Annotated in this window: 92 protein-coding genes (1 of these 92 only partly in view); 50 read left to right on the forward strand and 42 right to left on the reverse strand. The window is 67.4% G+C overall.

All coding sequences use genetic code 11. The annotated features are described in order from the left end of the window. Window positions 1-614: 614 nt before the first annotated feature. The 9 genes from ilvC to gdhA all read left to right on the forward strand — a co-directional run bounded on the left by ilvC (window position 615) and on the right by gdhA (window position 10,909). Window positions 615-1,589 carry a ketol-acid reductoisomerase gene (gene ilvC, locus ACTT2I_RS14465; RefSeq protein ID WP_088432625.1) on the forward strand — a complete coding sequence of 325 codons (975 nt, stop codon included), beginning with the start codon at window positions 615-617 and terminating at the stop codon, window positions 1,587-1,589. 40 nt (window positions 1,590-1,629) lie between these two features. Further along, complete coding sequence (ilvG, locus tag ACTT2I_RS14470) at window positions 1,630-3,363, forward strand: acetolactate synthase 2 catalytic subunit (protein WP_421099029.1); 1,734 nt, start codon at window positions 1,630-1,632, stop codon at window positions 3,361-3,363. Beyond that, window positions 3,347-3,601 carry an ACT domain-containing protein gene (locus ACTT2I_RS14475; RefSeq protein WP_088432623.1) on the forward strand — a complete coding sequence of 85 codons (255 nt, stop codon included), beginning with the start codon at window positions 3,347-3,349 and terminating at the stop codon, window positions 3,599-3,601. The genes ilvG and ACTT2I_RS14475 overlap by 17 nt, the downstream gene beginning before the upstream one ends. A 114-nt stretch (window positions 3,602-3,715) precedes the next feature. Beyond that, a complete protein-coding gene (locus ACTT2I_RS14480) occupies window positions 3,716-4,813 on the forward strand; it encodes a threonine dehydratase (protein WP_421099401.1) in 1,098 nt (365 codons plus the stop codon). Window positions 4,814-4,815: 2 nt separating this feature from the next. Beyond that, the gene (locus ACTT2I_RS14485; RefSeq protein WP_421099028.1) at window positions 4,816-6,363 is read left to right on the forward strand and encodes a 2-isopropylmalate synthase; all 1,548 of its coding nucleotides are present in this window, start codon (window positions 4,816-4,818) and stop codon (window positions 6,361-6,363) included. A gap of 41 nt (window positions 6,364-6,404) precedes the next feature. Beyond that, entirely contained in the window at window positions 6,405-7,826 is a 1,422-nt protein-coding gene (gene leuC / locus ACTT2I_RS14490; RefSeq protein ID WP_421099027.1) for a 3-isopropylmalate dehydratase large subunit, read from the forward strand. Further along, the gene (leuD, locus tag ACTT2I_RS14495) at window positions 7,826-8,404 is read left to right on the forward strand and encodes a 3-isopropylmalate dehydratase small subunit (RefSeq protein ID WP_421099026.1); all 579 of its coding nucleotides are present in this window, start codon (window positions 7,826-7,828) and stop codon (window positions 8,402-8,404) included. Before leuC ends, leuD begins: the two co-directional genes overlap by 1 nt. Continuing rightward, window positions 8,394-9,455, forward strand: coding sequence for a 3-isopropylmalate dehydrogenase (gene leuB, locus ACTT2I_RS14500; protein WP_088432619.1), 1,062 nt, complete (start codon window positions 8,394-8,396; stop codon window positions 9,453-9,455). The genes leuD and leuB overlap by 11 nt, the downstream gene beginning before the upstream one ends. 110 nt (window positions 9,456-9,565) lie before the next feature. After that, window positions 9,566-10,909, forward strand: a complete 1,344-nt coding sequence (gdhA, locus tag ACTT2I_RS14505) for an NADP-specific glutamate dehydrogenase (RefSeq protein WP_421099025.1) — start codon at window positions 9,566-9,568, stop codon at window positions 10,907-10,909. Between the two features lie 67 nt (window positions 10,910-10,976). Here gdhA and ACTT2I_RS14510 read toward each other — a convergent pair whose 3' ends face one another. Both ACTT2I_RS14510 and ACTT2I_RS14515 read right to left on the reverse strand, forming a co-directional pair. Continuing rightward, window positions 10,977-14,150: an efflux RND transporter permease subunit gene (locus tag ACTT2I_RS14510; RefSeq protein ID WP_293980493.1), complete on the reverse strand. Its 3,174-nt coding sequence runs from the start codon at window positions 14,148-14,150 to the stop codon at window positions 10,977-10,979. 4 nt (window positions 14,151-14,154) lie between these two features. Next, window positions 14,155-15,300: an efflux RND transporter periplasmic adaptor subunit gene (locus ACTT2I_RS14515; RefSeq protein WP_421099024.1), complete on the reverse strand. Its 1,146-nt coding sequence runs from the start codon at window positions 15,298-15,300 to the stop codon at window positions 14,155-14,157. 121 nt (window positions 15,301-15,421) lie between these two features. Here ACTT2I_RS14515 and ACTT2I_RS14520 point away from each other — a divergent pair, with 121 nt between their 5' ends. The 5 genes from ACTT2I_RS14520 (at window position 15,422) to mgtE (ending at window position 20,930) form a co-directional block, all read left to right on the forward strand. Beyond that, complete coding sequence (locus tag ACTT2I_RS14520; protein WP_293980491.1) at window positions 15,422-16,087, forward strand: TetR/AcrR family transcriptional regulator; 666 nt, start codon at window positions 15,422-15,424, stop codon at window positions 16,085-16,087. Window positions 16,088-16,218: 131 nt separating this feature from the next. Further along, window positions 16,219-16,866, forward strand: coding sequence for a protein-L-isoaspartate O-methyltransferase family protein (locus ACTT2I_RS14525; RefSeq protein WP_088432614.1), 648 nt, complete (start codon window positions 16,219-16,221; stop codon window positions 16,864-16,866). A 16-nt stretch (window positions 16,867-16,882) separates the two neighbouring features. Then, a complete protein-coding gene (locus ACTT2I_RS14530) occupies window positions 16,883-18,244 on the forward strand; it encodes a TolC family outer membrane protein (protein WP_088432613.1) in 1,362 nt (453 codons plus the stop codon). A gap of 458 nt (window positions 18,245-18,702) precedes the next feature. After that, complete coding sequence (locus ACTT2I_RS14535; RefSeq protein ID WP_293980480.1) at window positions 18,703-19,371, forward strand: hypothetical protein; 669 nt, start codon at window positions 18,703-18,705, stop codon at window positions 19,369-19,371. Window positions 19,372-19,547: 176 nt separating this feature from the next. Further along, window positions 19,548-20,930 (forward strand): magnesium transporter, encoded by a 1,383-nt coding sequence (mgtE, locus tag ACTT2I_RS14540; RefSeq protein ID WP_421099023.1) that lies wholly within the window; start codon window positions 19,548-19,550, stop codon window positions 20,928-20,930. 48 nt (window positions 20,931-20,978) lie between these two features. Here the strand turns inward: mgtE and waaA are convergent, their stop codons facing one another. Further along, window positions 20,979-22,277 (reverse strand): lipid IV(A) 3-deoxy-D-manno-octulosonic acid transferase, encoded by a 1,299-nt coding sequence (gene waaA / locus ACTT2I_RS14545; RefSeq protein WP_421099022.1) that lies wholly within the window; start codon window positions 22,275-22,277, stop codon window positions 20,979-20,981. A gap of 95 nt (window positions 22,278-22,372) precedes the next feature. Here waaA and ACTT2I_RS14550 point away from each other — a divergent pair, with 95 nt between their 5' ends. After that, complete coding sequence (locus tag ACTT2I_RS14550) at window positions 22,373-23,293, forward strand: LpxL/LpxP family Kdo(2)-lipid IV(A) lauroyl/palmitoleoyl acyltransferase (protein WP_088432610.1); 921 nt, start codon at window positions 22,373-22,375, stop codon at window positions 23,291-23,293. 31 nt (window positions 23,294-23,324) lie between these two features. On the opposite strand, the gene ACTT2I_RS14555 is transcribed toward ACTT2I_RS14550, so the two are convergent. Genes ACTT2I_RS14555 through ACTT2I_RS14565 form a run of 3 tightly spaced genes read right to left on the reverse strand, consistent with a single transcriptional unit; the run spans window position 23,325 to window position 25,956 of the window. Next, complete coding sequence (locus ACTT2I_RS14555; RefSeq protein ID WP_443096694.1) at window positions 23,325-24,650, reverse strand: O-antigen ligase family protein; 1,326 nt, start codon at window positions 24,648-24,650, stop codon at window positions 23,325-23,327. Continuing rightward, window positions 24,631-25,743, reverse strand: coding sequence for a glycosyltransferase (locus tag ACTT2I_RS14560; protein WP_421099020.1), 1,113 nt, complete (start codon window positions 25,741-25,743; stop codon window positions 24,631-24,633). Before ACTT2I_RS14560 ends, ACTT2I_RS14555 begins: the two co-directional genes overlap by 20 nt. A gap of 15 nt (window positions 25,744-25,758) precedes the next feature. Continuing rightward, window positions 25,759-25,956, reverse strand: a complete 198-nt coding sequence (locus tag ACTT2I_RS14565; protein WP_019183790.1) for a zinc-finger domain-containing protein — start codon at window positions 25,954-25,956, stop codon at window positions 25,759-25,761. A 385-nt stretch (window positions 25,957-26,341) separates the two neighbouring features. Between ACTT2I_RS14565 and ACTT2I_RS14570 the strand changes: the two genes are divergently transcribed. Both ACTT2I_RS14570 and ACTT2I_RS14575 read left to right on the forward strand, forming a co-directional pair. After that, the gene (locus tag ACTT2I_RS14570) at window positions 26,342-29,698 is read left to right on the forward strand and encodes a GH92 family glycosyl hydrolase (protein WP_421099019.1); all 3,357 of its coding nucleotides are present in this window, start codon (window positions 26,342-26,344) and stop codon (window positions 29,696-29,698) included. An 8-nt stretch (window positions 29,699-29,706) separates the two neighbouring features. Next, complete coding sequence (locus ACTT2I_RS14575; RefSeq protein ID WP_088432606.1) at window positions 29,707-30,393, forward strand: basic secretory protein-like protein; 687 nt, start codon at window positions 29,707-29,709, stop codon at window positions 30,391-30,393. Window positions 30,394-30,817: 424 nt separating this feature from the next. Here the strand turns inward: ACTT2I_RS14575 and ACTT2I_RS14580 are convergent, their stop codons facing one another. Together ACTT2I_RS14580 and ACTT2I_RS14585 are read right to left on the reverse strand one after the other, a co-directional pair. Continuing rightward, on the reverse strand, window positions 30,818-33,109 hold the full coding sequence (locus ACTT2I_RS14580) for an NADP-dependent malic enzyme (RefSeq protein WP_421099018.1): 2,292 nt from the start codon (window positions 33,107-33,109) through the stop codon (window positions 30,818-30,820). A 255-nt stretch (window positions 33,110-33,364) separates the two neighbouring features. Beyond that, complete coding sequence (locus ACTT2I_RS14585; protein WP_070425883.1) at window positions 33,365-34,714, reverse strand: dicarboxylate/amino acid:cation symporter; 1,350 nt, start codon at window positions 34,712-34,714, stop codon at window positions 33,365-33,367. Window positions 34,715-34,976: 262 nt separating this feature from the next. Between ACTT2I_RS14585 and ACTT2I_RS14590 the strand changes: the two genes are divergently transcribed. Both ACTT2I_RS14590 and ACTT2I_RS14595 read left to right on the forward strand, forming a co-directional pair. Beyond that, entirely contained in the window at window positions 34,977-36,143 is a 1,167-nt protein-coding gene (locus ACTT2I_RS14590) for an OprO/OprP family phosphate-selective porin (RefSeq protein WP_421099017.1), read from the forward strand. Window positions 36,144-36,218: 75 nt separating this feature from the next. Then, the gene (locus ACTT2I_RS14595; protein WP_443096695.1) at window positions 36,219-38,867 is read left to right on the forward strand and encodes a hybrid sensor histidine kinase/response regulator; all 2,649 of its coding nucleotides are present in this window, start codon (window positions 36,219-36,221) and stop codon (window positions 38,865-38,867) included. A 10-nt stretch (window positions 38,868-38,877) separates the two neighbouring features. Here ACTT2I_RS14595 and ACTT2I_RS14600 read toward each other — a convergent pair whose 3' ends face one another. Then, window positions 38,878-39,528 (reverse strand): LuxR C-terminal-related transcriptional regulator, encoded by a 651-nt coding sequence (locus tag ACTT2I_RS14600; protein ID WP_088432602.1) that lies wholly within the window; start codon window positions 39,526-39,528, stop codon window positions 38,878-38,880. 111 nt (window positions 39,529-39,639) lie between these two features. Here ACTT2I_RS14600 and ACTT2I_RS14605 point away from each other — a divergent pair, with 111 nt between their 5' ends. Beyond that, window positions 39,640-40,941: a CitMHS family transporter gene (locus ACTT2I_RS14605; protein ID WP_293979841.1), complete on the forward strand. Its 1,302-nt coding sequence runs from the start codon at window positions 39,640-39,642 to the stop codon at window positions 40,939-40,941. Here the strand turns inward: ACTT2I_RS14605 and ACTT2I_RS14610 are convergent. From ACTT2I_RS14610 to ACTT2I_RS14620, 3 genes are read right to left on the reverse strand one after another with little or no spacing between them, the layout of a single operon-like run. Beyond that, window positions 40,869-42,008, reverse strand: a complete 1,140-nt coding sequence (locus ACTT2I_RS14610; RefSeq protein ID WP_421099015.1) for an ABC transporter substrate-binding protein — start codon at window positions 42,006-42,008, stop codon at window positions 40,869-40,871. The genes ACTT2I_RS14605 and ACTT2I_RS14610 overlap by 73 nt on opposite strands. After that, entirely contained in the window at window positions 42,005-43,387 is a 1,383-nt protein-coding gene (locus tag ACTT2I_RS14615; protein WP_443096696.1) for a sensor histidine kinase N-terminal domain-containing protein, read from the reverse strand. Before ACTT2I_RS14615 ends, ACTT2I_RS14610 begins: the two co-directional genes overlap by 4 nt. After that, the gene (locus tag ACTT2I_RS14620) at window positions 43,377-44,075 is read right to left on the reverse strand and encodes a response regulator transcription factor (protein ID WP_293979847.1); all 699 of its coding nucleotides are present in this window, start codon (window positions 44,073-44,075) and stop codon (window positions 43,377-43,379) included. The genes ACTT2I_RS14615 and ACTT2I_RS14620 overlap by 11 nt, the downstream gene beginning before the upstream one ends. A gap of 156 nt (window positions 44,076-44,231) precedes the next feature. On the opposite strand from ACTT2I_RS14620, the gene ACTT2I_RS14625 reads away from it, so the two are divergent. Genes ACTT2I_RS14625 through phbB form a run of 3 tightly spaced genes read left to right on the forward strand, consistent with a single transcriptional unit; the run spans window position 44,232 to window position 47,548 of the window. Next, the gene (locus tag ACTT2I_RS14625) at window positions 44,232-45,413 is read left to right on the forward strand and encodes an OprO/OprP family phosphate-selective porin (protein WP_088432598.1); all 1,182 of its coding nucleotides are present in this window, start codon (window positions 44,232-44,234) and stop codon (window positions 45,411-45,413) included. Window positions 45,414-45,453: 40 nt separating this feature from the next. After that, window positions 45,454-46,782 (forward strand): CitMHS family transporter, encoded by a 1,329-nt coding sequence (locus ACTT2I_RS14630; RefSeq protein WP_293979853.1) that lies wholly within the window; start codon window positions 45,454-45,456, stop codon window positions 46,780-46,782. Window positions 46,783-46,807: 25 nt separating this feature from the next. Then, on the forward strand, window positions 46,808-47,548 hold the full coding sequence (gene phbB, locus ACTT2I_RS14635; protein WP_088432597.1) for an acetoacetyl-CoA reductase: 741 nt from the start codon (window positions 46,808-46,810) through the stop codon (window positions 47,546-47,548). A gap of 849 nt (window positions 47,549-48,397) precedes the next feature. Here the strand turns inward: phbB and ACTT2I_RS14640 are convergent. From ACTT2I_RS14640 to rsgA, 3 genes are all read right to left on the reverse strand, one after another. After that, window positions 48,398-50,689, reverse strand: a complete 2,292-nt coding sequence (locus tag ACTT2I_RS14640; protein WP_421099013.1) for a TonB-dependent receptor — start codon at window positions 50,687-50,689, stop codon at window positions 48,398-48,400. 175 nt (window positions 50,690-50,864) lie between these two features. Then, window positions 50,865-52,106, reverse strand: coding sequence for a flavohemoglobin expression-modulating QEGLA motif protein (locus tag ACTT2I_RS14645; protein ID WP_421099012.1), 1,242 nt, complete (start codon window positions 52,104-52,106; stop codon window positions 50,865-50,867). 90 nt (window positions 52,107-52,196) lie between these two features. Next, window positions 52,197-53,294, reverse strand: a complete 1,098-nt coding sequence (gene rsgA, locus ACTT2I_RS14650) for a ribosome small subunit-dependent GTPase A (RefSeq protein WP_421099011.1) — start codon at window positions 53,292-53,294, stop codon at window positions 52,197-52,199. 185 nt (window positions 53,295-53,479) lie between these two features. Here rsgA and ACTT2I_RS14655 point away from each other — a divergent pair, with 185 nt between their 5' ends. The 5 genes from ACTT2I_RS14655 (at window position 53,480) to ACTT2I_RS14675 (ending at window position 56,873) form a co-directional block, all read left to right on the forward strand. Then, window positions 53,480-54,754: a pyridoxal phosphate-dependent aminotransferase gene (locus tag ACTT2I_RS14655; RefSeq protein ID WP_088432412.1), complete on the forward strand. Its 1,275-nt coding sequence runs from the start codon at window positions 53,480-53,482 to the stop codon at window positions 54,752-54,754. After that, on the forward strand, window positions 54,754-55,374 hold the full coding sequence (locus ACTT2I_RS14660) for an SGNH/GDSL hydrolase family protein (protein ID WP_088432411.1): 621 nt from the start codon (window positions 54,754-54,756) through the stop codon (window positions 55,372-55,374). Before ACTT2I_RS14655 ends, ACTT2I_RS14660 begins: the two co-directional genes overlap by 1 nt. A 17-nt stretch (window positions 55,375-55,391) precedes the next feature. Beyond that, window positions 55,392-56,075, forward strand: coding sequence for a class I SAM-dependent methyltransferase (locus ACTT2I_RS14665; RefSeq protein ID WP_172407474.1), 684 nt, complete (start codon window positions 55,392-55,394; stop codon window positions 56,073-56,075). 67 nt (window positions 56,076-56,142) lie between these two features. Continuing rightward, complete coding sequence (locus ACTT2I_RS14670; protein ID WP_088432409.1) at window positions 56,143-56,514, forward strand: hypothetical protein; 372 nt, start codon at window positions 56,143-56,145, stop codon at window positions 56,512-56,514. 35 nt (window positions 56,515-56,549) lie between these two features. After that, window positions 56,550-56,873, forward strand: coding sequence for a hypothetical protein (locus ACTT2I_RS14675; protein WP_421099010.1), 324 nt, complete (start codon window positions 56,550-56,552; stop codon window positions 56,871-56,873). 30 nt (window positions 56,874-56,903) lie between these two features. On the opposite strand, the gene ACTT2I_RS14680 is transcribed toward ACTT2I_RS14675, so the two are convergent. Beyond that, the gene (locus ACTT2I_RS14680) at window positions 56,904-57,680 is read right to left on the reverse strand and encodes a polysaccharide deacetylase family protein (protein ID WP_421099009.1); all 777 of its coding nucleotides are present in this window, start codon (window positions 57,678-57,680) and stop codon (window positions 56,904-56,906) included. 58 nt (window positions 57,681-57,738) lie between these two features. On the opposite strand from ACTT2I_RS14680, the gene grxD reads away from it, so the two are divergent. Then, complete coding sequence (grxD, locus tag ACTT2I_RS14685; protein ID WP_088432406.1) at window positions 57,739-58,665, forward strand: Grx4 family monothiol glutaredoxin; 927 nt, start codon at window positions 57,739-57,741, stop codon at window positions 58,663-58,665. 95 nt (window positions 58,666-58,760) lie between these two features. Here the strand turns inward: grxD and ACTT2I_RS14690 are convergent, their stop codons facing one another. The 3 genes from ACTT2I_RS14690 to ACTT2I_RS14700 form a co-directional block, all read right to left on the reverse strand. Then, window positions 58,761-59,300 (reverse strand): DUF924 family protein, encoded by a 540-nt coding sequence (locus ACTT2I_RS14690; protein ID WP_421099008.1) that lies wholly within the window; start codon window positions 59,298-59,300, stop codon window positions 58,761-58,763. 52 nt (window positions 59,301-59,352) lie between these two features. Next, window positions 59,353-60,129 carry an AMP nucleosidase gene (locus ACTT2I_RS14695; protein ID WP_088432404.1) on the reverse strand — a complete coding sequence of 259 codons (777 nt, stop codon included), beginning with the start codon at window positions 60,127-60,129 and terminating at the stop codon, window positions 59,353-59,355. A gap of 112 nt (window positions 60,130-60,241) precedes the next feature. Continuing rightward, complete coding sequence (locus ACTT2I_RS14700) at window positions 60,242-63,646, reverse strand: autotransporter domain-containing protein (RefSeq protein ID WP_421099007.1); 3,405 nt, start codon at window positions 63,644-63,646, stop codon at window positions 60,242-60,244. A 246-nt stretch (window positions 63,647-63,892) separates the two neighbouring features. On the opposite strand from ACTT2I_RS14700, the gene ACTT2I_RS14705 reads away from it, so the two are divergent. From ACTT2I_RS14705 to ACTT2I_RS14725, 5 genes are all read left to right on the forward strand, one after another. Next, the gene (locus ACTT2I_RS14705) at window positions 63,893-65,299 is read left to right on the forward strand and encodes an amidohydrolase (protein WP_088432401.1); all 1,407 of its coding nucleotides are present in this window, start codon (window positions 63,893-63,895) and stop codon (window positions 65,297-65,299) included. A 14-nt stretch (window positions 65,300-65,313) separates the two neighbouring features. Then, on the forward strand, window positions 65,314-66,576 hold the full coding sequence (locus ACTT2I_RS14710; RefSeq protein WP_421099400.1) for an amidohydrolase family protein: 1,263 nt from the start codon (window positions 65,314-65,316) through the stop codon (window positions 66,574-66,576). Between the two features lie 76 nt (window positions 66,577-66,652). Then, a complete protein-coding gene (locus tag ACTT2I_RS14715) occupies window positions 66,653-67,285 on the forward strand; it encodes a 2-hydroxychromene-2-carboxylate isomerase (protein ID WP_421099399.1) in 633 nt (210 codons plus the stop codon). 89 nt (window positions 67,286-67,374) lie between these two features. After that, window positions 67,375-68,319: a DegV family protein gene (locus tag ACTT2I_RS14720; RefSeq protein ID WP_421099006.1), complete on the forward strand. Its 945-nt coding sequence runs from the start codon at window positions 67,375-67,377 to the stop codon at window positions 68,317-68,319. 112 nt (window positions 68,320-68,431) lie between these two features. Further along, window positions 68,432-68,770, forward strand: coding sequence for a hypothetical protein (locus ACTT2I_RS14725; protein WP_088432398.1), 339 nt, complete (start codon window positions 68,432-68,434; stop codon window positions 68,768-68,770). On the opposite strand, the gene ACTT2I_RS14730 is transcribed toward ACTT2I_RS14725, so the two are convergent. The 4 genes from ACTT2I_RS14730 to ACTT2I_RS14745 all read right to left on the reverse strand — a co-directional run bounded on the left by ACTT2I_RS14730 (window position 68,743) and on the right by ACTT2I_RS14745 (window position 73,953). Continuing rightward, the gene (locus ACTT2I_RS14730) at window positions 68,743-70,248 is read right to left on the reverse strand and encodes an efflux transporter outer membrane subunit (protein ID WP_421099005.1); all 1,506 of its coding nucleotides are present in this window, start codon (window positions 70,246-70,248) and stop codon (window positions 68,743-68,745) included. The genes ACTT2I_RS14725 and ACTT2I_RS14730 overlap by 28 nt on opposite strands. Next, a complete protein-coding gene (locus ACTT2I_RS14735) occupies window positions 70,245-71,300 on the reverse strand; it encodes an HlyD family secretion protein (RefSeq protein ID WP_421099004.1) in 1,056 nt (351 codons plus the stop codon). Before ACTT2I_RS14735 ends, ACTT2I_RS14730 begins: the two co-directional genes overlap by 4 nt. 16 nt (window positions 71,301-71,316) lie before the next feature. Further along, window positions 71,317-72,858, reverse strand: coding sequence for an MFS transporter (locus ACTT2I_RS14740; RefSeq protein WP_421099003.1), 1,542 nt, complete (start codon window positions 72,856-72,858; stop codon window positions 71,317-71,319). A 180-nt stretch (window positions 72,859-73,038) separates the two neighbouring features. Further along, on the reverse strand, window positions 73,039-73,953 hold the full coding sequence (locus ACTT2I_RS14745) for a LysR family transcriptional regulator (RefSeq protein WP_421099002.1): 915 nt from the start codon (window positions 73,951-73,953) through the stop codon (window positions 73,039-73,041). Between the two features lie 148 nt (window positions 73,954-74,101). Between ACTT2I_RS14745 and ACTT2I_RS14750 the strand changes: the two genes are divergently transcribed. Next, window positions 74,102-74,548 carry a universal stress protein gene (locus ACTT2I_RS14750; RefSeq protein WP_293983085.1) on the forward strand — a complete coding sequence of 149 codons (447 nt, stop codon included), beginning with the start codon at window positions 74,102-74,104 and terminating at the stop codon, window positions 74,546-74,548. A 51-nt stretch (window positions 74,549-74,599) separates the two neighbouring features. Here ACTT2I_RS14750 and fghA read toward each other — a convergent pair whose 3' ends face one another. The 5 genes from fghA to ACTT2I_RS14775 form a co-directional block, all read right to left on the reverse strand. After that, on the reverse strand, window positions 74,600-75,430 hold the full coding sequence (gene fghA, locus ACTT2I_RS14755) for an S-formylglutathione hydrolase (RefSeq protein ID WP_421099001.1): 831 nt from the start codon (window positions 75,428-75,430) through the stop codon (window positions 74,600-74,602). A gap of 48 nt (window positions 75,431-75,478) precedes the next feature. Then, window positions 75,479-76,588, reverse strand: a complete 1,110-nt coding sequence (locus ACTT2I_RS14760; RefSeq protein WP_088432392.1) for an S-(hydroxymethyl)glutathione dehydrogenase/class III alcohol dehydrogenase — start codon at window positions 76,586-76,588, stop codon at window positions 75,479-75,481. 55 nt (window positions 76,589-76,643) lie between these two features. Continuing rightward, the gene (locus ACTT2I_RS14765) at window positions 76,644-76,919 is read right to left on the reverse strand and encodes a metal/formaldehyde-sensitive transcriptional repressor (protein ID WP_088432391.1); all 276 of its coding nucleotides are present in this window, start codon (window positions 76,917-76,919) and stop codon (window positions 76,644-76,646) included. A gap of 438 nt (window positions 76,920-77,357) precedes the next feature. After that, window positions 77,358-77,744: a hypothetical protein gene (locus ACTT2I_RS14770; protein ID WP_421099000.1), complete on the reverse strand. Its 387-nt coding sequence runs from the start codon at window positions 77,742-77,744 to the stop codon at window positions 77,358-77,360. A 121-nt stretch (window positions 77,745-77,865) separates the two neighbouring features. Continuing rightward, window positions 77,866-78,750, reverse strand: coding sequence for a LysR family transcriptional regulator (locus ACTT2I_RS14775; RefSeq protein ID WP_088432389.1), 885 nt, complete (start codon window positions 78,748-78,750; stop codon window positions 77,866-77,868). A gap of 106 nt (window positions 78,751-78,856) precedes the next feature. On the opposite strand from ACTT2I_RS14775, the gene ACTT2I_RS14780 reads away from it, so the two are divergent. Further along, window positions 78,857-79,915, forward strand: coding sequence for an NAD(P)-dependent alcohol dehydrogenase (locus tag ACTT2I_RS14780; protein WP_088432388.1), 1,059 nt, complete (start codon window positions 78,857-78,859; stop codon window positions 79,913-79,915). A 69-nt stretch (window positions 79,916-79,984) separates the two neighbouring features. On the opposite strand, the gene ACTT2I_RS14785 is transcribed toward ACTT2I_RS14780, so the two are convergent. Beyond that, entirely contained in the window at window positions 79,985-81,349 is a 1,365-nt protein-coding gene (locus ACTT2I_RS14785) for a glutamate--cysteine ligase (RefSeq protein ID WP_421098999.1), read from the reverse strand. Between the two features lie 207 nt (window positions 81,350-81,556). On the opposite strand from ACTT2I_RS14785, the gene ACTT2I_RS14790 reads away from it, so the two are divergent. The 3 genes from ACTT2I_RS14790 (at window position 81,557) to ACTT2I_RS14800 (ending at window position 84,166) form a co-directional block, all read left to right on the forward strand. After that, the gene (locus tag ACTT2I_RS14790) at window positions 81,557-82,255 is read left to right on the forward strand and encodes a VIT1/CCC1 transporter family protein (protein WP_421098998.1); all 699 of its coding nucleotides are present in this window, start codon (window positions 81,557-81,559) and stop codon (window positions 82,253-82,255) included. A 3-nt stretch (window positions 82,256-82,258) separates the two neighbouring features. Continuing rightward, on the forward strand, window positions 82,259-83,092 hold the full coding sequence (locus ACTT2I_RS14795) for a helix-turn-helix transcriptional regulator (protein ID WP_421098997.1): 834 nt from the start codon (window positions 82,259-82,261) through the stop codon (window positions 83,090-83,092). A gap of 96 nt (window positions 83,093-83,188) precedes the next feature. Beyond that, on the forward strand, window positions 83,189-84,166 hold the full coding sequence (locus ACTT2I_RS14800) for an MBL fold metallo-hydrolase (RefSeq protein ID WP_421098996.1): 978 nt from the start codon (window positions 83,189-83,191) through the stop codon (window positions 84,164-84,166). Between the two features lie 49 nt (window positions 84,167-84,215). Here the strand turns inward: ACTT2I_RS14800 and yihA are convergent, their stop codons facing one another. After that, a complete protein-coding gene (yihA, locus tag ACTT2I_RS14805; protein WP_293981956.1) occupies window positions 84,216-84,839 on the reverse strand; it encodes a ribosome biogenesis GTP-binding protein YihA/YsxC in 624 nt (207 codons plus the stop codon). 155 nt (window positions 84,840-84,994) lie between these two features. Between yihA and ACTT2I_RS14810 the strand changes: the two genes are divergently transcribed. The 7 genes from ACTT2I_RS14810 (at window position 84,995) to betA (ending at window position 93,614) form a co-directional block, all read left to right on the forward strand. Continuing rightward, window positions 84,995-85,795: a c-type cytochrome gene (locus ACTT2I_RS14810; RefSeq protein ID WP_088432382.1), complete on the forward strand. Its 801-nt coding sequence runs from the start codon at window positions 84,995-84,997 to the stop codon at window positions 85,793-85,795. Between the two features lie 129 nt (window positions 85,796-85,924). After that, window positions 85,925-86,569, forward strand: a complete 645-nt coding sequence (locus ACTT2I_RS14815) for a thiol:disulfide interchange protein DsbA/DsbL (RefSeq protein ID WP_421098995.1) — start codon at window positions 85,925-85,927, stop codon at window positions 86,567-86,569. Window positions 86,570-86,691: 122 nt separating this feature from the next. Further along, window positions 86,692-87,519, forward strand: a complete 828-nt coding sequence (locus tag ACTT2I_RS14820; protein WP_421098994.1) for a thiol:disulfide interchange protein DsbA/DsbL — start codon at window positions 86,692-86,694, stop codon at window positions 87,517-87,519. Between the two features lie 50 nt (window positions 87,520-87,569). Beyond that, window positions 87,570-88,307, forward strand: coding sequence for an endonuclease/exonuclease/phosphatase family protein (locus ACTT2I_RS14825; RefSeq protein ID WP_172407473.1), 738 nt, complete (start codon window positions 87,570-87,572; stop codon window positions 88,305-88,307). A gap of 122 nt (window positions 88,308-88,429) precedes the next feature. Continuing rightward, window positions 88,430-90,409 carry a choline BCCT transporter BetT gene (betT, locus tag ACTT2I_RS14830; RefSeq protein ID WP_088432378.1) on the forward strand — a complete coding sequence of 660 codons (1,980 nt, stop codon included), beginning with the start codon at window positions 88,430-88,432 and terminating at the stop codon, window positions 90,407-90,409. Window positions 90,410-90,445: 36 nt separating this feature from the next. Beyond that, window positions 90,446-91,918, forward strand: coding sequence for a betaine-aldehyde dehydrogenase (gene betB / locus ACTT2I_RS14835; protein WP_421098993.1), 1,473 nt, complete (start codon window positions 90,446-90,448; stop codon window positions 91,916-91,918). Between the two features lie 25 nt (window positions 91,919-91,943). Further along, the gene (gene betA / locus ACTT2I_RS14840; protein ID WP_421098992.1) at window positions 91,944-93,614 is read left to right on the forward strand and encodes a choline dehydrogenase; all 1,671 of its coding nucleotides are present in this window, start codon (window positions 91,944-91,946) and stop codon (window positions 93,612-93,614) included. A 59-nt stretch (window positions 93,615-93,673) separates the two neighbouring features. Here the strand turns inward: betA and ACTT2I_RS14845 are convergent, their stop codons facing one another. After that, entirely contained in the window at window positions 93,674-94,552 is an 879-nt protein-coding gene (locus tag ACTT2I_RS14845; RefSeq protein WP_421098991.1) for an EamA family transporter, read from the reverse strand. A gap of 72 nt (window positions 94,553-94,624) precedes the next feature. On the opposite strand from ACTT2I_RS14845, the gene ACTT2I_RS14850 reads away from it, so the two are divergent. Next, window positions 94,625-95,104 carry an Lrp/AsnC family transcriptional regulator gene (locus tag ACTT2I_RS14850; protein WP_293981941.1) on the forward strand — a complete coding sequence of 160 codons (480 nt, stop codon included), beginning with the start codon at window positions 94,625-94,627 and terminating at the stop codon, window positions 95,102-95,104. Window positions 95,105-95,110: 6 nt separating this feature from the next. Here the strand turns inward: ACTT2I_RS14850 and ACTT2I_RS14855 are convergent, their stop codons facing one another. From ACTT2I_RS14855 to ACTT2I_RS14865, 3 genes are all read right to left on the reverse strand, one after another. Then, window positions 95,111-96,199 carry an alpha/beta hydrolase family protein gene (locus tag ACTT2I_RS14855; RefSeq protein WP_421098990.1) on the reverse strand — a complete coding sequence of 363 codons (1,089 nt, stop codon included), beginning with the start codon at window positions 96,197-96,199 and terminating at the stop codon, window positions 95,111-95,113. Continuing rightward, window positions 96,190-97,041: an AraC family transcriptional regulator gene (locus tag ACTT2I_RS14860; RefSeq protein ID WP_421098989.1), complete on the reverse strand. Its 852-nt coding sequence runs from the start codon at window positions 97,039-97,041 to the stop codon at window positions 96,190-96,192. Before ACTT2I_RS14860 ends, ACTT2I_RS14855 begins: the two co-directional genes overlap by 10 nt. Before the next feature lie 103 nt (window positions 97,042-97,144). Continuing rightward, window positions 97,145-97,624 (reverse strand): VOC family protein, encoded by a 480-nt coding sequence (locus ACTT2I_RS14865; RefSeq protein WP_421098988.1) that lies wholly within the window; start codon window positions 97,622-97,624, stop codon window positions 97,145-97,147. A gap of 372 nt (window positions 97,625-97,996) precedes the next feature. Here ACTT2I_RS14865 and fhuE point away from each other — a divergent pair, with 372 nt between their 5' ends. After that, window positions 97,997-100,174, forward strand: coding sequence for a ferric-rhodotorulic acid/ferric-coprogen receptor FhuE (gene fhuE / locus ACTT2I_RS14870; protein ID WP_421098987.1), 2,178 nt, complete (start codon window positions 97,997-97,999; stop codon window positions 100,172-100,174). Window positions 100,175-100,266: 92 nt separating this feature from the next. On the opposite strand, the gene ACTT2I_RS14875 is transcribed toward fhuE, so the two are convergent. The 4 genes from ACTT2I_RS14875 to ACTT2I_RS14890 form a co-directional block, all read right to left on the reverse strand. Further along, window positions 100,267-100,425: a hypothetical protein gene (locus ACTT2I_RS14875; protein ID WP_421098986.1), complete on the reverse strand. Its 159-nt coding sequence runs from the start codon at window positions 100,423-100,425 to the stop codon at window positions 100,267-100,269. 153 nt (window positions 100,426-100,578) lie between these two features. Beyond that, the gene (locus tag ACTT2I_RS14880; RefSeq protein ID WP_421098985.1) at window positions 100,579-101,205 is read right to left on the reverse strand and encodes a LysE family translocator; all 627 of its coding nucleotides are present in this window, start codon (window positions 101,203-101,205) and stop codon (window positions 100,579-100,581) included. A gap of 216 nt (window positions 101,206-101,421) precedes the next feature. Next, the gene (locus ACTT2I_RS14885) at window positions 101,422-104,295 is read right to left on the reverse strand and encodes a TonB-dependent receptor (RefSeq protein ID WP_421098984.1); all 2,874 of its coding nucleotides are present in this window, start codon (window positions 104,293-104,295) and stop codon (window positions 101,422-101,424) included. A 237-nt stretch (window positions 104,296-104,532) separates the two neighbouring features. Further along, window positions 104,533-104,937 carry an ExbD/TolR family protein gene (locus ACTT2I_RS14890; RefSeq protein WP_421098983.1) on the reverse strand — a complete coding sequence of 135 codons (405 nt, stop codon included), beginning with the start codon at window positions 104,935-104,937 and terminating at the stop codon, window positions 104,533-104,535. 144 nt (window positions 104,938-105,081) lie between these two features. Here ACTT2I_RS14890 and ACTT2I_RS14895 point away from each other — a divergent pair, with 144 nt between their 5' ends. Together ACTT2I_RS14895 and ACTT2I_RS14900 are read left to right on the forward strand one after the other, a co-directional pair. Continuing rightward, on the forward strand, window positions 105,082-107,058 hold the full coding sequence (locus tag ACTT2I_RS14895) for a transglycosylase SLT domain-containing protein (protein ID WP_421098982.1): 1,977 nt from the start codon (window positions 105,082-105,084) through the stop codon (window positions 107,056-107,058). Between the two features lie 83 nt (window positions 107,059-107,141). Then, complete coding sequence (locus tag ACTT2I_RS14900; RefSeq protein WP_421098981.1) at window positions 107,142-108,368, forward strand: multifunctional CCA addition/repair protein; 1,227 nt, start codon at window positions 107,142-107,144, stop codon at window positions 108,366-108,368. Window positions 108,369-108,423: 55 nt separating this feature from the next. Here ACTT2I_RS14900 and ACTT2I_RS14905 read toward each other — a convergent pair whose 3' ends face one another. From ACTT2I_RS14905 to nagA, 4 genes are all read right to left on the reverse strand, one after another. Beyond that, window positions 108,424-109,512, reverse strand: coding sequence for a S41 family peptidase (locus tag ACTT2I_RS14905; RefSeq protein WP_421588815.1), 1,089 nt, complete (start codon window positions 109,510-109,512; stop codon window positions 108,424-108,426). Between the two features lie 154 nt (window positions 109,513-109,666). Next, window positions 109,667-113,659 (reverse strand): autotransporter family protein, encoded by a 3,993-nt coding sequence (locus ACTT2I_RS14910; RefSeq protein WP_421098979.1) that lies wholly within the window; start codon window positions 113,657-113,659, stop codon window positions 109,667-109,669. Window positions 113,660-113,969: 310 nt separating this feature from the next. Then, on the reverse strand, window positions 113,970-115,037 hold the full coding sequence (locus tag ACTT2I_RS14915) for an acyltransferase family protein (RefSeq protein WP_421098978.1): 1,068 nt from the start codon (window positions 115,035-115,037) through the stop codon (window positions 113,970-113,972). Continuing rightward, on the reverse strand, window positions 115,034-115,343 hold the 3' end of the coding sequence (nagA, locus tag ACTT2I_RS14920; protein ID WP_421098977.1) for an N-acetylglucosamine-6-phosphate deacetylase. It continues 839 nt past the right edge of the window; the window shows 310 of its 1,149 coding nt (coding positions 840-1,149); its start codon lies beyond the right edge, outside the window; its stop codon occupies window positions 115,034-115,036. Before nagA ends, ACTT2I_RS14915 begins: the two co-directional genes overlap by 4 nt.

The following is a 115,343-nucleotide window of genomic DNA, read 5'->3' on the forward strand; positions in this document are numbered from 1 at the left end:
GCGGCCGCCGGATGACATCCCACAATGGTCATGCACCCGGCTCGAAACCGCCCCGGATCCGCGCAATCTGCTGCCGCAAAATACTGAATTCCGGTTCACCGGATCGCTTTCAGCCGCAACCATCCTTGTGTGGCGGGGCCTTGCGGTGGATGCAGGCGAAACCGATGCAAATTGTGTTTGCAGGGTTGACACCGCCAAAACCCGTGTGGTTTTCTCGATCTCATGTTGCAGCGCACAGCCACCCGCGAATCCATCGAGCACGCCGACCACGGCGCGGCCTCGATCCATTCGCTTCTCGTCCTCGTACTTATTACCCAACCAACAGGTGCGGGACGGACCGGCGTGTAAGCAAGACTGCCAGGTATCCATCAAAACCCGCACCCGACCAGGTGCGGGTTTTTTCGTTTCAGAACCCTTCGATTTCCATCCTCCCCCTCCGAGTTGCCTTCCACCATGACCCGCCAGCCCACCTCGAGCCAGCCGACGCCCACCGCCCCCACGGCGGGTGCGTTCGCGTGTGGTCGCGGCCAGGCCGGCGCCCCCTCTTCCCCTGATGGGCCGACGCGTCGCTGACCGTCGGCCCTCTTTTTTCTCGCCTCCAAAGGACCTTCCCCATGAGCACCAACGACCTGCCCCAGATCAAGATCGCTGTTGTCGGCTACGGCAGCCAGGGCCGCGCGCACGCGCTGAATCTGCGTGAATCCGGTTTCGATGTCGTCGTCGGGCTGCGCCCGGGCGGTCCGACCGAGGTCAAGGCACAGGCCGATGGCTTCACCGTCAAAGCCCCCGCCGAGGCGGTGAAGGATGCCGATCTGGTCGCCGTGCTGACCCCGGACATGGTGCAGAAGAAACTCTACGAAGACGTGCTCGCGCCGAACATGAAACAAGGCGCGGTGCTGCTGTTCGCGCATGGCCTGAACGTGCACTTCGACATGATCACCCCGCGCGAGGATCTGGACGTGGTGCTGGTGGCGCCGAAGGGCCCGGGCGCGCTGGTGCGTCGCGAGTATGAAATCGGCCGCGGCGTGCCGTGCATCTGGGCGGTCTACCAGGACAAGAGTGGCAAGGCCGCCGAGTTCGCCCTGGCCTACGCCGGTGGCCTGGGTGGTGCGCGCGCCAACCTGATCCAGACCACCTTCAAGGAAGAGACCGAAACCGACCTGTTCGGCGAACAGGCCGTGCTGTGCGGTGGCGCCTCGGCGCTGGTGCAGGCCGGTTTCGAGACGCTGGTCGAAGCCGGTTACCAGCCGGAAATCGCCTATTACGAAGTGCTGCACGAACTGAAGCTGATCGTGGATCTGTTCTACGAAGGCGGCATCACCCGCATGCTGGAATTCATTTCCGAAACCGCGCAGTACGGCGACTACGTGAGCGGCCCGCGCGTGATCGACGCCGGCACCAAGGCGCGCATGAAGGATGTGCTGACCGATATCCAGAACGGCACCTTCACCAAGAACTGGGTAGCCGAGTACGAAGCCGGCCTGCCGAACTACACCAAGTTCAAGCAGGCCGACCTGGAGCACCCGATCGAGAAGGTAGGCAAAGAACTGCGCGCCAAGATGGTCTGGTTGCAAAGTCAAGCCGCGTAAAACGCGCGGCTCCCCCACCCGCTTTCGTAAAGGTCACCGCATGAATACCTCCGCACACAGCACCGCGCCACGCAACGGCGCACGCTGGTTGACGCAGGCCCTGGAAGCCGAGGGCGTGCATACGCTGTTCGGCTATCCGGGCGGCACCATCATGCCGTTCTACGACGCCTTGGTGGATTCCGGGCTGAAGCACGTCCTGGTCCGCCACGAACAGGGCGCCGCCCTGGCCGCCAACGGTTTCGCCCGTGCCAGTGGCCGGGTCGGCGTCTGCGTCGCCACCTCCGGCCCGGGCGCCTCCAATCTGGTCACCGGCATCGCCGATGCGATGCTGGATTCGGTGCCGATGGTCTGCATCACCGGCCAGGTCGCCACCCCGCTGCTGGGCACCGACGCGTTCCAGGAACTGGACGTGTTCGGGCTGACCCTGCCGATCGTCAAGCACAGCTGGCTGGTGCGTCGCGTGGAAGACCTGCCGCAGGTCGTCGCCGATGCCTTCCGCATCGCCCGCGAGGGTCGCCCCGGCCCGGTGCTGATCGATCTGCCCAAGGACGTGCAGGTGGCCGATGCGTCGCACCTGCCCGACCACGTGCCGTCCACCGTGGCCGCACCGCCTGCCCCGCAGGACGAGGCTATCGCGCAGACCATCGCCGCCATCGCCGAGGCCGAGAAGCCGGTGATCTATGCCGGGGGTGGCGTGGCGCTGGGCGATGCAGTGGAGGATTTCCGAGCCTTCGTCGAGGCCACCCGTATTCCGACCGTGCTGACCCTGCGCGGCCTGGGTGCGCTGCCGCCGCAGCATCCGCACTACCTGGGCATGCTGGGCATGCACGGCACCCGCGCAGCCAACATGGCCGTGCAGGAAAGCGATCTGCTGGTCGTGGTCGGCGCGCGTTTCGATGACCGCGCGACCGGTAAATTGAACGAGTTCGCGCCGTTCGCGCGCGTCGTGCATATCGATGCCGATGCGTACGAGATCTCCAAGCTGCGCACCGCCGACATCGCGGTGCCGGGCAACGTCGGTACCGCGCTGCGTGCGCTGACCGCCGCGGCCTCGATGCCGGCCGTACAGGACGCCTGGCGCAAACGCTGCGAAGGCCACCGTGAGCGCTTCGCGCCGCGCTACGACGCACCGGGCAAGCACATCTATGCACCGGCGCTGCTCAAGCGCCTGAGCGAACTGGCGCCGAGCGACGCAATCATCGCCTGCGATGTCGGCCAGCATCAGATGTGGGTCGCCCAGCATTGCCGCTTCAACCACCCGCGCAACCACCTGACCAGCGGCGCGCTGGGCACCATGGGCTTTGGCCTGCCGGCGGCGATGGGCGCGCAGTTCGCCTGCCCCGACCGCACCGTGGTGCTGGTCTCCGGCGATGGCAGTTTCATGATGAACGTGCAGGAGCTGGTCACCATCGCCCGCTGCCGCCTGCCGGTGAAGATCGTGCTGCTGGACAACAGCTCGCTGGGCATGGTCCGCCAGTGGCAGGAGCTGTTCTTCGCCGAGCGCTACAGTGAGATCGATCTGTCCGACAACCCGGACTTCGCCGCACTGGCCCAGGTGTTTGGTATTCCGGCCACGCGCATCGAAGCGCGTGACGATGTCGAAGGTGGCCTGGCCGCGATGCTGGCCCAGCCCGGCCCGGCGCTGCTGCATGTGGCCATCGATGCGCGTGCCAACGTGTGGCCGCTGGTGCCGCCCAACAACGCCAACAGCACGATGCTGGAAAGCAACCCTGCCCATCAGTCCCAGGAGTTCCCCAATGCAATACCGGCTTGACCTGGTGCTGACCCCGGCCGAAGGCGCGCTGCTGCGCGTGATCGGCATGGCCGAACGCCGCGGCTTCGCGCCGCGCGCGATCGCCGGTGCGCCCAATGCCGCCGACGCTGGCCGCTGGCACCTGCAGCTGGTGGTGGACAGCACCCGTCCACCGGAAACGCTGCGCCGCCAGATCGAGAAGATCTACGACTGTGTTTCCGTGCGCATCAGCGCGCTGGAACCCGGAGTCTCCGCATGAACGCCCGCACCGCTGCATCGGTGCCGGTACGGAGGTGTCTTGTCGGTCGTGCGCCGCACCGTGCGCCGTCGCAGCGCGTACCGCATGGCGACGACCACCGTGGCCGGGTGCACGATGCCGGCTAGCCGCACCCCGCAGGAACCGGAGGTAGGCGACGTAAGCGTCGCCGATGTGCTGGCCGCGCAGGCGCGGCTGCGCCGCTTCCTGCCGCCCACGCCGCTGCATTACGCCGAACGTTTCGGCGTGTGGCTGAAGCTGGAGAACCTGCAGCGCACCGGTTCCTACAAGGTGCGTGGCGCGCTGAACGCACTGCTGGCCGGGCGTGAGCGTGGCGATGACCGCCCGGTCATCTGCGCCTCGGCCGGCAACCACGCCCAGGGCGTGGCCTGGGCCGCCTACCGTCTGAACATCCCCGCGATCACCGTGATGCCCCACGGTGCGCCCGCCACCAAGATTGCCGGTGTCGCCCATTGGGGCGCCACCGTACGCCAGCACGGCGAGAGCTACGACGAGGCCTATGCCTTTGCGCGCGCCCTGGCCGACCAGCACGGCTACCGTTTCCTGTCCGCCTTCGACGACCCCGATGTGATCGCCGGCCAGGGCACCCTGGGCATCGAGCTGGCCCCGCATGCGCCTGATGTGGTGATCGTGCCGATCGGCGGCGGTGGCCTGGCCTCCGGCGTTGCGCTGGCGCTGAAATCGCAGGGGGTGCGCATCGTCGGCGCGCAGGTCGAGGGCGTCGATTCGATGGCCCGTGCGATCCGCGGCGACGTGCGTGAGATCGCCCCGGTCGCCACGCTGGCCGACGGCGTCAAGGTGAAGATCCCCGGTTTGCTGACCCGCAAGCTGTGCAGCGCGCTGCTGGACGATGTCGTCATCGTGCGTGAAGCCGAGCTGCGCGAAACCCTGGTACGGCTGGCGCTGGAAGAACACGTCATCGCCGAAGGCGCCGGCGCGCTGGCGCTGGCCGCCGGCCGCCGTGTCGCCGGCAAGCGCAAGTGCGCGGTGGTCTCCGGCGGCAACATCGATGCGCTGGTCCTGGCCCAGCTGCTGGCCGACATCCGTCCCCGCCCCCCGCGCAAACCGCGCCGCCGCGCCAGCGAGCGAACACGCCCGCCCCTACCAACCGTGCTCGCGACACCCCCGATTTCCGTTTCGATTCCTACCTCTGCCATCCCATCCGACCTTGCCGTCGAGGAGACCTCCTGGTGACCATGCCCAACTCCCCCCGAATCAGAATTTTCGACACCACCCTGCGCGACGGCGAGCAATCGCCCGGCTGCAGCATGAGTCCGCAGCAGAAGCTGGTGATGGCCCGCGCACTGGACGAGCTGGGCGTGGATGTCATGGAAACCGGCTTCCCGGCCAGCTCCCAATCCGACCGGGAAGCGATGGCGATGATCGCCCGCGAGGTCCGTCGGCCGACCCTGGCCGTGCTGTCGCGCTGCCTGGCCGCCGATATCGAAACCTCGGCCAAGGCACTGGAGGCCGCCGCGAACCCGCGCCTGCATGTATTCCTGTCCACCAGCCCGCTGCATCGCGAGCACAAGCTGCGCATGAGCCGCGAGCAGGTGCTGGAATCGGTGCACAAGCATGTCAGCCTGGCCCGCAGCTACGTGGGCGATGTAGAGTTTTCCGCTGAAGATGCCACCCGCACCGAGGAAGACTTCCTGATCGAGGTCGCCCGGGTGGCCGTGGCCGCCGGCGCCACCACCATCAACCTGCCCGACACCGTGGGCTTCACCACGCCGGAAGAGATCCGCGGCATGTTCCAGCGCGTGATCGCCGGCGTGCCCGACAGCGACCGCATCATCTTCAGCGCACACTGCCACAACGACCTGGGCCTGGCCGTGGCCAATTCGCTGGCCGCCATCGAAGGTGGCGCACGCCAGGTCGAGTGCACCGTCAACGGCATCGGCGAGCGCGCGGGCAACTGCTCGCTGGAAGAAATCGCGATGGTATTGAAGGTACGCAACGCGTTCTACGAAGAAGACACGCGCATCAACACCCCGCGCATCGTCGCCACCTCGCAGCTGCTGCAGCGCCTGGTCGGCATGCCGGTCCAGCGCAACAAGGCGATCGTCGGCGCCAATGCCTTCGCACACGAGTCCGGCATCCACCAGCACGGCATGCTGCGCCACCGGGGCACCTACGAAATCATGCGTCCGGAAGACGTGGGCTGGGAGTCCTCGCAGATGGTGCTGGGCCGCCACAGTGGCCGCGCCGCGGTCGACCAGCGCCTGCGTGCGCTGGGCTTCTGGCTGGAAGAGGAAGAGCTGAAGCTGGTGTTCGAGCAGTTCAAGGCGCTGTGCGAACAGCAGCGCGTGGTCACCGATGCCGACCTGCAGACCCTGATGCAGGGCAGCGCCACCCAGAACGGCTACCGCCTGGCGTCGATGACGATCAGCGATGTCGGCAGCCGCGCCAATGCGCTGGTCGAGCTGTCCGATCCGGAGGGCAACCGTGTGGCCGAGACGGCGCAGGGCGATGGCCCGGTCGATGCCCTGTTCGGCGCATTGTCGGCCGCCACCGGCGTGCAGTTGATGCTGGACAGCTACCACGTGCACAGTGTGGGCATCGGCGCCGATGCGCGCGGCGAAGCCAACCTGAGCGTGCGCCACGAGGGCGTGGAGTACGAAGGCACCGGTACCAGCCGCGACATCATCGAAGCCTCCGCATTGGCGTGGCTGGAGGTGGCCAACCGCCTGCTGCGCCAGCGCAACGCGACGGCCGAACAGCCTGCGGCCACCGCCGCGGCCTGAGCACTCCCACTCCGTACCCCGAACTGCAGCAAGGCCAGTCCATGACCCCAGCTCCCCGCACCCTGTACGACAAACTGTGGGATGCCCACGTCGTCGTTCCCGAAACCGACAGCGCGCCCGCCGTGCTGTACATCGACCTGCACCTGATCCACGAAGTGACCTCGCCGCAGGCCTTCACCGAGCTGCGCGAGCGCGGCCTCTCCCCGCGCCGGCCGGACCGGACCAAGGCGACGATGGACCATTCCACGCCCACCCTGCCGGCCGGCGCCGACGGCAAGCTGCCCTACGCCAGCGCCGCCTCCGAGGCCCAGGTGGCCATGCTGGCTGCCAACTGCGCCGAGCATGGGATCGAGCTGTTCGACCTGCAATCGGCCAGCCGCGGCATCGTGCACGTGATCGCCCCCGAGCAGGGCTTCACCCAGCCGGGCATGACCATCGTCTGCGGTGACAGCCACACCTCCACCCACGGTGCGTTCGGCGCGCTGGCCTTCGGCATCGGCACCAGCGAGGTCGGCCACGTGCTGGCGACGCAATGCCTGCTGCAGCGCAAGGCCAAGACGATGGCGATCACCGTGAATGGCACGCTGGCGCAGGGCGTCGGCGCCAAGGATGTGGTCCTGCACATCATCGGCGTGATCGGCGTCAATGGCGGCACCGGCCACGTGCTGGAGTTCCGTGGCAGCGCGATCGAAGCGATGGACATGGAGCAGCGCATGACGTTGTGCAACATGTCCATCGAAGCCGGGGCACGTGCCGGCATGGTCGCCCCCGACCAGATCACCTTCGACTGGGTCGCCGCCACTCCGCGTGGGCCCAAGGGCGCCGACTTCGATGCCGCGGTCAGCGCGTGGTCGCAGCTGCGCAGCGACGCCGGTGCGCGTTTCGACGTGGAGGTCCACATCGATGCCGCCGACATCCGGCCCACCCTGACCTGGGGCACCCACCCCGGCACCGCCATCGCGGTGGACCAGCCGATTCCGGCGGCCAACGACGCGGCCGCGCAGAAGGGGCTGGATTACATGCACTTCCACGCCGGGCAGACCCTGGCCGGCACCCCGGTGGATGTGGTCTTCGTCGGCTCCTGCACCAACGGCCGCCTGAGCGACATGCGCGAAGTGGCGCAGGTACTCCAGGGCCGCCGCGTCGCCCCGAGCGTGCGCATGCTGGTGGTGCCGGGCTCGGAAATCGTCAAGCGCCAGGCCGAAGCCGAAGGCATCGATGTGATCGTGCGAGCTTCCGGTGCCGAATGGCGCGAGCCGGGCTGTTCGATGTGCATCGCCATGAACGGCGATCTGGTCGCCCCGGGGCAACTGGCGGTCAGCACCAGCAACCGCAATTTCGAAGGCCGCCAAGGCCCCGGCTCGCGCACCCTGCTGGCCTCGCCGATGACGGCCGCCTGGGCCGCGGTGAACGGCCGCGTCGCCGACCCACGTGAACTGTATGCCACGCTGGAGGTGGCCTGATGCGCGGCTTCCGTACCCTGACCTCGACCAGCGTGGTGCTGCGCGAGACCAACATCGATACCGACCAGATCATTCCCGCGCGCTTTCTGTCCACCACCGAGCGGGTCGGCCTGGGCAAGCATGCCTTCAACGATTGGCGCTGGCAGAGCGAGGGCGTGCCGAACCCGGCGTTCGCCTTCAACCAGCCGCACAACGCGGGCCGCAGCATCCTGCTGGCCGGCCGCAACTTCGGTTGCGGTTCCTCGCGTGAGCATGCGCCGTGGGCACTGACCGACCTGGGCCTGCGCGCCATCGTCAGCAGCGAGATCGCCGACATCTTCCGCGGCAATTCGCTGAAGAACGGCCTGCTGCCGATCGTGCTGGACGAAGCCGACGTGCAGACGCTGATGCAGCGCCCGGATGACGCGCTGACCATCGATGTGGCCGCGCGCGAACTGCGCACTCCCGATGGGCGCGTGTATGCCTTCCCGCTGGACGGCTTCTCGCAGACCTGCCTGCTGGAAGGCGTGGACCAATTGGGGTATCTGTTGGGTCGCACCCCTGACATTGAACGTTACGAGAGTGAACATGCACGCTGAGATTGTCGTATTGCCGGGTGACGGCATCGGTCCGGAAGTCGCCGCTGCCGCCGTGGCGGTGCTGGAGGCCGTCGCCACCCGGTTCGGTCATACCTTCGGTTTCCAGGAACACGACATCGGTGGCATCGCCATCGATCGCCACGGCGAACCGCTGCCAGCCACCACGCTGGAGGCCTGCCGCAAGGCCGATGCCATCCTGCTCGGTGCGGTGGGTGGACCGAAGTGGTCCGACCCGAACGCCACGGTCCGCCCGGAGCAGGGCCTGCTGGCGATCCGCAAGGCGCTGGGGCTGTACGCCAATCTGCGCCCGGTACGCACGCATGCGGCTGCGCTCGGTGCCTCGCCGATCAAGGCAGAGCTGCTGGAGGGCGTGGACTTCGTGGTCGTGCGTGAGCTGACCGGTGGCATCTACTTCGGTGAGAAGACCCGCACCGCCGACACCGCCAGCGACCTGTGCAGCTACAGCGTGGGCGAGATCGAGCGCGTCATGCGCACCGCGTTCCGGCTGGCGCAGACCCGCCGCGGCAAGGTCACCTCGGTGGACAAGGCCAACGTGCTGGAAACCTCGCGCCTGTGGCGCGACGTCGCTGCGCGGATCGGTCGCGAGGAGTTCCCGGAGATCGCGCTGGAGCATCAGCTGGTCGATTCAATGGCCATGCATCTGCTGGCCAAGCCGCGCGAGTACGACGTGATCGTGACCGAAAACATGTTCGGCGACATCCTCACCGACGAAGCCTCGATGCTGGCCGGCTCGCTCGGCCTGCTGCCGTCGGCCTCGCTGGGCGAGCCGGGTGCGGTCGGCATCTACGAGCCGATCCACGGCTCGGCGCCGGACATCGCCGGCAAGGGCATCGCCAATCCGTACGCCACGATCTTCAGCGCGGCGATGCTGCTGCGGCATTCACTGGGGCTGGACGACGAGGCTGCTACGGTCGAGGCAGCGGTGTATGCCGTGCTGGATGACGGCGTGTTCACCGCCGACCTTGCAGCCAAGGGTTTCGCGGTGAGTACCGCCGCAGCGACCGACGCGGTCCTTGCCAAGCTGCAATGATCGCAAAGGACGCGGCCTGAGGGCCGCGTTCCTGTTTTTACATCCCGCACGGCCTCCCTGTCCCGTCGGTCACGCCGCTGCCAGCGGCCGGCCCCCAACAAGGAAAGCCCTTGAATCATCGTTCCTCAGACGACTTTCTCAACCACGTGGCCCAGCGTGATCCGCATCAGCCGGAATTCCTGCAGGCCGTGAAAGAAGTGATCCAGAGCCTGTGGCCGTTCCTGCAGCGCCACCCCCGCTACCTGGAACACGGCCTGCTGGAGCGGCTGGTGGAGCCGGAGCGGGTGATCCAGTTCCGCGTGGCCTGGGCTGATGACGCCGGCACGACCCATGTGAATCGCGGCTGGCGCGTGCAGCACAGTTCGGCGATCGGCCCGTTCAAGGGCGGCATGCGCTTTCATCCGTCGGTGAACCAATCGATCCTGAAGTTCCTGGCGTTCGAGCAGACCCTGAAGAACGCGCTGACGACCCTGCCGATGGGCGGCGGCAAGGGCGGCTCGGATTTCAATCCCAAAGGCCGCAGCGACACGGAAGTGATGCGTTTCTGCCAGGCGCTGATGCTTGAACTCCATCGCCACCTGGGCGCGGATACCGACGTACCGGCTGGCGATATCGGCGTGGGCACGCGCGAGGTCGGCTATATGGCCGGCATGATGAAGAAGCTCACCAACAACGCCGCCTGCGTGTTTACCGGCAAAGGCCTTTCCTACGGTGGCAGCCTGATGCGGCCGGAGGCGACGGGCTTTGGTACCGTCTACTTCGTCGAGCAGATGCTGCACCATGCGCGTCGCGATACGGATGGCGCGAAGGTGTTGATTTCCGGCGCTGGCAATGTGGCCCAGCATGCGGCGATCAAGGCCATCGAGCTCGGCGCGAAAGTACTCACGCTCTCCGATTCGGGCGGCACCCTGTACGCCCGCGATGGCTTCGATGAGGAGGCGCTGCAGGAGGTGCTGGACCTGCGCAACGAGCGCCGTGGTTGCCTGTCCGAGCTGGCCGACGACGAACGTTTCGAGTACCTGGACGGCAAGCGCCCCTGGCACATCCCGGCCGAGATCGCCCTGCCCTGCGCCACCCAGAACGAGCTGGACGAAGACGACGCCCGCGCCCTGGTCGACAACGGGGTGCTGTGCGTGGCCGAAGGCGCCAACATGCCGTCGACACTCGAGGCCATGGAGGTCTTCCTCAAGGCGGGCACCCTGTATGCGCCGGGCAAGGCCAGCAACGCCGGCGGCGTGGCCACCTCGGGGCTGGAAATGAGCCAGAACGCACAGCGCCTGTCCTGGCATCACGCCGATGTCGATGAGCGTCTGCACGGGATCATGAAGGATATCCATGCCAACTGCGTGCGCCACGGCAAGCGGGCCGATGGCAGCGTGAACTACGTGGATGGGGCCAACATCGCCGGCTTCGTCAAAGTGGCCGATGCGATGCTGGCGCAGGGCGTTTACTGACACGTATCAATAAAAAGGCGCAGCGGAAGGCATCCGCTGCGCCTTCGGGCGTCACCTGACGCGTCAGTCAGTGCGGTTTGTCAGCGCCTGCCTCATCCGGCTTCACCCGGAACCACGCCGCGTACAGGGCCGGCAGGAACACCAGGGTCAGTACGGTGCCGACAATCAGGCCGCCCATGATCGAGATCGCCATCGAACCGTAGAACGCACTGCGCGACAGCGGGATCATCGCCAGCACCGCGGCCAGCGCGGTCAGCACGATCGGGCGGAAGCGGCGCACGGTGGCATCGATGATCGCGTGCCAGCGGTCGTGCCCGGCGTCGATGTCCTGCTGGATCTGATCGATCAGGATCACCGAGTTGCGCATGATCATGCCAGCCAGTGCGATCGTCCCCAACAGTGCCACGAAGCCGAACGGCGCGCGGAACAGCAGCAGGAACAGGGTCGCGCCGATGATGCCCAGCGGCGCGGTGACCAGCACCATCGCCGCACGCGAGAAGCTGCGCAGCTGCAGCATCAGCAACGTGGCCACCACGATCAGGAACAGCGGCATGCCGGCCTTGATCGAATCCTGGCCGCGCGTGGAATCCTCCACCGTGCCACCGGTTTCAAGCAGGTAGCCGGACGGCAGCCCGGCACGGATCTCCTCCAGCGTCGGCAGGATCTGCTGCACCACGTCCAGCGGCTGCTTGGCGTCTGCGATGTCGGCGCGCACGGTCACCGTCGGCAGGCGGTTGCGGTGCCAGATGATGCCGTCCTCGAACACGTACTCCAGCCGCGCCACCTGCGACAGCGTCACCGAGGTGCCGCTGGCGGTCGGAATGGCCAGGCTGCCGAGCATGTCCAGCCGCACGCGTTCGTTGTCCGGGCCACGCAGCAGCATTTCGATCAGGCGGTTGCCTTCCCGGTAAGTGCTCACGCTCATGCCCGACAACGAGGTGCCCAGCAGCTGGCTCACCTGCGCGCTGCTTACGCCCAGCGCGCGTGCACGGTCCTGGTCGATCACCAGCCGGACCACCTTGCTCGGCTCGCTCCAGTCCAGGTTGACGTTCATCACGTGCGGGTTCGCGCGCACCTTGGCTTCCACCTGCCGGGCGATGGCCTGCACCTGCTCGATATGCTCGCCGGAGATGCGCATCTGCACCGGGTAGCCGACCGGCGGGCCATTCTCCAGCCGGGTCACGCGCATCTGCACGTCCGGGAACTGCGGAATCACCTCCTTGAGCAGCCAGTCGCGGGTCGCCTCACGTGCCTTGGTGTTCTCGGTCAGCACCACGAACTGCGAGAAGTTGGTGGCCGGCAGCTGCTGGTCCAACGGCAGGTAGAAGCGCGGCGAGCCGGTGCCCACGTAGGCCACGTAGTTGCTGATGCCCTGCCGGTCCTTGAGCAGCGTTTCCAGCTTGGCCGCCTGGGCCTGCGTGGCCTGCAACGAGGCCCCCTCGGCCAGTTCGATGTCCACCATCAGTTCCGGGCGGGTCGAATCCGGGAAGAACTGCTGGGGCACGAAGCGGAAGATCAGCAGCGAGAACACGAACAGCGCGGCCGTGGCGGCGATCACCCACCAGCGGTGGCGCAGGCACACATCGAGGAAACCGCGGAAGCGCACATAGAACGGACGCTGGTACGGATCATGGTCGTGCGCATGCACCTTCGGTGCGATCCAGCGCGCGAACGCGGGATGGCGGTCGGCCCACTGCAGGCGGCGGGCGTGCCAGCGCCCCGCCAGGCTGTCCGGCCTGGGCGGCTGCGGGTTGAACAGGTCCGGCAACATCTTGTCGCCCAGGTACGGGATGAACAGCACCGCGGCGATCCACGACACCACCAGCGCGATGGTCACCACCTGGAACAACGAGCGCGTGTACTCGCCCGTACTGGAGGCGGCCGTGGCGATCGGCAGGAAGCCGGCCGCGGTGATCAACGTGCCGGTCAGCATCGGGAACGCGGTCGATTCCCACGCGAAGCTGGCTGCGCGCAGGCGGTCGTACCCCTGCTCCATCTTGGTGGCCATCATCTCCACCGCGATGATCGCATCGTCCACCAGCAGGCCCAGCGCCAGCACCAGCGCGCCGAGGGAGATCTTGTGCAGGCCGATGCCGAAGTAATGCATGACGAAGAACGTCATCGCCAGCACCAGCGGAATGGTCACGCCCACCACCAGGCCGGTGCGCAGGCCGAGCGAGAAGAAGCTCACCAGCAGCACGATCACCACCGCTTCGGTCAGCACCTGCACGAACTCGCCGACCGACTCTTCCACCGCGTGCGGCTGGTCGGAGACCTTGCGCAGCTGCATGCCGGCCGGCAGCGTCTTCTGCAGCCGTTCGAACTCAGCGTCCAGTGTGCTGCCCAGCTTGAGGATGTCGCCGCCGTCTTTCATGGCCACGGCGATGCCGATCGCGTCTTCTCCCATGAAGCGCATCTTCGGCGACGCCGGATCGGCAAAACCGCGTTTGATCTCGGCGATGTCGCCCAGGTGCACGGTGCGGTCGCCGGCCTGGATCGGGAAGCTGCGGATGTCTTCCACGCTCTGGAACTGGCCGGTGACGCGCAGCTGCACGCGATCGGTCGGGGTCTCAAAGAAGCTGGTGGCGGCAATCGCGTTCTGGTCGGCCAATGCCTGCTGCACCTGCTGCAGCGACACGCCCAGCGTGGCCAGCTTGGTGTTGGACAGCTCGATCCAGACCTTTTCGTCCTGCAGGCCTTCCAACTCGATCTTGCCCACATCGGGCACGCGCTGCAGTTCCAGCTGGATGCGGTCGGCGTAGTCGCGCATCACGGCGTAGTCGAAGCCCTGCCCGGTCAAGGCGTAGATGTTGCCGAAGGTGTCGCCGAATTCGTCGTTGAAGAACGGCCCGACGATCTCGCGCGGCAAGGTTGGCTTGATGTCGCCCACGCGCTTGCGCACCTGGTACCACAGGTCGGGAATCGCCTTGGAGCGCAGGCTGTCGCGCGCCACGAAGATCACCTGCGATTCGCCCGGACGCGAGTAGGAGCGGATGAACTCGTATTGCCCGGTGTTCAGCAGTGCCTTCTCGATCGGCTCGGTGACCTGGCGGGAGACCTGTTCGGCGGTCGCGCCGGGCCAGTTCGTGCGCACCACCATCACCTTGAAGGTAAACGGTGGATCCTCGGACTGGCCCAGGTGCTTGTACGACCACGCGCCGATGATCGCGAAGGCGAGCATCGCAAACAGCACCAGGGGCCGGTTGCCCAGCGCCCATTCGGAAAGGTTGAAGCGGCGCACGGGATCAGTTCCCCTTGCCGGCGGCAGGCGCCACAGGCGCGGCAGGCTTGGCCGCCGGCGCCAGCACCGGGCGGTTCTGACGGTCCACCGCCGTCACCGGCTGGCCCTCGCGCAGCAGATGGCCGCCGGCGGCGACCACCCAGTCATTCGCGTTTACCCCGCTCAGCACCGGAACGGATTCCACGGCGTACGCCCCGATCGTCACCGGTGTGGCCTTCAACGTGTGCCTGGCCGGATCGACCACCCACACACTGCTGCGACCATCGGCGCCGCGCTGCACCGCCGCCAACGGCAGCTGCAGCGTGCCCTGGCGACCGGCGGCGGCGAACACGCGCGCGCTCTGGCCCAGCTCCACTTCGGTCAGCGCTTCCGGTGCCAGGCTGACGCGGGTCGCATAGGTGCGCCCTTGTGCATCGGCGGCCGGGGCGATCTCACGGATCGTGCCCGGCAGCATCTGGCCCGGGCGGTTCCACAGTTCCACCTGGACCGGCTGGCCGACCTGGTAATCGCGGATGTTGCTTTCCGGCAGGGCGATCAGGACTTCGCGGCCACCATCGGCGGCCAGGGTGAAGACCGTCTGCCCGGCGCTGACCACCTGCCCGGCCTCGGCCTGGCGGCTGGCGATCACGCCATCGGCCGGCGCGCGCAGCTGCGCATACTGGGCCTGGTTGCGGGCCACGGCCAGATTGGCGCGGGCCGCATTGGCCTGGCCCTGTGCGGCCTTGAAAGCGGCCGTCTGGCTGTCCAGTGCGGACTGGCTCACCAACTGCTGCTGGGCCAGCGTGGCGTAACGCTTCTGGTCATCACGGGCACGCACCAGGTCGGCTTCGGCGGCAGCCAGCTGCGCCTGCGAGGCGCTGGCCTGGGAGGCGTAATCGGCGGCATCCAGCTCGGCCAGCAGCTGGCCCTTGCGCACGCGCTGGCCGGCGTCGACATGGCGCTTGATCAGGTTGCCCCCCACGCGGAACGACAGCGGGCTTTCCTCGCGGGCCCGGATCTCACCGGGATAGGCAGCCACTTCCTGGCCGGCCACGGTGCCGGGGTGGACCACCAGCACCGGAATCGGCGCGACCGGCTCGGCGTCCTGCTTGCCACATGCTGCCAGCGCCAATGCCAGCAACCCACCACCCATCCATCGCATGTTTTTCATGAGGTCCTGGACCTGAAAGTAACCCGGGAAAAGCCGTCGGAAACGCTCTGTTCCAACCGCTTCAATATTGAACCAGCCGGTATAGTATAAATATCGAACCGATTGGTCTAGTATTGTTTGGATGACTGATGCCACCCCCTCAAAATCGCCTTCCAAGCCGGCCGCCAAGGCCGCCGGGCCGGGGCGCCCCAAGGATCTGGGCAAGCGCGCGGCCATTCTGGACGCCGCCAAATCGCTGTTCGTCGACCAAGGCTACAACGGCGTGAGCATGGACAGCATCGCTGCCATGGCTGGCGTCTCGAAGCTGACCGTTTACAGCCATTTCGGCGACAAAGAGACTCTTTTCACCGAAGCCGTGCAGTCCAAGTGTGTCGAGATGCTGCCCGACGAGCTGTTCGTCACCGACATCGAAGGCCCGCTGCGCGACCAGCTGATGGGTATCGGCCATGCCTTCTTCACCCTGATCACCTCCGATGCGGCGGTGGCCGTGCAGCGGGTGATGATGTCCCCGGATACGGACGACCGGATCCGGGAGATGTTCTGGCTGGCCGGCCCGCAGCGGACCACCGATGCGCTGGGCGACTTCCTGCGCGCACGCACGGCCCGCGGCGAACTGGAGATCACCGACTTCCCGACCGCTGCGATCCAGTTCCTGACCTTGATCAAGGGCGAGCTGCATACGCATATGATGTGCGGGTTGCGGCCGGCCCCGGCCGAGTGCGATGCCAACGCTCACGTGAGCGCCAGCGTCGACTTTTTCCTGCGGGCGTATGCCCGGCGGCACTAAACTGAATGGACCGGAGGTCGCGGTGACTTCCGGCACTGCGACCCCGGCGCGACGGCAGCGATGCTCTCAGCGCGCCGCCGGCTCCCGGCACCGGTAAAATGGCCGGCCCACTGCGCTGGATATAGAACCTCATGACGATCGATTACTCCCACGCCCGCGAACTGATGGTCGAACAGCAGATCCGCCCCTGGGATGTGTTGGAAATTCGCGTGCTCGATGTACTGGCACGCTTGCCGCGGGAGGCGTTCGTCGCTGAATCGCACCGGGCCCTGGCCTACGCCGACATCGAACTGCCGCTGGGCAATGGGCAGAAGATGATGAAGCCGGTCATCGAAGGCCGCACGCTGCAGGCGCTGGATCTGCAGCCGGGCGATGAAGTGCTGGAAATCGGCACCGGCAGCGGCTACCTGAGCGCCTGCATGGGCGAGCTGGCCCGAGAAGTGCTGAGCCTGGAAATCGATGCCGAGCTGGCCACGACCGCGCGCGCGCGCCTGGACGCGGCCGGCCTGGGCAACAACGTCCGCATCGAAACCGCTGATGCGCTGACCTGGGACACCGAACGCCGCTTCGATGCGATCTGCGTCACCGGCGCGGTGGATGTCATCCCGTCACGTTTCGCCCAGTGGCTGCGTCCGGGCGGTCGACTGTTCGTGATCCGTGGCCGTTCGCCGGTCATGGAAGCGGTGCTGGTCAAGGCGGACGGCACCACTGAATCGCTGTTCGAAACCGATATCGACTACCTGCGCGGTGCCGCCCCGGCACCCCAGTTCCAACTCTGAGTCCAAGGAAGCCGCAATGATCCGCCGATCCCTCGCCTTTGCGCTGGCCGCCGCCCTGCTGCCGATGACCGCCTCTGCCGCCGACCTGCTGCAGGTCTACGAAATGGCGCGCAACGGCGATCCGCAGCTGTCGGCTGCCGAGTCGACCCGTCTGTATGACAAGGAAGGCGCCGTGCAGGCGCGTGCCGCCCTGCTGCCGCAGCTCAACGGCGAGGCGTCGCTCAACCGCAGCCGCACCAACCCGAACCATGATCTGACCTCCAGCTCGTTTACCTCCAAGAGCCGGAACTACACGATCAACGGCAGCCAGACGGTCTTCAACTTCACCCAGTTCGCCAACCTGCGTTCGCAGCGCGAGCTGAGCAAGGCGGCGGATTTCACCCTGGATTCGGCCAACGACGACCTGATCGTGCGCACCTCGGCGGCGTACTTCAACGTGCTGGTGGGCATTGAATCGCTGTCGGCCGCGCAGACCAACGAAGCCGCGGCCAAGAAGCAGTTCGACTTCGCCGACAAGCGCCTGGAAGTGGGCCTGGCCCCGATCACCGACGTGCACGAAGCCCGCGCCCAGTACGACCAGGCCCGCGCCAACACGATCATCGCGCAGAACACGCTGGCCGACGCCTACCAGGCACTGACCGAACTGACCGGCCAGCCGGTCACCGACCTGCGCGCCCTGCCGGCCGATTTCCGTCCGGAACTGCCGGCCAAGTACGCCACCATCGATACCCTGGTGGCCGAAGCCGTTGCGCAGAACCCGGCGCTGAAGGCGCAGGAACTGAAGGTCAACGCCGCCGAATCCGGCGTCTCGGCCGCCCGCGGCGCGCACTACCCGACCCTGTCGCTGGGTGCGACCGCCGGCAAGTCGGCCAGCTGGGGCGATGTGGTCGGCGACAGCGGCAGCTTCAGCCCGGACCGCCGCACCAACAGCGTCGGCCTGACCCTGAACGTGCCGATCTTCTCCGGCGGCGCTACCCAGTCCGGCGTGCGCCAGGCGCTGGCCCAGCGTGACATCGCCCAGGACGGCTACGAGCAGCAGAAGCGCGCCCTGGACCGCAACACCCGCAACGCCTACCAGACCCTGGTGGCCGGCATCAGCGAAGTGGAAGCGCGTCGTCTGGCCGTCGTGTCGGCACAGAGCGCCTATGACGCCTCGCAGGTCGGCCTGGAAGTCGGTACGCGTACCGTGCTGGACGTGATCCAGAACCAGCGCATCCTGTTCTCCGCGCAGCTGGATTACGCCAACGCCCGCTATACCTTCCTGCAGAACCGTCTGCAGCTGGGCCAGGCGGTCGGTACGCTTGACATCGCCGAACTGCAGGACATCAACCGCCTGCTGACCCAGAAGGCCGCCACGCCGAGCACCACCGTCAACTGATCGACGGCGCAGAGCGTGACAGAAAACCACCCGCATGCGGGTGGTTTTTTTATGCGCGCAGGTTGTTGATTCCGACAGCTCTAGCGCATCACACACGCGATCACTGCCGCGGCGATTTCATCGCGTAATGCCTACCGGCGCACAGTCTCCAGCGTGAACCGGTCCACAGTCCGGTACGTGTCGTTGAAAATGGCTTGACCCCTCGGCATGGTCCGACTAAGGTCCGCCCCGCACCACCTTCCCTTTCCCTCCAGAGGCCCCCTCCTTGGACAGTCATAGTCGATCTCGTTGCTGCTCCTGAGCCGACGGACCCACTGACCCCAAGGTCGGTTCCGTCCGCACAGGACGGGGCCCACCGGCGCAGCTGACACGCTCGCCCGCCTCGCATCATCCGTATCGCCGTTCCACCGACCCCAAGAAGGGTGCCGCTGGCGTTTCCGTTTGCCTGGAGATTGCCCATGCACGTTTCCCGTGTGTTCGCCCTGCCCCTCGTGGCCGTGGCGATGCTTCCGTTCGACACCCGCGCCGCCGCCAGCCTGCTGGTGGACGACGCCTCCATCACCGATGCCGGCCGCTGCCAGCTGGAAAGCTGGGGCCGCCATACCGATGCCGGCAACGACTGGACGGCCGTACCGGCCTGCACGTTCGCCGATACCGAATGGTCGCTCGGCGTCAGCCATCAGCACGCCACCTCCACCACGCAGTGGGCCGTGGGCGCCAAGCGGGTACTGCGTGATCTCGATCAGCGTCGTTGGGGCGTGGCGATCAGTGCCGGCCTCGGCAGCGACTGGCACCGCCCGCGCGCCGACGATTGGAGCCTCAATGCGCCGCTCACGGTGGTGCTCGGCGCATCTGACCGCACCCTGCTGCACCTCAACCTGGGCTGGGCACGCACGGGCGATGCACGGGGTCGCACGGATGGCATCGGCGTGGAGATCGTGGCCGCACCGCACTGGTCACTGCTGGCCGAAACCGCCCGCGATGCGGCGCGCCAGCGCAGCAGTCAATTCGGCGTGCGCCACGAACTCTGGCGTGGCGCCAGCGTGGATCTGCTCGCGGGGCGTGCCCACCATCAGCGCGACGGTCAGTGGATCACGCTCGGCCTCAATCTCGCCGCCGCCCGGTAATGCCGTGCGTGCCGGCTGACCGTACCGGCTGATCCCGCCGGCCGCCTGCACTCCGCACGCGGCCCACGCAAACACCGCTTACCCGACTCGCCCGGATGCACTCCGGTGTGTCGGACACCTGCACCCCATCACCGCGCGCTGCCACCCCACGCGCCGATTTCTGCTGGAGAACCACCATGAACCGCGAAGACCTTCTGTTCTCGATCCGCACCCTCTCGCTCTCCCTCGACGCAGCGGGCTTTATCAGCATCGCGGCGACCACGCATCCCTCCGACCTGGTCGATGCGCTCGACGCGCTGAGCGTGGACAGGACGCTGCCGTTGCTGATGATGCTCGAGCCACCGGCGCGCGCGGATCTGTTCGCGCACTTCGCCGAGCTCCGCCAGGATCACCTGCTTGCCGCGATGCCACGTGAGGCGGTGGTGCAGTTGTTCGAACACATGCCATCGGATGATCGCGCCGACCTGTACAACCGGCTTGGTGATGACGCCAAGCAGAAACTGCTGCCGGCACTGACCAAGGTGGAACGCGACGACATCCTCAAGATGGCGTCCTATCCAGAGGGCACGGTCGGTTCGGCGACGACGTCCGATTATGTCTGGGTGTCACCGGAGATGACCGTGGCCCAGGCGCTGGCACATATCCGCGCCACTGCGCTGCACAGCGAGACGGTGAACATCCTGTTCGTGCTCGACCACACCCTGCGCCTGCGTGGCACCGTCGCGCTGCGTGACCTGGTGCTGGCCAACGAACACCGCACGGTCGCCTCGATCATGCATGAGCAGCCAATCGCCGCGAAGGCGCATTGGCCGCGGCTGCAGGCTGCCGAGCTGATCCGTCGCTACGACCTGCTCGCGCTGCCGGTCACCAACGGCGGCGACCGCATGATCGGTATCGTCACCGTGGATGATGCGATGGACATCGAGAAGGAACAGGACGCCTCACAGCTGGCGCGTTTCGGCGGCACGGTGAGCGCGCATGGCAACGATCTTGATGTGCGCAGCACACCGCTGAAGCAGATGTTCCGGGTGCGGGTGTTCTGGCTGGCGATCCTGACCTGCTTCGGCATCGTCACCAGCACCTTCGTGGCCGCGCAGGAAGAGCTGCTGTCGCAGGTGATCGTGCTGGCCGCCTTCATCGCCCCGATCGTGGACATGGGTGGCAACACCGGCAGCCAGTCGGCCACGCTGGTGATCCGCAGCATGGCACTGGGCGAACTGAAGCTGAGCTGGCGCGATGTGGGGTTCGTGATCAAACGCGAACTGCCGGTGGCCGCCGCGCTGGGCATCAGCATCGCCGTGCTGGAAGCGACCCTGGCCTACTTCAGCAAGGGGGTGGGCATGGACGTGCTGCTGGTGGTGGGCTCGAGCATGCTGGTATGCACCGCGCTCGGCGGGGTCATCGGCGCCCTGCTGCCGTTCGCCGCACGCCGCATCGGGGCGGACCCGGCCACGCTGTCGGCCCCGATGATCACCTCGGTGATGGACCTGATCGGGGTGTTCATCTACTTCGGATTCGCGTACGCCTTCCTGGGCGATCTGCTGGTCGCGGCGGTCTGACTCACGTGCGGGCCTGATCGCCGCACAGTGCGGTCAGGTCCGCGGCGCTCAGGCGACCGGCGGCGGCAGCTGCGGGGCGATCAGGGCCACGGTCCGCTTCAACGCACCACGCCCATTGCTGACCAGCGCACACCCGGCCCGCGCCATGTCTTCGCGTGCCTGCGGATCGCGCAGCAGGGTCAGCAGCGCGTCGCCGACCCCGTTGGCATCCTCGGCGATGACCACCGCGCCGGCTTCGCGCATGCGCCGGGAAATCTCGGCGAAGTTGTGCAGGTGCGGACCGGTGACCGCGGCCGTGCCCATGGCGGCCGGCTCGAGCAGATTGTGGCCACCGATGGCCTGCAGGCTGCCACCGACGAAGGCCACCTGTGCACAGCCGTAGAACGACATCAGCTCACCGAGCGTATCGATCACGAACACATCGGTATCGGCCTGCGGCCACTGCTGCTGGCGGCGCGTGGCAACCTTCCAGCCCTGCTCGCGGGCCAGCGCTTCCACGCGCGGGAAGCGCTCGGGATGACGCGGCGCCCACAACAGCAGCAAGCCCGGCACCGCTTCGCGCAGGCGGCGGTGCAGGTCGATGGTGGCCTGCTCTTCGCCCTCGTGCGTACTGGCCGCGATCCAGACCGGGCGCGTGGCGGGCACCAGATCATGGAAGCGCGCGATGAAGTCCTGCACGTTCGGCGTGGCGATATCGAATTTCAGATTCCCCAGCGGCTGCACCTGTTCAGGGCGGGCGCCGAGCTGGATGAAGCGCTCGGCGTCATCGGCCGATTGCGCGGCCACGCAGGTCACGGTGCGCAGCGCGCGGCCGATCAGCGGCCGCAGCAGGCGGTAACCGCGCAGCGAGCGCGCCGACAACCGGGCATTGAGGATGTAGACGGGGATCCTGCGGTCGCGGCACCCGAACAGCAGGTTCGGCCACAGCTCCGTTTCCAGGATCAGCGCCAGGCTGGGCTTGAAGTGGCCGAGGAAGCGACCGACGCTGCCCGGCACGTCGTACGGCAGGTACACATGGTCGACCGCATCGCCCCACAGCGCGCGGACCCGCTCGGAGCCAGTCGGGGTGATCGTGGTGATCACCCAGCGGATGTCCGGGCGCAGCGCGCGCAGGGCGTTCACCAGCGGCGCTGCCGCGTTGACCTCGCCCACCGAGACCGCGTGCAGCCACACCCGCGGCTGGCCGCTGGAGTGCGGATAGGAGGCATAGCGCTCATCCCAGCGCTGGAAGTACTCGCGCACCCGGAAGCCCCGCCAGACCAGGTGGTACACGGTGATCGGCAACAGCAGGTACAGCACGGCCGAGTACAGGCCGCGCAGGATCCATTCGACAGGGCTTTTGCGCATGCGCAAAGGATACGGGAGCGGCGCGGGGAAGACACGCCGCGCCGCCGTGATGGCCGCGCCGGGACGCATCCGGGCGCATCCATTAGAATCGAGGCATGTCCGATAACGCTTCCACCGCCACCCGGCCGTCCCTGCGCAATCCGCGCCACTGGCCGACCTTCGCCTTCATGCTGGTCGCCTTCGCGATCGCCCGCCTGCCGTGGATGCTGCAGCGCGCGCTCGGTCGCGGCGTCGGCACGGTCGCCTACCGGCTGGCCAGCAGCCGCCGGCGCGCCGCCGAGGTCAACCTGAAGCTGTGCTTCCCGGAGAAGGACGACGCCTGGCGCCAGCGCCTGCTGCGCGACAGCTTCGATGCACTGGGCGTGGGCATCTTTGAATTCGCACGTGCGTGGTGGGGCAGCATCGACAGCATCCGCCCGCAGGTGCAGATCGAAGGGCTCGAGCATCTGCACCGCATGCAGGCCGAAGGGCGCGGCGTGCTGCTGGTCTCGGGCCACTTCATGACGCTGGAGATGTGCGGCCGCCTGCTGTGCGACCACGTCGAGCTGTCCGGCATGTACCGAAAGCACCGCAACCCGGTGTACGAGTGGGCGGTGAAGTTCGGCCGCCTGCGCTACGCCAAGGCGATGTACGCCAACGAGGATATCCGCGCCACGGTGCGGCATCTGAAGAAGGGCGGCTTCCTCTGGTATGCGCCGGACCAGGACATGCGCGGCAAGGACACGGTGTTCGTGCCGTTCTTCGGGCACACCGCCTCGACCATCACCGCCACGCACCAGCTGGCGCGGATGACCGGCTGCGCGGTGATCCCGTATTTCCACCGTCGCGAAGGCGGCAAGTACTTCCTCAGGATCGGCGCACCGCTGGAGAACTTCCCCAGTGAGGATGTCGAGGCCGATACCGCCCGCGTCAACCAGGCCATCGAGGCCATGGTGCGCGAGGCGCCGGACCAGTACCTGTGGATCCATCGCCGGTTCAAGCGCCAGCCCGGTGGCCGGAGCGATTACTACACCTGAGGCGGAAGGTGCCCGATGCCTTCCCGCAGGGTCAGGCCGCCTCGTCGCGTGCCAACAGACTGCCCGCATACAACGCGGCCAGCAGCAGCGTCAGGCCCCCCCAGAAGGTGGAGTAGAACGCCAGATGGGTGTTGAACGGGAACACCGTCACTGCCAGCGCCAGCATCGCCGGGCGCGCGCGTTCGCGCGCCTCGGGGGGCGCAAAGCGCCACGCACGCCACGCCTGGGCCACGGCCGCCAGCCATAGCAGCAGGCCGAGGAGGCCGGTTTCAGCGAGGATCTCCAGCACGATCTGGTGCGCGTGCAGGGCCGGGCCGTCGCCCCACACTTCCTGGGCGGCCGGGTCCGGATTGCACGCTGGGTACGCGTCGCGGAAACCGCGTGCGCCGACGCCGTTGATCGGATGCTCCTGGATCATGCAGGTGGCCGCGGCCCATATCTGGGCGCGGCCGGACAACGCCTGGTTGACGCCGTCGTTCTCGCCTTCCCACGCCATGGCGGTCCGCGCGACCCGGTCACCGACCTGGGGCACGCTCACGGTAAGCACGACCGCCGCCACCGCGCCGACCGCGACGCAGGCGAGCAGCCCGCGCACGCCGATCAGCCGCCAGCCCGAGAACACCAGCACCAGTGCATAGGTCAGCCATGCTGCGCGCGAACCGGCCAGCACCAGCACCACGCCCACTGCAGCGGCCACCAGCGACCAGCCAAGGATGCTGGCGCGGCGTGCGGCGGCGAACAGCAGGAACGGCGAGAGGCTGGCCAGTACCTGGCCGAACTTGAGATTGCACGGACCGAGCACACCACTGAGCCGATCCGCGGCCGCCATCTCCTGCGGCGAACACAGCCCATGCCCGCTGAAGGCCCACTTGAGCTGGTCCATCGACCAGAACAACGGGCTGCTGCCGATGATCGCCTGGGCCAACGCATCCACCGTCCACAGGCCGGTGATCACCGCCAGCCCACCCAGCGTCAGCGCACGCCGCTGCGGGGTCGCCACGGCAATCGCCACCAGCCACATGAAGGGCAGATAGCGCAGGCCGGCCGCCGTCTTGCGCCACGCGGTGCCGGGGTCGATCGCATCGAAGGCGGAAAACGCCTGCGGCAGCCAGTAGCCGAGGAACAGGATGCTGGTCAGTGCCCATGCCGGACTGCTGAGCAGACGCTGATTGCCCTGCAGCCGCAGTTGCACCATCCGCACCGCCGCGTACAGCGCGCCGAGCACCAGCACGCCTTCGGCGATGCCGGGCAACGGCCACAGCGCAACGAAGGCGATGACCCACCACGGCGCCCAGCGGCCGGCACGGGAGGCCGGCGAACCCGGGACGAGAGTCGGCTCAGCCGATGAGGGAGGCATAGAGCTGGAGCGTGTCACGCTGCATCGCCTGCAAGGTAAACGGGATCCGCGATGGCAATGCCGGCGGCTGCAGCAGCAACTGCTGCGCGCGCGCCAGCAGCGCATCGGCGTCGCCCAAGGGTACCGCGCCGGACGGTTGCAGTTGAGTCAACAATTCGCCGACGCCGCCGTGGTTCCAGCCCAGCACAGGCCGGCCCACCGAGAGCGCTTCAACCACGGTGCGGCCGAACGCTTCGGCCTTGTCCGAGAGCTGCAGCACCAGATCACTGGCCGCATAAGCCTGCGCGATGCGCGAGGTCGGCGGGGTCATCAACACCGCATCGGATACGCCGAGGCTGCGCGCCTGGGTCTCCAGTTCGGCGACATACGATTCGCGGCCCGGCTCGCGCGTGCCCGGCATCCACAGCCTGGCCGGCACGCCGGCAGCGTGCAGCCCGGCCAGCAGCGTCAGCGCATGGCGATGCCCTTTCAGGCGGGTGCCACGGCCCGGCAGCAACAGCAGCGGCGCATCGCCAGCCAGTGCGGGATGCTGCTCGGCCACGGCCAGGCGCGCGCGCCGATCCTGGCGGCCCACGCGTGGGAACTGGCTGACATCGACGCCGCGGGGAATCACCTGCAGGCGCTCGGCCGGGACGCTGGGGTAATGCGCCTGCACAAACTCGCGCACGCTGTTGGACACGCAGATCACGCGCTCGCCGCTGGTCATCACCGCGCTGTAGCGGCCGGGCGAGTTGAGCCCGTGCATGGTCGTCACCCAGTGCGGGCGGGTGGCGGCCGGCAGGTTGCGCACGGCGTACAGGCCCAGCCAGGCCGGCAGCCGCGAGCGCGCATGCACGATGTCCGCGCCCACCTCGCTGAAAAGATTGCGCAGGGTCAGCACATGGCGCAGCGTCAGCAGCGACTTGCGGCCGATATCCAGAGTGAGGTGTTCGGCGCCGCTGGCGAGCAGCGGCTCCACCAGGCGCCCACCGGCAGACACGACGATGGCCCGGTGGCCGGCGGCAACCAGGGCGGAGGCGATCTCAAGGGTGGAGCGTTCGACCCCGCCGGAGTGCAGCGCCGGCAGCAGCTGCACCACGGTCAGTCGGCGCACAGTGTGGTCCGCGGATCAGTCGGCGAGCACGAACACGGCGCCGCAGTACGGGCACGCGGCCTCGCAGTTGGGCTCGTCTTCGATCGGCAGGTACACGCGCGGGTGCGAGTTCCACAGCGCCATTTCCGGCGTCGGGCAGCTCAGCGGCAGGTCGCTGCGGTGCACGGTGTAACGCTTCTCGGCATTGGCGGGCGCGGTGGCGGTATGGCTCATGGCGTGGACACACAAAGGGGGTTGCGAGACCGTCGATTCTAGCATCTGGCGACCGCCGAAGGCCGCTGGTGCGGAGGGCGACGCGTGGACGCGCTGGCCATCCGGGCGAGGCACCATCGGACCTTTTAAATCGATCCAAATTGATTGTCAATATTTCGGAATGAAACGAATTTGCCGTATTTAGATCGAACTAATTGCACTTGTCACAGCCAGTTGTCGTGATGCAGGATCAGCGGGTACCGATCATCGACCCGATCGCCTGCCCGACCCCCACCGGACATGCATCGCCTCTTTCCTGCCGTCCACGATGGCTGGGGCGACGCCGTCTGCTGTGGCCATCGATGCGGGTCCTGCCTGCCGCCTGCCCTCCCCGGGAGACCCTTGCATGACCCTGTCCCACCTGCGCCCCGTCCGCCGCGCCCTTCCCCTCGCCCTGGCACTGGCCTGCGCATCGATCGCCCTGCCGGCCGCCGCGCAGGGCCTGCAGACCTCCTTCGAGCCGGGCCAACCAGCCCCGGCCGCGGCGGCCTGCGACGGCGCCCTGCAGGTACGGATCGGCAGTGGCCCAGCCGCCCCCTACGCGGCCAAGCCCGGCGTCGGTTACAGCGGCCTGCATGCGCTGCATTACGCCAGCACCGGCGGCGAGGCGCGCCGCCAGCTCTTCAAAACCGATCTGACCATCGAGGCCGATACCACCCTGTCCTGGCTGGTACTGCCCGAGATCGTCGGCAAGGACACCGTGGCCTCGACCTACGTCTCGCTCGATCTGGTCCTCGACGACGGCACCCGCGTCTCGGCCAGTACGGCGCGCGATCATCACGGCGTGGCGCTGGGCGCCCGCGCGCAGGGCGACTCGAAGACGCTGTACCCGCAGCAGTGGGCGCGCAAAGCCGTGCGCCTGGGCGATACCCCCGCCCTGCGCGGGCGCCGCGTGGTCGCACTGGAACTGGAGGTCGCCAGCGCCGACGGCGCCCCGGTCGCCGGTTGGATCGACGATGTCCGCCTGGAAGCGCAGCCGCGCCGCACGCCGCAGCGCCCCTCGGACTGGGTGCTGACCACCCGCGGCACGCAGGCCAATGGCACCTTCTCGCGTGGCAACAACTTCCCGGCCACCGCCGTGCCGCACGGCTTCAACTTCTGGACGCCGGTGACCGATGCCGGCTCGCTGACCTGGCTGTACCGCTGGAACGAACAGAACGATGCGGCCAACCGCCCTGCCCTGCAGGCGCTGGCGCTGAGCCACCAGCCCAGCCCGTGGATGGGTGACCGCCAGACCTTCCAGGTGATGCCATCGGCGAGCCGTGGCGTGCCCGAGGCCGACCGCAGCAAGCGTGCGCTGAGCTTCTCGCGCGACAACGAGCAGGCCCGCCCGTACCGCTACGACGTGCGCTTCGACAACGGCATCGCCGCCGCGATCGCACCGACCGACCATGCCGCGATCTTCCGCTTCGAGTTTCCGGAAGGGGGAGACGCCAACCTGCTGTTCGACAACGTCGACGCGCGCGGCGGGCTGACCCTGGATGCAGCGACGCAGACGCTGACCGGCTACACCGACACCCGCAGTGGCCTGTCCACCGGCGCGACCCGCATGTACGTGGTGGCCAGCTTCGACCGGCCGTGGCGCAGCAGCGGTACCGTGAAGACCGGCCGCCCGACCGGCTACATCAAGTTCGATGCCGGTGCCGATCGCCGCGTCTCGATGCGTATCGCCACCTCGCTGATCTCGGTCGAACAGGCGCGCCACAACCTCGCGCTTGAAGTAGCCGCTGCCGACGATGTGGACCGCGTAGCCGCACGCGCCCAGGACGCGTGGGACCAGCGCCTGGCCCGTTTCGACGTGGGTGATGCCAGCGACGACCAGAAGACAACGCTCTACTCCAACCTGTACCGGCTCTACCTCTACCCCAATTCCGGCCACGAGAACGCCGGCACGGTGGCTGCACCGGACTGGCGCTATGCCAGCCAGGCCAGCGCCTCGGATGAGAACACCGACGGCAGCGCCACGCGTAGCTTCGCACCGGTGCGCGACGGCAGGGTCTACGTCAACAACGGCTTCTGGGACACCTTCCGCACCACCTGGCCGGCCTACGCGCTGTTCACCAAGGACGATGCCGGCGCGCTGGTGCAGGGCTTCCTGGAGCAGTACCGCGCCGGCGGCTGGGTGGCGCGCTGGTCCTCGCCCGGCTACGCCGACCTGATGGTGGGCACCAGTTCGGATGTGGCCTTCGCCGATGCGTGGCTGAAGGGCATCGGCGGCTTCGACGCGCAGGAGGCCTATGCCGCCGCGCTGAAGAACGCGACCGTGGTCCCGCCGGATCGCCACGTCGGCCGCAAGGGCATGGACCGTTCCACCTTCCGTGGCTATGCCACTGCCGATGTGCACGAGGGCATGTCGTGGACGATGGAAGGCGCACTCAACGATTTCGGCGTCGCCAACATGGCCGAGGTGCTGGCCAAGCAGGCCGATACGCCGGCCGCGCGCGAACGCTATGCCACCGAGGCCGACTACTTCCGTCACCGCGCGGGCACCTATGCCACGCTGTTCGATCCTGCCGCAGGCTTCTTCCAGGGCCGCAAGCCCGATGGCAGCTGGCGTCTGGATGCCAAGGACTACGACCCGCGCGTGTGGGGCCATGACTACACCGAATCCAACGGCTGGACGTTCGCCTTCACCGCCGCGCACGACGGCGAGGGCCTGGCCGCGCTGTACGGCGGCCGCGATCAGTTGGCAGCCAAGCTGGACACCTTCTTCGCCACGCCGGAAACCGCCGACGCCGCATTCGCCGGTTCGTACGGCGGCACCATCCATGAGATGACCGAAGCACGCGATGTGCGCATGGGCATGTATGCGCACAGCAACCAGCCGGCGCACCACATCCCGTGGATGTACCTGTATGCCGGGCAGCCGTGGAAGACCCAGCAGCATGTCCGCGAGATCCTGTCGCGCCTGTACCTTGGCAGCGAGATCGGGCAGGGTTACCCGGGCGATGAGGACAACGGCGAGACCTCGGCGTGGTACCTGTTCGCCTCGCTGGGCATCTATCCGCTGCGCATGGGCGCACCGGAGTACGTGATCGGTTCGCCGCTGTTCCGCCATGCCCGCGTGGAGCTGCAGGGCGGCGCGGTGCTGACCGTCAATGCGCCGGAGAACTCGGCCACCAACATCTACGTGCAGTCGCTGAAGGTCAACGGCACGCCGTGGACCAAGACCTGGCTGCCACACGAACTGCTCGCCAAGGGCGCCACGCTGGACTTCGTCATGGGCCCGCAACCCTCGCGCTGGGGTACCGGCCCGGACGACGCACCGCGCTCGCTCACCGCGCGCGGCCAGCAGCCGGCCCTGCTGCACGACCTGCTGGGCAGCGGCGCTACCGCCCAGCTCGGCGATGGCCGCCCGGCGGCGGCCCTGATCGATGACGATGCCGCCACGGCACTACCGCTGGGCGCCTCCAGCACGATCACCTTCAGCAACGTCGCCGCGGGCGCACCGTCGATGTACACGCTGACCAGTGGCAATGGCCCGATCCGCGGCGGCGAATGGACCCTGGAGGCGCGCACCACCGGTGGCCGCTGGGTGCAGGTCGACCAGCGCCGCGGCGAAGCCTTCGCCTGGCCCATGCAGACCCGACCGTTCCGCATCGCCCAGCCGGGACGCTATGCCGAGTACCGCCTGCGCATGGGGGCACCCGGCCGCCTGCAGCTGGCCGAAGTCGAACTGCTCGCCCCGGCCACTGCCCGATGAGGACCCTCATGCCGATCACCCGTTGCCTGTTGACCGCCCTGCTCGTCACCGCCGGGCTGGCCGATGCCCACGCATTCGAGACTACGCAGACCCGCGAGGGTGTGACCCTGCACTACCGCGACCCCAGCGATGCGCTGGCCGCACCGGTGCGCGAGCGGATCATCGAGACCTTCTTCAGTGCGTATCTGCGCGAGCGTGCCGATTTTCATCCTGCCGCACCGGCACAGGTCGGCATCGTCATCGACCCGGCTTACGACGGCATCGCCTTCGTCGGTGAGAAGGCCCAGGCGGCGACGATCACCATCAATCCGGCCTGGCTGGCCAAGCATCCGGGCGACATCGATCTGGTCACGCATGAAGCCATGCACATCGTGCAGGGCTACCCGGAGTACGCCAATGCGCGCGTGCCGGGCTGGCTGGTGGAAGGCATCGCTGATTACGCCCGCGACCGCTATGGCAGGGACAACGCCGGAGCGGGCTGGGCGTTGCCGACGCAGGTCAAGCCGGATCAGAACTTCGATACCGGCTACCGGGTGACCGGCGCGTTCCTGGCCTGGAGCGAGGCGCAGCATCCCGGCTTGGTGAAGGCGCTGGATGGCGCCCTGCGCGATGGGCATTACACGCCGGCGTTGTGGCAGGCGCGCACGGGGCTGGCGTTGCCAGCGCTGTGGGCGGCGTACGTACAGGCGCGTTGAGGCACTCGATGGGCCGGGGTGCAGCGGATACCGGCCGTGGCTGGTACCGGGGTTGGCAGGTACCGACCGTTGGTCGGTACGCTTTCGTGGGTCAGCGCGCGCCCACCAACCCGGCGTACAGCGCGAACAACTGCTGGAAATACCGCTTCGTGCGTGGATCGCGCATGACACCGTTCCCGTGGCTGACCGTGGAGGATATGGTCGGGCCCAGGGTGGCGGCGCCCCCACCGGAGCGCCCCCACGGCCGGGCCGCGTGGTGCTATTGGGCGCTTGGGAGGTTGCAGGGCGGTGACGCCGGTGCGGCGCGCGTGTGGCAAAGCAAAACGCCTACCGACCAACGGTCGGCAGCTACCAGCTTCGTGGCGCAAAACCAGAACGCGCCCCGAAGGGCGCGTTCTGGCAACTGAGAGGGGGAAAGAACGCCTTACGCGTTCTTCTCCGCCTCCAGTTGCTTGCGGATCTGCGCATCCACGGCCGCGATGGCGGTCATGTTGAGCACGCGGCGCGAGGTCGCGCTGGTGGTCAGGATGTGCACCGGCTTGGCCACGCCCATCAGGATCGGGCCGATCGCCACGCCATCGGTGAACACGCGCACCAGGTTGTAGGCGATGTTGGCCGCTTCCAGGTTGGGCAGCACGAACAGGTTGGCACGGCCCTTCAGCGTGCTGTTGGGCAGCAGCTTCTGGCGCAGGGCTTCATCCCATGCGGTATCCCCCTGCATTTCCCCGTCCACGTTCAGGCGCGGGTTGCGCTTGAGCAGCATCTCGCGGACCGCACGCATCTTCAGCGCGTCCCTGGAATCGTGGCTGCCGAAGTTGGAGTGCGACAGCAGCGCCACCTTCGGCTCGATGCCGAACAGCTTCATGCGGTACGCCGCCTGCAGCGTGGCTTCGGTGATCTGCTCGGCGGTCGGGTCTTCCTGCACGTGGGTATCCACGAAGAAGAACACGCCCTGCTGGTTGATCACGCCGGTCATCGCCGAGGTGGAGGTCACCTTGGCTTCCAGCGGCAGCACGCTGCGCACGTAGCCGAGCTTTTTGTGGAAGCGGCCGACCACGCCGGTCAGCATCGCGTCGGCTTCGCCACGCGCCACCATCACCGCGGCGATCAACGTCGGCCGTGAACGCATCAGGTTCTTGGCCGCGGCCACGGTCACACCGCGACGGCCGGTGAGGTTGTGGTAGTACTGCCAGTACTCGTTGAAGCGCGGATCGTCGTTGATGTTGGTGATGTCGAAATCGACACCGGCCTTCATGCGCAGGCCCAGGCGCTCGATACGCGACTCGATCACGTCCGGGCGGCCGATCAGGATCGGCTGCGCCAGGCCTTCATCGACCACGTTCTGCACCGCGCGCAGCACCACTTCTTCTTCGCCTTCGGCGTACACCACACGCTGCTTGTCCGAGCGGGCGCGGTCGTAGACCGGCTTCATCATCAGGCTGGTGCGGTAGACGAACTGGGCCAGCTTCTCGCGGTAGGCGCCCATGTCGGCGACCGGACGGGTGGCCACGCCCGAATCCATCGCGGCCTGCGCCACGGCGGCCGACAGCTCCACCAGCAGGCGGCGGTCGAACGGACGCGGAATCAGGTAGTCACGGCCGAAGCTCGGGGTCTCATCGCCATAGGCCGAGCCCAGATCGCTGGCCTCGCGGCGTGCCATCGCGGCGATCGCGTGCACGCAGGCGATCTTCATTTCTTCGTTGATCGCGGTCGCACCGACGTCCAGCGCACCGCGGAACAGGTACGGGAAGCACAGCACGTTGTTGATCTGGTTCGGGTAGTCCGAACGGCCGGTGCCGATCAGCGCGTCCGGGCGAACCGAACGGGCCACTTCCGGCATGATTTCCGGGGTCGGGTTGGCCAGGGCGAAGATCACCGGATCCTTGGCCATGGTCTTGACCATGTCCGCGGTCAGGATGCCCGGGGCCGACAGGCCCAGGAAGATATCCGCGCCGTCGACGATCTCGGCCAGCGTGCGCTTGTCGGTATCACGCGCGTAACGCGCCTTCTCCGGGTCCAGATCGCTGCGGCCGGTGTGGATCACGCCGTCGCGGTCGAAGGCGAGGATGTTCTCTTTCTTCAGGCCCAGCGAGACCAGCATGTTGACGCAGGAGATGCCCGCCGCGCCCATGCCGGTGGTGGCCAGCGTCACCTCTTCGATCTTCTTGCCGGTCACCAGCATGGCGTTGAGCACGGCCGCGCCGACGATGATCGCGGTGCCGTGCTGATCGTCATGGAACACCGGGATGTTCATCCGCTCGCGCAGCTTGCGCTCGACGATGAAGCACTCCGGCGCCTTGATGTCTTCCAGGTTGATGCCACCGAAGGTCGGCTCCAGCGAGGCGATGATGTCGACCAGCTTGTCCGGGTCGTTCTCATCGATCTCGATGTCGAACACATCGATACCGGCGAACTTCTGGAACAGCACGCCCTTGCCTTCCATCACCGGCTTGCCGGCCAGCGGGCCGATGTTGCCCAGGCCCAGCACGGCGGTGCCGTTGGAGATGACGGCGACAAGATTGCCGCGGGCGGTCAGTTCACTGGCCTGCTGCGGGTCAGCCATGATCGCCTCGCAGGCGTGTGCCACGCCCGGGGAGTACGCCAACGACAGATCGCGCTGGGTCAACATCGGCTTGGTCGCGGTGACCTTGATCTTGCCGGGCGGCGAGAGCCGGTGATAGTCGAGGGCTGCCTGTTTGAAATCTTCGTTGGACATCGCTTTCTGCAGATGAATGGGCGAGAGGAACAGGGGATCATACCCCCGTTGGCGTGGACGGACCTGTCGCTACGCTGTCGCGGTCATGCTGCAACCGCACATAATCCAGCGCGCCACGCAGCCCGTCCGCCGGCGTATGCGGACCAGCCTGCCGCGCGCAGATGACAGCGCGCACCGGGCCTGAAAAACAAAACATGGCCGTGCCGCCCCGGCAGGAACGGCACGACCATGCACCACACAATCAGCGCATCGGGCTCAATGCGCCGGGGCCGGCAGCGTGGCCGGCAGGTCATCGACGACCAGCGGCGGCAGCTCGGCTTCGCGGCCATCGAGCACCATTGCCAGGCGGTCGCGATCCAGCGCGTTTTCCCAGCGCGAGACCACCACGGTGGCCACGGCATTGCCGATGAAGTTGGTCAGCGAACGGCATTCGCTCATGAAGCGGTCCACGCCCAGGATCAGTGCCATGCCGGCCACCGGCACTTCCGGCACCACGGCCAGGGTCGCGGCCAGGGTGATGAAGCCGGCACCGGTGACGCCGGCGGCGCCCTTGGAGCTGAGCATCGCCACCAGCAGCAGGGCGATCTGGTGGCCCAGGGTCAGCTCGGTATTCGTGGCCTGGGCGATGAACAGCGCGGCCAGGGTCATGTAGATGTTGGTGCCGTCCAGGTTGAACGAGTAGCCGGTCGGGACCACCAGGCCCACCACGGACTTGCTGCAGCCGGCCTTTTCCATCTTCTCCATCAGCGAAGGCAGCGCCGATTCCGAGGACGAGGTGCCCAGCACCAGCAGCAGCTCGGCCTTGAGGTAGCGGGCCAGCTTGAACACCGAGAACCCGCACAGGCGGCAGACCACGCCCAGGATCACCGCCACGAACAGGAAGGCGGTCAGGTAGAACGAGCCGACCAGCCAGGCCAGGTTGACCAGCGAGCCGACCCCGTATTTGCCGATGGTGAAGGCGATCGCGCCGAATGCACCGATCGGGGCGGCCTTCATCAGGATATGGACCAGGCGGAACACCGGCGCGGTCAGCGCTTCCAGGAAGGTCAGCACCGGGCGGCCCTTTTCGCCGGTCAGCGCCAGCGCGATGCCGAACAGCACCGCCACGAACAGCACCTGCAGGATGTTGCCTTCGACGAATGCACTGACCAGGGTGGCCGGGATGATGTCCATCGCGAAGCCGACCAGGGTCAGCTCATGCGATTTCTGCACGTAGCCGTTGACCGCGGTCTGGTCCAGATCGGCCGGGTTGATGTTCATCCCCGCACCCGGCTGCACCACGTGCGCCACCACCATGCCGACCACCAGGGCCAGCGTGGAGAAGAACAGGAAGTAGGCCATCGATTTGGCGAACACCCGGCCGACGGTGCGCAGGTGGGTCATGCCGGCGATGCCGGTGACGATGGTCAGGAAGATCACCGGGGCGATGATCATCTTCACCAGTTTGATGAAGGCATCGCCCAGTGGCTTGAGCGATTCGGCGAAGGCCGGCTCGTAGTGGCCGAGGATGGCACCGAGAACGATCGCCACCACCACCTGGAAATACAGTTGGCGGTAGAACGGCAGCGGCTTGGCCGCCAGCGGGGCGGTGGTGGGAACGTGCATGGGAAGCTCCGGCAGTGTCACGAAGGATGCCGGCCGCGCTGGGCGGCATCTGGCGTGGCCTTTTTACGCCCGCATCTCGCCAACGCAGATAACCTATTGGTACTAGCCCCCCGGTTCAGCTGGCCGGACTGCCTACACTGTCCCTGCACCGCGCCCCCACGGCGGCGGGTGGCCCGGCAGCGGATCAGGGGGACAGACCCACAGATTTGCCGTCCGCGGCCGTTGTTGTTCTGCCCCACTCTTATTCAAGCAGCTACCGCCCATGCGCCCTACGCCCCTGTTCATCGCCCTGGCCCTGACCACCGCCCCGCTCGCCGCCACCGCGGCCGACTGGGACAACTGGCCGACCAAGACCACCTTCAGTGACGGTACCGAGCTGGCAGCGACGGCCAACATTGCCTACGACCTCAACGACTCCTCCGGCGGCAGTGGCATCGACGATGCCGATGCCGTGCGCCGCAAGGAGTTCGGCGCGACCCTGAAGAAGAAAGGCGTGTACGACGCCATGGTCTATTACGACTTCCAGGCCGACACCTGGCTGGACGTGTTCGTCCGCTTCGAGAGCAAGGCCTTCTTCGGCAGCGACATCGGCCGCTTCCGCTTCGGCTACATGAAGACCCCGGTCGGCCTGGATGCCGGTACGTCCTCGCGCGCCGGCAGCTTCCTGGAAACCGCCCTGCCCGTGCAGGCGTTCTACGAAGGCCGCCGCACCGGTGCCGAATGGGTGCTGGAGCGCCCGCAGTACCTGCTGCAGGCCGGCGCCTACGGCGGCAAGGACCTGCAGGGCGATAACCCGGGCACCACCCAGGCCGTGCGTGCCGTGTGGACGCCGCTCAAGGCCGCGGGCGACGTGGTCCACCTGGGCCTGGCGTATTCGCAGGAAAACCCGCGCGGCTACCGCGATGGCCGCGATGTCTCGCACCCGGCCAGCGCCCGCCTGCGCGCGCGCCCGGAAGCCGGGCTGACCGACATCCGCCTGGTCGACTCCGGCGCGCTGGCCACCGCCGACAAGATCGTGCGCACCGGCCTGGAAGGCATCTGGATCCGCGGCCCGTTCTCGCTGCAGGGCGAAGCGCTGCAGACCACGGTCAGCCGTGACGGCAAGCCGGATTACACCGGCAGCGGCCAGTATGCGATGGCCAGCTGGATCCTGACCGGCGAATCGCGCCCATACAGTTCCGGCGCGGTGGCCAACGTCAAGCCGGCCCACGGCTACGGCGCAGTCGAGCTGGTCACCCGCTACAGCCGCATCGACCTGGACGATGCCGACGTGTTTGGCGGCCGCCAGCACGATTGGACCCTCGGCGCCAACTGGTACCTGACCTCGCACTTCAAGTTCCAGGCGAACTACGTCAAGGTCGACGCCAGCCGTCGCGGCGTGCGCAGCCAGCCGGAGATCTTCGAACTGCGCGCGCAGATGCATTTCTGAGCCCTGCGCCGCTGACCGCAACCGACGCGTCGGGCGTGCACACCACGCCCTGCGCTCGACCGTAGACTGCCGCCCATGTATTGGCTCGGCCGCCACCGCACCCTGCTGTTGACCCTGCTGGTGATGATCGGCGGCACCTTGCTGTGCGCGGCCGCGGCCGGCCACTACGCCTGGCGCCGCGCGCTGGCCGCCGAGAGCGGCCAGGTGCAGCGCCAGCTGGAGCTGTACGCCCAGGGCCTGCAGCAGCGCATCGACCGCTTCGGGACGCTGCCGCAGGTGCTGGCGCTGGACCCGGACCTGCGCGGGGCGCTGCTGCAGCGCCCCGATGCCGCCGCCCGCCAGCGGCTGAACCTGAAACTGCAGCGCGCCAACCAGGTCACCCGCGCCTCCACCCTGACCCTGGTCGGCCGTGACGGCGTGGCCGTGGCCGCCAGCAACTGGGACCAGGCCAGCAGCAACGTCGGCGAGGACTACAGCTATCGCCCCTACTACCGCCAGGCGCTGGCCACCGGCCACGGCCGGTTCTACGGCATCGGCATGACCACCGGCGTGCCCGGCTACTACCTGTCGCAGGCGATCGAGGAAGACGGCGCACGCATCGGCGTGGTGGTGATCAAGATCGAACTGGCCGCGCTGGAGCAGGAATGGCTGACCAGTCCGGACGTGGTGCTGGCCAGTGACGAGCACGATGTGGTGTTCCTGGCCAACCGCGATGCCTGGCGCTATCGGCTGCTACGGCCGCTGGGCGCCGCCGAACGCCGCGAGATGCTCGACAGCCGCCAGTACGCCGACCGCTCGCTGCAACCGTTGCGGGTACGCACCGGCAGCGTGCTGGACGATGGCGGCCGCATGGTCCACCTGCTCGATCCGGTGCTGCCGGGCGAGATGCTCTGGCAGACCCTGGCGCTGCCCGAGGAGCAGTGGAACCTGCACCTGCTGCACGATGCCGGCGCTGCCACCAGCGCCGGGCGCAGTGCCGCCATCGGCGGCGGTGCGGCGTGGCTGGCCCTGGGCTTCCTGGTGTTGTTCATCCAGCAGCGCCGCCGTCTGGCCGCGCACCGCCAGCGCAGCCGGCGCGAGCTGGAAAGCGTGCTCAAGCAGCATGCGCAGGAGTTGCGCACCGCCCAGGACGGCGTGCTGCAGGCCGCGCAGCAGGCCGACAGCGGCCTCAGCCGCAGCCTCGCGCACCTGCCGCAGGGCGTGGTGGTGATCGACAACGAACAGAAACTGGTGGCATGGAACGCGCGCTATCTGGAACTGTTCCGCTTCCCGGGCGGGCTGATCCGGGTCGGCCGGCCGATCGAGGAGATTTTCCGCTACAACGCCAGGCGCGGCCTGCTTGGCCCCGGCCCGATCGATGAGGCCATCGAGCGCCGGTTGAATCATCTGCGCAGCGGGCGCCCGCACATGCGCGAGAGCGAGAAAGACGACGGCACGGTGCTGGAGATCCGCGGCAACCCATTGCCCGACGGTGGCTTCGTCACCAGCTACGCCGACATCACCGCCTACAAGAACACCGCGCGCGAACTGCGCTCGCTCGCCGATGCGCTGGAGCACCGCGTGGCCGAGCGCACCCGGGATCTGGACGAAGCGCGGCGCGAAGCCGAGCGCGCCAACCGCTATAAATCGCGCTTTGTAGCCTCGGCCGTGCACGACCTGCTGCAGCCGCTCAACGCCGCGCGGATGTTCGTCTCCGTGCTGCGTGGCAAGCTGCAGGGCGATGCACGCGAACTCAGCGAGCACGTGGACGCCGCGCTGGCCGCACAGGACGCCATCCTCAACAGCCTGCTCGATATTTCACGACTGGAATCGGGCGCGCTGCAGACCCATGTGCGCGCTTTCGCGCTGTCGCCGCTGCTGGAAACGCTGGCCCGCGAGTTCGGCCTGGCCGCCGACAGCCGCGGCCTGAAGCTGCACTGGGTGGACACGCGCGCCGTGGTGGTCAGCGATGAAGCCTTGCTGCGCCGGATCCTGCAGAACTTCCTGTCCAATGCGCTGCGCTATACCCCACGCGGCCGCGTGCTGATCGGCTGTCGCCGCGATGCGGGTCAGCTGCGCATTGAAGTGCACGATCAGGGGCCGGGCATTCCGGAGAGCCTGCAGAGCGAGATCTTCGAGGAGTTCCGTCGGCTGGATGATGGCGTGGACCAGGAACGTGGTGCCGGGCTGGGCCTGGCGATCGTGGAGCGTATCGGCCGCCTGCTCGGCCACCCGATCCGCCTGCGGTCTACCCTGGGGCGCGGCAGTGTGTTCTCGGTGAGCCTGCCGTTGGGCGAGGCGGCGGACGTGGTCATCGCACCCGCGCCCGCGGTCGCCCCGGTGCTCGATAGCGGCGATGACAGCCCGTTGCGCCATTGCCGGGTCTGGAGCATCGACGATGATCCACGGGTCTGCGCCGCCACCCGCGCACTGTTGGAACGCTGGGGCTGTGAGGTGGAACTGGCTGATGGCCCGCAGGCCGCGCTCGAGATCGCCTCGGCGTTCAACGTGCCCCAGCTCCTGCTGCTGGATGTGCGCATGGGCCAGTGGCACGGCCCGGACCTGTACGAACAGCTGTGCGGCCTATGGAACGCGCGCCCACCGGTGATCCTCGTCACCGCGGAGCGCGACGACGCGTTGAAGGCCCACGCCGCGGAAAGCGGCTGGGGCTTCCTGTCCAAGCCGGTGCGGCCGCCCGCCCTGCGGGCCCTGATGACCCAGCTGCTGCTGCGCCACCGCCGCTGAGCGCACGCCGCTAGATACCGGCGCCCGCGTCCCCTTCCGGCTCCAGTGCTTTCACCAGCACCGCCGCCTGCGTGCGGCTGTGACACTCCAGCTTCTTCAGGATCGCCGTCACATGCACCTTGACCGTGTTCTCGGCCAGGCCCAGCTCATAGGCGATCTGCTTGTTGAGCAGGCCATCGGCCAGGCACAACAGCACCCGGAACTGCTGCGGGGTCAGTTGTGCCAGGCGTGTGGCCAGCAGCGCATCGGACTCGGAACGCTCGGCCGCCATCGCCGGGAACCACACGCCGCCATCGAGCACCGCGGCCACGGCCTGGCCAAGCGTCTCGGCCGGCGCGGACTTGGGAATGAACCCGGCCGCGCCAAACTGCTGCGCACGGCGGATCACGCGCGGGTGGTCGTTGGAGGAGACGATCACCACCGGTACATCCGGATGCGCACCGCGCACATGCAGCAGCGAGGAGAACCCACGTGCACCGGGCATGGTCAGGTCGAGCAGGACCAGTTCGATCTCCGCATGCTGATCGAGCGCGCTTTCCAGCGTCGCGGCACTGGCCACTTCGATCACGTGGACCTGTGGCAGCGCCTGGCGAAGCGAATGCACGACCGCGGCGCGGAGCAGCGGGTGGTCGTCGGCGACCAGAACGGTGATGTCACTCATGCACGAAGTGTGGCATGCCACCCGGCTGGCTGTCGCATTCAACCGCTGACAGCTGGATGACAGCTTCCCGGTGACAGGGTCGGAGCGACATTCCTTTGAACTGGAGGCTGCATGCTGACCCTGATCGGTCTATTGACCATTGCTGCACTGGTGACGCTGCTGATCACCGGGCGAACGACGGCCATCATCGCTCTCGTGCTGGTGCCGTTGGTGGCTGCGCTGATTGTCGGAACCGGCACGGATGCGCTCGCCGGCTACTTCAATGACGGCCTGAAGCGCGTCGCCCCCATCGCTGCGATGTTCATGTTCGCGATCACCTTCTTCGGGGTGCTGCAGGATGCCGGGCTGTTCCGCCCACTGGTTGATGGGCTGGTACGGATGACCGCGGGAAACATCGTCGCGGTCGCCGTGATGACTGCGCTACTGGGGATGGTGGCGCATCTGGACGGTGCCGGTGCGACCACCTTCCTGCTCACCGTCCCAGCGCTGCTGCCGCTGTACCGGCGCCTGCACATGAGTCCGTACCTGATGCTGCTCCTGCTGGCGACCGGTGCAGGCATCTTCAACATGCTGCCATGGGCGGGGCCGCTCGGCCGCGCTGCCGCCGTGACCGGCATCGATGTGGGCGTGCTGTGGCGGCCGCTGCTGCCGGTGCAGGTGATCGGTGCGGTGCTGCTGTTGGCGATGGCGGCCCTGCTTGGACTGCGCGAACGCGGCCGCGCCGCCCGCCTTGCCGCCCGTGGTGGCGACCTGGCGCCGGCTGAGTCGGCCGCGCTGCTGCCGCGTATGGCGGCGCCCGTACCCGTGCGCCACGCGTGGTTGAATGCGTTGCTGTTCGTCGCCGTACTGGGTGCGCTGGTTGGCAGTCTGTTGCCCTCGGCCTACATCTTCATGATCGGCTTGGCACTGGCTCTGCTGATCAACTACCGCCGCCCGTCGCAGCAGATGGAGGCGATCGCCGCACACGCGCCGGCCGCGCTGAAGATGGGTGCGATCATCCTGGCCGCGGGCTCGTTCCTGGGGGTGATGGATGGCAGCGGAATGCTGCGCTCCATCGCGGCGGACCTGGCCCATGTGCTGCCCGATCCCATGCTGCCGTGGCTGCACGTGCTGCTCGGCATGGTCGGCTTGCCGATGGAGCTGCTGCTCAGTACCGATGCCTACTATTTCGGACTGCTGCCGGTGGTACTGGAGATCACTACGCCGCTCGGCGTAGACCCCGCGCACAGCGTGTATGCGCTGACCATCGGAAACATCGTGGGGACCTTCATCAGCCCGTTCTCACCGGCGCTATGGCTGGCGCTGGGGCTGGCGGGGGCGGACATCGGGCGCCACATCCGCTACTCGCTGGGCTGGATGTGGGGCTTCTCTCTGCTTCTGTTGGGGGCTGCCTGGTTGCTGGGCCTGTTCTGATCTTCGCGCGGCGTGCTGTCGCTGCCTGCGGGCAGCACGCTGGCGCGCCAGGCTTCCAGAAACTGGCGGCGCTTGAGTGCATCCAGATACACCAGCAGGCCGGGGCCAAGCTGGATCGGGCGAAGGTTGCTGGATGGCCCTCCGCCGGTCGCGGCGGCGGGAAGGATCGAGGTCAGGCGTGCCTCCCGTGAGAGGACCTGCTGCCCGCGCGGAGACAACAGGTAGTCAAGGAATCGGCCTGCTTCTTCAGGGTGTCGGCTGCTGCGCGGTATCACCGCCGTACGCAGCACCACCAAGGTGTAGTCCTCTGGCTCGACGATGGCCAACGGCGCGCCGGCCTCGATCCGTGCACGTGCATAGGACCCCAGCACGTTGTAGACCAGCGCCAGTTCGCCCCGGCTGACCCGGTCCAGCAGCACGCCGGTCCGTTCTTCCAACTGCACCGCGTTGTCACCCAGTGCGCCCAGCAGTGCGCCGGCAATACTGCCGCGCTGGCTGTCCTGGGTCGCCATGAGGTAGCCCACGTTGCTGCGCTCGATATCGTAGGTGCCCACCCGCCCTTTCAACGGTGCATCGGCAGCGTGCAGCAGATCAAGCAGTTGCCGCCGCGTGCGCGGCACCCGGTTCGCCGGCAGGCGGCGGGTGTTGTAGACCATGACCACCGGCTCGTAGCTGATGCCGAACGCCTCGTGCCGCCACTGCGCCCAGGAGGGCAAGGCGTCGGTCTGTGCCGAGCGGTGCGGCAGTGCGTGCCCATCATTGACCAGCTTGGTCTGCAGGTCCATGCCGCTGCTGATAAGCAGATCCGGTGCCGCGCCAGGCACCGGCACGTGCAGGTAACGGCTGTAGATATCCTGGGTGATGATGTCTTCGTAGATCACCTCCGTGCCCGGATGCAGCCGCTGGTAATCGGCGATCACCGTGGCGAACACCTCGATGTCGGTCGAGCCGTGGATGCGCAGCTGCGCGGTGAGCGTGCCCTTCGCCGGGAAGCGCTGCACGTCGCCGGGGTCGGCCGATGCGGTGACAGCAACCAGCATCAACAACAGACCGGACAGAACCTTCATGCGTGCCTCCTCGGCAGCCGGATCGTGGCGATCAGCCCGCCATCCACCCGGTTGGACAGATCGATGTGGCCGCCATGGCTGTCGACCACGCGCTTGACGATCGCCAGGCCCAGCCCTGCGCCACCCGCGGCGGCACCTTCGCCACGTGCGAAGCGTTCGAACACCCGCTCCGCGTCGGCCGGCGGAATGCCCGGGCCGTGGTCAGCGACGGTCAGCACGCAGCTGCTGTCGTCCGTGGTCAACGCGACCTGCAACACGCCATCGCCGCCGTACTTGAGCGCGTTGTCGATCAGGTTCTTGATGGCTTCGCGCAGCAGCAAGGCATCCCCGTTGACCCAGGCTGGATCATTGGCGACCGCCAGGTGCACGCGGGGGGCCGGCAACGCCTGCGGCAACGCATCATGCAGCGCCTGGTGCACGATCTCGGCCAGATCGAGCGGTGCGAAGCGCTGCAGGTTGGCGCGATGGATCACACTGGCATCGCTGAGCAGCTGGTTGAGCAGGCGGCTCATGTGGGTGGCGTTGCGCTCGATGGCCTGCAGGCTGCGCCGCATGTCCTCCGGATCGTCATCATCCAGCGCCAGCTGCGCCTGCGCGCGCAGGGCCGCCAGTGGCGTGCGCATCTGGTGCGCGGCCTCGGCCATGAAGGCGCGCAGGGTTTCATTGCTGGTCGAGAGCCTGCCCATGAAGTGGTTCAGGGCACCGACCATCTGGTCCATTTCCTGCGGTGTGGCCGCATCCAGCGGGCGCAGGTCGGAGGGCTCGCGCCTGGACAACTCGCGTTCAACCCGCACCAGCGGCCGCAATGCACGGTGCACGCCGAGCGCCACCAGCGCCAGCGACAACAGCGAGAGCACCACGATCGCGACCAGGGCGCGGGTCACCATGTCCTGGGCCAGCGCCTCGCGTGCCCGCCGGGTCTGCCCGACCTGCACACGCACTTCCGCCTGGGCAGAGGGGGATGACACGCGGCGCGACACCATCACGAAGCGCACGGTCTCGCCGCTGTACGGCGCGTCGAACAGCTGTGGACGATCGGTGGGCGTGCGTGGCGGCGCCGGCAGATCGTCGTAGCCGGTCACGGTCTGGTTGCGGGCATCGGAGACGCGATAGAACACACGGTCTTCCGGCGCCATCGCCAGCAGGTCGAGCGAGGCGTACGGCAGATCGACCTGCCACTGCGCATCCACCAGCGCCACCGAATCGATGATCGAGAGCGCCGAGGACACCAGCAGGTGATCGTAGTAGCGGTTGGCGGCACGCTGGCCATAGTCGCGTGCGCCAAAGAACAGCGCCACCGCAAACAGGGCCATCAAGCCACCCAGATACAACCACAGCGTGCGCCGGATCGAGGTCGGCGCGCGGGCCTCAGTCACCATCGGGGCCGCCCTCGGCCGCCGCATCGTGCGCTTCAAGCAGATAGCCGCTGCCGCGCACGGTCACGATGCGCAACGGCGCGTCGGCCAGCTTGCGGCGCAGGCGCCCGACATACAGTTCGATCGCATTGGGGCCGGCCTCATCATCGAAGCCGAACAGGCCATTGCCGATCTCGTCCTTGCCGACCACCTGCCCCAGCCGACCCATCAGGATTTCCAGCAGACGGTACTCGCGGTTGGGCAGCTCGATCGGCTGGCCATCCAGGCTGACCCGGTGCGCGGCGTTGTCGAACTGGAATCCGCCGATCTGCACCACTTCGCTCGCCTGCCCACGGGTCCGTCGCAGCAGCACGCGGCAGCGCGCTTCGAACTCGCGGAAATCGAACGGTTTGCCGAGGTAATCGTCGGCGCCGACATCCAGCGCCTGCACGCGGTCTTCGATTCCGTCACGTGCGGTCAGCATCAGCACCGGGGTGCTGTCACCGCGCTCGCGCATGCCCGCCAGGACACGCAGCCCATCCAGTTTGGGCAGGCCGATATCCAGCACGACCAGATCGAAGGACTGGTAGCGCAGCACGCTCGCGGCGGCCAGCCCGTCGCTCTGCCAGTCCACGGCATGTCCACTGCGGCGCATGCGGCGGACGATCGCGTCGGCCAGGTCCGGGTTGTCTTCCACCAGCAGGATGCGCATCGGTCGGGATCGGGAAAGGTGCGGGAATGCTAGCGCGTGCAGCTGCCTCCGTGCGCTTCGCTGCGGTGCAGCAATGCCTGACAGGTGGATGACAGCATCCCGGCACTAGGCTGCGCCATCGCGTCACCCCCGAACATCCGGTACCTGGGAGGGTCCATGGAATTGAACACACTGCGCTGGTGCCTGCCTGCGGCCTGCACGCTGTTGTTGGCCGCGCCGGCCTGGGCCGCCGACGCCAGCGACGACGACCGTCCAGTCACCGCCAGCCTGGGCGGCCGCCTGCACCTGGACTTCGCCGATTTCCACAACGACCGCCGCGGCACGCCGAACAAGGACGACACCGAGATCCGTCGCGCATGGCTTGACGTATCCGGCAAGTTCTTCGTCGTCGACTACAAGCTGGAAGCGGATTTTTCCGGCGACCGTGTCGAAGCCAAGGATGTGTTCGTCAGCCGCAGCTTCGGCGATGCCGGCAAGCTGACCGTGGGCCAGTTCAAGCAGTTCTTCTCGCTGGATGACCGCACCAGTTCCAACTACGGCACCTTCCTGGAGCGCGGCAACGCCGGCACCACGTTGGCCCCGCTCTATCGCCTCGGCGCCTCCTGGCAGGCCGCGCGCGGCGACATGACCTGGGCTGCCAGCGCATACAGCCTCGAAAGCATCGACGCGTGGCAGGTGAAGGGGCGTGCCGCCGGTGGCCGCGCCACCTGGGCGCCCGGTGCCACCGCCGGTGATGTGCTGCACCTGGGCCTGTCGCTGGCGCATGAGCGCTACGACAACCCGGGCGCGAACGGCGTGCCTGCCCTGCGCATCCGCCCGCGCCCGGCCGGCCACCTCTCCGACAACAGCCGCCTGACCCTGGTCGATTTCTCGGCCGGGCGCGATACCGACGTCAACAAGTGGTCGCTGGAATACGCACAGGTGAACGGGCCGCTGTCCTGGCAGGGCGAGTTCAGCGGCGCCACCTTCGACGATGGCAGCCAGCGCGGCAAGGTCCTGGCCGGCTACGGCCTGGTCAGCTGGTTCGTTACCGGCGAATCGCGCGTGTACGACCGCAAGACCGGGCGCTTTGGCCGGGTCAAGGATTTCCAGCACCGGGCCGGCGCGTTCGAACTGGCCCTGCGCTACGACCAGATGCGCGGCGACCAGCACCTGATCGGCCAGCCCGACCTGCGCAACGGCCAGACCGAGGCCTGGACGCTGGGCGGCAACTGGTACATGCGCCCGAACCTGCGGTTCATGCTCAACGTGATCGAGAGCCGCAACCGCGACCGTCTGGCCGACGCCACCGTGGACCGCACCCGCGCCGTCACCGGCCGCCTGCAGTACGACTTCTGATTCCTACTTTCCGCACCGTTTCTTCTGGAGAATGCAGATGATGCTGAGCATCCTCGGCTTTGGCATGGTCATTACATTCATGTACTTGATCATGAGCAAGCGGCTCTCGCCGCTGGTCGCCCTCATCACCATTCCGATCCTGTTCGCGCTGATCGGCGGCTTCGCGGCCGGCATCGACGACATGATGCTGGAAGGCATCAAGAAGATCGCGCCGACCGGCGTGATGTTGATGTTCGCCATCCTGTACTTCGGGGTGATGATCGATGCGGGCCTGTTCGATCCACTGGTGCGGATCATCCTGCGCTTCGTCAAGGGCGACCCGATGAAGATCGTGCTCGGCACCGCCATCCTGGCGATGCTGATCTCGCTCGACGGCGATGGCTCGACGACCTACATGATCACCGTGTCGGCGATGCTGCCGCTTTACCAGCGGCTGGGCATGAACGCATTGAACATGACCTGCGTGACCATCCTCGCCGGCGGCGTGATGAACCTCACCCCCTGGGGCGGCCCGACCGCGCGTGCGGCCACCGCGCTGCATGTAGACCCGGCCGATGTGTTCGTGCCGCTGATCCCCTCGATGGTGATCGCCTGCGCCGGTGTACTGGTGCTGGCCTGGTACCTGGGCATGAAGGAGCGCCGTCGCCTGGGCGTGGTCACCCTGCCACAGGGTGGCAGCTGGATGGACAACAGCGTCTCTGATGACGGCAACACCCTGCCCACCGTGGAAGATGCCGAAGACACCAAGCGGCCGAAGCTGCTCTGGGTCAACCTGGCCCTGACCGTGGCGCTGATGACCGCGCTGATCATGGGCGTGCTGCCGATGCCGGTGCTGTTCATGGTCGGCTTCGCGATCGCCCTGGTCATCAACTACCCGAACCTGGCCGAGCAGCGCCGCCGCGTGGTCAACCATGCCGGCAACGTGCTGTCGGTGGTGTCACTGATCTTCGCGGCCGGCATCTTCACCGGCATCCTCAACAACACCGGCATGGTCGAGGCGATGTCGCACAGCTTCCTGGCCGTCATCCCCGACAGCTGGGGGCCGTACCTGGCGGTGATCACCGCGCTGGCCTCGATGCCGTTCACCTTCTTCATGTCCAACGACGCGTTCTACTTCGGCGTGCTGCCGATCCTGTCCGAGGCCGCCGGCAACTACGGCATCACCCCGGTAGAGATGGCGCGCGCCTCGCTGGCCGGCCAGCCGGTGCATCTGCTCAGCCCGCTGGTGCCGTCGACCTACCTGCTGGTCGGCCTGGCCAAGGTGGAATTCGCCGACCACCAGAAATTCACCCTGAAGTGGGCGATCGGCATTTCGCTGCTGCTGATGTTCGGTGGACTGCTGTTCGGCCTGTATCCGCTTGCGTCCTGATCCGCCTACCAAGGAGCGTTCCGCCATGACTCTTCGCATCGCTTACGTCACCAGCGCCATGGGCAGTGTCGGCACTGCCATCTGCCAGAAACTGGCCCGCAACGGCCACACCGTCGTCGCCGGCTGCGCCCCGAATTCGCCGCGCAAGGCCGCCTGGCTGCGCGAGCAGCGCGAACTCGGTTTTGATTTCATCGCCTCGGAAGGCAACGCGGCGGACTGGTCGTCGACCGTGGCGGCGTTCGCGAAGGTGAAGGCCGAGGTCGGCGAGATCGATGTGCTGGTCAACAATGCCGGCGGCAGCCGCGATGTGCTGTTCCGCCAGATGAGCCCGGATGATTGGAACGCGGTGATGGGCTCGAATCTGCATGCGCTGTTCAACATCACCAAGCAGGTGATCGATGGGATGAGCACACGCGGCTGGGGCCGGATCGTGAACATCGGTTCGGTCAGTGCGCACAAGGGCCAGATCGGCCAGGTGAACTTCGCGACGGCGAAGGCGGCGATGCATGGGTTCAGCCGGGCGCTGGCCAATGAGGTGGCGACGCGCGGGGTAACGGTGAATACGATTTCGCCGGGGTATATCGCGAGTCAGTCGATCAGCAGTTTTCCGCCGGATGTGCTGGATCGTCTGGCGGGGTCGGTGCCGATCCGTCGGCTGGGCAAGCCGGAGGAGGTGGCGAGTCTGTGCGCGTGGTTGGCGTCGGATGATGCGGCGTATGTGACGGGTGCGGATTATGCGGTGAATGGTGGTCTGCACATGTTCTGATGGTTTTGCGCATTTCTTGATGCGTGTCCTCCCCCCGCGAGGTGAGCCGCGATGCTGGTTGGCGTCGCGGCTTTTTTTTGCTTCGCGCTGATGCTTTCTGGGGAGGCGAGAAAGGGCAGCTGCTATTGCGACTGCGACTGCGACTACAACTGCAACTTCAACTTCAACGTCAACGTCAACGTCAACGGCGGAACAACAGCAGGGGTGTACGGTTGTCTCGCGCTGGGCGAGCACGGGTGGGCCGTCGGGACCCGCCGCAAGTACGTCCGTGTAGGCTCGTGTGTTGCCATCCATGGCAACACACGGTCCCGCCAACCCACCCGTGCCCACCCTTTGACAGGGTACCGGTGCGCAACGAAAAGGCTGGATCCTAGCGCTGTCGTTGCTGTTCGGCTGCTTCGCTGCCTGGCCATCTAGCTGTTTGGCTGCTTGGCCTTGAGCTTTTGAGCTTTTGAGCTGCTGAGCTAGAGCTCGCTCGGCTTCCTCGGTTTACTGGATTTACTGGATCTACTTGGCTTTCAGGGCTTTCAGGCTTCAAGCGCTCAGACGGCTCATCTCAGCTCGGCAGTGTGCAGCTCCCGCTTTGCCTCCCCATGATCACCAGCCACCTATCGGAGGCGTGGGGTGTGTGGGTTGGCGGGACCGTCAAGCGCCATGGATGGCGCTTGTCGAGCCTACATGGACGTACTTGCGGCGGGTCCCGCCAACCCACACACCCCACGCCTGACCCGGTCATCTGAGAAGCTTTGCGCTCTGGGCGTTGCGCTGTTGGTGTTGCGCCCTTGCTGATGCACAAAGCAAAGCCACCGACCCATGGTCGGTGGCTAGCCCTGGTTGGGGAAGCGGAGATCAGAACTCCGCGGCGACCGTCATGAACAGCTGGCGCGGCGCACTGGCGTGGATCGCATAGCGGGTGCCGGTCGGATCCGTCGGGGCGAACGAACTGAGCTGGCCGGCGTAGCGCTTGTTGGTCAGGTTGGTTGCGTTGAGCGAAACCTTGATGTCGCGCAGGCCCATGCCCGGCCCGAACGAATACCCCATGCCCGCATCGAAGGTGGTCACGCCCGGCACCGACTGGTCGTTGGTGTAGGTGTAGTACCGCTTGCCCGTGTACTTCGCGCGCAGGCTGGCGAAGAAGCCATCCCGGTTCCAGCTGATTTCACTGGAGGCCATGCGCTCGGGCGTATCGACGGTGATCTTGCCGGCCACCGGCACGATCGCACCGCCCGAGGTGTAGTTGTCCTCGTAGGTGGTCTTGTTCCAGGAGAGCGCGTTGTACCACTGCAGGCCGTCGATCGGCTTTAGGATGAAGGTCAGCTCCGCACCGCGGCTCTTCACCGAGCCGACGTTGATGAAGCGCGTGATGCACTCCGGGCGCGTGCCGACTTCGATGCTGGTGCAGGGGTTGAGCGAGAGCAGGCGGTTGTCGAACATCACGTGGTAGGCCGCGATGGAGGCCTGGTACTTCTCGCCGAAGGTACGGAAGCCGGCTTCGAGCGTCTTGGATTTTTCCGGCTCCAGCCCGGCGCTGGCCGCAAAGGATTCCGGCGAGACCTGCAGCGGGCCGCCGCTGCCGCCACCGACGAAGGCGGCGATGTTTTCCGAATACGAGGCGAACACTTCCTGGTTCGGGCTCAGCTTGAAGCCGATACCGGCCTGCGGCAGCACCGATTCCTTGGCGGTCAGGGTGCCGGAGGCGTAGCTGGCCTCGGTACCCGGCTTGGCAGTGGCGGTCATGCGGGTGTTCGGGCTCTTGATGCCCACATCCACGGTCAGGCGGTCGTCCAGGAAGCGCATGCGGTCCTGCACGTAGAACTGGCGCGTGCGGATGTCGAAGTCCTGGTCGAACAGGCGGCGGTCCGGGTGGTTGAGGTAGCCGTCATCCAGGAACGGGCCGGTGATGTAGTAGAAATTGCGCTCTACGTTGTGGTCGTTGCGCTCGTACCACAGCCCTGCTTCCAGCGAATGGATGCCCCACTGCCAGCTCAGCGCGGCGGTGATGCCCTGGCGGTTGATGGTGTAGTTGGTGCTGCGGATGGAGATCGGCAGCATCTCCGGCGTGCCCGGGTTGGACGGCTGGCCCGGTGCCCACCAGTGGCCCTGGCCGCGGTTCTCGTGGTGATAGCCGAGCAGCTTCAGGCGCGCGCTGTCGCCCAGAGCGAGGTCGGCATCGAGCGAATACAGGTTGTCATCGCGCAGGGCGCGGCTCTGGTAGTACGCATCATCGATGCTGTTGACGCCACCGGTGAACGCACACTTCTGGGCGTTGTAGGTGCCCGGTGCGCAATAGGCGGCGGCGACGGCGCGATCCCAGTCCGGTGCGTAGATGTTCCAGTCCCAGCCCAGGCCGCGCGCGAGCATGCTCTTGGAGAGGTAGGCGTAGTTGGCCTGGCTCACCCGGGAGGTAGCGGCAAACGCGCCGAAGCGGTTGTCGCCCACGTTCCAGATTGCCTTGGCATTGAACTGGCGGGTGGTCTGGTTCTGGTTCGGCTCGGCCCACATGTCCGCGTCCTGGTGCACGCCGGACACGTACGCAGAGAAGCCGTTGATGTCGCCGGTGTCCACGCGCAGGTAGCCGCGGCGCTGGTTGTTGTCGCCGACGGTGACGCTGGCCTTGCCACCGAACTCGGTGGACGGGTCCTGCGAGAAGTACTGGATGGTGCCGCCGAGGTTGCTGGTCGAGGCAACGCCCAGCGAGCCGATGCCCTGCGACAGCTCCGCGCCGGCCAGGTTCTCGGCGATCAGCGCACGGGCGATGCTCAGGCCGTTGTAGTTGCCGTAGCTGTTGTCGCCCAGCGGGATGCCATCGAGCGTGTAGCCCAGGCGGCTCTTGTCGAAGCCGCGCAGGCTGATCGTCTGCGATTCTTCATTGGCGCCGAAGGCATCGTTGGACTGCACGGAGACGCCTGGCAGGCGGTCGAGGATCTTCTGGCCGCTGGTGCCCGGCGGCAGCACTTCCTTGTCCACGGCGGTGATGCGCTGCACCTGGCGGGTCTCGCCCTGGCCGATCACCGAAACGGTATCGAGGGTCTGCGCGCTGAGCGCGACGTTGGCAGCGGCGGTGGCGTCTACATCGGCAGCGTGGGCGTTGGCGGCGCACAGCGCGAGCGCCACCGCGATCGTCAGGGGTCGGGTAAGCATGGTCGTCCGTTACATGGGGGAAGATGACCTGCGCAATGCAGGTGCATGACCAGCATGCGAGCGGAAGATGAAAGGATCTTTACGGTGCGGGTCATCGCAGATGACTCGATGCCGTGCGCACTGGTGCACGGGGTGCACGCAGACAGTGCACGGGCCTGCCGACACACAGCGGGCACTACTCGGGGGCGAGCTGATCCATGCGGATGCGGTTGGCGAACAGCGAAAACGCGAGCATGCCGGCCAGCCCGTTGGCGCGGCTGACCCAGTGCGGGAGCCAACGCGGCGGGCGCAGGATGCCCTCTTCGAACAGCGGCGCGAAGGCGATCGCATCGGTCAGCGACATCTTGCCGGCGAACAGCCAGCGGCAGACCTGCAGGCGGTCTTCGGCCAGCATGTGGCGGAAGAAGGTATGCACTGAGACCAGCCCGCGCAGGTACACGGTGTCCTTGGTGAAGGCCGCGCCACCGCTCGGGGGCACACCGCGGAACACGCGCTGGGCAGAGGCGAAGCTCTCCTCGTTGTTCTGCCCTGCTTCGCAGAAATAGCGGAATACCTGGATGAAATCCGCCCCTTCGCGTGCCATCGCGATCGCTTCGGTGCGCAGGCTGATGCGCTTGAGCCGCTCGATGTCGATGCTGCCGGTGATCTGCTCGGCAAACGTGGCCAGCCCTTCCTGGGTCGCGGTGACCCGTGGCGAGGACAGCGCCAGGCTGGGCAGGTGCGGCTGCTCGCGGCCGTTGAGTGCGGTCAGTGAATGCACCAGCGCCTCGTGGTGGAACAGCTGGGCGCGGTCATAGGCGCTGAAGCGGGCGCTGGTACGCAGGCGGATCCGGTTCGGGCCGGCGGCCGCCTTGGAGATGAGGTCAGGATCGAGCTGGACGCTGATGATGCGCGACTCGAAGAACGCATCCAGATCGCTCTGCAACTGCAACTGCAGCGCGGTGGCCGAGACCGGCACCTGTTCTTCCGGGGCGAGCAGCTCGTGGTCCAGTTCCTGTGCGATCTGGATGAAGTGGCGGGCGGCGTCGCGGGTGCTGGGGCCGTTGCCAGGCAGCGGCTGTTCCGGTGCGCCGAACAGTTCCACCGAGTAACGATCGACCTCGGCGGTTCCCAGCGATTCAAGCAGGCCGGCGGCCTGGTCCCAGCTATGCGCCGAGCGCTGTACGTACAGGCCGATGGGATGGTCTGGATCGCATTGCGCGCTGATCGCGGCCAGCCGGTGGCGGGTCTCGGCGAAATCGAGTTTGGGATAGTCGACCTGCGGCAGCACCGGCTGGCCGCGGGCGACGCTGGCCAGGAACGGGGCCTGCAGCGCAGCTGGCCAACTGGTCAGCCCCAGCAATTTGATCCCGCCTACCGCCTCGACCAGTTGGGCATCGAGCGCGGTGTGGTGGGCAACGTCACGATCCACGGTCATTGGCGTGTCCATGAACGGACAGTAGCAAAAGATAACGGGGACGGAGGTGGTTAATCGCTCCGATTAACTCCCCCCGTCCCGGTTAAACCATCATCTCCGTCCGCCTTTTCCGCCCGGGCGCCACTGCGCGCCCTTGCCGACGTGCTTGCGCTCGATGGCCTGCTGCGCCTGGCGCACGGCCAGCTTGGCAGCGGCGGCGGCCACTTCTTCTTTCAGCTTGAAGTAGTTGAGCAGGCGCTCTTCATCCAGCGTGCCGTCCTCGATGGCCGCGCGGATCGCACAGCCCGGCTCGCGCTGGTGCGCGCAGTCGCGGAACCGGCATTGCGCTGACAGCGCCTCCACGTCCGAGAAGCCACCTTCGCTCAGGGCTTCCTCACCGGTGGGCTTGAGCTCGCGCATGCCAGGGGTGTCGATCAGGCAGGCCCCGGCCGGCAGCGGAATCAGCGCGCGGTGCGTGGTGGTATGCCGCCCGCGCGAGTCGTTGACGCGCACATCGGCGGTCTTCATCCGCTCCTCGCCGAGCAGCGTGTTGGTCAGGGTCGACTTGCCGGCGCCGGAGGAGCCGACCAGCACCACGGTCTGGCCGGCGCCCAGCCACGGCAGCAGCGCCGAGGCGCTGGCCGGGTCCTTGCCGTTGATCGCCAGCAGCGGGATGTTCTGCGCCGCCAGTTCTTCCAGCACATCCAGCGCGTCCTGGCTGTATTCGGTCTGGTCGGCCTTGGTCAGGACCACCACCGGCTGCGCGCCACCCCCGCCGACCAGCAGCAGGTAACGCTCGATCCGGCGCGGGTTGAAGTCCGCATCCAGGCCGCAGACGATGAACACCGTATCGATGTTGGCCGCGATCACCTGCTGGTGGTAATGCTCGCCGGCCGCGCCCCGCTTGATCGCGGTGCGCCGCGGGAGCAGAGCAACGATCTTGATGCCCTCCAGCAGTACCCAGTCGCCGACCGCCGCCCGCTCGTGGCTGGGGAAGCGCGGGCGCTGCCACTCCGGCGGCGACTCGGTCTTGATCGCCGCCTCCGGCGCATCGGAGACGATGTACCCGGTCCGATGCTGCTCGATCACCCGGCCGGGGCGCGCCTGCGGGAACTGCTCGAACAGGGCCTGCCAGGCCGGCAGCTCCGGGCCGCCCGGCCAGGGCCAGCCAATGGTCTGCAGGGCAAGGTAATCAGTGGGTTCGCTCATCGTGCCCATTCTAAGGGGTGTGGCGACCGGGCGTCGCCGCGGGGGACTGGCGCGGGTCAGGACGCGCGAAATTCCTTTCATCTGAAACCGCCTTGCCAGGGCGCGGAATCCGGCCGGAAACGCTTGCCCTGCAACGCAACAATTCCGCTACCATGCGGTTTCCATGCCTGAATGACGGCCCGTTCATGTCCACGCCCCCGCTGAAGCCGCTCGCCACCCGCGAGCGCCTGTCCGAAGTCCGCTACGAGATCCGGGGCGAACTGGCGCGACGAGCGCGGGAGCTGGAGGCCCAGGGCCGCAAGCTGATCAAGCTCAATATCGGCAACCCCGGCAACTTCGGCTTCCGGGCGCCCGAGCATCTGCAGCGCGCGATCGCCGATGACATGGGCCGCACCGATCCGTACACCCACCAGCAGGGCCTGCCGGAGGCGCGCGAAGCCATCGCCGCCGCCTATGCCCGCCGTGGCGCACCCGATGCGCACCCGGACCGGGTGTTCATCGGCAATGGCGTCAGCGAGTTGATCGACCTGTCGCTGCGCGCCCTGCTCAACCCGGGCGACGAAGTGCTGGTGCCCTCGCCCGACTATCCCCTGTGGTCGGCCGCGACCATCCTCAACGATGGCCGCCCGGTCTATTACCGCTGCGCGCCGGAGAACGGCTTCCAGCCCGACCCGGTCGAGATCGAGGCGCTGGTGTCCTCGCGCACCCGCGCGATCGTGCTGATCAACCCGAACAACCCCAGCGGCGCCAGCTACTCGCGTGAGCTGCTGGAGCGCATCGTCGCCATCGCAGCCAAGCACAACCTGCTGTTGATGGTCGATGAGATCTACGACCAGATCCTCTACGACGACGCGCAGTTCCATGCCGTCGCACCACTGGCGGGCGACCACCCGTGCATCACCTTCAGCGGCCTGAGCAAGGTGCATCGCGCCTGCGGCTGGCGCGTGGGCTGGGCGATGCTGTCCGGTGCGGCCGAGCGGCTGGGCGAGTTCCGTGCAGCGATGGATCTGCTCAGTGCGCTGCGCCTGTGCGCCAACGTGCCGGGCCAGTACGCCATCGATGCGGCGGTCAACGGGCCGGACACGATCTCGCCGCTGTGCGCGCCCGGTGGCCGCCTGTATGAAACCCGCCGCGCAGTGATCGAGGCCTGCAATGCCAGCGAGCACCTGTCACTGGTGGCCCCGGCCGGTGCGCTGTATGCGTTCCCGGCGGTGGTCGGTGCGGCGGCGCGCAGCTTCGACGACCATGATTTCGCGCTGGAACTGATGAACGAGGAAGGCGTGCTGGTGGTCCCGGGCTCGAGCTTCAACGTGCCCTACCGCCACCACTTCCGCGTGACCCTGCTGCCCGAGCCGGAGGTCATGCGTGATGTGTTCGCGCGCATCGATCGTGCACTGGCACGGCGTGCCGAGTCCAACACCAAGGTGGTGCCGCTCAAGCCGCGCAGCGCGGTGGCCTGATGGGCCTGCCGTACCTGGCCCTGGGCGATTCCTACACGATCGGCGAAGGCGTTGACCCCGCCGGGCGCTGGCCGATGCAGTTGGCCGCCGCCCTTCGCGATATCGGCGTGGCGGTGGACGATCCCAGGATCATCGCCACCACCGGCTGGACCACCGACGAGCTCGAGGCCGGTATCGATGCCGCTGCACCCCAGGGCACGTTCGCGTTCGTCAGCCTGTTGATCGGGGTGAATGATCAGTACCGGGGGCGCAGCGTGGATGCGTACCGCCCGCGCTTCACCGCCCTGCTGCAGCGCGCGCTGGCCTTCGCCGGGGACCGTGCCGCGCGGGTGCTGGTGCTCTCGATCCCCGACTGGGGCGTGACCCCGTATGCCGTGGCATCCGGGCGCGACCGCGTGCAGATCGGGCAGGAACTGGATGCCTACAACACGGCGGCGGCAGCGATCTGCGCCGAGCACGATGTCGCGTTTGTGGACATCACCGACCTGAGCCGCCAATGGGGTGGCGAGACCGTCATGCTGGCCGATGATGGCCTGCATCCGTCCGCCGCGATGTACGCGTTGTGGCACCAGCGCGCGTTTGAAGTAACGCGCGTGCGGTGGGCGGAGCCAAGCCGCTGAGCGAGGCCGCGCTGCCGCTGGCCAGGGAACAGGCCCGCCGGATCGCCACGGCGTTCCTGCCGGAACAGCGGTTCGGCAACCGCCGCGACTACTACTACAGCCGCGGCAAACTTGGCAGCGATCCGCTGTATCCCGGGGTGCTCGCCGCGCTGGATGATGCTCCTGCCGCGCCCTTGCTGGATATCGGCTGCGGCCTGGGCCTGCTGGCCCACGTGCTGCACCAGCACGGCAATGTGCTGGCGTATCACGGCCTGGATATCGACGCCGACAAAGTTGCCCGCGCCGAGCGTGCCAGCGCACGCGCCGCGCTGCCGCACGCCCGGTTCACCTGCGTGGATGCCAGCGCCGCCCTGCCCGCCCACCACGGCAACGTGGCGCTGCTCGACGTGTTGCAGTACCTGCCTGCCCCGGCCCAGACCCGGTTGCTGCACGGGGCCGCCGCACGCGTGGCGCCCGGTGCACGGCTGGTGATCCGCACCATGCTGGCCGACAACAGTGGCCGCGATCGCACCACGCGCATCACCGACATGCTCGCGCACCTGGTCGGCTGGATGGGCACGCGGCCACGCCACTACCCCGATGCCGGGAGCCTGCGCGCCCCTCTGGAGAGCGCCGGGCTGCAGCTGCGGATGACACCGCTTTACGGCAACACCCCGTTCAACAACTGGCTGATCGTCGGCGATCGTGCGCGCGCCGCTTGATCGACGTGGCTCGCGCCACCGGCCGCACGCGCGCATACTCGCGCCCCCTTCCGGCACGGAGCCGCCCATGCCTCGACAGACCCGTCATTCCGCGCTTGGCATCGCCGCGCTGATCGTCAGTGGCGTGGGCCTGGTGATGCTGCTGCTGAGCATGCATTACGCCCATGCGCCCGAACACGCGGCGATGCGCGAGCTGCCCTGGTCGCTGGCCGCCCTGCTGGGCAGCAGCGTCGGCCTGGCGATCCTGGCCCTGCTGCTCGGCCTGGGCAGCGTGCTGCAGCCACGCCGGCGCCGTCTGTTCGGCATCATCGCGCTGCTGGTGACACTGGGCGTGCTGATCGCCCAGCTCTCGCTCGGCGGCTGGATCCGCGACCAGTGGCATGCGTCGCATCCGCCCGCAGGCGCCGCGGCCCCGACCGCGCCCGCCCTCGCCCACTGACACCGTCTGTTCCGCCGCATCGACAAGGAACCCTGATGCACACCCCTCATTCCGGCATGGGTATTGCCGCGTTCATTACCGCCCTGTGCGGCGCCGTGTTGATGCTGGGCCTGATCGTCGTCGCCGGCATCATCGAGACCACCACACCGGGCGGCATGGAGGAGACCTCGATGTCGGCGATCCTGGTCGGTCTTGGCCTGATGGGCACCGCCCTGATGCAACTGGTGGCCTTCGGCCTGGGCGTGGCCGGTGCAGTGCAGGCAGACCGCCGCCGCGTGTTCGCCGTGCTCGGCCTGGTGTTGTCGATCAGCAGCATGCTCGGCGTGGTGCTGCTGATGATCATCGGCTCGCTGAGCTGAGCCCGGCCTGCGCCGGACCCCGGTCTGGCGTCAGTCCGGCAGCCCGGCATGCAGGCCACGCGCCTGCACCGCCTGCAGCACCGCTTCGATGATGGCCAGGGTGTGGCCATGCGCGGCGCCCTCATGCAGCAGCACGATGCTGCCGGGCCCCAGATCACGGGTGATCCGCTCGACCACTTGGCGTGGATTGCAATCCACGCCGTCGAAACCACGGGCGCTCCAGCCGACCCGGGTCAGCTGCCACTGCTTCAATGCAGAGGCAACGAACGGATTGGTCATCCCCACCACCGAGCGGTACCAGCGCGGCGGCGTGCCGGCGATCGCGGTGAGGGCCTGCTGGCACAGCGCGATTTCCTCCGCCATGGCCTGCCGCCCCAGCCGCCAGAAGCGGGTCTGCGGGTGGCGATGGCTGTGGTTGCCCAGGCTGTGCCCGCGGGCCAGCATCGCCTGCACCAGCTCCGGCCTCGCCTGCGCGCGTTCACCGACCAGGAAGAAGGTCGCCTTGGCCTCGTAACGGTCCAGCAGGTCGAGCACCGCCGGGGTGTCGGCCGACGGCCCATCATCGATGGTCAGCCAGACCTTGCGGGCCTGGCCGGGCAGACGGCTGAGCACCGGGGCATAGAAGCGGCTGTTGGGCAGGAACACCGGCACCATGAACAGCGCATGGGACGCCACCATCAGCGGCAGCCCGCAGCGCCAGCCCCAAGCGACCCAGGTCAGCACCACCAGCACCTGCGACAGCACCAGCCATGGCAGCCAGCGCCAGGGGCGCCGGGGAATGCGATACAACGTTTCCGGTACGGTCATGCCCCATGATGCCATGCCGCGTAGAATAGGCGGTTCGCATATCCGGACCCTGACCGCCATGTCCCTTGATCCCGCCCTGCGCTCGCGCATCGAATCCATTCTCAACGCCAACCGCGTCGTGCTGTTCATGAAGGGTCAGCCGAGCATGCCGCAGTGCGGTTTCTCGGCCAAGGCCGTCGGCGCCCTGCAGGACCTCGGCGTGGAGTTCGACCACGTCAACGTGCTGGCCGACGCGGAGATCCGCGAAGGCATCAAGGCCTACGGCGAGTGGCCGACCATCCCGCAGCTGTACATCGACGGCGAGCTGGTCGGTGGCAGCGACATCATCCTGCAGATGGCCGGCAACGGTGAGCTGAGCAGCGTGCTCGGCCTGGCCGCCCCGGATCGCACCCCGCCGCGCATCACCGTGACCCCGGCCGCCGTGGAAATGCTGCGTGGCGCGCTGGCCGATTCCCCGGGTGCCTCGCTGCAGCTGGGCATCGACGCGCGCTTCCAGCCGAACTTCCAGCTGGCCCCGCACGACGACAACGCGATCGCCGCCGAATCCAACGGTCTGCGCGTGCAGTTCGACCTGGCCAGCGCCCGCCGCGCCGACGGCATCACCATCGATTGGGTCGACGACATCCGTGGCAAGGGCCTGGCGATCGACAACCCGAACGCGCCCAAGGCCGTGCAGGAACTGAGCGTGCGCGATGCCGACGACCAGCTGCGTGCCGGCAGCATCACCGTGGTCGACGTGCGCCCGGCCGACGAGCGTGCGATCGCGGCGATCAACGCCCCGTTCGAGACCTTCGACGGCGACAACCGCGCCCGTCTGGAAGCCCTGCCCAAGGACACCGCGCTGGCCTTCCTGTGCCACCACGGCGGCCGCAGCGCGCAGGCCGCCGAGCAGTTCCGCGCCCTGGGCTTCACCAAGGTCTCCAACATCACCGGCGGCATCGACGCCTGGTCGAACGAGGTGGACAACGGCGTGCCGAAGTACTGATCTTCCGCGCGTCATTGGATGAAAAAACGCCGGCAATGCCGGCGTTTTTTGTTTCTGGCGCCGATGGCGTCCCTCCCTGCATGACGCGCCACCGGCTATCCGGCAAACCCACCTTCGGCCAGGTAATCCAGCTCTTCGGGGGTCGGCATCCGCCCCAGCACCGCATTACGGTGCGGGAAGCGCCCGAAGCGGCGGATGATGTCGCGGTGCAGTTCGGCGTACTGCAGGTATTCCTTGTCGCCCAGTGCATCGAACATCGCCACCGAACGCTCCTGGTCCTGCGGGTCCTCGGAGTGCTCGAACGGCAGGTAGATGAACGCCCGCAGCTTGGGCACCAGTTGCAGGTCCAGGCCTTCCTCCACCGCACGCATGGCGTAATGACGCGCCAGGCCATCGGTGGCATAGGAATGCGCCGTATCGCGGAAACAGTTGCGCGGAAACTGGTCGAGCAGGATCATCAGCGCCAGCGCACCGTCGGCGGTGCTCAGCCAATGCTCGCGGGCACGGCGCGCGGCGGCGAAATGTTCTTCCTGGAACTGCTGGCGAAACCGCGCATCGAACGCGTCATCGCGCGCGAACCACTGCTGCGGTCCGGCGTCGCGCCAGAACTCCACTACTTGTGCCGCCACGTCCATTCACTACCCCTGTGGATGGCACGCCCCAAGACGTCCATCCGTTCCATTGCCGTTACTCGTCAAAACGCAGGTGGCGGACCGACTTGCCGTTGCGCCGTATCAGCTTAAGCGCCTCGATACCGATCTGGATATGGTTCTCGACGAACTGGGAGCTGACCTTGGCATCGGAGACCTCGGTCTTCACGCCGTCGGGAATCATCGGCTGGTCGGACACCAACAGCAAGGCCCCGATCGGAATGTGGTTCGCAAAACCGGCCGCGAACAGGGTCGCCGTCTCCATGTCGATGGCCATGCAGCGCATCACCCGCAGCTTTTCCTTGAAGGCCTCGTCGTGCTCCCAGACCCGGCGGTTGGTGGTGTAGACGGTGCCGGTCCAGTAGTCGTGGCCGAGGTCGCGGACCATGGTCGAGACCGCCCGCTGCAGGGCAAAGGCCGGCAGGGCCGGGACTTCCGGGGGCAGGTAGTCGCTGGAGGTGCCCTCGCCGCGGATCGCGGCGATCGGCAGGATCAGATCGCCCAGCTGGTTCTTGCGCTTGAGCCCGCCGCACTTGCCCAGGAACAGCACGGCCTTGGGCATCACCGCCGACAGCAGGTCCATGATGATGGCCGCGTTCGGGCTGCCCATGCCGAAGTTGATCAGGGTGATGTCGTCGCTGGTGACGCTGGCCATCGGCCGGTCAGCGCCCTGGATGGGCGCCCCGGTGAGCTGGGAAAAGGTATGCAGGTAGCCACCGAAATTGGTCAGCAGGATGTGCTGCCCGAACTGCTCCAAGGGCACGCCGGTGTAACGCGGCAGCCAGTTCTCGACGATGTCCTGTTTGGTTTTCATGGAGGGAATTTCCTGCCGTCGTGTTGATGCCCCAATTTTGAGCGAGATGAACGAATACGCAAGAAAAAGGCGGCCAATGGCCGCCTTTTTCCGTTTTACCGAAAGCGCCGGATCAGAACTGCACGGACCAGCGCGCAGTGACGCTGCGGTCGCGGGCGTCGTCGCCGAAGGTGCCGTTGTAGCCCAGTTCCAGCTGGTTGCGCGGGCTCAACCAGGCCGAGAGGCCCAGCTCGGCGACCACGGCGTTGTCGGCGATCGCCGCACCGCTGACCGCGAAGCTGCTGCCGCCGGTCCAGGCCAGATCGGCGACCTGGCTGCGGTCGCCAGAGGCACGGCGGTAACCGACGCCACCGCGCAGATGCAGCCAGCTTTCCTGCTGCCAGGAGGTCTTCAGGCCCTTGTCGAAGCGCACGCCCGCGGTCGCCACGTTGGTGTGGGTGTCAGCGACCTGACCGTTCAGTGCGGCAGCGCCGCCCTGTTCGGCGAAGCCATCCACGTCCACCTCGACGCGGGCGAACTGCAGGTACGGCTCCAACCCCGCTTCGCGCCCCCCGAAGCGGTAAGCGCCTTCGATGAAGCCCTGGCGGGTGGTGGCGTCGTAGTTGGCCGACAGTGCGTCATGGTAGCCGGCAAATGTCAGCTCACGCTTGCTGCCCACGTCATGACGCGAATAGCCCAGCCCTGCGCGCAGATCGAACGCTCCCCACTGGTTGCCCACGTAGGCACCGAAATGGGTGTTGTCGATTTCCGAACGGGCGCCGCGGCCCGCCGCCTGCTTGATGTCGGTACGGCCGGTACCGACCAGGCCACCGACCTGCCAGCCACCACCGAACACATGATCGGCACCAACCAGCAGCCCGTTGCTGTTGGAATCGGTACGCGCGGCGTTGGCATCACCGTCGAGCTTGCCACTGCCACCGATCGCCTGCACCCACGCACCACCGGCAGCGTCATCGGCGGCACCCGGCGAACGCACGGCCACCGCACGGCTCAGGGCCGCGTCACGCAGGTAACGGCTGCTTTCCACCAGCGCCATCGGGGTAGCGGCATGGAGCTCACCACTCAGCGCATCCAGTGCCGCACCGACCTGGGACGGGAACAGCTGGGTCAGCGGCTTGGGCAGGCCCTGGTTGATGGCCAGACCATCGGCGCTGGTGGCTACGGCGATCTGGTTGGGCGTGACCGCAGCGCTGGCCAGTGCGTTGCCGCGGGCGACGTCGATGCGCAGCCCATTGGCGCTGTAGCCCAGGCCGAACGCCAGGAACGGCGAGAAGGCCGAGAAGTCGGTCGTGGCGAACTGGCCGTTGATGCCACCGGCGGCCTGCAGGAAGTTGAACTGCTCACCGAGGTAGTACACACCGGCTTCCGGCAATGCCTTCAGGGTGCCATCCAGCGTGGCTGTACCGCTGACGCGCAACAGATCGCTGCGGCCGCCCGGGGACAGCTCGGCCTGGTAGACGCCGGTGGCGGTCTGCACGTAATCGCCATTGATGGTCAGCGTGCCGATCGAATTGCCCGGCGCGATGATGCCTTCGACGCGAGTGCTCCCCAGCGTACCGATGCCCTTCAGGGTGCCCTCGGCGCCGACGAAGGTCGACGCGCCGTGCTGCACGCCATTGAACGACACCACGCCGCCGGTCACGTTGAGCGCAGAGCCATCCAGCACGCCCGTGCTGGAGATCAGGCTGCTACCGCCACGGCTGTTGAGCGGAGTGGAGACCAGGCTGCCATTGAGCAGGAACTGCCCACCGTGCACATCCACCGACGAAGTCAGCACGTTGACGCCGTCCAGTTCCAGCACGCCGTCGCGCACGATGGCGCCGTTGAAGCGGTTGTCGCCGCTCAGGCGCAGCCAGCCGATGCCGGACTTGGTCAGCTTGCCCGGCCCGCCGATGTCATTGGTCCAGTCGTCCCACGCATCGCCTTCCCACACCTTCAGGCCGCCGGCCTTCTGGTTCATGACCACGTCGGTATCGACGCGGAGCATGCCGTAGCCTTCAATGGCCTTGCGCAGGTCGAGCAAGCCCCAGCCGTAGACCTCATCGATGCCAGGGGCGCCGAGATCACGCGCCGTGGTCAGCATGACGTCGCGTACCTGCGCATTGTCCAGGTACGGGAATCGTTCGAACAGCAGGCCGAGCGCGCCGGTGACGTGGGGGGCGGCCATCGAGGTGCCGCTCAGCCGGCCATGGCTGTAGGTGGGCACGCGCTCCAGCACGTCGAGAACCAGGTTGCCCTCGGCGTCGACAACGAGGCCCGCATTGACCTGCGAGTCATCGCCATACACGGTCGAGTAAATCTGCGAACCCGGGGCAGCGAGGCACCAATTGGCGGCCAACCCACACTTCATGGACTGATTGCTGAGCCCAAGCGTCTGGTTGACGTTGACCACGGCCAGCCAATACGGCTCGATGTCCGCCAGGGCCCGCGGCAGCGAGGCGTACATGCCTGCGATCGGGCTTTCTTCGGGGCTGGGATTGACACCACTGTTGCCGGCGGCCCAGACCTGGATCATGCCCTTGGCACGCGAACCCTCTGCGATGGCCTGCAGGCGCTCGGCCAGGACCGGGTGGGACAGATAGAAATCCATGTCCTCGGCGGAATTCGGCTCCGTGGCCAGGCCCCAGCTGTGGTTGAGGGCACGCACGCCCTGATCGTTCAGCTGGTCGTACATATCCACGAACGCGGAGGGGTCCGGCGCCACGCCGCCGAGCGACACGACCGAATAGCCCGTCGGCGTCTGCTGCCATTCTCTTGCCGAGTTGAAGAACAACTTGGCTGCGGTCAGGTCCGCACCAAAGGCGACACCATGCATGCCGGAGCCGTTCCGATTGGCCACCATGGTGCCACCGACATGCGTACCGTGGATTTCATATTCGACACCCGCCTGCACATAGCCGCCCTTGCGGATGAGCTCGCGGATCTCCTCAGGCACATTATCGTTGAAGCCGACATAGCCGATCTGGACATCGCCACCGTCGCTGGCGAAGCAGGCACCCGGCCCTGCAATGGCAGTCGTATTGGTGCAGCGGGTGCCATCCGGCAACAGGTCGCCGATACGGATGCTGCGATGGTTCTTGCCCGCGAACTCAGGGTGATCCAGGCCGGTGCCGGAATCGAAAATACCCAACCGGATGCCTTGCCCGGTCAAGCCACGGGCATACGCATGATCGGCGTTGATCGCCCCCAGACCCCAGTCGGCCTTGAACTCGTCACTGCGCCAGCTCTCCAGGTCTCCCGGCGTGCCCAAGGACGGGGCGGTAGCGTCTGCGCGGATGGACGAGTGAGCCACCGGAGCGATTGACGCGGCGAAACTGGACGCAATCGATGCGCTCGGCAGGTCTCGGCTGAAGGCGGCGGACTGCTGGCTTCGCTGCTGCTGGAAACGCTGCAGGACATCATCGGTCGGGCTGGCAAGGGCCGGTACGGCGATGGCGGCCAGCAAGGTGCCGGTGATGGCCGAGGCCAGCAGACTGCGCGGAAGGGAGCGATACGGGGACTGAAGTTGCGGGGGCATGTAAATGTACTTCCTTGAAGTGGTTCGAGATCGACATCGATGAGGGAATTCCAAGTCCCATGCAGGACATGCGCGGAGGTGTCAGGCGCATTTCAGCCTACCCAAAAAGTTCATGAAAGATTCACAATTGTTTCTTTCAACCCTGCGTTGTCCCATTCGCTAAGACTATGCAAAAGGTCACTTGGCAAGGGACCCCGCTCCCGGATAGCGTCGAAGAATTGTGTCCATGCGGCTTGGGGGAGAACCATGCAGAAGTTGTTGAGCGTCGGCGTTGGCTTGGCGTTGATGTCGATCGTGTCCGCGCCGGCACCTGCCGCCTCGCGGTTCGTCCAGGATCCCTACCCGAGCACGTATGCGCCGATCGCCTCGGCCCCGGTGTTGATCAGCAATGCCACGGTGCTCACCGGCACCGGCGTGCGCCTGGATAATGCCGACGTGCTGCTGCAGGGCGGTCGCATCGCGGCGGTCGGCACCGGCCTGAGCGCGCCGGCCGATGCGGTCCGCGTGGACGGCCAGGGCAAGTGGGTTACCCCGGGCATCATCGATGTGCACTCGCACCTGGGCGTGTATCCCAGCCCGGGCGTCAGCGCACACAGCGACGGCAACGAGATGACCGCGCCGGTCACCGCCAACGTCTGGGCCGAGCACTCGGTGTGGCCGCAGGACCCTGGCTTTGCCGCGGCGCTGGCCGGCGGCGTGACCTCGATGCAGGTACTGCCCGGCTCGGCCAACCTGGTCGGCGGCCGCGGGGTGACGTTGAAGAACGTGCCCGCAACGACCTATCAGGCGATGAAGTTCCCCGGCGCGCCGTGGGGCCTGAAGATGGCCTGCGGCGAGAATCCCAAGCGCGTCTATGGCGGCAAGGGCACCGCGCCGGGCACGCGGATGGGCAACGTCGCCGGTTACCGCGCGGCCTTCATCGATGCCAGCGAGTACATCGCCAAGAACACCCCGAAGCAGCCGAAGAAGAAGCGCTGGTTCAGTGGCGATGACAAGGGCGACAGCGCCGGTGACAGCGGCGGCAAGCGCGATCTGAAGCTGGACACGCTGGCCGGCGCGATCCAGGGTGACATCCGCGTGCACATCCACTGCTACCGCGCCGATGAGATGGCCACGATGCTGGATCTCTCCAAGGAGTTCGGCTTCAAGATCGCCGCGTTCCACCACGCGGTGGAAGCCTACAAACTGGCCGACCGGCTCGCCGAGGAAGGCGTGTGCGGTGCGCTGTGGGCCGACTGGTGGGGCTTCAAGATGGAGGCCTTCGATGGCATCCAGGAGAACATCGCCCTGGTCGACCGCCCGGCCAACAGCTGCGCGATCGTGCATTCGGATTCGCCCGAGGGCATCCAGCGCCTGAACCAGGAAGCCGCCAAGGTGATCGCCAATGCACGCCGGGCCGGCATCGAGATCGCCCCGGAACGGGCCATGATGTGGCTGACCTCCAACGCCGCGCGCTCGCTGGGCGTGGAGAAGCAGACCGGCAGCCTGGAAGCCGGCAAGATGGGCGACGTGGTGGTCTGGAACGGCAGCCCCTTCAGTTCCTACGCACTGGCCGAAAAGGTCTATGTCGATGGCCATCAGGTCTATGACCGCCAGGACGTGAGGCGGCAGCCGCTGTCGGACTTCATGCTCGGCCAGGAGGCACGCCCATGAGCCGCCGCGTCGCGATGCGCCTGCTGCCGCGGGCACTGCTGTTGCTTGCCGGTGCCTGCGCCGCCCCCGCGTTGTTCGCGCAGGATCTGCTGATCCGCAACGCCACCGTGCACACCGCCGCCGCGCGCGGCAGCCTGGAACACAGCGATGTGCTGATCCAGGGCGGCGTGATCCGTGCCGTCGGTCCGGGCCTGTCGGCGCCGGCCGGCGTGGCCGTGGTGGAGGCCGCGGGCAAGCCGCTGACCCCGGCGTTGTTCGGCGGCATCACCGACATCGGTATCGAAGAAGTCTCCGGCGAATCGGCCACGGTCGACAGCACGCTCAAACTTGAAGGCCAGCCGCTGCGCCCGGAATTCGATGTCACCCTGGCCTTCAATCCGGATTCGGTGCTGATTCCGGTCGCACGGCTGGATGGCATCGGCTTCACCATGCTCGGGGCCAACACCGGCGGCGGCTTCATCGCCGGCCAGGGCGGCGTGATGCGGCTGGACGGCAGCGCCGATCCGGTCGGTCCGCAGGCGTTGTTCATCCGGCTTGGCGCGTCCGGTGCCGAGCTGACCGGCAACTCGCGCGCGGCGCAGTGGATGCTGCTGGAGCAGATGGTCAGCGAGGCGCGTGGCCGCGTTCCGGCCGACTCGCCGCATGCCCTGCTGACACCGGCCGGGCGTGCCACGCTGGCGCGCTACCTGGCTGGCCAGGGGCGCATCGTCGTGCAGGTCGACCGTGCCGCCGACATCCGTCAGCTGCTGCGCTGGGCCGCTCGCGAGAAGGTCAAGATCGCCATCGCCGGCGGTGCCGAGGCGTGGCGCCTGGCCCCGCAGCTGGCGCAGGCAGGCGTGCCGGTGTTCGTGGATGGGCTGGGCAACCTGCCGACCAGCTTCGACCAGCTCGGCGCGACCCTGCAGAACGCTGCACGCCTGCAGGCGGCCGGCGTGCCAGTCAGCTTCGCCCAGCGCGACGATGCCTCGCACAACGCGCGCAAGATGCGCCAGCTGGCCGGCAATGCGGTCGCCAACGGGCTGCCCTGGGGCGATGGCCTGGCCGGCCTGACCCGGGTCCCGGCACAGGCGCTGGGCGTCGGCGACCGGCTCGGCACCATCGAACCGGGCAAGCTGGCCGACCTGGTGCTGTGGGAAGGCGATCCGCTGGATGTCGGCCACTATGCCGAACAGGTCTGGCTGGGCGGCCGCGCGATGCCGATGCGCTCGCGCCAGACCGAGCTGCGCGACCGCTACCAGGGCCCGGCGTCGAGCGAACCGCGCGCATACTCGCGCTGAGTCCCTGCACAGGGCCGCTGCCTGCGGCGGCCCTGTTTCCTTCCTCACCGCTGTCGTCCTGCAACGTGAGCACCCGATCATGGCCCTGCGCTGGTACTTCGATTTCGTCTCACCGTTCGCCTACCTGCACTGGCAGCAGCTCAAGGTGATGCCGCAGTTCAAGAGCATCGTCCCGGTGCCGATCGCCTTCGGCGCGGTGCTGCATCATCTGGGCAACCTGGGCCCGGCCGAGATTCCGGCCAAGCGGGTGTTCACCTATCGTCAGGCGTTGTGGCAGGCCCGCAGCGCCGGGGTGACGCTGCGCTTTCCACCGGGCCACCCGTTCAATCCGCTGGCGGCGCTGCGCCTGTGCCTGGCCGCAGGTGCCAGCCATGAGACGGTCGAGATCCTGTTCAACTGGATCTGGCGCGATGGCCATGCCGGCGACAGTGCCGCCGCGCTCGCCCTGCCCGGCGCGATGCTGGACATCGCCGATGTCGCCGTGGCGATCAGTGAGCCGTCGGTCAAAGAGGAACTGCGGCGCAACACGGATGCCGCGCTGGCCGCCGGCGTGTTCGGGGTGCCGACGCTGGCGATCGGCAGCGAGCTGTTCTGGGGCAATGACGCCCACCCGCTGATGCTGGCGGTACTCGCCGACCCCAGCCTGCTTGAGCAGGGCGAATGGGCGCGGATCAAGGAGCTGCCGGTAGCGGTGGAACGCAGCCGCTGACCCCGATCCGGCTCCCCGGTCAGGCAAGCCGAGCCGTTTTGCGATAGCGTTCACGTTTCCGAACCTACAACCTGCCGGAGGGGCACAGGATGCGCATCGGAATCGTGGTCGACTCTGCGTGCGATCTGCCGCAGGATTTCATTGAACAACACAAGATCGTGCTGCTGCCGATCACCGTCCGCATCGGCGAGGCCGTGCTGGCCGACCATCGCGACGAACAGGCCACACTGAGTTTTCTACACGCCCATGTGGCCGAGCACGGCGCCGAGGCGGAGACCATTCCGTTCAGCGTCAACCAGATCCGGGACCTGTTCCTGGGCAAGCTGGTGATCGATTACGACCATGTCTTCTGCATGACGATCACCAAGACCCGCAGCCCGATCCACGACAACGCGATGCAGGCCAGCTTCGCGATCCTCAACGACTACAAGCCGGTGCGGCAGGCGGCAGGCTTCAACTCGCCGTTCGCGCTGCGCGTGCTCGATACCCAGAACCTGTTCGCCGCCCAGGGCGTGACCGCGGTGGAAGCGGTGCGCCTGCGCGACAGCGGTGCAAGCGTGCAGCAGATCCGCGAGCGGCTGGAGCTGCTGGCGCACAACGTGCACGGCTACATGATCACCCGCGATCTGTACTACATGCGCGCCCGCGCACGGCACAAGGGCGACCGCAGCGTGGGCCTGATCAGCGCGGCGCTGGGCAGCGCGCTGGACATCAAGCCGGTACTGCATGGCTACCGCGGCGAGACCGGCCCGGTGGCCAAGATCAAGGGCTTCGACAACGCCGTGCAGAAGCTGTTCGATTTCGTCGGGCAGCGCGTCAAGGCGGGCCTGATGACGCCAACGGTGTGCATCAGTTACGGCGGTGAGCTGGCCGACCTGCAGGCGCTGCCCGGCTACGCCACGTTGCGTGAGACCTGCCAGGCGCATGGCGTGGATGTATTCGAGGCGGTGATGAGCCTCACCGGCATGGTCAACGTGGGCAAGGGCGCGGTAACGATCGGCTTCGCCGACGGCCCCCACAGCTTCAGCGGCTGACCACACTGGTCAGCATCGCAGCGGCCATGCCACGATCCGGGCACGGCCGCCGGTTCTGCACGCGGATTGCACCGCGTCTCTGCCAGCCTTGCCGCATTCAATGGAGGTAACCATGCCAGTAAGTTATGACATCAGCCTGCCGGACCCGGCCAAGGCGCGCGGCAACGACCCGGACCTGTCCTTCCGCGCCCAAGGTGCGGCAGGGTTGGCCGAAGAGCTTCAGAATGCCCTGCGTACCACGGTCCTGTTCGACCGCTGGCGCGCCAAGCAGGACGATCCCGACGCGGTCGACCCCCAGTGGGGCGCGACTGATCCGGCCGCCACCGTGACCGGCGCGCAGGATGATCTGCGGATCAACCTCTGCGCCACCACCAGCATCGACAGCGACGTGTTCAAGCAGCGCCTGCGGATGCTGGCCGGCAGTCACTGGGAACTGCGCAACGTGCGTTGAGCGATGTTGTCCGCCCCCCTGGCAGCCGACACGCTGCCAGTGAGGGCTGCATCCGCCCCCTCATCGTGCCACCCGCCGCCCAGCGCGCGATACAGATCCACCCGGGCGATCGCGGCCGCCGCCTGGCTGCCGGCCAGCGCGGCCTGGTTGTCCAGCGCGATGCGCTGGGTGGTCAGCACGTCGAGCATGTCGATCACACCGGCCTGGTACTGACGACGCGCCGCCGCCAACGCACGCTCACTTTCCTCCACCGCCACCTGCAGCGCCTGCCCGCGCTGCTGCTCGGTACTGTAGCCGTCGATCGCATCGTCCACATCGTGCCAGGCCTGCAGCACCGTCTTCTGGAACTGCAGTCCGGCCTGACGTTCCTGTAACCGGCTCAGGGCCAGGTTCGCCTTGAGCCGGCCGCCCTGGAAGATCGGCAGGCTGATCGCCGGACCGATGCTGAAACGATGGGCGTTCCAGCCATCCAGGTCGTCGAGCTGTTTGGCCTGGAAGCCGGCATCGCCAGTGAGGGTGATGCGCGGCAGGAAGTTGGCCTTGGCCACGCCGATGCCCGCCGTCGCCGCGTGCAGGGCCGCCTCGGCGCGGCGGATGTCCGGGCGGCGCTCGACCAGGTCGCTGGGCAGGCCGGTCGCCATGCCGGGCAATGCCGGCCAATCGCGCCGTGCGCTGTCCAGTTGTGCGTCCAAGGCCTGCGGCGAGCGCCCCAGCAGCAGGGCCAATGCATTGCGCAGTTGCGATTGCCGATGCTGCAACGGCGCCACGCGCGCCTCCAGCGCTGCCACCTGAGCGGCCGCACTGGCGACCTGCAAGGTGGTGGCCACGCCCTGCTGCTGGCGGGCCAGGGTCAGCCGCTGCACGTCACGCGCGATGTGCAGATTGTCCTCGGTGATGGTCAGCAATTCCCGGGTGGCACGCAGTTGCAGGTAATCGCGGGCCGTTTCAGCCATGACTGCGGTCTGCACCGCGTGCCAGTCTTCGTTGGCGATCTGCACGCGGGCATCGGCGATCTCCACCTGCCGCCGCACGCGGCCCCACAGATCCACTTCCCAGCTCAGGCCGATACCGGCCTGGAACAGACCGTAGTCCTCGCGCCCGGCATGGCCGGACGGATCGTTCAGGCCGACCTCGCTGTTGCGCGCGCGGGTGGCGCCGACCGTCGCGCCGACGGCCGGTGCGCGGTCGGCGGCACTGATTCCGCGCAGCGCGCGGCTCTGCGCGACGCGGTTGGCGGCCAGCTGCACATCCAGGTTGGCCTGCATGGCCTGGCTCGCCAGTGCCGCCAGCAGCGGATCCTCGAAGCCGTTCCACCATGCCGCGTCATCAGCGAAGGCGGCCGAGGTGATCACGCGGCCCTCCCACTGCGCCGGCAGGCTCGCCTCGGGCCGCACGAAATCCGGGCCGAGGGTGCAGGCGGCCAGTGCGGTGCACAGCGCGCTGCCCGCCATCAGGCGCAACGTCTGCCGGATCATCATGCGCCCTCTCCCGGCAGCCCACGCGCGCCGCTGTCCAGATCCACGCGCGCCTCCACCGACATGCCCGCGCGCAGCTTGCCCGCCAGTGGCTGGCCTTCGTCGAGCACGATCTTGACCGGAATCCGCTGGACCACCTTGGTGAAGTTGCCGGTGGCGTTCTCCGGCGCGATCGCAGCGAAGGTCACGCCGGTGGCCGGGGCGATGCTGTCGATCCGGCCGTGCAGCGGCTGGCCGGGGAACACATCGACCTGCACGTCCACGCGCTGTCCCGCGTGCATCCGGGTCATCTGCGTTTCCTGGAAGTTGGCGACGACGAACGCCTGTTGCAGCGGCACCACCGCGAGCACGGGCGTGCCCGGGGTGAGGTAAGCGCCCACGCGCACCGCGCGGCGCCCGACCATGCCATCGATCGGCGCGCGCAGCTCGGTGTGCGACAGATCCAGTTCGGCACGGGCCTGTGCGGCTTCGGCCCGCTGAACGGCGGCCTGCGCGGACTGCACACTGGCGGTCAGCAGCGCAGTGCGTTGACGCGCATTGAGTACGGCAGCGGTGCCCTGCTGCAGATGCGCACTGGCCACCGACTGGCGCGACTGGGCCTGCTGGGCGTTCTGCACGGTGCCCGCACCATCACTGGCCAACGCCTGATAGCGGCGTTGATCGGCCTGGGCGAGACTGAGCTCGGCGCGACTGACATCCACGCTGGCCTGGGCCTGATCGATCACCGATCCCTGCTGCGCCAGCGCAGCCTGTGCGTTGACCAGTTGCGCCTGCGCATTGGCGAGATCGGCACGCGCGGCTGCCAGCGCTACCTGGTAGTCGCGGTCATCGATGCGCGCGAGCACATCGCCCGCCTTGACCGTCTGGTTGTCCTGTACGCGGACCTCGCTGACGAAGCCGGCGACCTTCGGCGCGACCACGGTGAAGTCCGCAGTGACATAGGCGTTGTTGGTGGATTGGTGGCGGCCGTCGCGCAGCAGCCACCAGGCACCGCCGGCGAGCAGCAGCAGGCCGGCAGCGATGACGAAGGGAACGGAGTTGCGATGCAGGGACACAGGGAGTTCCTTGAATTCAAGCCACGGCACGTGGCGGATAGATGCGTGTGGGCAGCCACGGAATCAGCGCGATCAGCGCCACCGCCACCCACGCGACGAGGAGATAGAGGTCGGCCGAGGTCAGCGCGACCACCTGCGCATGCAGGCGTGCGCCCAGCCCTGGCGCAGCGGTGGCATCAAGCCAGGTCGCGTTGCCGAGCCGATCGACCAGCACGGTCGAATGCAGGTGGCTGCGCGCGGTGGTGACTGCTTCCAGCACGCCACCGGCGAGGACCGCGGCAAAGCCCTTGACCGTGTTGAACCAGGCCGAGGCGAACGGACCATCGGTGGGCGCCAGCGTCGCGGTGGCCAGCAGCAGCAACGGCAGCACCGCCATCGGCTGGGCGATGATCTGGATCACCTGCAGCCACAGGAAATTGTCGCGATGCCACTCGGTGGTCAGCTGTGCGCCCAGGCCGCAGGCCAGGGCCAGCAGGGCCAGGCCGATGGCCTGCACCCAGCGGCTGTCCACCCGGCGCTGATTGAGCAGGGTCGCCACCAGCGGCAATGCGATCAGCTGCGGCAGCGCGACCCACAGCAGCATCGGCGCGGTCTGCAGCGGTCGGTAGCCCTGCACTTTGGCGAGGAAGCTGGACGGAATCATGATCACCGCCAGCAGCACGAACAGCACGCCGCCCAGCGTGATCAGCGCGTAGGTCAGATTGCGGTTGGCCAGCAACTGCAGCTTGAAGAACGGCAGCGGGTGCGACCATTCGTTGTAGAGGAACAACGCCAGCAGCCCGGTACCGCCGCCGAGCAGCAGACAGATCAGTGGCGAGGCGAACCAGTCCAGCCGCGGTCCCTGCACCAGCCCGATCACCAGCATCACCAGCGCTGGAAACCCCAGTGCCAGGCCGACGCCGTTGAACTGCGCGAACCGTTCCAGCCGCAGTGGATCCTGTGGCAGCCCCCAGGCCACCATGCCGACGGCGGCCAAGCACCACGGCACGATCTGCCAGAACGCCCACTGCCAGCCCACGAACTCCACCCACAGGGCCGCCATCGGGGTGCCCAGGCTCGGCCCGAAGGTCGCGGTCAGTGCGTAGCCGGCCAGGCCGTACAACTTGATGCCCGGCGGCAGGAAACGCAGTGCCACGCTCATCAGAAGCGGCGGCAGCGCGCCACCGGCCAGCCCCTGCAGCGCACGCAGGATCAGGAACGAAGGCAGGTCCGGCGCGAACGGACACAGCACGCCCAGCACCATGAAGGCACCGATCATCACCATCGCAAAGCGGCGCAGGGAGAAGGTCACCGCACACCACGGCGCGAACGCCATCGCACTGACCGACATCGCCGTATACAGCGCGATGATCCAGCTGCCCTGATCGACGCTGAAGCCCATCGCGCCGCGGATGTCGGCCAGCGCTACCTTGGTGACGTTTTCGTTGATGCCGGAGATCAGCACGGCCAACAGCACGCCGCACAGGCCAACCGCAAGGCGCAGGCCGAATGCCGCCTGCGCGGCAGGTGCGGCAGGTGCAGCGGTCGCCGCCGGCAAGGTTGCGGCGACAGCTGTCATCGGACACCGCCAGAGTGCGGGGGGTGCAGCGGGAACAACACGGACATGGGTCCACTCCACGACGGGGAGCGGCAGTCTAGGCAGCGCCGATGCTGCGAAAAATGCTGCGTCGGCCATCGCTGGCGTGCATCCCACGCACGCCTCGCCGATCACCGTGCAAGCGGGCGTGGCCGCGGCGCGTCAGGCCTGCGTGGACTCCGCGTCGCACATCGCCTTGATGCTGCGGCGCAGCCAGCGATGCGCCAGATCGCTGTCCAGGCGGGGATGCCATGCCTGCACGACAATCGCGCTGCGGACCGGAATCGGCAGCTCGAACAGGCGCAGCGGAACGCCGAGGCGTTCCAGCCGGCCCAGCATCACGCTGGGCATCTGCGGCAGGATCAGGTCCGAATCGGCTGCGGCGAAGATCGCCGAATGGAACGTCGGCATGATCTGCGCGACCCGCCGGCTCAGGCCCAGCACCTCCAGATCCTCGTCGATCGGGCCATACCAGCGGCCACGACGCGACACGGCGATGTGGTCGAAGGCCACGAAGCGCTCGGCGGTGATCTCTTCGGCGAAGATCGGGTGGGCCTCATGCGCGGCACCGAAGAACGAGGTACTGAACAGATTCTGCACCTTGGTATCGGCACTGAGTTTGCCGGCAGCGCTGATGTGCAGATCGATCCGCCCCTGCTCCATCGCATCGTCGTCCCCATCGCCCTCGGGGACGAAGCGCAGCACCGAACACGACGCCTGTGCCTTGAACAGCTCACGCATGCGGCCACCGTAGGTGCCGACGAACACATCGTTGGCCCGGATGCTGAAGGTGCGCTCCAGCGTCATCATGTCGACCTCGCGGCCGGCGTTGAACACCAGATGTGCCTGCTCGATCACCCCGCGTACCTGCTCGCGCAGCTGCAGCGCGCGCGGGGTCGGGGCCAGGCCGCGGCCCGCCCGGACCAGCACCGGGTCACCGATCGCCTCGCGGATGCGGCCCAGGGTGCGGCTCATCGCCGGGGCACTGAGATTCATCCGCCGTGCCGCGCCCACGACACTGCCCTCCTCGATCAGGGCATCCAGGGCAATGAGCAGATTCAGATCGGGCATGGTCACGGCAGTATCACCTTCAACGTGTGGCGGTGACTTTACTGCAATCCAAACTCCCTATTCGTGCGTTATACGCACTGCTCGCCTGCGGCGCACGGCATGGGTCCAGCGCAGGCAGTGGGCGACCCTAGCAACCCTTCTTCCGAGAATGCCGATGTTCACCAAGATTCTAGTGGCCCTCGATGGCGGCCCGCAGCACGCACAGGTCCTGGCGCTGGCCGGATCGCTGGCCGGCCCTGCCTCGCGCCTGCACCTGCTGTGCGTGCTGGATCCCGCCTTCGCGCTGGCCGATGACGCACCGCGTGCCGACCATGCCGAATACCCGGCCGCCGATGATCAGGTCCACCAGGCCGAGCGTCTGCTGGCCACCGCGCTGGGCAGCCTGCGCGAGCGCGGCATCGATGGCCTCGGGCATCACCCGGCCGGCGAACCGGCCCAGGTGATCTGCGACTACGCCCGCCAGCACGGCTGCGACCTGATCGTCATCGGCCACCGCCACCTGTCGCGGATGGAACGCCTGCTGGACCGCTCGGTCGGGCAATGGACGGTGGACCATGCGCCCTGCCCGGTGCTGGTGGAAGTGCGCGGCGGCGATGCCTGAGCGCGTGCCACCCTGCCGGGCAGCTGCCCAGCGGATGGTCGACCGGTGCGCTCAGCCGTACAGCGCCTTGGCGTGATGCGCAATGTGCTCGCCGATGAAGCTGCTGATGAAGTAATAGCTGTGGTCGTAACCGGGCTGCAGGCGCAGGGTCAGCGGGTGCCCGGCCGCGGTGCAGGCCGCCTGCAGCCACTGCGGCTGCAGCTGGTTGTCGAGGAACTCATCGCCACCGCCCTGGTCGACCAGCAACGGCAGCCGCTCGGCGGCACCGGCAACCAGCTCGCTGGCATCCCACGCCGCCCAGCTGGCGCGGTCCTCACCCAGATAAGCGGTGAAGGCCTTCTGGCCCCACGGCACGCGCGTCGGTGCGACGATCGGCGAGAACGCCGAGACGCTCCTGTAGCGACCGGGATTCTTCAACGCGATCACCAGTGCCCCATGGCCGCCCATCGAGTGGCCACTGATGCTGCGCGCGCCCGTCGTCGGGAAATGCGCCTCGATCCATGCCGGCAGTTCCTCCACCACATAGTCGTACATGCGGTAGTGCGCCGCCCACGGCTGCTCGGTGGCATTGAGATAGAAACCGGCGCCCTTGCCCAGGTCGTAGCCTTCGGCATCGGGGACGTCATCGCCGCGTGGGCTGGTGTCGGGCGCGACCAGGATCACGCCATGCTCGGCGGCGTAGCGCTGCGCACCCGCCTTGGTGATGAAGTTCTGCTCGTTGCAGGTCAGCCCACTGAGCCAGTACAGCACCGGCAGCTTCTGCGTGGCGGCCTGCGGCGGCAGATACACGGCGACGTTCATGTCGCAGCCCAGTACCTGCGAAGTGTGGCGGTACACGTCCTGCCAGCCGCCGGACGCGGCGCGATGTTCAATGCGTTCCATGGGGATTCTCCGTAGGGGCGACGCGGATCACGCGCCGCCCGCAGTGACTCAGAAATGCACGACCGAGCGGATCGACTTGCCTTCGTGCATCAGGTCGAACGCGTCGTTGATCTCGTCCAGGCCCATCGTGTGGGTCACGAACGGCGCCAGTTCGATATCGCCCTTCATGGCGTCTTCGACCATGCCCGGCAGCTGGCTGCGACCCTTGACGCCACCGAAGGCGGTGCCCTTCCACGAGCGGCCGGTGACCAGCTGGAACGGACGGGTCGAGATTTCCTGGCCCGAACCGGCGACACCGATCACGACCGACTGGCCCCAGCCACGGTGTGCGCATTCCAGCGCCGCGCGCATCACGTTGACGTTGCCGATGCACTCGAACGTGTGGTCCACGCCCCAGGTGGTCATCTCCACGATGACCTGCTGGATCGGCTTGTCATGGTCCTTCGGGTTGATGCAGTCGGTCGCACCGAACTGCTTGGCCAGGTCGAACTTGGACGGGTTGGTATCGATGGCGAAGATGCGGCCGGCCTTGGCCTGGCGCGCACCCTGGATCACCGCCAGGCCGATGCCGCCCAGCCCGAATACCGCCACCGAATCGCCCTCCTGCACCTTGGCGGTGTTGTGCACCGCGCCGATGCCGGTGGTCACGCCGCAGCCGAGCAGGCACACGTGCTCCGGGTTGGCGTCCGGGTTGATCTTGGCCAGCGAGACGTCGGCCACCACGGTGTACTCGCTGAAGGTCGAGCAGCCCATGTAGTGGTAGATCGGCTCGCCGTTGTAGCTGAAGCGGGTGGTGCCATCGGGCATCACGCCCTTGCCCTGGGTGGCACGCACGGCCACGCACAGATTGGTCTTTCCGCTCTTGCAGAACAGACACTCACCACATTCGGCGGTGTACAGCGGGATCACGTGGTCGCCCGGCTTGACGCTGGTGACGCCCTCGCCCACTTCCACCACGATGCCCGCGCCTTCATGACCAAGCACGGCCGGGAACAGACCTTCCGGATCATCACCGGACAGCGTGAACGCATCGGTGTGGCAGACACCGGTGTGGGTGATCTTGACCAGCACTTCGCCCTTCTGCGGCGGCGCGACATCGATCTCGACGATCTTCAACGGTTCGCCAGCGGCGAAGGCAACGGCAGCACGGGATTTCATGGGGAACACTCCAAGGCAGGGAACAAGGATCGGCAGCGCGCGGTCGCCCGCGCACTTATTTGAGGTAGGAACGGATGAGCATGCTCATCTCGCGCACGCGCTCATCGCGCTGCGCATCGGATTGGGCGGGCTGCCCGAACTCTTCGCGCAGATGCGCCTCCATCACTTCGGACATCAGCCCGTTGACGGCACCGCGGATCGCGGCGATCTGCTGCAGCACCGGGGCGCATTCGGCCCCGGCTTCCAGCGCGCGGTCCAGCGCATCGCACTGGCCACGGATCCGACGGACCCGGGCGAGGACGCGCTTTTTTTCCTGCGGGGAATGGGGCATCGGTTGAGACCGGTTAACTATACTGGGGGTGAGTATACAGCAGCGGGGAATCCAGGTCATTGACAGGCCCCCGGCACGCAAGAACAATCAAACCAGGCCGCCGCATGCATCCGCCAGCGTCACGGACATCGCTTCCCCCCTTGCAGACGGACCTTCCGATGCCAACGCTACGCGCAGTGCTCCCCCCTCTCTGCTTTCTCGCCGGCGGTGCGTTTCTGCTTCGCGGCGTAAGCGTGCTGTCATCGCAGCTGGATGATGCGGCCGGACAGACTTCGGCGTATGCCGACGGATATGCAGCCGGACAGGCGGCTGCCGGGCTGCTGCTGGTAACGGCGGCCATGGGTTTGATCTTGCTGGGATGGCGCAGGCTGCGCCACTGACCCCTCGGGCACGACATCCCGCGCATCGCGCAGGGATGTCGCCGGCACGCCGCCTTCCTCAGCGCTGCTGGGCCCTGCGGTCGTTCCGCCAAGCCAGCAACAGCCGGATCACCAGCAGGGCGGCAAACGCCACCACGACCCCCTTGATCAAGGGCACCGATGCCTCTCCGGCCCGTGGCCAAAACGCAAGCCACACGAAGGCGGCGGCCAGCCCGGTATAGGCCAGCAACAGCAGCCATTTGGCGACACGCCGGGAGAATGGCAGCGCCACGGCGGGCGCTGCCGCCAGCAGACCGGCAGCCACGATGACCGCCCAACCGGCGCCGGTCATCATGGCGAGGGTCACTGCCACGCAGACCAGCACCAGGGCGCCGATGGCGACGAAGTAGGCCGTCACCCAGGAAATGAGCAGGTTGAACAGATGTCGAGAATGCATCCCTTCCACGTCGTGTCTCCTTTTGGTCATACCGCGATGTGATCGTTGCAGGGCCAGCGAGACCTCCGCTCGCAGGAATCAGCCTACCCAACCCGGCGGCGTGCCGCCAGTGCAGGCGCTTTCCAGCGAATTACCCCCGCAACAGATCAATGAACGCCCGCAGCGCCGAGGACATCTGCCGCTGCCGCGGGTAATACACCGCAAAGCCCGCGAACGGCTCGCTCCAGTCCTCCAGCACCGCGACCAACCGGCCGTCGTCCAGATACGGGCGCGCGGAATCTTCCAGCACGTAGGCCAGCCCCAACCCGTCGACCACCGCCTGCAGGATCGTGTTCTGATCACCCAACGTGAGGCGCCCGGGCACGTCGATCTCCAGCGCCTGGCCATCGCGTTCGAACTGCCACTTGTAAAGATGGCCGCTGGCGAAGCGGAAGCGTACGCACTCATGCTGGATCAGATCGCGCGGATGCTGCGGTATCTCGCGCCCCTCCAGATACGACGGTGCCCCCACGATCAACCCACGCAGTGCGGGCCCCAGCGGCACCGCAACCATGTCTTCGGGTACCGATTCGTGCAGGCGCACACCGGCGTCGTAGCCACCGGCCACGATATCGACCAGACCGTCGTCCTGGGCCAGTTCCAGGCGCACATCCGGGTGGGCCAGCAGGAACTTCGCCAGGCGCGGGCCCAGCTGGGTCTGGACGGCGGCGCGGGTGGCGTTGATCCGCAGCAGGCCGGCGGGCGCGGCACGGAAGTGATTCATCTCTTCCAGCGCGTCATGCACCTGCCCCAGCGCGGGCTGCAGCCGTTCCAACAGGCGCTGGCCGGCTTCGGTAAGGGCGACGCTACGGGTGGTGCGGTGGAACAACCCCACGCCCAGGCGCTCTTCGAGTGCGCGGATCGCATAGCTGACCGCCGAGGTGGACAGCGCTAGCTCCGCACCGGCCTTGCGGAAGCTGCGGTGGCGGGCCACGGCGGCGAAGGCGGCCAGATGGGTCAGGTTGTCAGTCGCCATGATTATCCCGTTTCACTTGATGAATCATGCCGATATCCTGACTTTTTGTGCACGGGATCGGGGCGTATTGTAAAGCGCCTTTCTACAAACCTGCCAAGGATTCCCCATGTCCCTCGCCCATGGTTATGCGGTGCACGACCAGACCGCGCCGCTGGTGCCGTTCTCTTTCGAACGCCGCCCGGCTGGTCCCGATGACGTGCGCATCGAGATTCTCTTCAGTGGCATCTGCCACTCCGATCTGCACCAGGCCCGCGACGACTGGGGTGGCTCCAAGTTCCCGATGGTGCCCGGCCACGAGATCATCGGCCGCGTGACCGAGGTCGGTGCCAACGTCACCCGCTTCAAGATCGGCGATTTCGCCGGCGTCGGCTGCATGGTCGATTCCTGCCGCCACTGCGCGGCCTGCGATGAAGATCTGGAGCAGTACTGCGAGAAGGGCGCGACCTTCACCTACAACAGCACCGAGCGCGAGAGCGGCCAGCCGACCTTCGGCGGCTACTCCGACCACATCGTGGTCGAGCAGCGCTTCGTGGTGAAAGTGTCCGACACGCTGGACCTCAAGGCCGCCGCGCCGCTGCTGTGCGCCGGCATCACCACCTACTCGCCGCTGCGCCATTGGAAGGTCGGCCCCGGCCAGAAGGTCGGCGTCATCGGCCTGGGCGGGCTGGGCCACATGGGCGTGAAGTTCGCCAAGGCGATGGGCGCCACCGTGGTGATGATCACCACCACCCCGGAGAAGGGCGCCGATGCCAAGCGTCTGGGCGCCGATGAAGTGCTGGTCTCGCGCGACCCGGCGCAGATGAAGGCGCATGCCGGCAGCTTCGATTTCCTGCTCAACACCATTCCGGTCAGCCACGACACCAACCCGTACATGTCCCTGCTCAAGCGCGATGCGACGATGTGCCTGGTCGGCGTGTTGACCGAGCTGGAGCCGCCGTTGATGGGCGCTGCGATGATGTTCGGACGCAAGCACATCACCGGCTCGGCGATCGGCGGCATGGCCGAAACGCAGGAGATGATGGACTTCTGTGCCGAGCACAACATCGTCAGCGATGTGGAAGTGATCGATATCAAGACCGTCAACGAGGCTTGGGAGCGCATGGCCAGGAACGATGTGCGCTACCGCTTCGTGATCGACATGGGCACGCTGGAAAAGGCGGCCTGATTCCGGCGCAGCCACACATGAAAAACCCCGGCAATGCCGGGGTTTTTTTGTTGCCGATGCGTACGCGGATCAGTACGCGAATTCCTTGAACACCGGATCGATGTTGCCGTTCCATTCGCCGTGGAACAGCGCCAGTTTGCGGTCGGCCGGGGTCAACCCGGAATCGACGATCTCCTGCAGCACCTCCAGGAACTTGCTTTCGTCCTGACCGTCGGCGTTGCGCGCGGCGCGGCGCTTGAGGCCGGCCACGGCGATCTTCAGCGCCTCGCGCGACAGGTCCAGCACGGTGCCGTTGCGGAACGGCAGCTTCAGCCCATGGCGCGGCACGCCATCACGCAGGACATTGCGCTCGACCAGACTGAAATCACGCACCAGGTCCCACGCGGCATCCAGCGCGGCATCGTCGTACAGCAGGCCCACCCAGAACGCGGGCAGCGCGCACAGGCGGCTCCACGGACCGGCGTCGGCCCCGCGCATTTCCAGGTACTTCTTCAACCGCACCTCGGGGAAGGCGGTGGTCATGTGGTCCGACCAGTCGCGCAGCGTGGGCAGCTGGCCCGGCAGCACCGGCAGCTTGCCGACCATGAAATCGCGGAAGCTCTGGCCGCTGGCATCGTGGTACTTGCCATCACGGTAGGAGAAGTACATCGGCACATCGAGCAGGTAGTCCACGTAACGCTCGTAACCGAAGCCGTCCTCGAACACGAAGTCGAGCATGCCGGTGCGGTCGTTGTCGGTATCGGTCCAGATATGCGAGCGGTAGCTCTGGTAGCCGTTCGGCGCGCCTTCGGTGAACGGCGAATCGGCGAACAGCGCCGTGGCGATCGGCTGCAGCGCCAGCGACACCCGGAACTTCTTCACCATGTCCGCTTCGGTGGCGTAATCCAGGTTGACCTGCACCGTGCAGGTGCGGGTCATCATGTCCAGGCCGAGCGTGCCGACCTTGGGCATGTACTCGCGCATGATCTTGTAGCGGCCCTTGGGCATCCACGGCATTTCATCGCGGGTCCACTTCGGCTGGAAGCCCATGCCGAGGAAGCCCAGCTGCAGCTCGCCGGCCACCTGGGCCACCTCGTTGAGGTGGGTGCCGGTTTCCACGCAGGTCTGGTGGATGGTCTCCAACGCCGCGCCGGACAATTCCAGCTGGCCGGCCGGCTCCAGCGTCACCGAGGCGTTGTCGCGCAGCAGTGCGATGGTGCGGCCGTCTTCCTGCACCGGATCCCAGCCGAAGCGGGTCAGGCCGTTGAGCAGCGCTTCGATGCCGCGGTCGCCATCGAAGGTGGGCGGGCGCAGATCGTCCAGGCGGAAGCCGAACTTCTCATGCTCGGTGCCGATGCGCCACTGCGCCTTGGGCTTTTCCCCGGAGGCCAACGTGGCGACCAGTTCATTACGGTCGGTGATCGGCGTCTCGGCGACGTGGCTGGGGCTCGACAAGGGGAGGCTCGCAGAATTCTGGTCAGGGCGGGGATGTGGGGTTCACGCCCCCGCATCGCAAGGGCGCACTATATCGTGGCGTCCCCTGCCGTCGTGTCACCGTGACGGTTTTCAGCATCCTACTGGCATGGGCTTGACGCTGCGCCGCCCCCGCCGCGGCTGCGAGTCATTCCGCCGCTGGCGGTCGCGAGCCCCTAAACTGAGTCAATGAGTCGATCCCGACATCCGGAAGTCCATCGCTCCGACCGCGTCGGTTGGCTGCGCGCCGCCGTGCTTGGCGCCAATGACGGCATCGTCTCGGTGGCCGGCCTGGTGGTCGGCATCGCCGCCAGCGGCGCCTCCGCCTCGACCATCCTGGCCACCGGCATCGCCGGGACCGTGGCCGGCGCGATGTCGATGGCGGCAGGTGAATATGTCTCGGTGCAGTCCCAGGCCGACACCGAGCTGGCCGACCTGGCGGTGGAAAAGCGCGAACTGCACGACGACCCACACAGCGAACTGGAGGAGCTGGCGGCCATCTACCGGCACCGCGGGCTGACTCCCGAACTGGCGCATGAGGTCGCCACCCAGCTCACCGCGCACGACGCGCTCGGCGCGCATGCCCGCGATGAGCTGGGTATCACCGAGGAACTGCGCGCGCGCCCGATGCAGGCCGCGATGGCCTCGGCCGGCGCCTTCGTCAGTGGTGCGGCATTGCCGGTACTGACCGCCCTGCTTGCGCCACATGCGCTGGTCGGCCAGGCGACCACCGTGGTAACGCTGCTCGGGCTGTGCCTGACCGGCACCCTGGCCGCGCATGCCGGCGGCGCTTCGCGTCTGCGCGGCGCGTTGCGCGTCACCTTCTGGGGTGCGCTCGCGATGGCCGCCGCCGCGCTGGTCGGCCAACTGTTCAACGTGGCAGGCTGAGCGATGTCCACACCGATCGATACGACGACGTCCTTGCTGGCGACCATGGCCAGCCTGGCCGACTGCCAGCGCGCGGACGGCTACGCCTGCATCACCGCGCGCCGCGAGCATGGCGCCTCCTCGGTGGAGATCCCGCAGCCGCAGTTCGCGATCCTGCTGCAGGGGCGCAAGCAGGTGCGTACCGCGCAGCAGTCGCTGGAATTCGCACCCGGTGATCTGTTTCTGATCACGCGCCGCTGCCGCATCGATGTGGTGAACATCCCCGATCCGCACAGCGGGGTGTACCTCAGTGCGATCGTGCCGATGTGCGCCGAAGCGCTCACCGCTGCCCGGGCGCTGTGGAACGAGCCCTTGCCCGAAGCCGGTGATGCACTGGCACGGCTGCCACTGGCCGAGCATGGTGCGACCCTGCTGCAGTGGCGGCAGGCACTGGAACACGGCCACTACACCGAAGCACGCTTGGCCCTGGCATCGCTGGCCGTTGCGTTCTGCCGGCGCGGGCATGGCAGCCTGCTGATTCCACCCGAGCCCAGCGTGGGTGATCGCATCCGCGATCTGATCGCCGCCCAGCCCGAGCGCGATTGGCAGTCACGCGATTTCGAAGCGCAGCTCGGGCTCAGCGGTGCGACCCTGCGGCGCCGGTTGGCCAGCGAGCACTCCAGCGTGCGCGAGCTGATCACCGATGCGCGGCTGGCACATGCCATGAGCCTGCTCTACACCACCCGGCTGCCCTTGAAGACCGTGGCCGCGCGCGTGGGCTACCGCTCGCTGGGCAGCTTCAACAAGCGCTTCGCTGAACGGTACGGGTTGGAACCGGCGGCGATCGGCAACAGCTGAGCGCGAGCGGATCGCGCGGCATTCTGAGCGGAACGCAGCCGACCCGGCGCGCAGCATGGGGACACCGCGGCGCTGCCGCCCTGTCCGGAACCTGCCATGCCCTTCCCCCGCGTTCGCACGCTCGCCGCCGCCGTGTTGCTGGCCGTTGTCGCCAGCCCCGCCTGGGCCACCACCACGCATACCCCGCGCGAGCAGGTGCCCGGCGTGTATCACCAGACCATCGGCACGCTGCAGGTCACGGCGCTGTTCGACGGCACGGTCGCACTGGGCCGGCAGGAACTGGTCGGGATCGCCCCCGGCGCGGTCACCCGCCTGCTCGATCACCGCTATGTCCCCGAGGACGGCAAGGGCCTGCAGACCGCGGTCAATGCCTACCTGGTGCAGCAGGGCGATCACCTGACCCTGGTCGATACCGGCACCGCGCAGTGCTTCGGCCCCGGCCTGGGCCAAGTGCTGGGCAACCTGCGCAAGGCCGGCTACGACCCGGCCGAGGTGGATGATGTCGTGCTCACCCACGCTCACCCAGACCACCTGTGTGGCCTGCTGGATGCGCAGGAGAAGATCGCCTATCCGAATGCCACGGTGTGGCTGTCGGCCGCGGACGCGGCGTACTGGCTGGATCCGGCCAGCGAGGCAACCGCGCCGCAGGGGGTGCGTTTCGCTTTCGCCCTGGCGCGCAAGGCGGTGGCGCCCTATGAGGCAGGCGGACAGCTCAAGCGCTTCGCGCCCGGCGACACGTTGCCGACCGGCATCACCGCCTTGGACAGCCACGGCCATACGGTTGGCCATGTGTCTTACCGGATCGATGGCGGCAGCGGCCAGCAGTTGCTGGTATGGGGCGACATCGTGCATTTCCATGCGGTGCAGTTCGCCCAGCCGCAGGCGTCCTATGAAGCGGACAGCGACCGCACGGCCGCGATCGCCAGCCGGCGCCGGATGATGGCGCAGGCCGCGGATCAGGGCTGGTGGGTCGCAGGCGCACACCTGCCGTTCCCGGGGTTGGGACATGTGCGTCGCGACGGTGAGGCATTCGCCTGGGTGCCCGGCGAATTCGCACCGTTGCCGGCGAAGTAACGGGACACGTTCGCGCCGCGCGGCCCGTTGGACCGCGGCAGCGCCCGGATCAGACCGCTTCGGGCGCCGGCTTGTTCAGGCCCAGCCAGCCGCCGATGATGCCGCGGGCTTCATCCACGCCCTGGCGGGCGGGGCCGGAGAAGGTCTGCACGCTGACGGTGTCGCCGAACGAGGAATGCAGTTCCTTGCGCACCTTCTGCAGGGCGATGCCCTGCTGGCCACGGCCCAGCTTGTCGGCCTTGGTCAGCAGCGCATGCGCGGGCAGGCCGCGCTGCACCGCATAGGCCAGCATCTGGCGATCGTAGTCCTTCAGCGGGTGACGGATGTCCATCACCACCACCAGACCACGCAGGGCCTCGCGGGTACGGAAGTACTGGTCGATGAAGGCCTGCCAGTGCGCCTGCAGGTCCAGCGGGACCTTGGCGTAGCCGTAACCGGGCAGATCGACCAGCTTGGCCTCCGGGGTGACTTCGAAGAACACCAGCTGCTGGGTGCGGCCGGGGGTCTTGGAGACCCGGGCCAGGCTGTTCTGGCGGGTCAGGGCGTTGAGGGCACTGGACTTGCCGGCGTTGGAGCGACCGGCAAAGGCGACTTCCGCGCCCACGTCTTCCGGCAATTGCCGGGTGTTGTGGGCCGAAAGCAGGTATTGGGCGCGTTCGAGGAGCAATGACATGGGCATAGGATCGCATGTCCGGGGCCCCTCCGCGCTGTCTGTGCTCGGTTTTGCTGCACCCTGCGTTGACCGTGGCGTGAAACGGCGTTGATAATCGGGCGATCCCCGTGGTTGCGGTCCCGCAACCGCCAGGCCGGTCCACACGGAGCTTCCGCATGCGCCATGCTCGCGTTCTTGCCGTTTCCGCACTTGCTGTCTCGCTGCTCGCCGCCGTTGCCGTTGCCCAGACCTCGATCACCCCGTTGCCGGACAACGGGCCGATCAAGACCGCCTCGCTGGAGGTCGATTTCAGCAAAACCACCTGGGGCGATCCCAAGGCCGGGCAGACCAAGGCCGCGGCGTGCGCTGCCTGCCATTCGGCCGACGGCAACTCGACGGTGGAGATGTACCCGAGCATCGCCGGCCAGAGCGAGCGCTACAGCGCCCAGCAGATGGCCCTGATCGCCAATGGCCAGCGTACCTCCGGGGCCTCGGCGGCGATGGTGCCGTTCGTGCAGGACCTCACCCCGCAGGACATGCGCGACATCGGCGCCTACTTCGCCACACAGAAGGCCACCGCCGGCATCGCCGACGACGGCGCGGTGACCGAGGGCCCGTACGCCGGCAAAAAGTTCTACGAGATCGGCCAGCAGCTGTATCGCGGCGGCGATGCCGAGCGCGGCATCCCCGCCTGCATGGCCTGCCATGGGCCGACCGGTGCCGGCAACCCGGGCCCGGCTTACCCGCATATCAGTGGCCAGCACTCGGCCTATGTCGCACGGCGGCTGCAGGAGTACCAGGCCGGTACCACCCAGGAAACCGACAAGGCCCACTTCCAGATCATGGCCACGATCGCCAAGTCGCTGACCGAGCAGGAGATCCAGGCCCTGGCCAGCTACCTGCAGGGGCTGCACAACCGGGCCGATGACGTCGCTGCCGCGGCCACGCCGGTCGCCGGAGGCACGCAGGCACCGTAACGACCGCCCACGCCGCAGCGTATTCCCTTGGTCGGATGACGGATGCGGCCACCCCGGCCGGCGGGGTATGTTCACTGGCACGCCGGCGACTGGGCCGGCGTCGTTTTTTCTGTATGGAGATGGATGTAGATGACGTTGATGCCCCGCCTGATGTTGTTGCTGCTGGCCCTGAGCCCGTTGAGCACCCTCGCCGCCACCCCGACACCGCTGGTGGAGGGCAAGGATTACGAACGGATCGCCGACGCCGGTCCGTTCGCGCCGCTGGCCGGCAAGATCGAAGTCGTGGAGATGTTCGGCTACACCTGCCCGCACTGCGCGCACTTCGAACCGCAGCTGGAAGCCTGGGCCGCCAAGCTGCCCAAGGATGTCCGCTTCACCCCCGTGCCGGCCGCCTTCGGGGGCGTGTGGGACTCCTTCGCCCGCGCCTACTACGCTGCCGATCAGCTGGGCGTGGCCAAGCGCAGCCACCGCGCGATGTTCGATGCCCTGCATGAAAAGGGCTCGCTGCCGATGCAGAACATCTCGCCGGACGAACTGGCCGCGTTCTACCAGGGCTTCGGCGTGGCACCGGCCCAGTACGTCGCCGCGCTCAAGAGCGATGCGGTCGATGCCAAGGTCAAGGCGGCGCGCGCCTTCGCCCTGCGCACCAAGGTGCCCGGCACGCCGACGCTGATCGTCAATGGCGTGTACCTGGTCAAGGGCGACTCGTTCGAGTCCATGCTGCGCAACGCAGATGCCCTGATTGCCCGTGCGCGCAGCGGCAAGGCGCTCTGACAGCGCTCGCTGAACCATCACGCACCGTGCACGCGGGACGCTCGTTTCCGCGTGTCATCATGCTTCCCTGGCCGACGCTCCCAGCGTCGGCCCCAACATGCTCATCCGCTGGAGATGCTTCGATGAAGACCCGTTTCGCCATTACGCTCATGGCCCTGCTGCCGATCCTGGCTGCCTGCAAGGCCCAGGACGGTACCGCCAACACCACCGCCCCGGCCGAACCGGCCGCGCCGAGCAGCACCCCGTCCACCGAAACGGCCACCCCGACCGAACAGGCCCCGGCCGCCAGCGGTGAAACCGCCGCCGCCGAAACCGCGGCTGCCGAAGCCACCACCCCGGCGCCGGCCCCTGCCTCTTCGCGCCCGACCGGCCCGGAGCCGGTTGCCGGCACCGACTACGTGGTGATCGAGAACGGCCAGCCGTTCCAGCCGGCCACCGGCAAGATCGAAGTCGCCGAGATCTTCGGCTACGTGTGCCCGGCCTGCGCCGCGTTCCAGCCGCTGATCGGGCCGTGGAAGGCCGGTCTGCCGAGCGACGTCAATTTCGTCTACGTGCCGGCCATGTTCGGCGGTACCTGGGATGACTACGGCCGTGCGTTCTACGCCGCGCAGGCCATGGGCCTGCAGGAAAAGACCCACGAAGCCCTGTACTCCGCGATCCACGCCGAGCAGACCCTGAAGGGCGAGCGCGGCCGTGATTCGGTCGAGGACATCGCCAACTTCTACGGCAAGCACGGCGCCGACCCGAAGCAGTTCGCCGCGATGATGGGCAGCTTCGCCGTCAACGCCAAGACCAACTCGGCCAAGCAGTTCGCCCAGCGCAGCAAGATCAGCGGTACCCCGTCGGTGATCGTCAACGGCAAGTACCTGGTCAAGGGCAAGGGCTTCCCGGACATGCTGCGCATCGCCGATCACCTGATCGCGCGCGAACGCGCGGCCAAGGCCAACTGATCCTGGCATAGCGAACCGTCGTGACCTCCCCCCACACGCGGACCCTGCGCCTGCTGACGGCCAACATCCAGGCCGGTTCGAGCACCCGCCGTTACAGTGACTACGTGACCCGCAGCTGGTCGCACGCACTGCCGGCCGGGCGCAAACGCACCAGCCTGGATGCCATCGCGCAGATGGCCCGCGAACACGACATCGTCGGCCTGCAGGAGGCCGACCCCGGCAGCCTGCGCTCGGGCTTCACCAACCAGACCCACTATCTGGCCGAGCGCGCCGGCTTCAATTACTGGAGCCACCAGCCCAACCGCCGGATGGGCGGGGTGGCCTCCAGCGCCAACGGCCTGCTCAGCAAGCTCGAGCCGGTCGAAGTGCAGGATCACGCCCTGCCCGGCCGGATCGGCGGGCGCGGCGTGCTGCTGGCCAAGTTCGGTGAAGGCAGCCAGGGCCTGGCGGTGGCGGTGGCGCATCTGTCCTTGGGGACCAATTCGCGCATGTCGCAGTTGGCCTTTATTGCCGACCTGCTGTCCGACCACCCCAACGCCGTGCTGATGGGCGATTTCAACTGCCTGGCCGAGCGGCCGGAAATGCAGGTGCTGTACCAGAAGACGACACTGCAGCCGCCGGGCTGCGTGGTGCCGACCTTCCCCAGCTGGCGCCCGGACCGGGCGATCGACCACATTCTGCTCAGCAATGGGCTGCAGCAACGCAGTGCCGAGGCGGTGCCGGCCGCGTTCTCCGATCACCTCGCGCTGGCGATGTCGATTGACGTCCCCACCAGCGCGCTGCGCTGAGCCATGCCCCACCCGCCGCCCTTGCGCGGCGGGCATCGTGAGCATGTAAACAGGCTGTCCACAGCCGCTGTGCGATAAATCCCGCCGTCTGCCGCTCCGGCACCGGGAGTATCCCCCACCCCATGAGTACCGTGGAGCCGCCTCTGTCCGAGGTGCGCACGCTTCGACCCGTGTTCCTGCTTGCCGCCACGATCGTGGCGGCATTCGCCATTCTGGTCACCGCGTTTCCGATCGATGCCGGCGTGATGCTGCTCGATGCCCAGACCTGGGCCTCGCGCAATGTCGGCTGGTATTACCTGCTGGCGATGACCGTGTATCTGGTGTTCGTGGTCGGCGTGGCGCTGTCCGGCTATGGCAGCGTCAAGCTGGGCGCGGACCATGACGAACCGGAGTTCAGCTATCTGTCCTGGGCCGGCATGCTGTTCGCCGCCGGCATCAGCATCACCCTGTTCTTCTTCTGCGTCTCCGAGCCGCTCACCCATTACCTGCTGCCGCCGCAGGGCGGTACCGGCAGTGGCGAGGCCAGCGCGCGCCAGGCGATGCAGCTGCTGTTCCTGCACTGGGGCCTGCACGGCTGGGGCGTGTTCGCGCTGGCGGCGATGGCGCTGGCCTACTTCGCGTATCGCCACAACCTGCCGCTGGCACTGCGCTCGGCGCTGTATCCGCTGATCGGCAAGCGCATCAACGGGCCGATCGGCTACACCGTGGATGCGCTGGGGATCGTGGCCACCGTGTTCGGCCTCGGCGCGGACATGGGCTTTGGCGTGCTGCATCTCAACGCGGGCTTGAACACCCTGTTCCCGGTGCCGCATGCGGCCTGGGTGCAGGTCGGGCTGATCGTGCTGATGATGGGCGCGGCGATCACGGTGGCCGTCTCCGGCGTGGAGAAGGGCGTGCGCTGGATGTCCAACATCAACATGCTGCTGGCGATCTCGCTGCTGCTGTTCATGCTGTTCGCCGGCCCCACCCAGTACCTGCTCAATGCCTTCATCCAGAACATGGGCGACTACCTGGGCAACGTGGTCGGCAAGAGTTTCGACGTCTATGCCTACGGCGGGCGCCCGGACTGGCTGGGCAACTGGACGGTGTTCTACTGGGCCTGGTGGATCGGCTGGGCGCCGTTCGTGGGGCTGTTCATCGCGCGCATCTCGCGCGGCCGCACCATCCGCGAATTCGTGCTGGGCGTGCTGCTGATCCCGCTGGGTTTCACGCTGGCGTGGCTGTCGATCTTCGGCAACAGCGCGCTGGACCAGATCCTGCACCACGACCAGGTGCACCTGGCGCAGATGGCGGTGGAGAACCCACCGACCGTGCTGTACGCGCTGCTGGAAAGCTACCCCTGGAGCCGCACCGTCATTGCGGTCACGGTGATCGTCAGCTTCATCTTCTTCGTCACCTCGGCCGATTCGGGCACGGTGGTGCTGTCCACGCTGTCCTCGCAGGGCGGCAATCCGGAAGACGATGGCCCCCGCTGGCTGCGCGTGTTCTGGGGCGTGATGACCGGCCTGGTCACCGCTGGGCTGCTGCTGGCCGGCAGCATGGATGCACTCAAATCGGCCGTAGTGTTGGCGTCGCTGCCGTTCTCGGTGGTGCTGCTGCTGATGCTGTGGGGCCTGACCCGTGCGCTGGGCGAAGAATCGCAGCGCAAGAAGGCCTCGCAGTACTCGCCGATCCCGTTGATCGGGCAATCCCGGCATCAGCGTGGCTGGCGCCAGCGCATCACCCAGGCCGTGCATTTCCCGGCGCGCGATGAGGTGTACCGCTTCATGGACACCGACGTGAAGCCGGCGATCGAAGCAGTCGCCGCGCAGCTGCGCGAACAGGGCCTGGATGTGCAGACCAAATTCGAGCCCGGCCATATGGAACTGCTGGTGGACCATGGCGAACAACAGATATTCACCTACCAGGTAATCATGCGCGGCTACCTCACCCCTTCCTTCGCCGCGCAGCGCTTCCGCAACCAGCGTTACTACCGTGCCGAAGTCCACCTCTACGAAGGGGGACAGGACTACGAGCTGGTCGGCTACAGCCGCCAGCAGATCATCAACGACATCATCGACCAGTACGAGCGTCACCTGCAGTTCCTGCATCTCACGCGCTGACGCCCGCTGGTCTCCCGCTGCAAAGGAGTCATCGACATGCCCACCTTCCCCGACCAGCTGCTGTACATCGGCGGCCGCTACGTCCCCTCCCGGGGCGGCAAGACCTTCCAGGTCATCAACCCGGCCAACGGCGAGCTGCTCGCCAATGTCCACAGTGCCAACAGCGACGATCTCGACGCCGCCGTGGAGAGTGCGCAGGCCGGCCAGAAGGTGTGGGCCGCGCTGACCACCGTGGAGCGCTCGCGCATCCTGCTGCGTGCGGTGGAACTGCTGCGCGAGCGCAACGATGCGCTGGCCGAGCTGGAATCGCGCAACACCGGCAAGGCGCTGAGCGAAACACTGAGCGTGGACGTGGTCACCGGCGCGGACGTGCTGGAGTACTACGCCGGCGTCATGCACGGGCTGGAAGGCAGCCAGGTGCCGCTGCGCGAGAGCAGCTTCTTCTATACCCGCCAGGAACCGCTGGGCGTGGTCGGCGCGATCGGCGCCTGGAACTACCCGATCCAGATCGCGCTGTGGAAGGCCGCCCCCGCGCTGGCCGCGGGCAATGCGATGATTTTCAAGCCCAGCGAAGTCACCCCGCTGACCGCGCTGAAGCTGGCCGAAATCTTCACCGAAGCCGGCCTTCCCGATGGTGTGTTCAACGTGCTGCCCGGCGATGGCGCCGGTGTGGGCTCGGCGCTGACCGAGCACCCGCTGATCGAGAAGATCTCCTTCACCGGTGGCACCGCCACCGGCCGCAAGGTCATGGCCAGCGCCTCCAGCTCCACGCTCAAGGACGTGACCATGGAGCTGGGCGGCAAGTCGCCGTTGATCATCTGCGAGGACGCTGATCTGGATCTGGCCGCCGACGTGGCGATGATGGCCAACTTCTACAGCTCCGGGCAGGTGTGCACCAACGGCACCCGCGTGTTCGTGCCGCGCGGCAGGCTCGCCGCCTTCGAAGCCAAGCTGCTGGAGCGGGTCAAGCGCATCCGCATCGGCGACCCGCTGGCCAAGGACACCAACTTCGGCCCGCTGGTCAGCGCCGCGCACATGCAGCGTGTGCTCGAGCATATCGGCAGCGGCAAGGCCGAAGGCGCACGCCTGGTCTGCGGCGGCGAGCGCCTGACTGACGGCGCGCTGGGCAAGGGCTGCTATGTGGCACCGACCATCTTCAGCGACTGCCGCGATGACATGCGCATCGTGCGCGAGGAAATCTTCGGGCCGGTGATGAGCCTGCTCGCCTACGACGACGAAGACGAGGCGGTGCGCCGCGCCAACGATACCGATTACGGCCTGGCCGCCGGTGTGGTGACGCCGGACCTGGCGCGCGCGCATCGGGTGATCCATCAGTTGGAGGCCGGCATCTGCTGGGTCAACAGCTGGGGCGAATCGCCGGCGCAGATGCCGGTGGGCGGCTACAAGCAGTCCGGGGTCGGCCGCGAGAACGGGCTGGCCACGCTGCGCGCCTATACCCGTACCAAATCCATCCAGATCGAGCTGGACCGCTACGCGTCGGTGTTCTGAACCGGCCTTACCAGGAGACACCGCGATGAAGCGCGAATACGACTACATCATCATCGGCGCCGGTTCGGCCGGCAACACGCTGGCCGCGCGCCTCACCGAAGACGCCGGCGTCAGCGTGCTGCTGCTGGAAGCCGGCGGCCCGGACTACCGCCTGGACTTCCGCACCCAGATGCCGGCCGCGCTGGCCTACCCATTGCAGGGGCGGCGCTACAACTGGGCCTATGAAACCGAGCCGGAACCCTACATGGACAACCGGCGCATGGAGTGCGGCCGCGGCAAGGGCCTGGGCGGTTCTTCGCTGATCAACGGCATGTGCTACATCCGCGGCAACGCGATGGACTTCGACCAGTGGGCCAGCTTCGACGGCCTGGAAGACTGGAGCTACCACGACGTGCTGCCCTACTTCCGCAAGGCGGAAACACGCGACGTCGGCGCCAACGATTACCACGGCGGCGACGGCCCGGTCAGCGTGGCCACCCCGAAGAACGGCAACAACGTGCTGTTCCACGCGATGGTCGAGGCCGGCGTGCAGGCCGGCTACCCGCGTACCGATGACCTCAACGGCTACCAGCAGGAAGGCTTCGGCCCGATGGACCGTACCGTGACCCCGCGCGGGCGCCGCTCCAGTACCGCGCGTGGCTATCTGGACATGGCCAAGGATCGCGAGGGGCTGGAGATCGTGGTGCACGCCACCACTGACCGCATCCTGTTCGCCGGCAAGCGCGCGGTGGGCGTGCGCTACCTGGCCGGCAACAGCGCCGAGCCGATCGATGCCACCGCGCGCCGCGAAGTGCTGCTGTGCGCCGGTGCGATCGCCTCGCCACAGATCCTGCAGCGCTCCGGCGTGGGCGCGCCGGCATTGCTGGCCGCACTCGGCGTGCCGCTGGTGCACGACCTGCCCGGCGTGGGCGAGAACCTGCAGGACCACCTGGAGGTGTACATGCAGTACGCCTGCAAGAAGCCGGTCTCGCTGTACCCGGCGCTGCAGTGGTGGAACCAGCCGGCGATCGGTGCGGAATGGCTGTTCGCCGGCACGGGGATCGGGGCCAGCAACCAGTTCGAGGCCGGTGGCTTCATCCGCACCCGCGAGGAGTTCGACTGGCCGAACATCCAGTATCACTTCCTGCCGGTGGCGATCAATTACAACGGGACCAACGCGGTCAAGGAGCACGGTTTCCAGGCGCACGTCGGTTCGATGCGCACGCCCAGCCGCGGCCGCGTGCATGCCAAGTCACTGGATCCGCGCGAGCATCCCTCGATCCTGTTCAACTACCAGTCCACCGACCAAGACTGGCAGGAGTTCCGCGATGCGATCCGCATCACCCGCGAGATCATCGCCCAGCCGGCGCTGGACGAGTACCGCGGGCGCGAGATCAGCCCGAGTGCGGATTGCCAGAGCGATGCCGAACTGGATGCCTTCGTGCGGGCCCATGCGGAGACCGCGTATCACCCGTCGTGCTCATGCGCGATGGGCACCGATGCGATGAGCGTGGTCGACGGCCAGGGCCGCGTGCATGGCATGGAAAGCCTGCGTGTGGTCGATGCCTCGATCATGCCGCGGATCATCACCGGCAATCTCAACGCCACCACGATCATGATCGCCGAGAAGATCGCCGACCGGATCCGCGGGCGTGCACCGCTGCCGCGCAGCACGGCGGCGTACTACGTGGCCGGGGATGCACCGGCGCGGCGCTGAGGGCACCGCGCTCATTCGGTAGCCGCCGGCCGTTGGTCGGCGCTACCGCAGCGCCTGCATCAGGCAGGCGCACCCGGCAGCGGCACCACCACCCGCTTCGCCGTCAACGTGCTGCCTACCGAGGCCACCACGGTGCAGCCGATCGCCGCCCATTGCAGCGTGGTCAGGTGCTCGGCCAGCAGCCCCATCGCCAGCAGCGCGGCGACCGCCGGCTCCATGCTGATCAGGATGCCGAAGGTCTCTTTCGGCAACCGCTTGAGCGCCATCATCTCCAGCGACATCGGGATCGCGCTGGAGACGATCGCCACGCCGAGGCCGAACTGCAGGATCTTCGGATCCAGCAACGCCATGCCCGCATGCGCCACGCCCACCGGCACCACCACCAACGCAGCCGCGCACAGCCCCAGCGAGACCGTATGACCTGCCGGCAGATGCCCGGCGCGCTTGCCGAAGATGATGTACATCGCCCAGCACACCGCCGCGCCCAGCGCGAACATCACCCCGACCGGATCCAGTGGCTCACCATGGCCCAGGGGCAGCAGCAGCAACAGCCCGACCAGCGCGCAGCCGACCCACACGAAGTCCACCGGCCGCCGCGAGGACCACATCGCCACCGCCAACGGCCCGCAGAATTCGATCGCCACGGCGATGCCGAATGGAATCGTGCGCAGCGCCATGTAGAACAGCAGATTCATTACCCCGAGCGTGATGCCGTAACGGACGATCGCTCCGGCATCCGCGCGTGACGTGGTCCAGCGCCACGGCCGGAACACCATCAACAGCACCAGCGCCGAAAAGCCCACGCGCAGTGCGCTGGTGCCCTGCGCACCGATCAGCGGGAACAGCTGTTTGGCATACGAGGTGCCCACGGCCAAGGAGGTGACCGAGCCGAGCACGGCCAGGGCGGGGAAGAAGCTGGAGAGGCGGGAGGTCGACATCCGCACAGGATATTGCGCAACGGCCGAAGGAGATGCTCAATTGCAGGGGCCTTCCTGCATGTTTCACTCACCATGTCCGCCTTGCCCTACACCCCCGACAGCTTCGACCGCGCCATCCTGGCGATCCTGCAGCGCGACAACGCCACCCCGCAGCGCGAGATCGCCGAGGCGGTGAGCCTTTCGGCCCCGGCGGTGCAGCGACGGATCAAGCGCCTGGAAGAGACCGGCATCATCCGTGGCAACGTCGCCGTGCTGGACCAGGCCCGGCTGGGCCGGCCGCTGACGATCATGGTCGAGGTCCGGGTCGCCAGCGAGCAACCGCATCGGGTCGCGCCGTTCCGTCGCCGCGTGCAGGAGGACCCCGCCGTGCAGCAGTGTTACGCGATCACCGGCGACGCCGATTTCCTGCTGATCCTGACCGCCGCCTCGATGGAGGAATACGAGGCGATCAGCGAGCGGCTGTTCGGCAACGACGACAACATCGAGCGCTTCCGCACCGCGGTGGCGCTGAGCACGCTCAAGCGGGGGCTGGACGTTCCCCTCGCGGAGTAATCCGCGTCAGCGCGTGGCCGCCAATGCGGCATCGAACAACGCTGTTGCTTCCGTGATCGCGGCCCCGTGGGTGGCCTGCTTGTCCGCCGCCACCTGGCAGAGTGCACCGACGCGGGTCTGGCCCAGGGCGGTGCAGCTGGACAGGAAGTCGTAGTGCCCGACCGCGGGCAAGGTGGTCAGCGTCGCCTTGGGGAGTGCCGCGGCCGCGGTGTCGCTGTTGGTGGCCGGTGAGGCCACTGTGTCGGCCGCACCGACGATGATCGAGACCGGCTGGGTGACCTTCTCCAGCGCCTCCGGCGCAAAGGCCTGCACCATCGCCGGCGCGATCAGGAAGACGGCGCCCACGCCTGCGATGGCCCGATCGTCTCCGGCCCTGGCAACCCAAGGCGCCAACGCCGGTGTGCCTGCGGCAGCGACCCGCCGCGCCAGTGTCAGCCCCGGGGTCTCCGCCTGCGGGGCGCATACCCCATCGGCCGGATGCGCGTGGCAGAACGCCAGCAGGCGCTGCACGTCCGGGCGTGCACCTGCGGCAACCAACGCGGTGAATCCACCGGCCGAGTAACCTGCGATGCCCAGCCGGGTGGTATCCACGGCGGTCGCCAGCACGGGGTCGGCGCGCACGGCGGCCAGCGCCGCCGCCAGGTCGTCCACGCGGTTCCACATCAGGATGCTGCCGGCCTCGGTCATCGGCTCTCCCCCGTTGTTGCCGGGATGATCCACAGCGATCACCACGTACCCTGCCCGCGCCATCGCGGTGCCGAACCAGCCCATCATCCGTGCACTGCCACCGTTGCCGTGCGAGAGCAGCAGCACCGGCCAGCGCCCCCTGGCGATGGCGGCATCCGCGGCGGCCGTGCCCACCTCGAACAGCGGCGCATCGGGCGGCCCGATCGTCAGCGCGGTCTCCTGCGCCCCGGCCTGTGCCGGGTACCACACGGTGTAGCGCACGCTGTCGCGGTGGTCGGCATCGCGCACGGCCGCACTGGGCGTATGCGCGATGCCGTGGCGCTCGCCGACGGGTGGTACGGCCCCCGCGGCAAACAGAGGCAGGCAGAGCGCAATCAGCGCAGCACCACAACGGGCGGTCATTCGCATGGGTCACTCTCCTTGAGGTGCAGCGTGTCGGTCAGCGGCAGCCAGATCTCCACCCCGCCGTGGCCGCTGCGGTCATCGAAGCGCGTGTCGTAGCGCTCCAGGTCCGGTGCATCGGCCAGGGTCAGGCCGGAAGCCGGCAGATAGTCGTTCAACAACCAGAACCAGGTAGAGCGGATCGCGGAGATGTGCCCGGCATGCCAAGCCACCAGGTACTCGCGGGGCGGAATCAGGATGGCCTGCCAGCCGGCGGGCACGGGCGCGCCGGCACTGATCTCCACACCGGCGATGTAATCAAAGCCCCCTTCGGCATCGTTGTTGCCACACACGCCATACGCGATCTCCGTGCCCAGCCCATGCGCTTCCTCCAGACGCTGCCATTGCGAGGGAATCGATGCGACGGTCGCGGCGGTGTGCCGTGCCCCGATCCCGGCCACGCGCAGGGCGCCGCGGTGCTCGCGATGGGGCTCGATCGCGCAGGGTATCGAGGTATCGACCAGTCTCAGCGCCTCGACCAGCGCCAGGCCGGCAAGCCCCTGCGCGCGCACCTGCTCCGGGGAACGCCCGAACTGCTCGGAAAATGCGCGGGTGAATGCCGCATGCGACGCATACCCGGCGGCGATCGCCACACGGAGGATGTCACTGGCCCCGGCCGCCAGTTGGCGCGCGGCCTCGGTCAGCCGGCGGCCGCGCAGATAGCGCACCACCGACGTGCCGGTGCTGAGCTGGAACAGCCGCGAGAGATGGAACGGCGACACCCCCACCACGCTGGCGATAGCGGCCAGCGACGGATTCTCAGCGAAGTGGCTTTCGATGTACCACAAGGCCCTGCGTGCCGCACCCATACCGCCAGATCCATGCCGATGAACGGGTGCGCAGCGTAACCCAGCGCGCGCCGCGTCATTTGATCGTTCTTGCTGTCCGCCGCAACAGGCCGCACACCGTGACTCAACCCTTCACCGCGGCCTCGATCGCGGCCACGTCGATCTTGCGCATCGTCATCATCGCCTCGAACGCGCGCCGGGCCACGCCGGGGTCCTTGCTGGTCACCGCATCGGTCAGCACGCGCGGGGTGATCTGCCAGGACAGCCCCCATTTATCGCGACACCAGCCGCACGCACTTTCCTCGCCCCCGTTGCCGACGATCGCAGCCCACAGCCGGTCCGTTTCGGCCTGGTCATCGGTGGCGATCTGGAACGAGAACGCTTCGCTGTGTTTGAACGCCGGGCCGCCGTTGAGCCCGATGCAGGGGATGCCGGCGACGGTGAAATCGACGGTGAGCACATCGCCCTGCTTGCCGGAGGGAAAGTCACCGGGTGCATGGTGGACGGCGTGCACCGCGCTGTCCGGGAAGGTCGCGGCGTAAAAAGTAGCCGCCTCCAGTGCGGTGCCGTTGAACCAGAGGCAGATCGTGTTCTTGCTGACCATGGGCGTCTCCTGCAGAGGGTGGATAGCGCCTGCTCACCGTAGGCGCCGGCGTGTTAAGCCTGCGCGCGGGTGCGGGTGCGGCGACGACCCGCACCTCCGTTCGGCAACGCGCGGTCGCGCTTTGAAAGATGAATACGCACTTCTTTGCGCTGCGTGCGTGCAGCCCGGCGCCCTGCCGGATGCGGTTGCTGATGCGAATCATTGCTATTACCATAGTGTGATCCGGGTCGCGCAAGGGATGCGCACCCGTGAACAGTTATCGAGCCCGCGCCGGGTCACCGCCCCCGCCAGCCGCTTCCTGCCCCCACCCCGCTCCGCCGCAGGCCATCCAGGACGCCGGCCATGCCCGTTGCCGCCATTCTGGAAACGCCGATGCCCCGCTCCGCCCACGTGCTGTCCCGCCCGTCGATGCTCCGTCGCCCGCTGCCGCAGGCCTTGATGGTGGCCCTCGCCCTTGTCGCCGCGCCTGCGTTCGCGCAGGACGCCACGCCCGATGCCACTACCCTGGACAAGATCGTGGTCAAGGGCGAACGCGCCGAAGGCTATTCGGTCCGCAAGACCTCGGCCGGCACGCGCTTCGATCTGGCCCCGCGCGAAATCCCGCAGTCGGTCAGCATCATCAGCCACCAGCGCATCGAGGATCAGAACCTCGATGACATCATCGACGTGCTGGGCAACACCACCGGCGTCAGCAGCACCCAGTCCGATACCGAGCGCACCGAGTTCTACGCGCGCGGTTTCTACATCGACAGCTACCAGTTCGACGGCCTGCCGACGCAGATGGTGCAGAACTGGAGCTACGGCGATTCCGGGCTGGACCTGGCCCTGTATGACCGCGTGGAAGTGGTGCGTGGCGCCACCGGTCTTCTGAGCGGCGCCGGCAACCCGTCCGCCTCGGTGAACCTGATCCGCAAGCATGCCGACAGTGCCGAACTGACCGGCAGCGTGTCGGTGAACGTGGGCAGCTGGGGCCGCACCCGCAGCACGGTGGATGTGACCACGCCACTGAACGCCAGCGGCTCGGTGCGTGCCCGCGTGATCGGCAGCTACCTGGATACCGAATCACAGATGGACCGCTACGACCAGCACAAGACGCTGGGCTATGCGGTGATCGATGCCGACCTGACCCCGGATACCCAGCTGAGCGTGGGCTACGACTACCAGCAGAAGCGGGCCAATGGCGCGACCTGGGGTGGCTTCCCGATGCTGTTCTCCGACGGCAGCTCCACCGGTTACGACGAATCGTTCAACGCCAGCCCGAACTGGACCTACTGGGACACCACCAGCAAGCGCGCCTTCGCCACCCTGGAACACGGTTTCAACAACGGCTGGAAGTTCAAGATCGGCGCGACGCATGACGAGACCAACGCCGACGACAAGCTGTTCTACCCGGCCTACAACGACTGGACCACGGGCGCCTCGAACTTCGACAAGACCACCGGTGCCGGCATCTCGCCCTCGGCGGGCTTCTACAACACCGAACGCAAGGTCGACGCGGTGGACGGCTTTGTCGACGGCCCGTTCCAGCTGTTCGGCCGCGAACACCAGTTCATGGCCGGCCTGAGCTACAACAAGCGCGATTACGCCAACTACGGTGATTACCAGGTGGGCGGCGCCGGCCTCGCCTGGGATCCCTTCTCCAGCTATCTGAACTGGACCGGCAACATCAGCGAGCCGAACTGGAACGCGCTGGCGCTGGCCAGCGAAGGCACCATCACCCAGAAGGCCGGCTACGCCGCCACGCGCCTGTCGCTGGCCGATCCGCTGAAGCTGATCATCGGCGCGCGCTACACCGACTGGAAGAGTGAAGGCGAAGGCGCCGACCGTTCGCACAAGGTAACCACGCCGTATGCCGGTCTGGTGTTCGACCTCAACGGCACCTACTCCACCTACGCCAGCTACACCGAAATCTTCCAGCCGCAGATGCTCAAAGACCGCAACGGCAGCTACCTGGATCCGGTCGATGGCAAGAGCTACGAAGTGGGCGTCAAGGGGGCCTGGTTCGATGATCGCCTGAACGCGTCGCTGGCAGTGTTCCGCATCGAGCAGGACAACGTGGGCCAATCCACCGGCGAACCGGTGATCGGCGGCAGCAACGGCGAAACCGCCTACATCGCCGCACGCGGCACCGTCAGCCGTGGGTTCGAGTTCGAGCTCAATGGCGAACTGACCCCCGGCTGGAACGCGACCTTCGGCGCCTCGCGCTACGTGGCCAAGGACATCAACGACGCGGACATCAACACCAACCTGCCGCAGACCACCATCAAGCTGTTCACCAGCTACACCCCGCAGTCGCTCACCGCACTGACGGTCGGCGGCGGTGCCAACTGGCAGAACCGGATCTATTACCCGGTGCCGGCCTACGGCCGTATCGAGCAGGACGGCTACGCGCTGGTCAGCGCCTTCGTGCGCTACCGCATCTCCCCGGAGTTCAGCGTGCAGGCCAACCTCAACAATCTGCTGGACAAGAAGTATCTCTCGCAGATCAACGGGTACGGCGCCTACGGTGATGGTCGCAATGGCGGCCTGACGTTTACCTGGTCGTTCTGATTTTCGAGACAGACCTACAACGCGAAAAAGGGCCGGGACTTCCCTGCCCTTTGCGTTGTTACACGCTCAAGGGCTTCCCCCGGCGCGTCCGCTCACCCGGCACGCCTGCGTAGGTGAAGTCCTACCGCCATCAACACGACGGCGGTCATCGCAGCACCCGGCATCGCCACGCCGTTCCAGAGTTCCATCGCGCCGTAGGCGGCGTGTCCCAGCGCTGCGATCTGCAGTCTGGCAGAGAGTGTCTTCTTCATTGCGTTATCGTCCGTGTCTGCCGCATTGGCACTCAACAGACTGGATGCGCCTGAGTGCAGCGATGCCACGGAATGAAGCTGGTTTTATGCGTTGATTCCGCCCACCAGCGCGCCATGGACGTCCCTGGCGTCCGGGCTGCCGCATGAGTCCGACTAGGGCCGCGCGCGCAGCAGCGCCAACCCGAACCCGATGAAAATCGTACCCACCACGCGGTCGAACATCTTGCGCAATCCGGGCTTGGCCAGATGACCGGCCAGCCCGCGCCCGCCAGCTGCATACACCGTGTACCAGAACATCTCCATCAGCGCGAAGGTGCCCACCAGGATCACGAACTGTGGCAGCTGCGGCTGGGTGAGATCGACGAACTGCGGCAGGAATGCCGAGGCGAACAGCAGCAGCTTCGGGTTGCTGATGCCGATGATGAAGCCGTCGCGGAACAAGACGGTGCGTGAGCTCGGCACCAGCGCCGTGGTACTGCCGACGTCGATCGGCGCATCACCGCCGCGCCACGCCTTGATCCCCAGGTACACCAGATACGCCACGCCCGCGTAGCGCAGCACATCGAACACCATCGGCGAGGCCTTGAGCACGGCACCCAGCCCGGCGGCGGAGATCGCCAGGGCCAGCACCAGCGCGGTCAGGCAGCCGGCCATCGCCGCAATGCTGCGACGGAAACCCACGCGCACGCTGCGGGTCATCACATGCAGCATGTTCGGGCCGGGCGTGCCGCACAGGACGAACACGGTGACGGCGAAGATCCACCAGGTATGCAGGTTCATGGCAATGCGGTTCAAGAGAAGGGGAGCGCCGGCCGCTGACCGGCTCCCCATGATGCCTGACGCAGAAAGCGCCGGCCGCAAAACCGCACGGAATGGCCGGTATGCGCAACACAACTGTCCGGCGTTGAGGCCGCCTGGCAGGGCCCGGCGCTCCCAGGGCGTCCCGCGGGGCGCCGTGTTGGCGCCCCCACGGTACCGCACCGCATCAATCCCCGATCAGAACCGCAGGTCCGCGCGCACGTACCAGTACCGGCCGCGCGGGATGTCATAGGTCGAGGCGTCATAGCCGTTGAGCGAGCACGACAGGCAGATCGGTGGATCCTTGTCGAACACGTTGTTCAGGCCGGCGCTGAGCTGCAGCCCTTTCATCCAGTCGATCTTGTAGCCCACCTGCATGTCGTGGAAGGTGGTCGCCGCCAGTTCGTTGGTACCTTCGGCCTGGTTGCTGCAGATCGGGAAGGCGGCCACGTCGCCGCACTCCTCGGTGAGCTTGGAGATGTGGCGCACCGTCCAGGAGGCGTTCCAGTTGGAGAGGTTCCAGCTCAGCGTGGCGTTGCTGGTCCACTCCGGGATCGAGCTGTCGGCCACTTCCACGCCGGGCTCCTGCGGCTGCTTCTGGCCGGCGGCCCCCAACGCCTCGTAGCGACCGACGAAGGTGTTCTGCCAGCCCAGCTTGAACTGGCCGATCTCCGTCTGCGGCAGGGTCCAGAACAGATCCACATCCCAGCCATCGGTCTTGATCGAGCCCAGGTTGGTCAGCCGGTTGTTGAAGCTGCTGACCGCACCGGTGGAAGCGCGGGTGATGCCACTGCAGTACAGCGGGTCCAGCGTGTCCACGCACAGGTCGAGCTGGGTCTGCGCGTTGATCGCCTGGATCGCACCTTCGATGTGGTGGCGGTAGAACGTCACCTCGACATCGAAGCGCTCCGACCAGGACGCATTGCTGCCGAACCACGGGCTCCACACGAAGCCGGCGCTGAAGCTGCGCGAACGCTCCGGATCCAGTTCCGCGTTGCCGCCGGTGGTGACCGAGATCTGCGAGTTGGCCTGCTGGAAGCCCCCCGGCACACCGAGCGCGGCACAGTTGGCGGCACTGCCGCGCGGCGGCGTGCCGCCCAGCCCGACCGAGCACGGGTCGAACAACTGCAGATCGGCGCGCGCGGCCGAGCCGTACAGTTCGCCGATCGACGGCGCGCGGAAGCCTTCGGCATAGCTGGTGCGCAGCACGAAGTCATTGGTCACCTGCCAGCGCAGGCCATACTTCGGCGTGAACTCGCCACCGAACGTGGAGTAATCCGAGTAACGACCGGCCAGGCTCAGGTCGAGCTTCTCGCCGAGCGCGCTCTTGGCGAAGATCGGCACGCTCAACTCCAGGTAGGCCTCGTTGACGTCGTAGGAACCCGAGGTGGGCAGCGACGGCACGCCGTTGTAGTGGCCGATCACGGTCAGCGGATCCGGATCGTAGCGCCCCTCGTACTTGCGGTACTCATACCCGGTGGCAAACGAGACCGGGCCGGCCGGCAGCGTGAACAGTTCGCTGCTGAGATTGGCGGTGAACAGGCTCAGCTCGTTCTGGCTGCGGTCGCGCACCACCGGCTGGATCCAGCGCAGCATCTCCGGGGTGATCGAGCCGACGCCACCGAAGATGTTCAGCGGGACGCAGCCGGGCGTGGCCGCGCAGATCGCCGGATCGCCCAGCGCCATGTTGACCTTGTAGATGTCGTAGCTGCCGTAGTTGGTCTGCTCGGCCTTGTTCTTGCTGTACATGCCGTTGAGGTCCCAGAACCAGCTGCGGTCCGCGGCCTGGAACTGGCCGACCAGCCCGGTGGCGAAGTACTGGGTATTGACCTCCTGCTCGAACACGCGCGCGCCGCCTTCCACCGGGCGACGGCCGATCAGGCTCATGTTGCCCGAGGCGACCAGATCGAAGCCGAACGGGTTGTACGGATTGAGCCCGGAGACGACGATGTTGTCGGCCAGCGGGTTGCCGGTGGCACCATCGGGCCCGAAGAACAGCGGCTCCGGGCCCGCCTGGTTGGTGGACTCGCGACGGTTGCCGAGCGCCTTGATGTACCACTGGATGTCGTCGGTAAGGTCGAAGCGGAACTGGCCGAAGATACCCTTCCGCTCGGACGGGGTGAGCACCATGTTGTACTCGGCGAAGTTGAAGCGGTCGGCCGAGGTGAAGCAGTGGTAATCATCGCTGCGGGTGCAGCCGGCGCTGCCGTCGTAACGCGGGCTGCTTACGCCGGTATTGGGCACGATGTCCTGCTTCGCGCCGGTGTTGGGATCAACGAAAGAGAAGCGCCCCTGCGGAATGCCACCGCTGCCGAAGGCCAGCCCGGTGCCGGGAATCGGGAAGCGCGACTGCTCGCGATCGCGCGCATATACTGGGTCCTGCTTGGTCCAGCTCGCCCCCAGGAACAGGGTGTAGCGGTCACCGCTGGTGCCCCAGGCCAGGTCCACGCCCTTCTGGGTGCCATCGCCCTTGGTGTACTCGCCGTAATTCATCGTCACCTGCGCGCCATCGAATTCGCGGCGGGTGATGATGTTGACCACACCGGCGATCGCGTCGGAGCCGTACAGCGATGAAGCGCCGTCTTCGAGCACTTCGATGCGCTCGACGATGGCCAGCGGAATGGTGTTCAAGTCTGTCGCCGCGCCCACGCCGGACGCGGAGGATTCATTGACCCAGCGGATGCCGTCGACCAGCACCAGCACGCGCTTGGCGCCCAGGTGCCGGAGGTCGACCTGGGCCGAGCCCGCGCCGACACCGCTGCCATCGGGGGGGAATCCGAAATTGCCCGACGAATTGAATTTCGCATTGAGCGCCGAACCGGAGCCGGTCAGCTGCTGCAGCACATCGCCGATCGAGGTCAGGCCGGTGCGCTCGATCTCGGTGCGGGTCAGGGTCTGGATCGGCACCTGCCCTTCCACTTCGGCCCGCTTGATGCGGCTGCCGGTCACTTCCACCCGGTCCAGATCGGTCGTACTGCGTGGTGCGTCCTGCGCGCTGGCCAAGGCCGGCGCAGCCAGCAGCAGGCACAGCGATACGGCAACCGCCAATGGGCGGTGATGCAGGTTGTTCATTCGCTCTCTCTCCAAAGCAATGGTGGGCGGGACTGCCGCTCCCCCTGCATGGCGGCAGTGTCTCCTTTGTAAACAACCTGTAAATGTGAAGGAGTGACGCGCGCCTCGTTTTCACGTGGAAACGACAAAGCCGACTGCGCAGCAGCTGCCCTTGAAAGCCACGTGACCTTGGGCCTGGGAATAAAAAACGCCCTTGTTTCCAAGGGCGTTGTGCAGGCGCCAGGCAGTATCCGGCGACTACTGGACGAAGGCGATCCGCTCCATGCCGGCGTTGTTCGCGGCCGCCAGAACCTTGGCCATCACGTCATAGTGCGCGTCGGGATCGGCTGCGATGCGCAGCGCGGGCAGGTTCCCGGCGTAATCGTGAGCCACCTCCTGCAGTCGTGATTGAAGCGTTTCCACGGCGATCGGCTGGCCATTCCAATACGCCTGATTACCGGCATCGACCCGCACCTCGATCGGCGCGGGTGGCCACACGGGTGGTACCACCGTGGTGGGCTGGGGAAGGTGGACGGGAATGGGCAACGACACCATCGGGGCGGTGACGATGAAGATGATCAACAACACCAGCATGACGTCGACCAGCGGAGTGACGTTGATATCGGCCAACGGTCCTGCGTTTCCTGCTGCGCGGAATGCCATGGTCTGCTCCTTGACAGGGGGCCGGCTGCCCCAAGGCCGAGACTACGCCGACCGCCCTGCGCTTCCCTGCCATGGCAGGGATCCGTTCATGCTCGAGTCGGCTTGCCCTCACCGCCTTTCACCGGGCCCCGTTATGCTTTCCGCATGACTCGACTTCCCCTGTATTTCTTCAGCGCGACCGTCCTGCTGGCCTGCTTCGGGGTCAGCCCGGTGGCCGATGCCCAGAACCTGGATGCGCAGCGCGCGCAGCTCAAGGCCGTGATCGACAACGCCGAGCGCGGTCAGTTCGACCCGGCCCAGGCCGCGGCACTGAGCAAGCACCCCCTGTATGGCTGGGTGGAATTCGCCAACCTGCGGCGCAACATCGATACGGTCAGCAACGTGCAGGCGCAGGATTTCCTCAAGCGCTACAACGGTCAGGCTGTCGCCACCAGCTTCCGCAACGTCTGGCTGCCGGCGGTGGCCAGGCGCCAGGATTGGCCGACGCTGCTGGCCAACTGGACGGACACCTCCAATGTCGGCCTGCGCTGCGCCCAGCTCAATGCGCGCCAGGCCACCGGCAAGGCCGATGCGCAGTGGGTCACCGAGGCGCAGGCGATCTGGCGCAGCACCGGCAAGTCGTTGCCCGATGCCTGCGATCCGGTGTTTGCAGTCCTGGATGCAAAGGGGGGCATGAACGCCGAGCTGCGCTGGGCGCGCATCGATGCCGCGGCCGACGAGCAGCAGCCCGCGGTGATGCGCAGCGCCGCGCGCGGGCTCCCTGCTGCCGATCTCGCGCTGGCCAACACCTATGCCGCCTTCGTCGACAAGCCCAATGCCAGCGCACTGAACTGGCCACGCAATGAGCGCAGCCGACGCATCGCCACCGATGGCCTGGCCAAGCTGGCCAAGGCCGATCCGGGCGCGACCGAGCAGCAACTGCCGCAGTACGCCGATGCCCTGCAGCTGAGCGCCGCCCAGCGCGCGCAGGTGCTGTACCAGATCGCGCTGTGGACGGTGGCCTCGTATGGTCCCGAATCCGCCCGTCGCCTCAATGCGGTGCCAGAATCTGCGTATGACGAACGCCTGCACGAATGGCGCGCGCGCGAAGCGCTGTCGCGGGGTGACTGGCCGGCGGCGCTGACGGCGATCCGCAAGATGGGCCCCACCCAGCGCGCCGACTCGCGCTGGCGCTATTTCGAAGCGCGCATGCTGGACAAGACCGGCAAGCGCAGTGAAGCGCAGGCCGCCTTCCGTGAGGCGGCCCGTGCGGCCACCTTCCATGGCTTCCTTGCTGCCGACCAGCTCGGCCAGAACTACACGCTGTGCCCGTGGGAACCCAACGACAGCGCCCAGGCGCAGGCGGCGGTCGCGCGGGACCCGGCGATCGTGCGGGCGATGGAACTGTTCAAGATCGATCGTGCGGGCTGGGCCGTCGCCGAGTGGAACGACGCGCTGAGCCGCTACGACAACACAGAGCGCCGCCTCGCGGTGGAAGTGGCCCGCGACAACGGCTGGTTCGACCGTGCGGTGTTCTCGCTCGGCAAGACCCCGGACGAGCAGCGCCTGTACTCCCTGCGCTTCCCGCTGCACCACGACGATAGCATCCGCCGCGAATCCGCACGCAATGCGATCGACCCGGCCTGGGTGGCTGCGGAGATCCGTGCCGAGAGCATCTTCAACCCGAAGGCGCGCTCGCCGGCCAATGCGATGGGCCTGATGCAGGTCCTGCCGGCCACCGGCGCGGCCGTGGCCAAGTCGATCGGCCTGACCAACTACGGCGGCGCGGCCAGCCTGTACGACGCGGACACCAACATCGCCATCGGCACCGCCTACCTGCGCCAGCTGATGAACAAGTACGAGGGCCTGCCCTACGTCACCATCGCCGCCTACAACGCCGGCCCGACCCCGACCGCCCGCTGGCAGTCGCAGCGCCCAGGCTTCGATCCGGACATCTGGATCGAGACGATCAGCTATAAGGAAACCCGCGAGTACGTCGCGCGCATCCTGGCCTTCAGCGTCATTTACGACTGGCGCTTGAACGGTGACGCGCTGCCGGTGACCGACCGCATGAACGGCCGCCTGCAGGTCAAGCGCAAGACCTTTGCCTGCGCGGCCAACGCCGACAAGGGCGGGGATTGACTGGCGCCGGCATGCCAGCCGGCGCCGCAGAATCCGGCACCACCGGTTGGCATGGTCTTGGTCCACTGCGGCATCATGGGCACATGAAAATCTATCTGGTTGGCGGCGCCGTGCGCGACCGCCTCTTGCAGCATGCTCCCGGCGACCGTGACTGGGTCGTGGTCGGCGCTACCCAGGCGCAGATGGAAGCGCAGGGGTACAAGGCCGTGGGCCGCGATTTCCCGGTGTTCCTCCATCCTGATACCGGTGAGGAATATGCGCTGGCCCGCACCGAGCGTAAATCCGGCCGCGGCTATCGCGGCTTCGTGGTCGATGCCGATCCCGCGGTGACGCTGGAAGAGGACCTGCAGCGCCGCGATTTCACCATCAACGCGATCGCCTGCGATGAAGCCACCGGTGAACGGGTGGATCCGTATGGCGGCGTGCGCGACATCGAGCAGCGCGTGCTGCGCCATGTCGGCCCGGCCTTCGTCGAGGATCCGCTGCGGGTGCTGCGTGCGGCCCGCTTCATGGCGCGCTTCGCACCGCTGGGCTTCACCGTGGCCGACGAGACGATGGCGCTGATGCGGGAGGTCGCCGCCAGTGGCGAGCTCGACGCGTTGGTGCCCGAGCGCGTGTGGCAGGAACTGCGTCGCGCCCTCGCCTCGGCGCGGCCGTCTGCCTTCCTGCGCACCCTGCATGACGCCCATGCACTGGGCGCGGTCCTGCCCGAGCTGGAGGCGCTGTATGGCGTGCCACAGCGCGCGGAGTTCCACCCGGAAGTGGATACCGGCGTGCACCAGGAAATGGTCAGCGACATGGCCGCACAGCTGGCGCCCGGCGACGATCTGATCGGCTTCGCCGCGCTGACCCATGACCTCGGCAAGGGCCTGACTCCGCCGGCCGAATGGCCGCGCCACATCATGCACGAGCAGCGTGGTGTCGCCCCGCTGCGCGCGCTGGCAGAGCGCCTGAAGGTGCCGGTCGATCACCGCCAGCTGGCCGAAGCGGTTTGCCGCGATCACCTCAACGTGCACCGCATCGAGGAACTGCGCGACGCCACCGTGCTGGAGCTGCTCGGCCGCTGCGATGGGTTCCGCCGCCCCGAGCGCATCGCGCAGATCGCGCTGTGCTGCGAAGCCGACAAGCGCGGCCGGCTCGGCTTCGAGGACAGCGACTACCCGCAGGGCGAAACGCTCAACCGCCTGCACCAGGCGGCGTTGGCCGTGCAGGCACGCGATCTGGATCTGACTGGGTTGAAGGGCCCGGCGGTGGGCGAGGCGTTGGCCAAGGCGCGGGTGAACGCGATCAGCGCGGTGCGTACACGCTGATCGGTGGGTCGCGGCGATGTTTGGCCCAGTCAGATCCAGCTGGGCCGATGCCGCCTCAGCGGGCGCTGGCTGCGCACGCCGGCTGCGCCAGCAGCCAGTCCCTTGCGGCCGCCGCCGCATCCTCGCCCTCACCGACCACCACATCCGGGGCGATCTTCCTGCCATCGCCCTGCCCGTTACGGTCGACCATGACGTTGCCGGTGACCAGCAAGGCGCTTCCATCCGGCAGCCGCTCGGTCCGGTTACCCGTAGATAAGCCTGCCGTGGGCTGGCCGAAGCTTCGGGTTGTGGCACGCCCACGGAACGCCAGTGCCGTTGCTTCGCCCGAGCTGGCGGTGCGTGGCCCGAGCAGTACCGCCACCGGTGCGCCGGGATGGCGCAGCCGATACTCCGCCGCGCCGGCATCGAGCATTTTCTTCTGCTCCTGCCACACGGCACCGTCGTGCAATGACCATGACCGTTCCGAGTCCGCCGTGGTGAATGCACCGACCCGCGGCGGATGGCCATCGGCCTCTTCCAGCAGGGGTGCCAGGCCAAGCAGCATCGGCCACATGTTGCCACCGCCGTTGCCGCGCAGGTCTACCACCCAGCCGCAACGCTCCGCCTGATCCTTGCTGCGGATGGCGGTCTGCAGCGTGCCTGCAAACGCAAGACTTGTCCGCTGCCAGGCCGCGCTGTCGCCCGGTCCACTGCCGCTGAATGCGCCCACCGTCATCCAGCCGATGCGGCGGCCGACCGTATCCATGTCGCGCTGCTGAGCCGTGCGTTGCTGCATGGCGCCGGGCTCGTGCGTGCGCTGAGTTGCAGACGGTGCCGGAGTTGCAGCGACGCTGCCGCGGCTCGAAGAGGACTGCAGCAACGGGTGCGTCGGCGGCAGCCACCGCCCATGCCCCCCACTGCTCACCGCGATGGCATCGCGCACCTGCTGCCAGGTCTGCGCGGGATCGGCAGTGGCAGACTGCAGGCGCGTGCGTATCGCCTGCCAGTCGACCTTGTCGCGGTACAGCGCTTCGCGCTCCAGTACCTCCACGATCCGCGCCTGTATCGCAAGCGCCGGCATCTCCTGTGCGTTTGCGACCGGTGCCAGCAGCACACTGGCGAGCAGTGCCGGGAGCGCCCACCGGCACCGCATTGAAATCCCCATCGTGCTACATCCGTGTAGTTGAGTTGGCCGCAGCATACCGCTGCAAACGGCCTTGGGGACAGCACAGGCCCTTCCGATGATGTGCCAGCTCAACGGGGGAAGGCACGTCACCCGAACCGTTCAACGTGCCATGGTCAGCCCGCGGCCAGCCACCTCACCAATCCAAGCGCAGCCCGAGGTTGCCTTCGATGCTCTTGCGCTCCTTCTGATCGCTGCTTTCGAGGTCCCGCGTGTAATCGGCCACGGCGAAGGCGCTCACATTGGCGTTGAAGCGCGCCACCACGCCGACGCCCACTTCCAGTGCGCGGACGCCCTGTTGGTTGGTCAGCTGATTGGTGCCGAAGTTGATGCGGTCCTCGCCATCGAAGGTCTGCCAGTAATTCACCTTGAGATACGGCTGCCAGCCATTGCCGGCCAGGTTGTAGTCGGCCGCCAGGCGCAGGCCGACCCGGCCGGTCCAGGCGTTGTCGTTGTCGTAGCTCACCGTGGAAATGCGGTCGGCACTGTCATCCAGTGCGCTGCGCTGCCAGATCACCTGCGCCTGCGGTTCCAGCCACCAGGCCGATTGCCCGAGCTGCAGCAACGGCTTGCCGACTTCCAGTGACGCCGTGGTGCCATCGCCGCGCAGGTCGATGCCCAACCCGCGTGCGGACCAGGCGTTGCCGTCGTAACGGCTCTGCATCACCACCGCGTCCAGATAACCACCGGCACTGCCCACGCGGGTCCAGTACAGGCCGACATGCTTGTCATCCAGACGGGTGCGGCCGACGGCGACGTTGTCCCAGCCGATCGCAAAACCGTTGACGTTGCCCTGCGCGCGGGTGCGCCCGACAAATACGCCGACCTGATTGCGCGCGTGATCATCGGCCGTGGCGTACAGATCAACACCGGCCTGGATGCCTTGGATGTCACCATCGAAGCTGGGCTTGGCATCGCCTTCCCAGTGCTGCTCATGGCTCTGGCCGATCATGCGTGCCCACGCAGCGCGGAGACCGCCCTGGCCGGCGAGCAGGCGCTGTTCGCCCTGGCGTTCGTGGAAGGTCCCCAGGCTCAGCAGGCTGGTCTCGCGCAGCAGCGGCGGCACCACGGCATACGTGGCCGCTTCCACGCGATACAGCGGAATGATGTCGCCTGCCGCCGGCACGGCGCCCGGGGTCGGCGGCACGGCCAAGGGGCCGGGAACGGCTGCGGGCGTGGTCGGCACTGGCGGCGGGGCGTCGGCCTGCGGCGGCGCTACCGGTGACGGTTCCGGCGGCGGCGGCGGCGGCGCGGGCTCGGGCGCGAGGGGGTCCGGGTTCTCCGGGACGTCCGGCGAAGGCGGCGGGGCCAGTGGCGGCGGTGGGGTGCCGGCATCCTGCGGCGGCGGGGGCGGCGGCGTCACCGTCGGCACGCCCGGCGGGGCCGGCGCCGGCGCCGGCGTGACACCGGCCACCAGGGTCGAGCGCAGGTACCAGTTCTCGCTGCTGCCAGCGCTGACGCCGCCCTTGAACAGGAAATACTCGAACGCCCCGGCCGCGATCGGGTTGTACAGCGCGAACGCGTTGGGCGCAGTGCTCGCCCCGTTGATCGACTGCACGACCAGGATGCCGTCGGCCCTCGTCGCCGCGCCGCTGCCCCCGGCATTGAGGATGCCCAGCCCGGTGCTGCCGCTGGCTACCGCATTGGAGATCACCAGCCGATCCGAAGGCGCACCGTCACCGGCCAGCACCGACTGCAGATACACCCCGCCGTTGTTGCCCACGTAATTTCCGTTGACGGTGAACGCATCGCCCGGACCGCTGCTGCCATTGCTCAGATCGATGCGACCGGCATTGATCACGTTGACCTGCTGGCCAGCGGTGAACGTGCGCACGTTGGCATTGAGGCCACCCGCGAAGACGGTACTGGTGCTGTCGATGTCCAGCGTGCCGCCGGTGGTGGTGAAATCGGACAGCACCAGGTCGCCATCGAAGGTCAGCTGGCTGCTCTGGCGCAGATTGATCTGCTCCCAGCCAGTGAACCGCGCGACCCCGGTGGTGTTGACGTTGTTCATGGTCAGCAGATCGGTGCCCAGCCCCCCGGTGAACAGCGGGATCGCCCCCAGATGGCTGTTGTTGAGGTTGCTCAGGGTGGTGACGTCGTTGCCCTCGCCCATGTCCACCGTGCCGTAGACCACGCCGCCGCCGGACCAGTCCAGACGATCATTGCCGGTACTGGCGCGGATCTCGCCGCGCACGGTGCCGCCGGTGATGGTGATGGAATCATCGCCACCGCTGACGCTGATGTTGCCGCCGATGTAGCCCTCGGAGAGGATGATGGTGTCGTTGCCGAAGCCGGTGACGAGGTTGCCGTCGATGGTGCCGCCGGACATGTCGAAGGTGTTGTTCTCCAGCTTCATGTTGACCCGGCCGATGCGCCCGCCGGTCATCTCGGCATAGTCGCCATCGTCGAAGCCGCCGATGATCTGGCCGCCGGTCATGCGGAAGCGGTCGGTGCCGTCGCCCTGCAGCAGCGCCCCGATGGTGCCGCCGGTCATGATGAAAACGTCCTGTCCGCCGCCCTGTTGCACGGTGCCGGTGATGGTGCCGCCGCTGATCTCGAGCTGGTCGACATCGTCGCCCTGGTCCACCGAAGCCAGCGTGCCGCCGCTCATCAGCAGGACATCGGCGCCCGCCCCCTGGGTGACCGCGCCGGCGATGCTGCCGCCGAGCATCTGCAGCCGGTCGTTGCCCAGCCCCTGCGCCAACGTGCCACCGATGCTGCCGCCCGGGCGCATGATGGTGGTGTCGTTGCCCGCGCCTTGATCGACGCTACCGACGATGACGCCGGAAACATCGAGCAGATCATCGCCGTCGCCGAGCAGCGCTGAGCCGGTCAGCCGGCCGTTGACGATCAATGACTGCGCGCCACCCGCGCCGATCACGTTCGCCGCGCCCCCGCCCTGCTGCTGCAGCGTTCCGTTGATCTGCAGCGTGGTGGCGTTGGCCATGGTCAGGCTGGCGGTCTCCAGCGTGTTGCCCAGCACCAGGGTGCCGCCGTTGAGCGTGCTGGCGCCCCCCACGCTGTTGAGGCCGGTCAGGGTGAGCGTGCCGGCACCGGTCTTGTCCAGCGCGCCGGTGCCGTTGATGCTGCCGGCATAGCTGCCGTCATCGGGCTGGGTGAAGCGGACCAGGCCATTGTTGGTCACGCCGGGCGGCAGGCTCTGCGCCCGCGCCTCCAGAATGCCGGCCGGATCGACGATCACCGGCCCGGTGTAATTGGCATTGTTGCCGGTAAGTGCCAGGGTGCCCTGCGCCACCGTGGCCACGGTCACCCCGGTGATGGTGCCGGTCAGTGTCCACTTGCCCGCATCGTTCTTGGTCAGCGACTCGAAACCGACGAAATTGCCCGGCAGTGTGGAATCGCCGGTGCCGCTCAGGAAGATCGCGTCGTTGCCGGCGCCCCCACTGAAATTGCCGGTGATCGACGATCCCGTATACAGGCGCAGGATGTCGTTGCCGCCGGCCAGCGAGATGTTGCCGATGACCTGGCCGCGGTTGGTGAAGTCCAGCGCGCCGTTGCCGGAGCCGCCGATCACCGTGCCCGGCGCCTGGATGATGCCGGTCTCGGTGTTGATCACGGTGTTCAGGCCGGTGGTGTTCTGCGACCAGATCGCCACGGCGTTGTTGGCGCGGATGGTGCCGCTGTTGAGGATGGTGTTGCCCGCGCCCTGGAAGTTGATCACTTCGGCACTGCCCTGGCTGCCCAGCGCGAGCACCTCCCCTCCGGCATCGACGGTCAACGTGCCGCCGGTGCGGAATTCCAGTGTGTTGCCGCCCGCGCCGAACAGCCCCGGCGCGCTGACTGCGGTCGCGCTGACGGTGGCACCGGTGCCGACGTGGATGGTGGCGTTGTCGCGCAGCGAGATGGCGTTGGCGTCCCCCACCACCAGCTTGGCACCGGCCTGGACATCCGCCGTGCGTCCATCCTCGATGGCGATGTTGCCGTTGCCGACGCGGGTGACGTAGGGATTGGGTGCGGCCGTGGTGCAGGTGGTGGTGGTGCCGACGGTAACGCAGTCTGCCTGTGCGCCGAACGAGGCCAGCGCGACGGCGCTGCCCAGCAGGCAGCGTGAACGGAGCAGCGCGGCAATGCTGAGCGCGAGGGGGTGGCGGGTGGACCTGGGCATGCGGCTTCCTCTGGACATCACGGAGGGCGGCGGCGTGACAGGTCATCGAAGCCCCCTGCTCCTGACTGCACGCATCACCATGAAGTTCACGACGGCAGCGGACGCTGCCTGGGACTGCATTTCCGGCGGTACAACATCAAGGAGGGGACAGGCGGCGCGCGGCACACGGGCCACGGCCAGGAACAGGCGGTTTCGTCAATTACGCAGATGTAGTGCGGTACTTTTACTGGTCAACTGTGATGTGAACGTAAAATCCAGACCGTGGATCGCACGCATTCGCTGCGCGCAGAGCAATCCTGCAGCTGGTCGCTCAGATCTTCAGATAGATACGCCGGCGATCCAGCGCCCACACCACGCCCCACCAGAGCGCCACGAAGCCCACCGCGCACGCGAGCGAGGCCAGCGTTGGCGCCTGTGGCAGCGCGCTCTGCAGGGCATGGAAGGCCGAAGCCCAGGCACCGCTCGCCGCGAGCACCAGCGCCATCGCCGAGGAGCCGAGATAGGCGGCGATCGCATTCACGCCAAAGCGTCGGCCCAGCGCAGGCGCGCCCCAGCGATCGATCACCAGATGGGCCAGCAGCAGCGCGGCCGCGGACAGACCTGCGGTCCACAGCACGAAGCTGGGCGTCCACAATTGCTTGTTCAGGGGCAACCACAGCGTGGCCAGACCGCCGACCGCCAGGCAGCCCGCTGCCAGAACCGCCAACTGCGGTGCCCTGCCCGCGCGCAGCCACGCTCCGGCACGCAGGCCCAACAGCGTGGTGGCAATCGCCCCGAGGCTGCTCAGCAGGCCTTCGGGGTCATGGCCCAGCCCGGTGAGCGCGGAATATTCATAGAGGAACGGGGCGAACAGCGCCGTATCCAGCCGGCTGGCCGGGTTGACCCACGGCTCCATCGAGTCGGCCGCGAGCAGGAGAACGGCATAGGCGACCAGCAGCGCGACGATCACCGCCCACTGCGTCCGCGCCCGCGTGTACACCGCCAGCACGCCGACCACCGCCACGCACAGCGCGATCCGCTGCAGCACGCCCCACAGGCGATACGCCGGCAGCTCGAACAGCCACCACGCCAGCAGGTGCAGCAGGGCACCGGCGATCAGGATGCGCAGTGCGCGCTGCAGCACCCCACGCACCAGCGCCGGACGCATGGCCGGGTCGGTGGCGCGCGGGGCCAGGCTGAAGGCCATCGAGACGCCGGCGATGAACAGGAACAGCGGGAAGATCAGATCGGTCGGGGTGAAGCCATGCCACTGCGCGTGCAGCAGCGGCGCGTAAACATGGTTCCAGTCGCCGGGGTTGTTGACCAGCAGCATCGCCGCGACGGTCAGGCCGCGCAGCGCGTCGATCGAGCCCATCCGTGCCGACGGCGCCGCGCTCATGCGTCTTCGCGCTGCCCGGCGATCCAGGTGCTGCGCACCTGCAGCGCATCGTCGAGCAGGACCAGATCGGCGTGATGGCCTTCGGCAATATGCCCGTAGCGGTCATCCAGGTTGAGGAACTGCGCGGGATATGTGGAGGCCATGCGTGCCGCCTCGGCCAGCGGAACGCCGAGCAGTTGCACGCTGTTGCGCACCGCCGTGGCCATGTCCAGCGCCGAGCCGGCCAGTGAACCGGCAGCATTGCGGACCACGCCGTCCACGGCGGTGATGACCTCGCCATACAGTTCGTAGCTGGGGTCTTCCGCA

The sequence above is a fragment of the Stenotrophomonas sp. PUT21 genome, from assembly GCF_052232875.1.
Lineage (GTDB): Bacteria > Pseudomonadota > Gammaproteobacteria > Xanthomonadales > Xanthomonadaceae > Stenotrophomonas > Stenotrophomonas maltophilia_N.

What these genes read in the sequence shown, in the direction of transcription:
- ACTT2I_RS14820 (WP_421098994.1), top strand. Translation starts at nt 86,692, where the DNA reads ATGAAGACCCGTTTCGCCATTACGCTCATGGCCCTGCTGCCGATCCTG.
- ACTT2I_RS14690 (WP_421099008.1), bottom strand. Translation starts at nt 59,300, where the DNA reads ATGGACGTGGCGGCACAAGTAGTGGAGTTCTGGCGCGACGCCGGACCG.
- leuC (WP_421099027.1), top strand. Translation starts at nt 6,405, where the DNA reads ATGACCCCAGCTCCCCGCACCCTGTACGACAAACTGTGGGATGCCCAC.
- ACTT2I_RS14625 (WP_088432598.1), top strand. Translation starts at nt 44,232, where the DNA reads ATGGAATTGAACACACTGCGCTGGTGCCTGCCTGCGGCCTGCACGCTG.
- ACTT2I_RS14670 (WP_088432409.1), top strand. Translation starts at nt 56,143, where the DNA reads ATGCCTCGACAGACCCGTCATTCCGCGCTTGGCATCGCCGCGCTGATC.
- ACTT2I_RS14555 (WP_443096694.1), bottom strand. Translation starts at nt 24,650, where the DNA reads ATGCCTCCCTCATCGGCTGAGCCGACTCTCGTCCCGGGTTCGCCGGCC.
- ACTT2I_RS14720 (WP_421099006.1), top strand. Translation starts at nt 67,375, where the DNA reads ATGCGCATCGGAATCGTGGTCGACTCTGCGTGCGATCTGCCGCAGGAT.
- ACTT2I_RS14525 (WP_088432614.1), top strand. Translation starts at nt 16,219, where the DNA reads ATGACGATCGATTACTCCCACGCCCGCGAACTGATGGTCGAACAGCAG.
- ACTT2I_RS14580 (WP_421099018.1), bottom strand. Translation starts at nt 33,109, where the DNA reads ATGTCCAACGAAGATTTCAAACAGGCAGCCCTCGACTATCACCGGCTC.
- ACTT2I_RS14725 (WP_088432398.1), top strand. Translation starts at nt 68,432, where the DNA reads ATGCCAGTAAGTTATGACATCAGCCTGCCGGACCCGGCCAAGGCGCGC.
- grxD (WP_088432406.1), top strand. Translation starts at nt 57,739, where the DNA reads ATGTCCCTTGATCCCGCCCTGCGCTCGCGCATCGAATCCATTCTCAAC.
- ACTT2I_RS14530 (WP_088432613.1), top strand. Translation starts at nt 16,883, where the DNA reads ATGATCCGCCGATCCCTCGCCTTTGCGCTGGCCGCCGCCCTGCTGCCG.
- ACTT2I_RS14640 (WP_421099013.1), bottom strand. Translation starts at nt 50,689, where the DNA reads ATGCTTACCCGACCCCTGACGATCGCGGTGGCGCTCGCGCTGTGCGCC.
- ACTT2I_RS14515 (WP_421099024.1), bottom strand. Translation starts at nt 15,300, where the DNA reads ATGAAAAACATGCGATGGATGGGTGGTGGGTTGCTGGCATTGGCGCTG.
- ACTT2I_RS14895 (WP_421098982.1), top strand. Translation starts at nt 105,082, where the DNA reads ATGACTCGACTTCCCCTGTATTTCTTCAGCGCGACCGTCCTGCTGGCC.
- betB (WP_421098993.1), top strand. Translation starts at nt 90,446, where the DNA reads ATGCCCACCTTCCCCGACCAGCTGCTGTACATCGGCGGCCGCTACGTC.
- ACTT2I_RS14535 (WP_293980480.1), top strand. Translation starts at nt 18,703, where the DNA reads ATGCACGTTTCCCGTGTGTTCGCCCTGCCCCTCGTGGCCGTGGCGATG.
- ACTT2I_RS14590 (WP_421099017.1), top strand. Translation starts at nt 34,977, where the DNA reads ATGCGCCCTACGCCCCTGTTCATCGCCCTGGCCCTGACCACCGCCCCG.
- ACTT2I_RS14575 (WP_088432606.1), top strand. Translation starts at nt 29,707, where the DNA reads ATGCCGATCACCCGTTGCCTGTTGACCGCCCTGCTCGTCACCGCCGGG.
- ACTT2I_RS14800 (WP_421098996.1), top strand. Translation starts at nt 83,189, where the DNA reads ATGCCCTTCCCCCGCGTTCGCACGCTCGCCGCCGCCGTGTTGCTGGCC.
- ACTT2I_RS14705 (WP_088432401.1), top strand. Translation starts at nt 63,893, where the DNA reads ATGCAGAAGTTGTTGAGCGTCGGCGTTGGCTTGGCGTTGATGTCGATC.
- ACTT2I_RS14520 (WP_293980491.1), top strand. Translation starts at nt 15,422, where the DNA reads ATGACTGATGCCACCCCCTCAAAATCGCCTTCCAAGCCGGCCGCCAAG.
- ACTT2I_RS14900 (WP_421098981.1), top strand. Translation starts at nt 107,142, where the DNA reads ATGAAAATCTATCTGGTTGGCGGCGCCGTGCGCGACCGCCTCTTGCAG.
- ACTT2I_RS14565 (WP_019183790.1), bottom strand. Translation starts at nt 25,956, where the DNA reads ATGAGCCATACCGCCACCGCGCCCGCCAATGCCGAGAAGCGTTACACC.
- ACTT2I_RS14815 (WP_421098995.1), top strand. Translation starts at nt 85,925, where the DNA reads ATGACGTTGATGCCCCGCCTGATGTTGTTGCTGCTGGCCCTGAGCCCG.
- phbB (WP_088432597.1), top strand. Translation starts at nt 46,808, where the DNA reads ATGACTCTTCGCATCGCTTACGTCACCAGCGCCATGGGCAGTGTCGGC.
- ACTT2I_RS14695 (WP_088432404.1), bottom strand. Translation starts at nt 60,129, where the DNA reads ATGAAAACCAAACAGGACATCGTCGAGAACTGGCTGCCGCGTTACACC.
- ACTT2I_RS14605 (WP_293979841.1), top strand. Translation starts at nt 39,640, where the DNA reads ATGCTGACCCTGATCGGTCTATTGACCATTGCTGCACTGGTGACGCTG.
- ACTT2I_RS14645 (WP_421099012.1), bottom strand. Translation starts at nt 52,106, where the DNA reads ATGACCGTGGATCGTGACGTTGCCCACCACACCGCGCTCGATGCCCAA.
- ACTT2I_RS14595 (WP_443096695.1), top strand. Translation starts at nt 36,219, where the DNA reads ATGTATTGGCTCGGCCGCCACCGCACCCTGCTGTTGACCCTGCTGGTG.
- ACTT2I_RS14775 (WP_088432389.1), bottom strand. Translation starts at nt 78,750, where the DNA reads ATGGCGACTGACAACCTGACCCATCTGGCCGCCTTCGCCGCCGTGGCC.
- fghA (WP_421099001.1), bottom strand. Translation starts at nt 75,430, where the DNA reads ATGGAACGCATTGAACATCGCGCCGCGTCCGGCGGCTGGCAGGACGTG.
- ACTT2I_RS14910 (WP_421098979.1), bottom strand. Translation starts at nt 113,659, where the DNA reads ATGCCCAGGTCCACCCGCCACCCCCTCGCGCTCAGCATTGCCGCGCTG.
- ACTT2I_RS14480 (WP_421099401.1), top strand. Translation starts at nt 3,716, where the DNA reads ATGCCGGCTAGCCGCACCCCGCAGGAACCGGAGGTAGGCGACGTAAGC.
- ACTT2I_RS14845 (WP_421098991.1), bottom strand. Translation starts at nt 94,552, where the DNA reads ATGTCGACCTCCCGCCTCTCCAGCTTCTTCCCCGCCCTGGCCGTGCTC.
- ACTT2I_RS14860 (WP_421098989.1), bottom strand. Translation starts at nt 97,041, where the DNA reads ATGGGTGCGGCACGCAGGGCCTTGTGGTACATCGAAAGCCACTTCGCT.
- ACTT2I_RS14600 (WP_088432602.1), bottom strand. Translation starts at nt 39,528, where the DNA reads ATGAGTGACATCACCGTTCTGGTCGCCGACGACCACCCGCTGCTCCGC.
- ACTT2I_RS14905 (WP_421588815.1), bottom strand. Translation starts at nt 109,512, where the DNA reads ATGGGGATTTCAATGCGGTGCCGGTGGGCGCTCCCGGCACTGCTCGCC.
- ACTT2I_RS14630 (WP_293979853.1), top strand. Translation starts at nt 45,454, where the DNA reads ATGCTGAGCATCCTCGGCTTTGGCATGGTCATTACATTCATGTACTTG.
- ACTT2I_RS14760 (WP_088432392.1), bottom strand. Translation starts at nt 76,588, where the DNA reads ATGAAATCCCGTGCTGCCGTTGCCTTCGCCGCTGGCGAACCGTTGAAG.
- fhuE (WP_421098987.1), top strand. Translation starts at nt 97,997, where the DNA reads ATGCCCCGCTCCGCCCACGTGCTGTCCCGCCCGTCGATGCTCCGTCGC.
- ACTT2I_RS14790 (WP_421098998.1), top strand. Translation starts at nt 81,557, where the DNA reads ATGAGTCGATCCCGACATCCGGAAGTCCATCGCTCCGACCGCGTCGGT.
- betA (WP_421098992.1), top strand. Translation starts at nt 91,944, where the DNA reads ATGAAGCGCGAATACGACTACATCATCATCGGCGCCGGTTCGGCCGGC.
- ACTT2I_RS14915 (WP_421098978.1), bottom strand. Translation starts at nt 115,037, where the DNA reads ATGAGCGCGGCGCCGTCGGCACGGATGGGCTCGATCGACGCGCTGCGC.
- ACTT2I_RS14700 (WP_421099007.1), bottom strand. Translation starts at nt 63,646, where the DNA reads ATGCCCCCGCAACTTCAGTCCCCGTATCGCTCCCTTCCGCGCAGTCTG.
- ACTT2I_RS14585 (WP_070425883.1), bottom strand. Translation starts at nt 34,714, where the DNA reads ATGCACGTTCCCACCACCGCCCCGCTGGCGGCCAAGCCGCTGCCGTTC.
- ACTT2I_RS14750 (WP_293983085.1), top strand. Translation starts at nt 74,102, where the DNA reads ATGTTCACCAAGATTCTAGTGGCCCTCGATGGCGGCCCGCAGCACGCA.
- ACTT2I_RS14880 (WP_421098985.1), bottom strand. Translation starts at nt 101,205, where the DNA reads ATGAACCTGCATACCTGGTGGATCTTCGCCGTCACCGTGTTCGTCCTG.
- ACTT2I_RS14570 (WP_421099019.1), top strand. Translation starts at nt 26,342, where the DNA reads ATGACCCTGTCCCACCTGCGCCCCGTCCGCCGCGCCCTTCCCCTCGCC.
- ACTT2I_RS14795 (WP_421098997.1), top strand. Translation starts at nt 82,259, where the DNA reads ATGTCCACACCGATCGATACGACGACGTCCTTGCTGGCGACCATGGCC.
- ACTT2I_RS14550 (WP_088432610.1), top strand. Translation starts at nt 22,373, where the DNA reads ATGTCCGATAACGCTTCCACCGCCACCCGGCCGTCCCTGCGCAATCCG.
- betT (WP_088432378.1), top strand. Translation starts at nt 88,430, where the DNA reads ATGAGTACCGTGGAGCCGCCTCTGTCCGAGGTGCGCACGCTTCGACCC.
- ACTT2I_RS14610 (WP_421099015.1), bottom strand. Translation starts at nt 42,008, where the DNA reads ATGAAGGTTCTGTCCGGTCTGTTGTTGATGCTGGTTGCTGTCACCGCA.
- ACTT2I_RS14620 (WP_293979847.1), bottom strand. Translation starts at nt 44,075, where the DNA reads ATGCGCATCCTGCTGGTGGAAGACAACCCGGACCTGGCCGACGCGATC.
- yihA (WP_293981956.1), bottom strand. Translation starts at nt 84,839, where the DNA reads ATGTCATTGCTCCTCGAACGCGCCCAATACCTGCTTTCGGCCCACAAC.
- ACTT2I_RS14810 (WP_088432382.1), top strand. Translation starts at nt 84,995, where the DNA reads ATGCGCCATGCTCGCGTTCTTGCCGTTTCCGCACTTGCTGTCTCGCTG.
- waaA (WP_421099022.1), bottom strand. Translation starts at nt 22,277, where the DNA reads ATGCGCAAAAGCCCTGTCGAATGGATCCTGCGCGGCCTGTACTCGGCC.
- ACTT2I_RS14850 (WP_293981941.1), top strand. Translation starts at nt 94,625, where the DNA reads ATGTCCGCCTTGCCCTACACCCCCGACAGCTTCGACCGCGCCATCCTG.
- ACTT2I_RS14885 (WP_421098984.1), bottom strand. Translation starts at nt 104,295, where the DNA reads ATGAACAACCTGCATCACCGCCCATTGGCGGTTGCCGTATCGCTGTGC.
- ilvC (WP_088432625.1), top strand. Translation starts at nt 615, where the DNA reads ATGAGCACCAACGACCTGCCCCAGATCAAGATCGCTGTTGTCGGCTAC.
- ACTT2I_RS14475 (WP_088432623.1), top strand. Translation starts at nt 3,347, where the DNA reads ATGCAATACCGGCTTGACCTGGTGCTGACCCCGGCCGAAGGCGCGCTG.
- rsgA (WP_421099011.1), bottom strand. Translation starts at nt 53,294, where the DNA reads ATGAGCGAACCCACTGATTACCTTGCCCTGCAGACCATTGGCTGGCCC.
- leuD (WP_421099026.1), top strand. Translation starts at nt 7,826, where the DNA reads ATGCGCGGCTTCCGTACCCTGACCTCGACCAGCGTGGTGCTGCGCGAG.
- ACTT2I_RS14740 (WP_421099003.1), bottom strand. Translation starts at nt 72,858, where the DNA reads ATGACAGCTGTCGCCGCAACCTTGCCGGCGGCGACCGCTGCACCTGCC.
- ACTT2I_RS14615 (WP_443096696.1), bottom strand. Translation starts at nt 43,387, where the DNA reads ATGGTGACTGAGGCCCGCGCGCCGACCTCGATCCGGCGCACGCTGTGG.
- ACTT2I_RS14765 (WP_088432391.1), bottom strand. Translation starts at nt 76,919, where the DNA reads ATGCCCCATTCCCCGCAGGAAAAAAAGCGCGTCCTCGCCCGGGTCCGT.
- ACTT2I_RS14865 (WP_421098988.1), bottom strand. Translation starts at nt 97,624, where the DNA reads ATGGTCAGCAAGAACACGATCTGCCTCTGGTTCAACGGCACCGCACTG.
- leuB (WP_088432619.1), top strand. Translation starts at nt 8,394, where the DNA reads ATGCACGCTGAGATTGTCGTATTGCCGGGTGACGGCATCGGTCCGGAA.
- ACTT2I_RS14675 (WP_421099010.1), top strand. Translation starts at nt 56,550, where the DNA reads ATGCACACCCCTCATTCCGGCATGGGTATTGCCGCGTTCATTACCGCC.
- ACTT2I_RS14655 (WP_088432412.1), top strand. Translation starts at nt 53,480, where the DNA reads ATGTCCACGCCCCCGCTGAAGCCGCTCGCCACCCGCGAGCGCCTGTCC.
- ACTT2I_RS14710 (WP_421099400.1), top strand. Translation starts at nt 65,314, where the DNA reads ATGCGCCTGCTGCCGCGGGCACTGCTGTTGCTTGCCGGTGCCTGCGCC.
- ACTT2I_RS14680 (WP_421099009.1), bottom strand. Translation starts at nt 57,680, where the DNA reads ATGACCGTACCGGAAACGTTGTATCGCATTCCCCGGCGCCCCTGGCGC.
- ACTT2I_RS14780 (WP_088432388.1), top strand. Translation starts at nt 78,857, where the DNA reads ATGTCCCTCGCCCATGGTTATGCGGTGCACGACCAGACCGCGCCGCTG.
- ACTT2I_RS14485 (WP_421099028.1), top strand. Translation starts at nt 4,816, where the DNA reads ATGCCCAACTCCCCCCGAATCAGAATTTTCGACACCACCCTGCGCGAC.
- ACTT2I_RS14730 (WP_421099005.1), bottom strand. Translation starts at nt 70,248, where the DNA reads ATGATGATCCGGCAGACGTTGCGCCTGATGGCGGGCAGCGCGCTGTGC.
- ACTT2I_RS14890 (WP_421098983.1), bottom strand. Translation starts at nt 104,937, where the DNA reads ATGGCATTCCGCGCAGCAGGAAACGCAGGACCGTTGGCCGATATCAAC.
- ACTT2I_RS14855 (WP_421098990.1), bottom strand. Translation starts at nt 96,199, where the DNA reads ATGCGAATGACCGCCCGTTGTGGTGCTGCGCTGATTGCGCTCTGCCTG.
- ilvG (WP_421099029.1), top strand. Translation starts at nt 1,630, where the DNA reads ATGAATACCTCCGCACACAGCACCGCGCCACGCAACGGCGCACGCTGG.
- ACTT2I_RS14660 (WP_088432411.1), top strand. Translation starts at nt 54,754, where the DNA reads ATGGGCCTGCCGTACCTGGCCCTGGGCGATTCCTACACGATCGGCGAA.
- mgtE (WP_421099023.1), top strand. Translation starts at nt 19,548, where the DNA reads ATGAACCGCGAAGACCTTCTGTTCTCGATCCGCACCCTCTCGCTCTCC.
- ACTT2I_RS14875 (WP_421098986.1), bottom strand. Translation starts at nt 100,425, where the DNA reads ATGAAGAAGACACTCTCTGCCAGACTGCAGATCGCAGCGCTGGGACAC.